The 115,343-nt window shown below is 31.1% G+C and carries 115 protein-coding genes and 1 other RNA gene (2 of these 116 only partly in view); 58 read left to right on the top strand and 58 right to left on the bottom strand.

What is annotated here, in order from left to right:
• Positions 1-594, top strand: partial view of a VWA domain-containing protein gene (locus ACKTTV_RS13890; RefSeq protein WP_408031449.1) — the 3' end only. 1,425 nt of this gene lie to the left of the window's left edge; the window shows 594 of its 2,019 coding nt (coding positions 1,426-2,019); its start codon lies off the left edge, out of view; its stop codon occupies positions 592-594.
• A gap of 55 nt (positions 595-649) precedes the next feature.
• On the top strand, positions 650-829 hold the full coding sequence (locus ACKTTV_RS13885) for a CPXCG motif-containing cysteine-rich protein (protein ID WP_408031448.1): 180 nt from the start codon (positions 650-652) through the stop codon (positions 827-829).
• A 28-nt stretch (positions 830-857) separates the two neighbouring features.
• Here the strand turns inward: ACKTTV_RS13885 and ACKTTV_RS13880 are convergent, their stop codons facing one another.
• The 16 genes from ACKTTV_RS13880 to ACKTTV_RS13805 form a co-directional block, all read right to left on the bottom strand.
• Positions 858-1,619: a LytR/AlgR family response regulator transcription factor gene (locus ACKTTV_RS13880; protein WP_408031447.1), complete on the bottom strand. Its 762-nt coding sequence runs from the start codon at positions 1,617-1,619 to the stop codon at positions 858-860.
• A 7-nt stretch (positions 1,620-1,626) separates the two neighbouring features.
• Complete coding sequence (locus ACKTTV_RS13875) at positions 1,627-2,694, bottom strand: sensor histidine kinase (RefSeq protein WP_408031446.1); 1,068 nt, start codon at positions 2,692-2,694, stop codon at positions 1,627-1,629.
• Positions 2,657-3,379, bottom strand: a complete 723-nt coding sequence (locus ACKTTV_RS13870) for a hypothetical protein (RefSeq protein WP_408031445.1) — start codon at positions 3,377-3,379, stop codon at positions 2,657-2,659. Before ACKTTV_RS13870 ends, ACKTTV_RS13875 begins: the two co-directional genes overlap by 38 nt.
• A 273-nt stretch (positions 3,380-3,652) precedes the next feature.
• Positions 3,653-4,894: a hypothetical protein gene (locus ACKTTV_RS13865; RefSeq protein WP_408031444.1), complete on the bottom strand. Its 1,242-nt coding sequence runs from the start codon at positions 4,892-4,894 to the stop codon at positions 3,653-3,655.
• Between the two features lie 158 nt (positions 4,895-5,052).
• Complete coding sequence (locus tag ACKTTV_RS13860; protein ID WP_408031443.1) at positions 5,053-5,832, bottom strand: hypothetical protein; 780 nt, start codon at positions 5,830-5,832, stop codon at positions 5,053-5,055.
• Between the two features lie 97 nt (positions 5,833-5,929).
• Positions 5,930-6,496, bottom strand: a complete 567-nt coding sequence (locus tag ACKTTV_RS13855; protein WP_408031442.1) for a hypothetical protein — start codon at positions 6,494-6,496, stop codon at positions 5,930-5,932.
• Between the two features lie 189 nt (positions 6,497-6,685).
• On the bottom strand, positions 6,686-6,826 hold the full coding sequence (locus ACKTTV_RS13850; RefSeq protein ID WP_408031441.1) for a hypothetical protein: 141 nt from the start codon (positions 6,824-6,826) through the stop codon (positions 6,686-6,688).
• Between the two features lie 103 nt (positions 6,827-6,929).
• On the bottom strand, positions 6,930-7,220 hold the full coding sequence (locus ACKTTV_RS13845; protein WP_408031440.1) for a hypothetical protein: 291 nt from the start codon (positions 7,218-7,220) through the stop codon (positions 6,930-6,932).
• Positions 7,213-7,668 carry a DUF5063 domain-containing protein gene (locus ACKTTV_RS13840; protein WP_408031439.1) on the bottom strand — a complete coding sequence of 152 codons (456 nt, stop codon included), beginning with the start codon at positions 7,666-7,668 and terminating at the stop codon, positions 7,213-7,215. The genes ACKTTV_RS13845 and ACKTTV_RS13840 overlap by 8 nt, the downstream gene beginning before the upstream one ends.
• A 169-nt stretch (positions 7,669-7,837) precedes the next feature.
• Positions 7,838-8,242, bottom strand: a complete 405-nt coding sequence (locus tag ACKTTV_RS13835; RefSeq protein WP_408031438.1) for a DUF805 domain-containing protein — start codon at positions 8,240-8,242, stop codon at positions 7,838-7,840.
• A 9-nt stretch (positions 8,243-8,251) separates the two neighbouring features.
• Positions 8,252-8,602, bottom strand: a complete 351-nt coding sequence (locus ACKTTV_RS13830) for a hypothetical protein (RefSeq protein ID WP_408031437.1) — start codon at positions 8,600-8,602, stop codon at positions 8,252-8,254.
• Between the two features lie 31 nt (positions 8,603-8,633).
• Positions 8,634-9,968, bottom strand: a complete 1,335-nt coding sequence (locus ACKTTV_RS13825; protein WP_408031436.1) for a DUF58 domain-containing protein — start codon at positions 9,966-9,968, stop codon at positions 8,634-8,636.
• A 4-nt stretch (positions 9,969-9,972) separates the two neighbouring features.
• Entirely contained in the window at positions 9,973-10,971 is a 999-nt protein-coding gene (locus tag ACKTTV_RS13820; protein WP_408031435.1) for an AAA family ATPase, read from the bottom strand.
• A 2-nt stretch (positions 10,972-10,973) separates the two neighbouring features.
• Positions 10,974-12,185: a DUF4350 domain-containing protein gene (locus tag ACKTTV_RS13815; RefSeq protein WP_408031434.1), complete on the bottom strand. Its 1,212-nt coding sequence runs from the start codon at positions 12,183-12,185 to the stop codon at positions 10,974-10,976.
• Positions 12,185-12,907, bottom strand: coding sequence for a hypothetical protein (locus ACKTTV_RS13810; RefSeq protein WP_408031433.1), 723 nt, complete (start codon positions 12,905-12,907; stop codon positions 12,185-12,187). Before ACKTTV_RS13810 ends, ACKTTV_RS13815 begins: the two co-directional genes overlap by 1 nt.
• The gene (locus ACKTTV_RS13805) at positions 12,907-13,872 is read right to left on the bottom strand and encodes a stage II sporulation protein M (protein WP_408031432.1); all 966 of its coding nucleotides are present in this window, start codon (positions 13,870-13,872) and stop codon (positions 12,907-12,909) included. The genes ACKTTV_RS13810 and ACKTTV_RS13805 overlap by 1 nt, the downstream gene beginning before the upstream one ends.
• A gap of 21 nt (positions 13,873-13,893) precedes the next feature.
• Between ACKTTV_RS13805 and ACKTTV_RS13800 the strand changes: the two genes are divergently transcribed.
• The 4 genes from ACKTTV_RS13800 (at position 13,894) to ACKTTV_RS13785 (ending at position 17,113) form a co-directional block, all read left to right on the top strand.
• Positions 13,894-14,703 (top strand): RDD family protein, encoded by an 810-nt coding sequence (locus tag ACKTTV_RS13800; protein WP_408031431.1) that lies wholly within the window; start codon positions 13,894-13,896, stop codon positions 14,701-14,703.
• A 67-nt stretch (positions 14,704-14,770) separates the two neighbouring features.
• The gene (locus ACKTTV_RS13795; protein ID WP_408031430.1) at positions 14,771-15,214 is read left to right on the top strand and encodes a DUF4952 domain-containing protein; all 444 of its coding nucleotides are present in this window, start codon (positions 14,771-14,773) and stop codon (positions 15,212-15,214) included.
• 125 nt (positions 15,215-15,339) lie between these two features.
• A complete protein-coding gene (locus ACKTTV_RS13790; RefSeq protein WP_408031429.1) occupies positions 15,340-16,242 on the top strand; it encodes a cation diffusion facilitator family transporter in 903 nt (300 codons plus the stop codon).
• 40 nt (positions 16,243-16,282) lie between these two features.
• Positions 16,283-17,113, top strand: coding sequence for a prohibitin family protein (locus tag ACKTTV_RS13785; RefSeq protein ID WP_408031428.1), 831 nt, complete (start codon positions 16,283-16,285; stop codon positions 17,111-17,113).
• 33 nt (positions 17,114-17,146) lie between these two features.
• On the opposite strand, the gene ACKTTV_RS13780 is transcribed toward ACKTTV_RS13785, so the two are convergent.
• Positions 17,147-18,040, bottom strand: coding sequence for a sterol desaturase family protein (locus ACKTTV_RS13780; RefSeq protein ID WP_408031427.1), 894 nt, complete (start codon positions 18,038-18,040; stop codon positions 17,147-17,149).
• A 179-nt stretch (positions 18,041-18,219) separates the two neighbouring features.
• Here ACKTTV_RS13780 and rpsF point away from each other — a divergent pair, with 179 nt between their 5' ends.
• Genes rpsF through rplI form a run of 3 tightly spaced genes read left to right on the top strand, consistent with a single transcriptional unit; the run spans position 18,220 to position 19,326 of the window.
• Positions 18,220-18,561, top strand: a complete 342-nt coding sequence (rpsF, locus tag ACKTTV_RS13775; RefSeq protein ID WP_408031426.1) for a 30S ribosomal protein S6 — start codon at positions 18,220-18,222, stop codon at positions 18,559-18,561.
• 3 nt (positions 18,562-18,564) lie between these two features.
• Complete coding sequence (gene rpsR / locus ACKTTV_RS13770) at positions 18,565-18,861, top strand: 30S ribosomal protein S18 (RefSeq protein ID WP_133536510.1); 297 nt, start codon at positions 18,565-18,567, stop codon at positions 18,859-18,861.
• Positions 18,862-18,876: 15 nt separating this feature from the next.
• Positions 18,877-19,326, top strand: coding sequence for a 50S ribosomal protein L9 (gene rplI / locus ACKTTV_RS13765; RefSeq protein WP_408031425.1), 450 nt, complete (start codon positions 18,877-18,879; stop codon positions 19,324-19,326).
• Between the two features lie 217 nt (positions 19,327-19,543).
• Here rplI and lysA read toward each other — a convergent pair whose 3' ends face one another.
• The 5 genes from lysA to ACKTTV_RS13740 all read right to left on the bottom strand — a co-directional run bounded on the left by lysA (position 19,544) and on the right by ACKTTV_RS13740 (position 23,811).
• Positions 19,544-20,749 carry a diaminopimelate decarboxylase gene (lysA, locus tag ACKTTV_RS13760; protein WP_408031424.1) on the bottom strand — a complete coding sequence of 402 codons (1,206 nt, stop codon included), beginning with the start codon at positions 20,747-20,749 and terminating at the stop codon, positions 19,544-19,546.
• Positions 20,750-20,904: 155 nt separating this feature from the next.
• Positions 20,905-21,636 (bottom strand): head GIN domain-containing protein, encoded by a 732-nt coding sequence (locus ACKTTV_RS13755; protein ID WP_408031423.1) that lies wholly within the window; start codon positions 21,634-21,636, stop codon positions 20,905-20,907.
• Positions 21,637-21,652: 16 nt separating this feature from the next.
• Positions 21,653-22,738 carry a DUF4097 family beta strand repeat-containing protein gene (locus tag ACKTTV_RS13750; protein ID WP_408031422.1) on the bottom strand — a complete coding sequence of 362 codons (1,086 nt, stop codon included), beginning with the start codon at positions 22,736-22,738 and terminating at the stop codon, positions 21,653-21,655.
• Complete coding sequence (locus ACKTTV_RS13745) at positions 22,722-23,255, bottom strand: hypothetical protein (protein ID WP_408031421.1); 534 nt, start codon at positions 23,253-23,255, stop codon at positions 22,722-22,724. The genes ACKTTV_RS13750 and ACKTTV_RS13745 overlap by 17 nt, the downstream gene beginning before the upstream one ends.
• Positions 23,245-23,811 carry an RNA polymerase sigma factor gene (locus ACKTTV_RS13740; protein WP_408031420.1) on the bottom strand — a complete coding sequence of 189 codons (567 nt, stop codon included), beginning with the start codon at positions 23,809-23,811 and terminating at the stop codon, positions 23,245-23,247. Before ACKTTV_RS13740 ends, ACKTTV_RS13745 begins: the two co-directional genes overlap by 11 nt.
• A 172-nt stretch (positions 23,812-23,983) precedes the next feature.
• On the opposite strand from ACKTTV_RS13740, the gene ACKTTV_RS13735 reads away from it, so the two are divergent.
• From ACKTTV_RS13735 to ACKTTV_RS13715, 5 genes are all read left to right on the top strand, one after another.
• Complete coding sequence (locus tag ACKTTV_RS13735; protein WP_408031419.1) at positions 23,984-24,841, top strand: hydroxymethylglutaryl-CoA lyase; 858 nt, start codon at positions 23,984-23,986, stop codon at positions 24,839-24,841.
• 4 nt (positions 24,842-24,845) lie between these two features.
• Entirely contained in the window at positions 24,846-25,649 is an 804-nt protein-coding gene (locus ACKTTV_RS13730) for a hypothetical protein (RefSeq protein WP_408031418.1), read from the top strand.
• A 278-nt stretch (positions 25,650-25,927) separates the two neighbouring features.
• Entirely contained in the window at positions 25,928-26,731 is an 804-nt protein-coding gene (locus tag ACKTTV_RS13725; RefSeq protein WP_408031417.1) for a hypothetical protein, read from the top strand.
• 110 nt (positions 26,732-26,841) lie between these two features.
• Positions 26,842-28,371 carry a bifunctional metallophosphatase/5'-nucleotidase gene (locus ACKTTV_RS13720; protein ID WP_408031416.1) on the top strand — a complete coding sequence of 510 codons (1,530 nt, stop codon included), beginning with the start codon at positions 26,842-26,844 and terminating at the stop codon, positions 28,369-28,371.
• Positions 28,372-28,536: 165 nt separating this feature from the next.
• A complete protein-coding gene (locus tag ACKTTV_RS13715; protein WP_408031415.1) occupies positions 28,537-30,570 on the top strand; it encodes a sensor histidine kinase in 2,034 nt (677 codons plus the stop codon).
• A 30-nt stretch (positions 30,571-30,600) separates the two neighbouring features.
• On the opposite strand, the gene mazG is transcribed toward ACKTTV_RS13715, so the two are convergent.
• Genes mazG through ruvX form a run of 4 tightly spaced genes read right to left on the bottom strand, consistent with a single transcriptional unit; the run spans position 30,601 to position 32,918 of the window.
• Complete coding sequence (gene mazG / locus ACKTTV_RS13710) at positions 30,601-31,380, bottom strand: nucleoside triphosphate pyrophosphohydrolase (protein ID WP_408031414.1); 780 nt, start codon at positions 31,378-31,380, stop codon at positions 30,601-30,603.
• Between the two features lie 36 nt (positions 31,381-31,416).
• Positions 31,417-31,842 (bottom strand): DUF5606 family protein, encoded by a 426-nt coding sequence (locus ACKTTV_RS13705; RefSeq protein WP_408031413.1) that lies wholly within the window; start codon positions 31,840-31,842, stop codon positions 31,417-31,419.
• Positions 31,843-31,868: 26 nt separating this feature from the next.
• Positions 31,869-32,453 carry a peptide deformylase gene (gene def / locus ACKTTV_RS13700; protein WP_408031412.1) on the bottom strand — a complete coding sequence of 195 codons (585 nt, stop codon included), beginning with the start codon at positions 32,451-32,453 and terminating at the stop codon, positions 31,869-31,871.
• Positions 32,454-32,507: 54 nt separating this feature from the next.
• Positions 32,508-32,918, bottom strand: coding sequence for a Holliday junction resolvase RuvX (ruvX, locus tag ACKTTV_RS13695; protein WP_408031411.1), 411 nt, complete (start codon positions 32,916-32,918; stop codon positions 32,508-32,510).
• A gap of 121 nt (positions 32,919-33,039) precedes the next feature.
• Between ruvX and ACKTTV_RS13690 the strand changes: the two genes are divergently transcribed.
• The 4 genes from ACKTTV_RS13690 to ACKTTV_RS13675 all read left to right on the top strand — a co-directional run bounded on the left by ACKTTV_RS13690 (position 33,040) and on the right by ACKTTV_RS13675 (position 37,085).
• Positions 33,040-33,855 carry a 2,3,4,5-tetrahydropyridine-2,6-dicarboxylate N-succinyltransferase gene (locus ACKTTV_RS13690; RefSeq protein WP_408031410.1) on the top strand — a complete coding sequence of 272 codons (816 nt, stop codon included), beginning with the start codon at positions 33,040-33,042 and terminating at the stop codon, positions 33,853-33,855.
• A 71-nt stretch (positions 33,856-33,926) separates the two neighbouring features.
• A complete protein-coding gene (locus ACKTTV_RS13685) occupies positions 33,927-34,667 on the top strand; it encodes a glycosyltransferase family 2 protein (protein WP_408031409.1) in 741 nt (246 codons plus the stop codon).
• Complete coding sequence (locus tag ACKTTV_RS13680) at positions 34,668-35,786, top strand: glycosyltransferase family 4 protein (RefSeq protein ID WP_408031408.1); 1,119 nt, start codon at positions 34,668-34,670, stop codon at positions 35,784-35,786. It abuts the gene before it with no gap.
• Between the two features lie 234 nt (positions 35,787-36,020).
• Positions 36,021-37,085, top strand: a complete 1,065-nt coding sequence (locus ACKTTV_RS13675) for a glycosyltransferase family 4 protein (protein WP_408031407.1) — start codon at positions 36,021-36,023, stop codon at positions 37,083-37,085.
• 50 nt (positions 37,086-37,135) lie between these two features.
• On the opposite strand, the gene ACKTTV_RS13670 is transcribed toward ACKTTV_RS13675, so the two are convergent.
• Entirely contained in the window at positions 37,136-38,281 is a 1,146-nt protein-coding gene (locus ACKTTV_RS13670) for a glycosyltransferase (RefSeq protein WP_408031406.1), read from the bottom strand.
• A gap of 62 nt (positions 38,282-38,343) precedes the next feature.
• Here ACKTTV_RS13670 and ACKTTV_RS13665 point away from each other — a divergent pair, with 62 nt between their 5' ends.
• From ACKTTV_RS13665 to ACKTTV_RS13650, 4 genes are read left to right on the top strand one after another with little or no spacing between them, the layout of a single operon-like run.
• A complete protein-coding gene (locus ACKTTV_RS13665) occupies positions 38,344-39,411 on the top strand; it encodes a glycosyltransferase family 2 protein (RefSeq protein WP_408031405.1) in 1,068 nt (355 codons plus the stop codon).
• Positions 39,404-40,645, top strand: a complete 1,242-nt coding sequence (locus tag ACKTTV_RS13660; RefSeq protein ID WP_408031404.1) for a glycosyltransferase — start codon at positions 39,404-39,406, stop codon at positions 40,643-40,645. The genes ACKTTV_RS13665 and ACKTTV_RS13660 overlap by 8 nt, the downstream gene beginning before the upstream one ends.
• 23 nt (positions 40,646-40,668) lie before the next feature.
• Positions 40,669-41,226 carry an L-threonylcarbamoyladenylate synthase gene (locus ACKTTV_RS13655; protein ID WP_408031403.1) on the top strand — a complete coding sequence of 186 codons (558 nt, stop codon included), beginning with the start codon at positions 40,669-40,671 and terminating at the stop codon, positions 41,224-41,226.
• Between the two features lie 4 nt (positions 41,227-41,230).
• On the top strand, positions 41,231-42,652 hold the full coding sequence (locus tag ACKTTV_RS13650) for a CCA tRNA nucleotidyltransferase (protein WP_408031402.1): 1,422 nt from the start codon (positions 41,231-41,233) through the stop codon (positions 42,650-42,652).
• Here ACKTTV_RS13650 and ACKTTV_RS13645 read toward each other — a convergent pair.
• The 5 genes from ACKTTV_RS13645 to ACKTTV_RS13625 all read right to left on the bottom strand — a co-directional run bounded on the left by ACKTTV_RS13645 (position 42,649) and on the right by ACKTTV_RS13625 (position 48,696).
• Positions 42,649-43,587, bottom strand: a complete 939-nt coding sequence (locus ACKTTV_RS13645) for a glycosyl transferase family 90 (RefSeq protein ID WP_408031401.1) — start codon at positions 43,585-43,587, stop codon at positions 42,649-42,651. The genes ACKTTV_RS13650 and ACKTTV_RS13645 overlap by 4 nt on opposite strands.
• On the bottom strand, positions 43,587-45,302 hold the full coding sequence (locus ACKTTV_RS13640; RefSeq protein ID WP_408031400.1) for an ABC transporter ATP-binding protein: 1,716 nt from the start codon (positions 45,300-45,302) through the stop codon (positions 43,587-43,589). The genes ACKTTV_RS13645 and ACKTTV_RS13640 overlap by 1 nt, the downstream gene beginning before the upstream one ends.
• 103 nt (positions 45,303-45,405) lie before the next feature.
• Positions 45,406-47,112 carry a phospho-sugar mutase gene (locus tag ACKTTV_RS13635; protein ID WP_408031399.1) on the bottom strand — a complete coding sequence of 569 codons (1,707 nt, stop codon included), beginning with the start codon at positions 47,110-47,112 and terminating at the stop codon, positions 45,406-45,408.
• Between the two features lie 33 nt (positions 47,113-47,145).
• Positions 47,146-48,102, bottom strand: coding sequence for a glycosyltransferase family 2 protein (locus ACKTTV_RS13630; protein ID WP_408031398.1), 957 nt, complete (start codon positions 48,100-48,102; stop codon positions 47,146-47,148).
• Positions 48,103-48,177: 75 nt separating this feature from the next.
• Positions 48,178-48,696, bottom strand: coding sequence for a DUF4199 domain-containing protein (locus tag ACKTTV_RS13625; protein ID WP_408031397.1), 519 nt, complete (start codon positions 48,694-48,696; stop codon positions 48,178-48,180).
• Between the two features lie 176 nt (positions 48,697-48,872).
• Between ACKTTV_RS13625 and ffs the strand changes: the two genes are divergently transcribed.
• An RNA gene (ffs, locus tag ACKTTV_RS13620) (signal recognition particle sRNA small type) lies at positions 48,873-48,971 on the top strand.
• Between the two features lie 25 nt (positions 48,972-48,996).
• On the opposite strand, the gene xerA is transcribed toward ffs, so the two are convergent.
• A complete protein-coding gene (gene xerA / locus ACKTTV_RS13615; RefSeq protein WP_408031396.1) occupies positions 48,997-49,908 on the bottom strand; it encodes a site-specific tyrosine recombinase/integron integrase in 912 nt (303 codons plus the stop codon).
• Positions 49,909-49,997: 89 nt separating this feature from the next.
• On the opposite strand from xerA, the gene ACKTTV_RS13610 reads away from it, so the two are divergent.
• The 5 genes from ACKTTV_RS13610 to ACKTTV_RS13590 all read left to right on the top strand — a co-directional run bounded on the left by ACKTTV_RS13610 (position 49,998) and on the right by ACKTTV_RS13590 (position 53,407).
• Positions 49,998-50,546: a DUF3575 domain-containing protein gene (locus ACKTTV_RS13610; RefSeq protein ID WP_408031395.1), complete on the top strand. Its 549-nt coding sequence runs from the start codon at positions 49,998-50,000 to the stop codon at positions 50,544-50,546.
• Positions 50,547-50,791: 245 nt separating this feature from the next.
• A complete protein-coding gene (locus ACKTTV_RS13605) occupies positions 50,792-51,319 on the top strand; it encodes a porin family protein (protein ID WP_408031394.1) in 528 nt (175 codons plus the stop codon).
• Between the two features lie 138 nt (positions 51,320-51,457).
• Entirely contained in the window at positions 51,458-51,958 is a 501-nt protein-coding gene (locus tag ACKTTV_RS13600) for an outer membrane beta-barrel protein (protein WP_408031393.1), read from the top strand.
• A 234-nt stretch (positions 51,959-52,192) separates the two neighbouring features.
• Complete coding sequence (locus tag ACKTTV_RS13595) at positions 52,193-52,693, top strand: hypothetical protein (protein WP_408031392.1); 501 nt, start codon at positions 52,193-52,195, stop codon at positions 52,691-52,693.
• 93 nt (positions 52,694-52,786) lie between these two features.
• Complete coding sequence (locus ACKTTV_RS13590) at positions 52,787-53,407, top strand: porin family protein (RefSeq protein ID WP_408031391.1); 621 nt, start codon at positions 52,787-52,789, stop codon at positions 53,405-53,407.
• A 60-nt stretch (positions 53,408-53,467) separates the two neighbouring features.
• On the opposite strand, the gene ACKTTV_RS13585 is transcribed toward ACKTTV_RS13590, so the two are convergent.
• The 3 genes from ACKTTV_RS13585 to ACKTTV_RS13575 form a co-directional block, all read right to left on the bottom strand.
• Positions 53,468-54,151 carry a response regulator gene (locus ACKTTV_RS13585; protein WP_408031390.1) on the bottom strand — a complete coding sequence of 228 codons (684 nt, stop codon included), beginning with the start codon at positions 54,149-54,151 and terminating at the stop codon, positions 53,468-53,470.
• Positions 54,141-56,159, bottom strand: a complete 2,019-nt coding sequence (locus ACKTTV_RS13580) for an ATP-binding protein (protein ID WP_408031389.1) — start codon at positions 56,157-56,159, stop codon at positions 54,141-54,143. Before ACKTTV_RS13580 ends, ACKTTV_RS13585 begins: the two co-directional genes overlap by 11 nt.
• A gap of 64 nt (positions 56,160-56,223) precedes the next feature.
• Positions 56,224-56,415, bottom strand: a complete 192-nt coding sequence (locus ACKTTV_RS13575; protein WP_408031388.1) for a hypothetical protein — start codon at positions 56,413-56,415, stop codon at positions 56,224-56,226.
• A gap of 1,718 nt (positions 56,416-58,133) precedes the next feature.
• Here ACKTTV_RS13575 and ACKTTV_RS13570 point away from each other — a divergent pair.
• The 6 genes from ACKTTV_RS13570 (at position 58,134) to ACKTTV_RS13545 (ending at position 66,867) form a co-directional block, all read left to right on the top strand.
• Complete coding sequence (locus tag ACKTTV_RS13570; protein ID WP_408031387.1) at positions 58,134-59,654, top strand: PhoX family protein; 1,521 nt, start codon at positions 58,134-58,136, stop codon at positions 59,652-59,654.
• Between the two features lie 5 nt (positions 59,655-59,659).
• Entirely contained in the window at positions 59,660-61,438 is a 1,779-nt protein-coding gene (locus ACKTTV_RS13565; RefSeq protein WP_408031386.1) for a cytochrome-c peroxidase, read from the top strand.
• A 105-nt stretch (positions 61,439-61,543) separates the two neighbouring features.
• A complete protein-coding gene (locus tag ACKTTV_RS13560; protein ID WP_408031385.1) occupies positions 61,544-62,275 on the top strand; it encodes a DUF6503 family protein in 732 nt (243 codons plus the stop codon).
• A gap of 45 nt (positions 62,276-62,320) precedes the next feature.
• The gene (locus ACKTTV_RS13555; RefSeq protein ID WP_408031384.1) at positions 62,321-63,454 is read left to right on the top strand and encodes a helix-turn-helix domain-containing protein; all 1,134 of its coding nucleotides are present in this window, start codon (positions 62,321-62,323) and stop codon (positions 63,452-63,454) included.
• Positions 63,455-63,593: 139 nt separating this feature from the next.
• Entirely contained in the window at positions 63,594-65,933 is a 2,340-nt protein-coding gene (locus tag ACKTTV_RS13550; RefSeq protein ID WP_408031383.1) for a TonB-dependent receptor, read from the top strand.
• Between the two features lie 73 nt (positions 65,934-66,006).
• Complete coding sequence (locus ACKTTV_RS13545) at positions 66,007-66,867, top strand: DUF4249 domain-containing protein (protein WP_408031382.1); 861 nt, start codon at positions 66,007-66,009, stop codon at positions 66,865-66,867.
• Between the two features lie 88 nt (positions 66,868-66,955).
• Here ACKTTV_RS13545 and ACKTTV_RS13540 read toward each other — a convergent pair whose 3' ends face one another.
• The gene (locus ACKTTV_RS13540) at positions 66,956-68,227 is read right to left on the bottom strand and encodes an exo-beta-N-acetylmuramidase NamZ family protein (protein ID WP_408031381.1); all 1,272 of its coding nucleotides are present in this window, start codon (positions 68,225-68,227) and stop codon (positions 66,956-66,958) included.
• Positions 68,228-68,232: 5 nt separating this feature from the next.
• On the opposite strand from ACKTTV_RS13540, the gene ACKTTV_RS13535 reads away from it, so the two are divergent.
• Together ACKTTV_RS13535 and ACKTTV_RS13530 are read left to right on the top strand one after the other, a co-directional pair.
• Positions 68,233-69,468, top strand: a complete 1,236-nt coding sequence (locus tag ACKTTV_RS13535; protein ID WP_408031380.1) for an ABC transporter permease — start codon at positions 68,233-68,235, stop codon at positions 69,466-69,468.
• Positions 69,469-69,626: 158 nt separating this feature from the next.
• A complete protein-coding gene (locus ACKTTV_RS13530; RefSeq protein WP_408031379.1) occupies positions 69,627-70,988 on the top strand; it encodes a pyridoxal-phosphate dependent enzyme in 1,362 nt (453 codons plus the stop codon).
• Positions 70,989-71,052: 64 nt separating this feature from the next.
• Here ACKTTV_RS13530 and ACKTTV_RS13525 read toward each other — a convergent pair whose 3' ends face one another.
• Entirely contained in the window at positions 71,053-73,293 is a 2,241-nt protein-coding gene (locus ACKTTV_RS13525) for an alkaline phosphatase D family protein (RefSeq protein WP_408031378.1), read from the bottom strand.
• A 236-nt stretch (positions 73,294-73,529) separates the two neighbouring features.
• Between ACKTTV_RS13525 and ACKTTV_RS13520 the strand changes: the two genes are divergently transcribed.
• The 4 genes from ACKTTV_RS13520 (at position 73,530) to ACKTTV_RS13505 (ending at position 75,866) form a co-directional block, all read left to right on the top strand.
• Complete coding sequence (locus ACKTTV_RS13520; RefSeq protein ID WP_408031377.1) at positions 73,530-74,123, top strand: hypothetical protein; 594 nt, start codon at positions 73,530-73,532, stop codon at positions 74,121-74,123.
• Between the two features lie 49 nt (positions 74,124-74,172).
• Positions 74,173-74,844, top strand: coding sequence for an HAD family hydrolase (locus ACKTTV_RS13515; RefSeq protein ID WP_408031376.1), 672 nt, complete (start codon positions 74,173-74,175; stop codon positions 74,842-74,844).
• A 177-nt stretch (positions 74,845-75,021) separates the two neighbouring features.
• Complete coding sequence (locus ACKTTV_RS13510; protein ID WP_408031375.1) at positions 75,022-75,435, top strand: VOC family protein; 414 nt, start codon at positions 75,022-75,024, stop codon at positions 75,433-75,435.
• Positions 75,436-75,452: 17 nt separating this feature from the next.
• Positions 75,453-75,866: a VOC family protein gene (locus ACKTTV_RS13505; RefSeq protein WP_408031374.1), complete on the top strand. Its 414-nt coding sequence runs from the start codon at positions 75,453-75,455 to the stop codon at positions 75,864-75,866.
• Between the two features lie 225 nt (positions 75,867-76,091).
• On the opposite strand, the gene lipA is transcribed toward ACKTTV_RS13505, so the two are convergent.
• From lipA to ACKTTV_RS13480, 5 genes are all read right to left on the bottom strand, one after another.
• Entirely contained in the window at positions 76,092-76,961 is an 870-nt protein-coding gene (gene lipA, locus ACKTTV_RS13500) for a lipoyl synthase (protein WP_408031373.1), read from the bottom strand.
• Positions 76,962-77,005: 44 nt separating this feature from the next.
• Positions 77,006-78,223, bottom strand: coding sequence for an Nramp family divalent metal transporter (locus ACKTTV_RS13495; protein WP_408031372.1), 1,218 nt, complete (start codon positions 78,221-78,223; stop codon positions 77,006-77,008).
• 100 nt (positions 78,224-78,323) lie between these two features.
• Entirely contained in the window at positions 78,324-78,890 is a 567-nt protein-coding gene (locus ACKTTV_RS13490) for an RNA polymerase sigma factor (RefSeq protein ID WP_408031371.1), read from the bottom strand.
• Positions 78,887-79,987 carry a glycosyltransferase gene (locus ACKTTV_RS13485; RefSeq protein WP_408031370.1) on the bottom strand — a complete coding sequence of 367 codons (1,101 nt, stop codon included), beginning with the start codon at positions 79,985-79,987 and terminating at the stop codon, positions 78,887-78,889. The genes ACKTTV_RS13490 and ACKTTV_RS13485 overlap by 4 nt, the downstream gene beginning before the upstream one ends.
• 13 nt (positions 79,988-80,000) lie before the next feature.
• Positions 80,001-80,204: a membrane or secreted protein gene (locus tag ACKTTV_RS13480; RefSeq protein ID WP_408031369.1), complete on the bottom strand. Its 204-nt coding sequence runs from the start codon at positions 80,202-80,204 to the stop codon at positions 80,001-80,003.
• 157 nt (positions 80,205-80,361) lie between these two features.
• Here ACKTTV_RS13480 and ACKTTV_RS13475 point away from each other — a divergent pair, with 157 nt between their 5' ends.
• The 3 genes from ACKTTV_RS13475 to ACKTTV_RS13465 are packed head-to-tail and all read left to right on the top strand — an operon-like array spanning position 80,362 to position 82,345.
• On the top strand, positions 80,362-81,135 hold the full coding sequence (locus ACKTTV_RS13475; RefSeq protein ID WP_408031368.1) for a YHYH protein: 774 nt from the start codon (positions 80,362-80,364) through the stop codon (positions 81,133-81,135).
• A 51-nt stretch (positions 81,136-81,186) separates the two neighbouring features.
• Entirely contained in the window at positions 81,187-81,714 is a 528-nt protein-coding gene (locus ACKTTV_RS13470) for a toxin-antitoxin system YwqK family antitoxin (RefSeq protein WP_408031367.1), read from the top strand.
• Entirely contained in the window at positions 81,698-82,345 is a 648-nt protein-coding gene (locus ACKTTV_RS13465) for an SCO family protein (protein ID WP_408031366.1), read from the top strand. The genes ACKTTV_RS13470 and ACKTTV_RS13465 overlap by 17 nt, the downstream gene beginning before the upstream one ends.
• A gap of 655 nt (positions 82,346-83,000) precedes the next feature.
• Here ACKTTV_RS13465 and murB read toward each other — a convergent pair.
• Positions 83,001-84,008, bottom strand: a complete 1,008-nt coding sequence (murB, locus tag ACKTTV_RS13460) for a UDP-N-acetylmuramate dehydrogenase (RefSeq protein WP_408031365.1) — start codon at positions 84,006-84,008, stop codon at positions 83,001-83,003.
• 1 nt (position 84,009) lies between these two features.
• Positions 84,010-85,203 (bottom strand): pyridoxal phosphate-dependent aminotransferase, encoded by a 1,194-nt coding sequence (locus ACKTTV_RS13455; RefSeq protein WP_408031364.1) that lies wholly within the window; start codon positions 85,201-85,203, stop codon positions 84,010-84,012.
• Between the two features lie 155 nt (positions 85,204-85,358).
• Between ACKTTV_RS13455 and ACKTTV_RS13450 the strand changes: the two genes are divergently transcribed.
• Positions 85,359-86,681: a retropepsin-like aspartic protease gene (locus ACKTTV_RS13450; protein WP_408031363.1), complete on the top strand. Its 1,323-nt coding sequence runs from the start codon at positions 85,359-85,361 to the stop codon at positions 86,679-86,681.
• Positions 86,682-86,697: 16 nt separating this feature from the next.
• Here the strand turns inward: ACKTTV_RS13450 and ACKTTV_RS13445 are convergent, their stop codons facing one another.
• From ACKTTV_RS13445 to ACKTTV_RS13420, 6 genes are read right to left on the bottom strand one after another with little or no spacing between them, the layout of a single operon-like run.
• Complete coding sequence (locus tag ACKTTV_RS13445) at positions 86,698-87,384, bottom strand: hypothetical protein (RefSeq protein ID WP_408031362.1); 687 nt, start codon at positions 87,382-87,384, stop codon at positions 86,698-86,700.
• Positions 87,385-87,421: 37 nt separating this feature from the next.
• Positions 87,422-88,081, bottom strand: coding sequence for a pyridoxamine 5'-phosphate oxidase family protein (locus ACKTTV_RS13440; RefSeq protein WP_408031361.1), 660 nt, complete (start codon positions 88,079-88,081; stop codon positions 87,422-87,424).
• Positions 88,082-88,093: 12 nt separating this feature from the next.
• Positions 88,094-88,609 carry a GNAT family N-acetyltransferase gene (locus ACKTTV_RS13435; protein WP_408031360.1) on the bottom strand — a complete coding sequence of 172 codons (516 nt, stop codon included), beginning with the start codon at positions 88,607-88,609 and terminating at the stop codon, positions 88,094-88,096.
• Positions 88,610-88,629: 20 nt separating this feature from the next.
• Entirely contained in the window at positions 88,630-88,920 is a 291-nt protein-coding gene (locus tag ACKTTV_RS13430; RefSeq protein WP_408031359.1) for a DUF1272 domain-containing protein, read from the bottom strand.
• Between the two features lie 10 nt (positions 88,921-88,930).
• Complete coding sequence (locus ACKTTV_RS13425; RefSeq protein ID WP_408031358.1) at positions 88,931-89,440, bottom strand: GNAT family N-acetyltransferase; 510 nt, start codon at positions 89,438-89,440, stop codon at positions 88,931-88,933.
• A gap of 38 nt (positions 89,441-89,478) precedes the next feature.
• On the bottom strand, positions 89,479-89,952 hold the full coding sequence (locus tag ACKTTV_RS13420; RefSeq protein WP_408031357.1) for an OsmC family protein: 474 nt from the start codon (positions 89,950-89,952) through the stop codon (positions 89,479-89,481).
• Between the two features lie 101 nt (positions 89,953-90,053).
• Here ACKTTV_RS13420 and ACKTTV_RS13415 point away from each other — a divergent pair, with 101 nt between their 5' ends.
• On the top strand, positions 90,054-91,547 hold the full coding sequence (locus ACKTTV_RS13415) for an aminotransferase-like domain-containing protein (protein WP_408031356.1): 1,494 nt from the start codon (positions 90,054-90,056) through the stop codon (positions 91,545-91,547).
• 170 nt (positions 91,548-91,717) lie between these two features.
• Here the strand turns inward: ACKTTV_RS13415 and ACKTTV_RS13410 are convergent, their stop codons facing one another.
• The 7 genes from ACKTTV_RS13410 to ACKTTV_RS13380 all read right to left on the bottom strand — a co-directional run bounded on the left by ACKTTV_RS13410 (position 91,718) and on the right by ACKTTV_RS13380 (position 95,385).
• A complete protein-coding gene (locus ACKTTV_RS13410) occupies positions 91,718-92,092 on the bottom strand; it encodes a hypothetical protein (RefSeq protein WP_408031355.1) in 375 nt (124 codons plus the stop codon).
• A 40-nt stretch (positions 92,093-92,132) separates the two neighbouring features.
• The gene (locus tag ACKTTV_RS13405; RefSeq protein WP_408031354.1) at positions 92,133-92,675 is read right to left on the bottom strand and encodes a PAS domain-containing protein; all 543 of its coding nucleotides are present in this window, start codon (positions 92,673-92,675) and stop codon (positions 92,133-92,135) included.
• 173 nt (positions 92,676-92,848) lie between these two features.
• Positions 92,849-93,040 (bottom strand): hypothetical protein, encoded by a 192-nt coding sequence (locus tag ACKTTV_RS13400; RefSeq protein ID WP_408031353.1) that lies wholly within the window; start codon positions 93,038-93,040, stop codon positions 92,849-92,851.
• Between the two features lie 10 nt (positions 93,041-93,050).
• Positions 93,051-93,422 (bottom strand): hypothetical protein, encoded by a 372-nt coding sequence (locus ACKTTV_RS13395; RefSeq protein ID WP_408031352.1) that lies wholly within the window; start codon positions 93,420-93,422, stop codon positions 93,051-93,053.
• Positions 93,423-93,458: 36 nt separating this feature from the next.
• The gene (locus ACKTTV_RS13390; RefSeq protein WP_408031351.1) at positions 93,459-93,788 is read right to left on the bottom strand and encodes a hypothetical protein; all 330 of its coding nucleotides are present in this window, start codon (positions 93,786-93,788) and stop codon (positions 93,459-93,461) included.
• Positions 93,789-94,041: 253 nt separating this feature from the next.
• On the bottom strand, positions 94,042-94,890 hold the full coding sequence (gene prmC / locus ACKTTV_RS13385; RefSeq protein WP_408031350.1) for a peptide chain release factor N(5)-glutamine methyltransferase: 849 nt from the start codon (positions 94,888-94,890) through the stop codon (positions 94,042-94,044).
• Positions 94,891-95,385: a GNAT family N-acetyltransferase gene (locus ACKTTV_RS13380; protein ID WP_408031349.1), complete on the bottom strand. Its 495-nt coding sequence runs from the start codon at positions 95,383-95,385 to the stop codon at positions 94,891-94,893.
• Positions 95,386-95,481: 96 nt separating this feature from the next.
• On the opposite strand from ACKTTV_RS13380, the gene ribD reads away from it, so the two are divergent.
• From ribD to ACKTTV_RS13315, 13 genes are all read left to right on the top strand, one after another.
• Positions 95,482-96,519, top strand: coding sequence for a bifunctional diaminohydroxyphosphoribosylaminopyrimidine deaminase/5-amino-6-(5-phosphoribosylamino)uracil reductase RibD (gene ribD / locus ACKTTV_RS13375; RefSeq protein WP_408031348.1), 1,038 nt, complete (start codon positions 95,482-95,484; stop codon positions 96,517-96,519).
• Positions 96,512-97,120: an HAD-IA family hydrolase gene (locus ACKTTV_RS13370; RefSeq protein WP_408031347.1), complete on the top strand. Its 609-nt coding sequence runs from the start codon at positions 96,512-96,514 to the stop codon at positions 97,118-97,120. Before ribD ends, ACKTTV_RS13370 begins: the two co-directional genes overlap by 8 nt.
• Before the next feature lies 1 nt (position 97,121).
• Positions 97,122-97,982, top strand: a complete 861-nt coding sequence (locus ACKTTV_RS13365; protein ID WP_408031346.1) for an EamA family transporter — start codon at positions 97,122-97,124, stop codon at positions 97,980-97,982.
• Positions 97,982-98,596: an IMPACT family protein gene (locus ACKTTV_RS13360; protein WP_408031345.1), complete on the top strand. Its 615-nt coding sequence runs from the start codon at positions 97,982-97,984 to the stop codon at positions 98,594-98,596. The genes ACKTTV_RS13365 and ACKTTV_RS13360 overlap by 1 nt, the downstream gene beginning before the upstream one ends.
• A gap of 626 nt (positions 98,597-99,222) precedes the next feature.
• Positions 99,223-102,204 carry a SusC/RagA family TonB-linked outer membrane protein gene (locus ACKTTV_RS13355; protein WP_408031344.1) on the top strand — a complete coding sequence of 994 codons (2,982 nt, stop codon included), beginning with the start codon at positions 99,223-99,225 and terminating at the stop codon, positions 102,202-102,204.
• Positions 102,205-102,221: 17 nt separating this feature from the next.
• Positions 102,222-103,574, top strand: a complete 1,353-nt coding sequence (locus ACKTTV_RS13350; RefSeq protein WP_408031343.1) for a RagB/SusD family nutrient uptake outer membrane protein — start codon at positions 102,222-102,224, stop codon at positions 103,572-103,574.
• A 657-nt stretch (positions 103,575-104,231) separates the two neighbouring features.
• Entirely contained in the window at positions 104,232-106,649 is a 2,418-nt protein-coding gene (locus ACKTTV_RS13345) for an alpha/beta hydrolase family protein (RefSeq protein WP_408031342.1), read from the top strand.
• A 218-nt stretch (positions 106,650-106,867) separates the two neighbouring features.
• Positions 106,868-107,944: a hypothetical protein gene (locus ACKTTV_RS13340; RefSeq protein WP_408031341.1), complete on the top strand. Its 1,077-nt coding sequence runs from the start codon at positions 106,868-106,870 to the stop codon at positions 107,942-107,944.
• Positions 107,945-108,155: 211 nt separating this feature from the next.
• A complete protein-coding gene (rpsA, locus tag ACKTTV_RS13335) occupies positions 108,156-109,925 on the top strand; it encodes a 30S ribosomal protein S1 (protein WP_408031340.1) in 1,770 nt (589 codons plus the stop codon).
• A 218-nt stretch (positions 109,926-110,143) separates the two neighbouring features.
• Positions 110,144-110,428, top strand: a complete 285-nt coding sequence (locus ACKTTV_RS13330; RefSeq protein ID WP_408031339.1) for a hypothetical protein — start codon at positions 110,144-110,146, stop codon at positions 110,426-110,428.
• 558 nt (positions 110,429-110,986) lie between these two features.
• Positions 110,987-112,414, top strand: a complete 1,428-nt coding sequence (locus ACKTTV_RS13325) for a zinc metalloprotease (RefSeq protein ID WP_408031338.1) — start codon at positions 110,987-110,989, stop codon at positions 112,412-112,414.
• 155 nt (positions 112,415-112,569) lie between these two features.
• Entirely contained in the window at positions 112,570-113,961 is a 1,392-nt protein-coding gene (gene glmM, locus ACKTTV_RS13320; protein ID WP_408031337.1) for a phosphoglucosamine mutase, read from the top strand.
• A 109-nt stretch (positions 113,962-114,070) separates the two neighbouring features.
• Positions 114,071-115,343, top strand: partial view of an aminotransferase class V-fold PLP-dependent enzyme gene (locus ACKTTV_RS13315; protein ID WP_408031336.1) — the 5' portion only. The gene runs 194 nt beyond the window's last position; 1,273 of the gene's 1,467 nt are visible here — the first part of the coding sequence; the start codon lies at positions 114,071-114,073; the stop codon falls past the right edge of the window.

Below are 115,343 nucleotides of genomic sequence, written 5' to 3'. Positions count from 1 at the left end.
AGTTTTGATGCCTTTACAGGAAATATCGTTCAATACTTAGCAACAAACAAAAAGAGAAGTAGGTTAGAGGTAAAGGCAAAAAGTATTTACCCTGCTAACGAAAGTATTACTTTTTCAGCTTTTTATGTAGATAAAAACTATCGTTTTGACAATAGAGCTTCTTTAGAATTAAGGATAACTAATAAGGAAACAAAAAAGGTTGTAAACTTGCCATTTTCTTTAATGAATAACTCGTATCAAGTTTCTGTAGAAGGTCTAGAACCAGGAAGTTATTCTTATCAAGTTTCTGTCAAAAACCAAACTATAAAGAAATTTGGAAGATTTAATATTACAGAATTTGAAATAGAGGATCAATTTGTAAATGCAAATGAAGCAAAGCTTAAGAAATTGGCACTAAATACAAAGGGAAAGCTGTTTTATAAAAATGAAATAGAATCTTTAATCAGTGAACTAAATTCAGATACAGAGTACTTCACAATTCAAAAATCTACAACATCTAAAAAGAACTTAATTGAATGGTATTGGATTTTAATGTTGATCGTTTTCTTATTATCTTTAGAGTGGTTTATTAGAAAATATTACGGACGAATCTGATTTCAGCAGGTATCCGAATATTACTTTTTTATCTTCTTAAATTTATATTGTTATCATGATAGAACACTTTTTTCAGTGCCCTTATTGCTGGCAACAGATTTCCATGTTGATAGATTCGAGTATTGAACACCAAAGCTATATTGAAGATTGTGAAAATTGTTGTAACCCTATGCAAATTAATGCTTCCTTTATAAATTCGGAATTGGTTACATTTAGTGTTAATCAGGATTTTTAAATTGCTATTTTATATCTTAATTCGTATGTTACTTTTTTACCCAATCTTTAAACAGTGGGGTTCTATTTACGGATGTGATTAATGTTCCATTTTTGTTTCCAATTAATTTAACAACAACCTTATTTTTACCATATTGTTCATACATTGAAATGAAGTCAATATTGACAATTTGAGACTTATTAATTCTAAAAAACGTTTGTGGGTTAAGTGTTGATTCAATATTGCTTAGAGTTAAAGTTTCCTTTATAACAAATTTTTCACCCAATTCTGTATGAGCAAATAAAACACCTTGTTCAATTTCGATTAACTTGACCGAACTTACCTTTAGAATAATAACCTTTTCTTTACCAGATTGTACTACAATGCGCTTTCTATAATCGGGTTGCTGAAACATTTGCAAGGCCTCTATACGGCGTTCATTTGAATTTGAGATTTTTGTTTTTAAGTTAAAGTAATTATCCATTACTATTGAAAATTGCTCGTATGTATACGGTTTTAATAAATAACCAAATCCATGATTTTCAAGAGCATTAAATGAATAATGGTCATAAGCAGAAATAAAAATAAAAGGGCAAATAATAGGTGTTTCTGTTAATAAATCAAAAACATTACCATCCAAAATTTCAATATCTGAAAGCACTAAATCAATTGAATGATTCACAAGAGTGTTTATAGCTTCTTTAAAAGAGCCGGTACTCAACACTATATTTACTTTAGGGTCATATTGTTGAATATAATCTTCTACTTTTTTTCTCGATTGAATTTCGTCTTCAATGATGATAATGTTCATGTTGTTTTTAGTTTTCTACAATTAAAGGAATACTTACGGTAAAGATGTCTTCATTGTCTTGTACAATTACTTGTGCTCCAAGGCTAAGTTCATACCGTTCAATTAAATTTTTTAACCCTGTTTTATTGGATGCTGACATAGGTTTTTTTGATAATTTCTTGGGGTTACTTATTATCAATGTTTCATGTCTTTTTTCAATAGTCAATTCAATTTTTTCACCCTCGTCACAAGTATTATGTTTTACAAAATTTTCAATTAAAACTTGAAGAGTATTTGGAACTAAAAATATATTTCTGAAATCATCAATAAGGAATTTTATATCATAGCAATTGTTGAATTTGACATTGATAATGTTTAAATATTTTTTCGCAAAACTAACTTCTTGAATTAAGGGAATAATAGCTTGAGTATTTGATTTTATTATATGACGATATAAAAAAGCAAGATCAGTTATAAAGTCTTTCGCCTCATTTTGATTCGTATCTACAAGATGATGCAATATATTTAAGTTGTTAAATAAAAAATGAGGTTCAAAACCTTTATTGAGTAAATCAAGTTGATTTTTCAGTAGTGCTTTTTCATTATCATCTATCTGCTTCTTTTGCTTTACATTTTTAAGCATGTAAAAATAACCGAGCATTAAAAGTACTATTGGAATTCCAAAGGATACCTCCCAATCAAAGGCATTTAGTAATATCAAGTTAAAGGGGATACCTATACCTCCAGTAAAAATAAGTCTGATAAGAACGAAATAAATTATAGACCAAATTAGAGTTATAAATATAACCAAAAGCAACAAAAAAACATATTGTCTAATACGCGGATAATATATTTTGGCATCAAAATACTTAATGATATGAAACAATGCGATTGGAGTTAGGAGGCAATAGAATATAAAAACTAAATGAATCTCTAGTTTATAAAATGGCACATCTCCTTCGGTTGTATATGTATGTTTTATATAGTAATTGAGGGCACTCCAAATTACAGCATAGGTAATTAGGAGCGCTCCAATTAAAATATTTTTACTTGTTTTACTATTTCGAATATTTGTGTACCACATTTCCTTTTGCATCTAAAATTTCGAATATAGCTTCATCATTATCATCTACTTTTAAAATGATTCGGGCATTTTGTTTACTGTCATAAAGCGTTAGTGCAGCGTTATGATTTTCAACACCTAAATTGACTCTTGAAACCATTTGAGATTGTAATATTTTCATTTGTTCACCTAGTTTACCGTTCTTATAATCCAGGCTTTTGGTTTCTTCGATAAATTTCTTTTTATCAAAACCAGAATCTTTTCTTGGGCCGTCCGCAACGACAAATTTTGCAACTGAACCATCAGGAGTTTGGAATCTATGATAACCAATTGCCTCCAAAGGAATGTCTGTGTAGTCTAGACCATTCAAAGCAAAAGTCTGTTCCTTCGTACCTCCATAACCGATACCACCAACTTCATCACCGGTTTGCCCCATAAATATAATCGCAGCCATATTAGGGGGCATGTTTCGTTTTATTTCCTCTCCTCCAAAAGGACCAGTAGAAAGATCGGTTGTCATTCTGATTCGTTCTGTACCCAAACTATCAATCATTGTAAATTTCTTAACAACAATTTCATCAAAATGTTTAACATTACTAGTTGAGCTTTTAAAGGCTGATATAACAAGTGTAAGAGATAATGTACCTACTGCGGCTAACACTCCTTTTAACAAACGATTTTGTTGTTTAATAGCACTATAATTAGAGTCTGTATTCATATTACTTCTGTTTTAATTATTTAATTATTTTGAAGCAAAATTGGGGCGAATTCAGACCTGTTACAAGTGGTTTCCATTTAACTTAGGAATTTATAGGTTTAACTTAGTTTAATTGGTATTAATGTTTTTACGGATTGGTAAAATTACGCTAAACTGTTGGGTTAAGCAGCGAACTCGATCTTAATATTAGTTAAAATTGTAAATGGGGAATATTCTATTTTTTGAACTGATTTGGTTTCAGACGATTAATAGTTTCTCTTACATTTTGTTTTTTTAAATTATGTTGCCATTCATTTTTAATTCTTGAATAGTTTCTAATAGTAATTCCGAAAGATACTTATTAGGGGATACCGTTTTTAACTTAGATTCTAAAAGAGGAATCATACTAGAATCCCCCAATTTTTCAATGGCTTCGAGAATAAGGGAATCATTATGATCAATGATTTGTAGCTTTTTGACTAAAATTGGTTTAATATTTTGATTCTTTCGGCAGGCAAGACCATAGACAGCGTGTTGATTTAGTTTTTTGCTCTTTAAATTCTCCCAGAGGATCTCATTTATTTTAGAGGTATTCCAATGCTTAGCATAACTCAAGTTGATAACAGCATTTTCTTTCACCTCCCAATTCTTATCTCGGCATAATTCTATGAAAAAACTGGTAACAGAAGAGTGATCAAGATGGATGAATTCATCCATCAAGATAAGTTTAAAGTCATTTCCTTTTTTCTTTAGAGATAATAAGCTTTTTATTTCTTTATTATTAAGTAAATTTAAATCTGATGTTAATGTGAATATTATAATTTTTAAAATTTCTTTGTCAAGTATTGAATCTACCTTATCAAAAAGAAATTGTCTTATTTGTGCGAAGTTATATCTAGAACTATGTAATTCTGCTATTAAACGGAACCCTAAAATTTTATCCAGTCTAGAATCGGAATCACATAGGTTAAGAGCTCTTTGATAAGTATCTTTTGGAAACCTTTTAACTAAAGCGGTAATGAATTTCTTTTGTTTATTAAAGTTTTCTAAGGAGTACAGTTTAAGAAATAACTCTTTTTCAGAAAGTCGTTTTTGAGATATTAACCAATTACACGTCTTTATTGGTACTGATACCTCTCTATATATTTTACCTTGTGCAATCGTTTTGATTACTGAAGAAAAAATTGGATGTCCACCTTCTTGCCATTTCTTATTTTTATAAATAACTCGAAAATATTCATATTGAGGGTGTTCTAGTCCATTGCTGAAGCTTAAACAATCTGATTCTTGAGGCTGATAGTCAAAATCAAAATAGCTCTCATTAGAATTAAGCATTGTTAATACCCTCTTTAAGTTTAACCCATTACCCAAATCTTTTGAAGGTTTCAAAACCTTACCTATTAAAGTAGTTCTTTTTGATCCTAAATATGATGTAAGCTTCCACCAATAATAGATATCACCATCATAGTTATTTGATGACTTAATTTTCTTTTTAGCACAGGTGCAAAAGGTTAGTTTTTCATTCTCAATACACATTTGTTCGGTTAAATAGTTTTGAAAGTTAAGGATATGATTGGTCGAACCATTTTTATTAAAAATAGCTGAAATTTCTCGGTTTTTGTTTTTTAATTAAGCACAACGTTCTAACTAAACTGCACTTTAATACAGTTAAGTGTATTGTAATTTATAGTGCTTTAATTACCAAATGGATTTTTGTAGTTCATATAAGGACTTTTAAAAGTTTTCCATTGGGTAGTTTTTAATGATTTTCCGTCTGTGTTCATTGGAGTGAACCTAACCTTATACTTACCTTTATTCCTATAAGTAAATGCTCCCGAACACATACCATGTCCAACGTTTAACCTACCATTCCATTCTTTAATATAAAATACTTTTTTGCTATTATCGCTTAAGTCAACAACTTCTGTTTTGTACCAAACTTCAGATTCAGGTTTGTTTTTAACTTTAAAAATAGCATTGCTAGATGGTCCGCAACCATATTGAATAACTTGGGTTTTTTCAAATACAATATTCAGATTAGAATTCAAGGATTTAAATTGGCTCTTCTTGGTGGTTCTCCAAAAAACTTTTTCTCTAACTTTTTTCTCTCTGTTGAATTGTTTCATTTCTCTGACCTCATTTTCGGTTGGTTCTGAATACTTTAGAAAGTAGGTAGTATTTGGTTTTAATTTTTTTGAAGGCCTAAAAATAGCCTGAGTTAAATTCATTTGGCCTATTAGAATTTCTTGAAGGTTTAATTTAATTAATTCTCCATTTTCACTTTCAAGGTAGATTGTTCTTTCTTTAAAACTGTTTATTGTTTTTTGGCTGTCAGCATAGCCTTGAATAATGAACATTGAATTTAGACTAATTTCCTTTTGTTCAGGGTAGAATACCATTCCACTCATTGAGCATTCTGCGAAAAGCGATTTAACTCCAAAAATCAAGAATAGTAGTAGAATATTTCTTTTCATAATTTATGTTTTCTGATTTCTATCAAATATCATTCCAAGGCATTTTTGCTTACGGTTTGGCTAAGCTGCTTTTTAATACGATTTTTGAATGAAGTTTTTATATTTTATTTAGTTTGTCTATTAGTTTTTTAATTTCCAATTCAAACGGATCATGTGTCACAACCGAAGCAAATATTATCTTATTTTTTTTCAAAACATTAAATGATAACCCCATATTTAAAGTGTCATTTTTGTACGTCTCATAAATTCGATATTCTCGAAAGGGTAATTCAATTTTGTGAGTTCTTTGGTATCTTATGCCTGAAGAGATGAACTCCCCAAAGTTAAACCCAGCTAAGTAATTAAAAAAATGCTCGTCCATTTTATTTAAGTCAGACTTTGGATATATAAAGGTAGAAACAATAAATCCGCCAATTATTTTATCATTTTTCCAGAGTTCAGATTCGTATTCATAGGTCATTTTTCCAGAAATCGTATCAAAAAACTTTGAATAAAGATGATTTTTAAATTCAACTGTTTTTAGGTATTTTTCAGAAAGAATATCTCTTTGCAAAACTATTTTTTCCTTATCCTTTTCTTGAAATTTTAGCTCTTTGTTGTCGTCCCCGCAGTTTGTCAAAACCACAAACGTAAAAATTAAAGTAAAAATTTGATTTATCTTCATATCTTCAAATTAGAGCCAATATATTGGTATGTAAATATTGCAATTTAGCACCAAAATTAGTTAAAAAATCTTAGTTCTCTATTTTAGAGAAGAACTTTGAAAAATAGACTGAGTTTAGCAATTATTCATACTGATTTTAGCTATTATATCTTTTCCTTAGCTTGATTTCCTTAATAATCATTTCATTATTTAATTTCTGGATTCTTTTAAAAGCTCAGTCCAAAAAGGTCTGTATTGTTTTCCAAAATCTACTCCATGTATGAAAGAGATAATATTATCTTTTGTTATATCTTCTAAATACATTGGCATCCGATACAGAAAATGTATCATTTTTTCAATTTCAATTTCTTCCATTTTTATATTGTTGTTAACTCTTCTGTTAAACCGTGTTTTAATGTAGTTCAGGTGGTGTTGTAATACTGTTTTTATTCTTTTATGATACTACAATTAAGTTGATTATAAGTCCAATAACAAATAATCCAATTAATAGAAAGTATCCATTTTTGATTTTCTTTTTCTTCAAAAATACAGACGAGCCAATTAAAGCTCCTATTAAACCCATTAAAATGAAAAGAACGAGTGTCCAATTCGGATACATAAAGTTAAACAAAATATCCGTGTAATGGTATAGATATAATAATTCTACAAAATTCCATACCCAAAATAAAGAGGCTATTACTTGAATTATTCCGTTTATAGATTTGCTGTTGAGTAATTTATCCATCCCGTTCTTTCAGTCGTTTTAATAAATCTACGAAATGTTTTTCAGAATGAGTTCTCATTAAAAGTTCAAAATGCCAAATAGCATCTTTCTCGCTCGTATTTTCCATACGCCATTTTACTTCTAACAAATCTTTTATAATATCAGTCAAATCATCTAATTCGTCTCCAATTCCGATTTCTATATTAGGTTCCATTTTGTTTGAATCTAAAACCATACTATACCAATCAAAATCAGGGAAGTTGGATTTAACATTTTCCTTTATTTTGTTATAATTAAAATCAGGTTTTTCGTCATAATCCATTTCATCATATTCAAATTCCACATTTAGAAATTCAAAGTAAATTCCGATTAACAGCTTTTTTAGAATATCGTTTTTTTCGGTCAATTCCACTTTTGGATTGATTCCGAATTCTGTGATTTGGTCTATAAGTTTTCTTAATTCACTCAATTTTTATTGGTTTGCTCAAATGTGTTACAACTAGTTATATCTAAACAAATATAACCGTTATCTTATTTATATTGCCAAATACCCCAACTTTCGGGTATTGTTTAATTAAAAAGAGAAAAAACTAAAAAACCAACAAACTGTTGGTTTTTTTTAGTTTATATAAACACTTTTATTCTTGACCTATTTGATCGATTTCTGTGTCATTTCCAATTCCTTTTGGATTATTGCCCCACTTATTTTTTCCTAGTTGGCTGTCTTCGACCAGTAGAATTAACAACCAAATATTACCTATAATAGGAATAAATCTAATCAGAAACCACCATCCAGATCTGCCAGTATCGTGGAGTCTTCTAACCACAGCTGCAAGACTTGGAATTAGTATTAAAAGTACATAGATCCCTGCAATACCAAAAGTAAGATCTTCATGATCAAAGGATTTAGAAAAGAACAATCCACTGCCTAAAATAGAAGCAATGATAAGAATATTGAATAAAGTAAACATCCAAAACTCTTTCCTTCTCCCTCTAGAATGGAAGTTAAAGGTGTTTTTTAAACAATATACATACCATTCCATTCCCTTCCCTTATTCTTGTCCTATGCTAGAAATTTCAACTCCGGTTTTTTCAAACTCTAAATCAAGACCTCCTGCTTTTTTTAACACAAAATTAAAAAGCATAGTACCTATGAAGCCAATTATAAAACCGAAAACAAAATAGATAATAGGGAAAAGAATTAACGCGAAAATTCCACCACCCATTATCATTGCTAGGGGACCTAGTTCACTTGATGCACCTGCACCTAAAGCTCCGAATATGCTGCCAAATAAGGTCATTATACCAATCATAATAAAAGCCATTAAAGCCATTAAACTTGCGGTAATTAAAGCGTACTTTACAGGATCGATTTTTGTTAATTTTAATTTTAGTTTACTCATAATAATTTAGTATTCGTAGTTTAATTTTTGGTTAGAACAAACCTCGCGATTTTAATTCCAAATATTTGTTAATAGTATTACCTGTTAGGTTTTCAGGTTTTGTAAGTACTGATTGTATTCCGTATTTTCTTAATTCATTAGCAATTTGCTTCTTTTCATACATGAATTTTTCAGCAATTATCTTGTCATACACATCCTCAACTGTTTTGGCTTTTTGTTTGATTAAAGTATTTAACTCAGTGTTTTCAAAAAATACAACCAACAGAAGGTGGTTTTTAGCAATAGCTCTTAAGTAGGGAAGTTGTCTTTTTAAGGCATCTAATGTTTCAAAATTTGTATACAAAATTAAAAGGCTTCTACTAGTGATTTTCCTTTTTATAGAGGCATATAGTAAACTATAATCAGCTTCTAAGAAATTCGTAGAAACATTGTACAAGGCTTCGGAAATAAGATTCATTTGAGAGGTTCTTTGTTCCGCAACAATTAAATTTTCAATTTTTTTGGAGAAGGTTAGCATTCCCGCTTTATCATGTTTTCTAAGAATGATATTACTTACGGCGAGTGTAGCATTGATAGCATAATCAAGTAGCGAAAGATTATTGAAATGCATTTGCATGGGTCTACCTTTATCAATAATAGAATACACAGGCTGCGACTTTTCTTCAATATATTGATTCACCATTAACTGATTTCTCTTTGCAGTAGCTTTCCAGTTCAAAGTTCTGATATCATCTCCTGAAACGTACTCTTTTATTTGTTCAAACTCCAAAGAATGCCCAATACGTCGAATTTTTTTATTTCCTTGAGAAGTTAAATCGTTAGAAACAGCTTTAATACTAAAGTCGTTTAACCTTAAAAAAGAAGGATAACATTTCAGTTTTTTTTCAATTCCTAATATATATTTTTTGGTAGCAAGTTGAAGAGGAGAGCTTACATATACATTAATATGACCAAAATGATATTCTCCACGTTTTACAGGGTGTAAATCATAATGAATAAGCTTTTCTTGCTTTGGTTTTAAAAGTTGCTTAAAAGTAAAGTTTCGTTTTTGAAATTGATATGGAAGTTCTTCTATGATAGTAGAATGAGTGTTAAAACCGTAATTATTTTTTAATTCTAGGGTAATCTTATTATCATCTCCATTAGACAATCGTTCAGGAAGCGTTCTTTTTACTTCAAATCCACTTTTTACACTGTAAACAAGTACGATATCAATTAAGGCAATAATGCTAATTGTAAAAAGTGATATTTTGGCAATGTTAAAGAAAATAGGAATAAAAAAGCCTATAACAAATAGCACCGCAATAATGGCTAGGCAATAAAACAGCCGATTATTAAGAAATAAAGAATGATAAAGTTTGCTCATTGATTTATCTTGGAATTTCTACCGATTCAATAATTTGTTCAATGATTTGCTTGCTTGTAAGGCCTTCCATTTCACGTTCAGGAGTAACAATTACTCTATGTTGAAGAACAGGAATAGCTGCATTTTTAATATCTTCCGGAGTTACGAAATCTCTACCATTTATCCCAGCAAATGCCTTAGACGCTTTTAAGATGGCTATTGTAGCTCTAGGAGAAGCCCCTAAGAATAAGAATGAGTTATTTCGTGTATTAACAACAATATTTGAAATATACTGCAATAGGTGAGCCTCAACTTTTACTTGAGTAATCAAATTTCTGTATTTTAGAATATTTTCACCCGAAATTACTGTTTCTATTTTATCGATTTTTGCTCCGTTTATAAGAGCTTGCTCTCTTGTTACAATTTCTAATTCTTCTTCAGCTGTTGGGTACTCAACAGCTATTTTAAACAAGAAACGGTCAAGTTGAGCCTCTGGTAATCTATAAGTACCTTCTTGTTCAATAGGGTTTTGAGTAGCCAAAACTATAAAAGGTTGATCCATTTTATAAGTATCGCCATCAATAGTAATTTGTTGTTCTTCCATTACCTCGAAAAGAGCAGCTTGTGTTTTTGCTGGCGCTCTATTGATTTCATCAATTAGAATCATGTTCGAAAAAATAGGTCCTTTTTTGAACTCGAATTCTGAAGTTTTTACATTAAATACAGAAGTACCCAAAATATCAGAAGGCATTAAATCTGGAGTAAATTGGATACGACTAAAGTCCACCGACATTGTTCTTGATAATAATTTTGCAGTAATCGTTTTAGCAACTCCAGGAACTCCTTCAATAAGGGCATGTCCGTTAGAAAGAATAGCTACTACTAAAAGATCGATCATATTTTTTTGTCCTACGATAACCTTTCCTAGTTGGTTTTTTATATTGAAAACACTTTCTTGTAATTCCGATAAATCAATTCGGTTTTCAAATTCTAAATTATTGTCGTTAATAGTATTATCTTCCATAGTTAATGAGTTTCAAAAAAGTTTTCGATAAGCGTATTCAAACGCATTAGTTCATCTTGTGTACAAGTAGATTTTTTATCTAAAGCTACTATCGTGTTAATTAAATATCGTGTAGTACTCAATTTATTTCCTGATTTAGACGCCAGTTTTTCAATAAAATCGCCATTTAACTTTTGAGTATTTAATAAATACTTTGTTCTAACCAGTTCTAAAAAGTACGTAATTTTTTTATCTACCAGATTCTTATGGTTATCTTCTTTAAGATAAAGATTAGCAATAGTATGTGTAAAATCTACAGTAGAATTTTTAAGCTTTTCTATAATAGGAATTGCTCTTTGTTTTCTTCTAGCATTAAAAACAATAAAGAGTAGTAGTCCAAAAAGAGCAACGTATAAAGACCATTTTAGCGATTCATGTTGCCAAAAGAACTTAAATACGGAATTATCTTCTTTTTCTTTCGTATTCTTTCTACGTTTAACTAAAGGATCCCAAAGAATAGTGTTGTCAGATAAAAATGATAGCGCATGCTCAGTATATGCTTTTTGTTCTTTTAACAAATAATAATTGGTAAAAGCAATTGGTTGCGAATGAAGGTAAACGGCACCTTTTCCATGTTTTATTTTTATAAAGTTAGGTAGCTTTTTTCCATCAATATATTGAGAACCAAGTACGATAGTGTTTTGTGCATCGAACTCGGAAAAATGATGACGCCTAATGTTTCTATCAAATGTATATTCTTCTGAAGTAAACCTGTCGTCATTTGGATATAAAAAGAGTTTACCCTTCAATTTTTTTAACTCTTTTACGCCATAAGCATTATTATCAAGATTTTCCGTTTCAAAATTAAGAGAGTCCTTTAAACCAATAGGGAAAAAGTTTAGTGATAAAAATGCTTCGTTTCCATCCTCTACAAATTCTAATAACTTCGTAATAGATTCCTTATCAAGTTTAACAGCGTTATGTTTTATCGTAATATAATTGGCAAAGTTTTCTTCATTTTGATAGTAGATACTATAAAAGTAATCGTAAATATTTTTCTTAAGATAAATAACTTCATTATTATTAAAAAGTTCCGAGGCTTCTTCACGAAGGATATACGTACCAAAAGGATCTTTCGAATATTCTCTGTAGTTTTCGTTCCAATTTGTTTTTTTACAACCTACAAAAACTAAGGTAAGGACAAATAAAAATGCTATTTTTTTGAAGTTGTTCACTATAGTTTTTTTATAAAGTTTGAATAGCTAGTTTCAATTGTTTCGAATTTGATTATATCAATAGGAAATTCACCATACCATACATAATCATAAATATAGAGCAAATAGGAAAATTGCTTTCTGGTTTCAGCATTTTTTAATTCGAAAATATACTGTGAGTTCGTTTTATCTTTATGATAATCAATAAGATTGTTTTTACTCATATTTTTAAGCAGTAGTAAATAGTAATACCTTGTTGCTAGTCTGAAATCACCATTCTTTTTTGCTCTTTGAAGTAGTTTTTCAAAATCATTTTCATGAATGTCTTCTTCCTCATCCTCGTACACTAGTTTTTTCTTGGTTTGTATTTTGGTTTTTTTGAATTTCCAAAAGTCTTTATCGTTATAAACGAAGCTTTTTATTAAAATAAATATTACCAGAAGAGCTAGAATATACGGAAAAACACTTGCTAAAAATGTTACGAAATTAGCAAAAGCCTTACCTGAATTTGGATCTATTTCTTTTTTTTTCTTCTCCTCAACAGGTTTATCTTTCTCTTCAGTATATGTAAAGTCTTTACTATTATACTTCTCTTTGAGGTTGTCTTTAAAATGTCGATTTACCTGAAGTTCTTTGCTACTTGCATAATTCAAAGTATCAGATTCTTTTTCAAAAGAACTGGCACTGGCATAAAGAAAGTTGTGGAAAAAAAACAAAAAAACTAAGAGCACTAATCTTTTCATTATCGCAAGTTGTGTTTAGAGGCTACCTTGTAAGGTAAAATTAGATAATAAAAGGATATAGACGATAGGCAAAACAGAATAATAGCGAAACAAAAAATTGAAGGCATTTGATTGTAATAACGAGTAACATAACCCTCTAAAAACGCAGCTACAAAAGTAAAAGGAAGTGTACTTAAAAAAATGAAGAAAGCTTCTCTCAGTCCTTTTTTGAATGAAATCCATCGCTTCAACGATCCCGGAAACAAAATGCTTGCACCAATAATATATCCAGCGGCTGCTTCGATAATCATAGCAAAAATTTCATAAGTTCCATGAATCCATATTCCTTTAACACTATCAATAAAGGTATTGTTTTGGTAAAAGAAAGCTTGAAAAACGGCAACCATAATTCCGTTGTAAATTATATAATATCCAGTACCAAGACCTATGAATAAGCCAGATAAAAACATGTTTAGTCCAACCCTTAGATTATTGTCAAAAATACCAATAAAGCTTCCCCAATTACTACCACCTTTATATATTGCTAAGGCATCACCGCTTTCAATATTTTCAAGAGTTTGATCAACATAAGATTCTCCTAATATTTGACGAGCGAAGGTTTCATCATTAAAAGTTGAAAGTAATCCAATGAAGAAGCAAATGAAAAAAAATATAAAGGATATGTAAATGTATTTACGATGTTTATATGCCAACAAAGGAATTGTTTCTAGAAAAAACTCTAATAAAGTATTTTTATCCTGTTTTTTAGTGTGATAAATCTTTTCATAACTCTTCTTTGCTAATTTATTTAAGTATAAAACTACCTTACTTTTAGGGTAAAACGATTGAGCATAAGATAAATCGTTCATAATTTTAACATGCAAATCAGCAATTTCGTCAGGGCTTTTTTCAGTTTTATTTGAAATTACTTCTTCAAATTCAAGCCATTTTTCTTTATTTTGCTTAATAAAAGCTACCTCTCTCATTGAGACAAATGTAATTAATGTATGAAAAGACTGCAAGTAAATACTACACAAAATGTAAAAATTGACTTTGAATTAGCAAATATTGGACATAGAATGCTTGCTTTTTTTGTTGACAATATTATTAAATTCGCCTATGTATATTTGATAGTACGTTTTTTTAATTTCGCACCACTTAGAGATGTGGCTGGTGATTCTTGGTCAATTAGAGCCTTGGACATTTTAATGTTTTTGCCAATAACCTTTTACTCTTTATACTCAGAAGTTTTGTTGAATGGACAAACAATAGGGAAGAAGCTAGCCAAAATAAAGGTGATTAATGTTGACGGATTTAAACCGTCATTTGTTGATTTTACTATGAGATGGTTTATGCGAATTGTCGATTTTAATTTCTTTATATTGGTTTTTATTTATGCCTATTCACTAGGATTGGATCAATATTTGGTATTATTATGGCTTATGTTTTTAGGAGGGAAATTGGTTGGTTTTTTCAGTGTTTTAACCACAAAGAATAACCAAAGAATTGGAGATTTATCTGCTAATACCGTAGTCATTCAATTGAAAGACGCTGCCGCTTTTTCACATACAATTATTGAAGAGCTCGCAGAAGAGTATGTTCCAAAGTATGCCAGCGTAATAAAACTTTCTGATAATGATGCCCGAATTATAAAAGATACCTTTCATTCTGCTCGAAAAACCAGAGATTATAAAACTTTGATAAAATTAAGAACGAAAATAGAGGAGGTTACTGGGATAAAATCCAAAGAAGAATCGGATATTCAGTTTATTGATAGAGTTTTAAAAGACTATAATTTTTATACTCAGAATATGTAGTTATCTTTTATTGATCTTATTTAGTATGTTTAAATGATACTTAAACCTTGATGAAAAAATAAATGCTATGATGAAGTTTCAAGCACTCTTTTACTTGTTTTTCATTTCGATTATCCTTCCACAGAGTAATTTAGAATGCGGGGATTTATTAAGTACTTATGCCAAGAAACCTCAAAATGTACAGTTTTTAAAATGTGAAAGAGGTAATGGGCAAACAATTTTAGAGGCAGATTATTTAGTTGATAAAACAAAACATGAAGATGTAGAGAGGTTTTTAATTGACTCATTTGATATGGGCGAGCTTAAATTTGTCTGTTGTGGTTGGGAACCAGAAGAAGGGAAACTTGGATATTTTGATAGTAAAAAACTTCTAGAAATAAATAAGAATTATACACTTCAAATATCAATGTATGCAAATGCTGAGAAAGCTGACGAAAAAGGAAATATATTTATTGAATTTGACAAAAATAAAGTAGAGTTTTACATAAAAGTTAAAATTCTCGAAGTATAAGCATTGTTTCAAATAGATTATCCTGCTATTCTCATTTAGCAGCTATAGAATTGCATTAAATCTGGAAGATAAAATTGTAGTTTCATGCATCTTTTGTGTAAATTTATTGTCTATTCACATAAACAATGGGTCATAATCATTCACACCATCATCATTGCCATCATTCTTCAGGGAAAAATTTGGCAACTGCCTTTTTTCTAAATCTTGGATTTACCATTATTGAATTTATCGGAGGATTTTTTACCAATAGCTTGGCCATTATGTCAGATGCACTTCATGATTTAGGTGATAGCTTAAGTTTGGGGCTTGCTTGGTATTTTGAAAAACGATCTACTGACCAACCTACTGAAAAGTACTCTTATGGTTTCAAAAGATTGTCTTTATTAGGGGCTATAGTTAATTCTGTTGTTTTAATCGTGGGGTCAATATTTATAATCTCTGAGGCAATTCCCAGATTATTAAACCCTCAGCATACTGACGCTAAAGGAATGATGTGGTTGGCTATACTTGGAATACTCGTTAACGGTGCGGCGGTTTTAAAGTTAAAAAAAGGAAATACATTGAATGAACGAGTTGTAATGCTCCATTTATTAGAAGATGTATTAGGTTGGGCTGCAGTATTAATAGCCAGTATAATCATGCAATTTTGGAATGCTCCAATACTTGATCCACTCTTATCTATTGCTATTTCAATATATGTTTTGATTAACGTATTTCGAAATATGAAACAATGTGTTCAGATAATTTTACAAGGTACTCCAGAAGGCATTTCTTCAAAAAAGATTAAAGAAGAAATTTTAAAGAGGGAAGAAGTAGAGAGTGTTCATGATTGCCATGTTTGGACTATGGATGGAGAGTACAATGTTTTTTCTTCTCATATTGTGGTAAATGAGAATTTGAACTTATCGGAACTGGAATCTTTAAAGTGTGTAATAAAGAAAACACTGCATGATAAGTTTAAATTAGAACACACGACAATTGAATTTGAGCAGGTTGGTACAGATTGCGAATATTTAGGCTGTAATTAGTTTTTTTAGTCGTATTTTTGAGTAAATTAAAACTTTAATAATGGCAAGAAATCAAGTTGGGTTTAATATACCTAAAGGTTCTTTTTTAATACCAGTAGCAGTATTTTTATTAATCTTTATCGTGAAATCTACCGAAACAATTGGTCCAGGTGAAGCAGGAGTTATTTTTGAAAGATTCGGAGATGGTATTAATACAGAAAAAACATACGGAGAAGGTTTTCACATCGTAGCTCCATGGAATGAAATGATTGTACAAAAGGTACGTCAGCAATCTATATCTGATCAAATGAATGTATTATCTGTAAACGGATTAGAGGTTCGTGTTGATGGTACTGTTTGGTTTCGACCAGATTATAATAACTTAGGAAGTCTAATAAAAACAAAAGGGAAAAATTATATTTCTGACATTTTAGACCCTGCGATTAATGCAGCCGCTAGAAGTGTGGTAGGAAGATATACTCCAGAGCAGTTGTATTCAAGTAAAAGAGATGTTATTGAGCAGGAAATTTTAAAAGTAGCTCAAGAGGAGTTAAAAGATCAATACATAATAGTGGAAAGAGTTTTAGTTGAAGATGTTCAGTTACCAACAACCATTAGAGATGCTATTGAAAGAAAATTAAAGCAGGAGCAAGAGTCTTTAGAGTATCAGTTTAGAATTGAAAAGGCAGAGAAGGAAGCTGAAAGACAAAGAATTGAAGCGAAAGGTAAAGCAGATGCGAATAAGATTTTAAGTGCTTCTTTAACAGATAAAATTCTTCAAGATAAAGGGATTGAAGCAACAAATAAATTAGCAGAATCACCAAATAGTAAAGTGGTTATTATTGGTTCAGGAAAGTCTGGAATGCCAATAATTCTCGGAAATCAGAATTAAAAATATCGTTAAATAGATTGTAAAGAGAGCATTTTAGCTCTCTTTTTTTGTTTTTAACCATTCGTTTCGATAATCGTTTGAAATTTTACCAGTACCATCATGTTTCCAGCCAGGTGGCTTGATAAAATATTTGAATCTGTTTAAAAAAGAAGTTTTTGAAGCGAAAACATCACGAAGCATATTAAACCATTCATGAAAAGCAACTTTTAAGGGGTTGTAAGTGTCTATGTTAGAAACCAAGCCATAAATAGGTTTTTCACTTTCTGGTTCAAATGTGCCAAATAGTTTATCCCAAATGATAAAAATACCTCCATGATTTCTGTCCAAATACTGAGGGTTGGTTGCATGATGAACTCTATGATGGCTAGGTGTATTAAAAATACGTTCAAACCAGCTAGGCATTCGATCAATCAATTCAGTATGAATCAAGTATTGATATAAAAGACTAATGCTCATTTGCATTAAAATCATTACTGGATGAAACCCTATGAATACCAGAGGAATCCAAAAGATAAAGGTATAGAAACTACCAGACCATGTTTGTCGTAAAGCTGTGGCTAAATTATATTTTTGAGAAGAATGATGTACTACATGACTTGCCCAAAATAACCTGCTTTCATGACCAACTCTGTGATTCCAGTAATACACAAAATCTTCAGCAAATAGTAAAATGAACCAAGCCCACCAAGTAAAAGGAATCGTAAAAAATCGAAAGTTATAAATGAATAAAAAGACACTAAGTATTATACCTTTAGTAAATAATCCAATAAATACGTTGCCTAGTCCCATAGTTATAGAAGTAAGGGCATCTTTATACTCATACTGCTCCATTTTTACCCTAACAGTTAAAATTACTTCGATAATAACAGTAAGTACAAAAAATGGAATTGCATAGTGAATAATATTAGGTAAATCGGGTATTTGCATTGGTTGTCAGTAAGTTCGGTTAAATATACAGCAAATGAAACATCTTTACAATGCTTTTAATTTTAGACGTTTAATGGGAATGTTTAGCTAGGTTCTTTAATTTCGGTTTGGCTACTGTTATATTTTAAAAATAAATACGTATATTTGCACGCTTAAAATTAAATTTTAAATAATTAAATATGAACCATTACGAAACTGTTTTCATTTTGAATCCCGTTTTATCTGAAGGTCAGATAAAGGAAACAGTGCAAAAATTTGAAGACTATTTGACTTCAAAGGGCGCAGAAGTGATTCACAAAGAAGATTGGGGCTTAAAGAAATTAGCTTATCCAATTGAAAAGAAAAAAAGTGGGTTTTACCACTTATTAGAGTTTAAAGCTGGAGGAGATGTAATCGCTCCGTTTGAATTAGAGTTCAGACGTGACGATAGCATTATGCGTTATTTAACTGTAAAGTTAGATAAGCATGCTGCTGCTTGGGCTGTAAAGAGAAAAGAACGTGTTAAATCTGCAAAAAAATAACCTATGGCGTCTATAGATCAACAAGCGAAAGGAAATAAGCAAGGAGAGGTACGTTACTTAACTCCACTTGATATTGAAACTAAAAAAGAAGCTAAGTACTGTCGTTTTAAGAAAAACGGAATTAAGTATATCGATTACAAAGATGCTGACTTCTTAATGTATTTAGTAAACGAACAAGGTAAAATTTTACCAAGACGTTTAACAGGAACATCATTAAAGTACCAACGTAAAGTTGCTCAAGCTATTAAAAGAGCTCGTCACTTAGCGTTAATGCCATATGTTGGTGATATGTTAAAATAATAAAGAAGTAGAAACATGGAATTGATATTAAAACAAGACGTAGAAAACTTAGGTTTTAAAGACGATATCGTAACTGTTAAGAATGGTTATGGACGTAACTACCTTATACCTCAAGGATATGCTGTTTTAGCTACTTCTTCAGCTAAAAAAGTATTAGCAGAAAACTTAAAGCAACGTGCTTATAAAGAAGCTAAATTAGTAGAAGACGCTAACAAGTTAGCTGAAGCTGTTAAAGGATATGAAATCAAGATTGCTTCTAAAGTAGGTTCAGGTGATAAATTATTCGGATCTGTAAATAATGCAGATGTGGCTGAAGCTTTAGCAAAAGCTGGAACTGCAGTAGAGAAGAAGTTTATCAAAGTTACTGGAGGTAATGTAAAAAGATTAGGAAAATACAATGCAGCGGTTCGTTTACACAGAACAGTTGTTGCTGATATCGTATTTGAAGTAGTTGCTGAAAAGTAATTAATCTTTATTTATAATAAATAAAAACCGCTTATTAAGCGGTTTTTTTTGGTTAATAAAGGGTGATTTTCCTGTAATTTTTCTATATTTAAGACTGATATTGCATATGTAAATAAATTTTAGGGGAGTTTATTTACACAATCAAATCAAATTACGCAATTACTTTTAAGAAAGTATGTAAAAAAACTCCAATTTCATAGAAATTGGAGTTTTTAATTTATATCGTTACTTGTTCTTGATTACGTAATATATCTTCGAAGGTTTCACGTTTTCTAATTAGGTAGTCTTTCCCTTTATAAAGCATTACTTCCGCAGGCTTGTATCTTGAATTATAATTTGATGTCATAGAATAACAATATGCTCCTGCATTGTGGAAACATAAGATATCATCTTCTGCAATTTCAGCAATTCTTCTATTTGAACCGAAAGTATCTGTTTCACATATATAACCTACTACACTATAAAAACGCTCTCTTCCTTTTGGGTTCGATATGTTTTCAATATAATGATAAGAATTATAAAACATCGGTCTAATTAAGTGATTTAATCCACTATCAATTCCTGCAAAAACAGTAGATGTTGTTTGCTTAATTACATTTACTTTGGCTAAGAAATATCCTGATTGACTTACTAAGAATTTTCCTGGCTCAAACATTAAGGTAATGTCTTTTCCATAGTTTTTACAGAATTCATTAAACCTACTTGATAACTTTTCACCTAATTCTTCAATATTGGTTGAAATATCATCTTTTTTGTATGGAACTTTGAATCCACTTCCAAAATCAATAAAATCAATGTTTTTAAATTGTCTTGCAACTTCAAACAGAATTTCAGTTGCACGTATAAAAGTATCAATATCTAATATATCAGATCCTGTGTGCATATGAATTCCATTGATTCGCATACCAGTGTTTTCTACAACACGCTTAATATGTGGAACCTGATGAATTGATATTCCAAATTTTGAATCAATATGACCAACAGAAATTTTGCTGTTTCCTCCAGCCATTACATGCGGGTTAATACGAATACATACCGGAATCTTCGGATGTTTTTGTCCGAAAAGTTCTAAGATAGATAGGTTATCAATGTTAATTTGTACACCTAATTTCGCTACTTCTTCAATTTCCTGTAAAGAAACACCATTGGGCGTGTAAATAATGTCTTTCGGATCGAAACCAGCTAATAGACCAAGTTTAACCTCTTGAATAGATACAGTATCTAAACCGCTTTTTAAAGAATTAAAAACCTTTAAAATATTTATGTTAGAAAGTGCTTTTGTTGCATAGTTAATCTTTACGTTCTTAACCTTAGAAAAAGCTTTAGTAATTTTTTTATACTGGTTAATAATAACATCAGTATCATAAACATATAAAGGGCAGCCATAAGTATCTGCCAATCGTAATAATTCTTTTCTATTCATTATTATAAATTTAAAACGTCAAAATTAGAAAACAGTAGGAGGTATGAAAATTAATTTAAAGAAATAAACATATCTATACTTTTTGTGTAAAAACAATAAAAAAGCCCTGCAGATTTCATTCTACAGGGCTTTTTAAGAATAATTAAAATATCAAATTAATTTCTATCAACAACATCTCCAGATCCAGCAGAGGTCGTGTCAATATCATTTGGTTTTCCTTTATAATAAATGTTTCCAGAACCTACCATTGCAGCTTTAATCTCAGAAGTAACATGAACATATACATCTCCTGATCCAGCGATGCTAGCTTTTAATCTATTAGTTTTTAATCCAAAAGCTCTAACATTTCCAGAACCTCCAATAGCGCACTTAAAATTATTTGTTTTACCGCTCAATTTAATATTACCTGAACCTCCTATTGAAGTTTTTACGCTAGAAGCGTCTACCTTTGCTTTAATTGAGCCTGAACCACCAATACTAAAAGCAACGCTGCTATTCTCAATTTCTTTGGTAATATCAATATCTCCTGAGCCTCCTAATGAAACTCCAGATAAGCTGTTGAAAGGAACCGTAACAATTAGTTTTCGAGTAGTTCTAATATTTACATTTTCTTTAAACCCAATTCTTAAATCACCACCTTTCACCTCGGTTTCTAAATAAGGAATGATGTTTTCTTCTCCTTCAATGGTTAGTGAACCTACTTTCCCTTCAACCAACATAACAGTAAAAGAGCCACCTACACTTACTTCATCAAAGCGTGCAATTTTTCTTTTTTTGGTAACAACATTTCCGTTTCCTTTTACTTTTTTAGATCCCCACCAACCTTGAGATTGACTAGGTAATGTGATGCCAAGCATCAATATCAATAATAGAGTAATTTTTTTCATTTTTATATAATTTTAGTTAATCGTTTAATTTTAGAGTGACACCTCCGTAACTTGATTTAATATTTATAGCAGAGCTTGAAGAACCGTTTCCAAATACTCCTTCATAGTATTTTTTAGTTGATTTTTTTATGCTTTTGTTCATGTCTACTTTATCCGATGGATAGCTGAATCCGGCATAGCTTAGACTAACATTAAAAGTAAAGTTGTTATCGGCTTCCGTTCCAAGTCTAATTCCGGCATAACTTCCTTCAATGTTTATTTGCTCAAATCCTTTTTTAATATTTTGAACTTTTACACTACCATAATCAGTATCGATGGTTAGGTTTTTTCTAACTGTACCAATTTTTACTCCTGCATAATCAGAGTTTCCATGAATATCAACAGCGTCTCTAATAACAACACTACCATAATCAGAGTTAAAATATACCGATTCAACATTACCAACTTTAATGGTAGAGTAATCTGAACTTGTCTTTAACTTTTCAGATTCGTCTATTTTCAGGGTAGAGTAGTCAGCAGATACATTTCCTGAGCGCATATAATCAATTTCTGAAGAACCGCAATAATTGATTTCAATCATATTATCTGCGTTGTGAAGCTTTCCTATTTCAATATTACCATAATCACAGTTAATATTTGATTTACCTCGTAATTCATCTAATTCAATGTTTCCATATTTATTGTGAAACTCGGCATTATTTGTAATAGGCATTTTTACAGTGTAATGAATTTTAAAAGAAGTATTATTCTTTTTCCACCATGACCAACTTGATTTATTGCTTTCAATAATGGTTTTTGCTTTCACCAAGTCTTTGCTTGATTGAAATTCTACATCAATTCCATTTAATTTATCGTTTACATTGCTTAAACTACCACCTTTAACCGTAATTTTTACATCAATTTCAATTCGGTTCTGATTCCAAGAGGTTACATTTACATTACCATATCGGTTATCAATAAATAAAGTAGCGTTTTTATTTACTGAGAATTCTTTTCTAATGGTTTTAGTTTTCTCATGTCGTATTACTTCTGGAGTATTATTGGCATAGCTCATTGTAGTAAATAGAGCCAGTATTAACGTTATATTAAATAATTTCATCATAATTAATTTCAAATTTTGCGGGATTCTTTTGATATTCAAGTTTAGCAAGTAAATTTTCCAAAACAGTTAATCTTTGTTGATAGTTGTCAATTAAACTTTTAATAATTAATCTTTTATTATGGTTTTTTGATAACTCTTTGATAAAAGTTTGGTATTGCTCTTCCAATTCTTCTATTTCATCCAATGCATTTTCAATAAGTGACTCTGTTTCAATATTTCTGTGCCTTTCTATTTCTTTCATCTCTTGACGAATTGTTGTAACGAAAAAGCTTTCAGTTTCGGCCATTTCAGGATCGAACTTAGAAATACTAAACTCCGGACCATCTGGTTGCATTTTACCTAAATAAAATCCTAAGATTAATATAATCGAAGCTGCGGCTCCCATCCATTTCCAAGAAATGCCTTTCTTCTTATTTGGAGCTTCTAGTTTTCGTTGGAAACGATCAAGATGTCCTGAGTGAGGTTCATGAATATCAAAATCATTATCGTTAAAAAAAGATTGTAATTTATCTTCCATACAGACTACTTTTTGTGTTTGTAGCAAGTAATTCTTGCTTTAACTTCTTTTTTGCCCTTGAAATTGTAGTTCTTACATTTTCATTGGTATAATTCAATATTTCGGAAATTTCTTCATAATCATAACCTTCAATGAGGTTTAGGGTTAAAATAACTCGGTAATTTTCTTTTAAACTTTCAATAGTTTTCAAAACCTGTTTTACATTTAAACCGCTATAATCAATAGTTTCCTCTTCGATTTCGTAATTAGGAATAACTTCCATTTTGACTACGTCATATCTTGTGTTTTTTTTGAGTTGTGTTAAACTTTTATTTATTACTATTCGTTTTAACCATGCTCCAAAAGTAACTTCACCTTTGAAAGTATGTAACTTTGAAAAAGCAGATAAAAATGCCTCCTGCATTAAGTCTTCTGCCTCGAACTCATCCTTTAAAATACGATAAGCACTATTGTACATTGCTTTGTAATACTGCTGGTAGATTAACATCTGAGCATTACTATCATTATTTTTAGAGCGTTCGATTAGTTGATTGATATGTGAATTTTGTTTTTCCAAAAAATTAAATTCTACTCTAACGACAATACTTTTTTTAATATGTGACACTTTTGAAAAAAAATTGTCTAATAAATAGAAAAGTACTTGAAAGTGATTACTAAAATAATTGATTTAACAAATAGGATAATGGTAAAACAAACTTAATTTTATTGAAATTATGTATATTTGAGCAATGAGTGATAGCGTAAAAATTATTGAATGCCCTAGAGATGCTATGCAAGGAATAAAAAGTCATTTTATTCCTACGAATTCAAAAATAAAATACATAAATTCTTTATTAAAAGTTGGGTTTGATACCATAGATTTTGGTAGTTTTGTGTCGCCCAAAGCAATACCACAAATGCGTGATACTGCGGAGGTTTTGGCAGGATTGGATTTGTCAGAAACAAGCAGTAAACTGTTGGCCATTGTAGCTAATGTTAGGGGAGCTAATGATGCCTCAGTTTTTGATGAAATTGATTACTTAGGGTATCCTTTTTCTATATCTGAAAATTTTCAGATGAGAAATACACATAAGACAATAGAACAATCTATTGAAACGTTAAAAGAAATATTATCTATAGCAAATAGGACAAATAAAGAAGTTGTAGCCTATTTATCTATGGGATTTGGAAACCCTTATGGAGATCCTTGGAGTGTTGATATTGTTGGAGAATGGACAGAAAAGCTTTGTAAGTTAGGGGTAAATATATTATCTTTATCTGACACCATAGGTAGTTCAACTCCTGAAGTAATTGAGTATTTGTTTTCAAACTTGATTCCAAAATATCCAAATATAGAATTTGGTGCTCATCTACATACAACTCCCGATTCGTGGTTTGAAAAGGTAGATAGTGCATACAAAGCAGGATGTAGGCGTTTTGATGGTGCTATAAAAGGTTATGGAGGATGTCCAATGGCAAAAGATGATTTAACAGGAAATATGCCAACTGAAAAATTATTGTCATATTTTACGTCAAATACTGTGAAAACCAATATTAAGCCAATGAGTTTTGAAAGTGCTTATAATAAAGCACTAGAAGTTTTTTAGATTTATGAAGTTAATAGTTGTATCTTTTTTTGTTGCATTTTCATTGTTTCATTATTCTTCTGATGATGAAAAGATTGGTGCATGGAGTATTAGAAATGGGAGGTTCATAAAAAATTATACTAAGAATGATAATTTAGCAGCTCTCCATTGGAAGACTTTCTATGATATATTTCCAAAACCGATTGTAAAAAAATACATTAAGAAGTTAGTTTTAATATCTGATGGACTAGATGAAAAAACGGGTGCACTTGGAGCGTTAAATGAGAAAAATGATAAATGGCAACTCGTGCTTGATACTATAGATGTTAACTTTAGAACTGATGATAAAAGACGATTGAGAGAATCTGTATATACATTGGTACATGAGTTTGGACATTTATTGACCCTAAATAGTACTCAAATTAGACCTACAACTAAAATACGTCAGGAAGAAGGAGAACCTTACTTGACTATTGAAGGAGAGACTTATAAAAATAGTTATTTGAATAAATTCGTTTCTTTATTTTGGAAAGGAAAACTTCTCGAAAAATGGGATGTTATTAAAGAAAGACATTGTTTCACAGAAGAAAGTTGTGTGGAGAAGTTGTTTGGTCTCTATAAAGAAAATTATTCCGATTTTGTAACAGATTATGCAGCGGAAAGCCCTGAAGAAGACATCGTTGAAAGCTGGACATTTTTTGTGCTTAAAAAGAAAATTAAAAATCCAAAGACGATTGCTCAAAAGAAAATTAACTTCTTTTATCAGTTTCCTGAACTGGTTGAATATAGAAAGCAAATTAGAAATAACACACGTTTTTATTTGCATTAAATTTGGGAGTTCTTGATCAGTATATTCAGCTGAATCTTTACAAAACCAAAGATTAAAAAATGCTTAAAGTCTAAATGTTTGATTTTTAGGTATATGGTTGTTTTGGGTGTAGCCGGAAGAGCAAATACTAACGATAAAAGCTACAAAATTATCGCTATTTCGAGTATTCTTTGTATTTTGTCAGCGTATGCAACTATAAAAATTATATTCTTCTCCTTTTTTAACAAGGTTAAATGTTAAACAATTTCTAGTAAGGAGCAAGACGGTTTTAAAGGTTTATGAGGTTAATAATTGTTTCTTTTTTCTTGGTGTTTTCATTGTCACATTATTCTTCTGATGATGAAAAAATTGGTGAGTGGAATATTAAAAACGGTAGTTTTATTAAAAATCATACTAAAAATGATGATTTAGCGGCTCTTCATTGGAAGACGTTCTATGACATTTTTCCGAAACCAATGGTGAAAAAGTATGTGAAAAAGTTAGTTTTGATATCTGACGGACTTGATGAGAAGACAGGAGCCCTTGGTGCTTTAAATAAAAAAAATGATAAATGGCAACTTGTTTTAGATACTATAGATGTAAATTTTAGATCAGGTAACAAAAGAAGATTACAAGAATCTGTATATACTTTAATACATGAATTTGGACATTTATTAACACTTAATAGTACCCAAATTAGACCTACCAATAAAGTTCGTCAAGAAGAGGGAGAACCTTATCTAACAACAGAAGGTGAAGCCTATAAAAACAGTTATTTAAACAAATTTGTCACGTTATTTTGGAAAGGAAAACTTCTTGAAAAATGGGATGTTATAAAGGAAAGACATTGCTTTACAGAAGAAAGTTGTGTGGAAAAACTCTCTAGACTTTATTTAGAAAATTATTCTGAGTTTGTTACTGATTATGCAGCTGAAAGCCCAGAGGAAGATATTGTTGAAAGCTGGGCGTTTTTTGTATTAAAGAAGAAAATTAAGAATCCAAAAACGATTGCACAGAAAAAAATAAACTTCTTCTACCAATTTCCTGAATTGGTTGAATATAGAAAGCAGATTAGGTATAATACACGATTTTATTTGCATTAGTTTTAGTAATTTTGATTTCATATCGGGGGAACAAGTTGATTAGATAGGTGTAATTCTTGAACATATCTTTCGGGTTTGTTTATCCTATACTAACACATGAAATTAAACGAATGAAATCAATAAAATTACTGCTGCTTTTAGCACTCATTATACTCTTAAATGGATGTTCTAATAAAAACCTACCATCTTCTGGTGTAGCTAATAACTCATATGAGTTTACTATTCTCCAATTAAATGATGTTTATGAAATTGCTCCCATTCAAGGAGGCAAATATGGAGGGATGGCAAGAGTTGAAACAGTTCATAAAAACTTACTTAAGGAAAACAAAAATACTATGGCCGTACTGGCAGGTGATTTTTTGAACCCTTCTTTGTTAGGTACAATTAAATTTAATGGTGAAAGGGTAAGGGGTAAGCAAATGGTTGAAGTTATGAATGCAATGAACTTTGAGGTAGTAGCTTTTGGAAACCATGAGTTTGATTTGAGTTATAAGGATCTACAAAAAAGAATTAACGAAAGTACTTTTCAATGGATTTCATCCAATGTTCTTCATAAAGTTTCTGGTAAAAAAGAAAAGTTTTATAAGAAGGTTGGTGGAGTTAAGCATGATTTAGAAGAAACATTTATTAAAGAATTTAATTTTGAGGGAGGAAATAAACTGAAAGTTGGTTTTTTAAGTGTTTGTATTCCTTCAAATCCAAAAGATTATGTGTTTTATGGGAATATGTTCGAAGAAATACAAAGATCATACAAAGAACTTAAACCTAAAGTTGATATTGTTTTAGGGTTAACTCATCTTTCAATTGATCAGGATAAAAAAGTAGCAGCAATGTTACCTGACATTCCCTTAATAATGGGAGGGCATGAACATACAAACTCATATGATCATGTAGGGAATGTTGCTATAGCGAAAGCCGATGCTAATGCTAAAACCGTTTATATTCATAGATTTAAGTACAACCCAATTACGAAAAAACTCTCTTTTAAATCGGAATTGAAAGAGATTAATGATAAGATAGGATCGGATGTTGATGTAGATAAAATTGTAAAGAAATGGCAGGATATTTTAACCATTAAAATAAAGGAGGTTGTGGATAATCCGGAAGAGGTAATTTATAACGCTAAACAACCTTTAGACGCTCGTGATACACCGATTAGAAGCATACAAACAAATATGGGAGATATCATCACAAAAGCAATGAGCTATGCCTATAATAATGACGTAGATTGCGCCTTAGTTAATGGTGGATCGGTAAGAATTGATGACGTACTAAGTGGTGATATTAATGCCGTTGATATTTTTAGAGTGTTGCCCTATGGAGGAGCGGTTTTAAAAGTTAGGTTGACAGGAAGCTTGCTTAAAAAAGTATTAGATTATGGTGTAGAGGCAGCTGGAACCGGGGCTTATTTACAGAAATACAATGCAAAGAAAATAGGAGAGAAGTGGATTATCTCAGGAAAAGAGCTTGATGAAAATAAAGAATATCATGTAGCATTTTCTGATTATTTATTAAAAGGATTTGACATTCCTTTTTTAAGTGAAAAGAATAAACAAGTTTTAGATATTTACGAACCTAATAAAAATGAAACTGCTTTTGATATCAGGAAAGCAATTATTAAGTATCTGAAAAGTATTTAAGAAAAGAAAACTTTCAAACTACTGTTTGAAGGTTTTTTTATACATAAGTTCTATTTTTTGCCCAGAAATGTATAATAACTATGATAGTTTAATGAATTATCTAATTATTATTGTTAAATGATTATTTTTATGTATTCTTGAAATACCTACGTTAAATTGTTGAAAATGAAATTCCTGAAGTTTTTATTTTTTTGCTGTGCATTAAATATATATAGCCAAAATACTTCAAACGATAAAAACAAAACGATTGCTCGCTATTGTAATTCAGTTAAAAAGCTCTTCAATTCTTATAATAATGCACTTGAAGTATATAGTTCTAATTTAAGTAACACACAGGCGTTGTTAAAAGAGTATAAGAAATATCCCGCAAGGAGGCCATATTACTTATCATGCAAAGAGAAGTTTTTAATTCATCATGAAGATATTGCCAAGTTAAAGGAAGATGCTTTAAGTCCACCTTCATTTTTACCTTATCAAAAAGTAATTCTAACAAACTTAAAAAAGAGCTTTGATCATTTTGCTATTATTTCAACGAATTGCTCTAAAATGAGTAGTTATGTTAGTTCTAAAACTTATTTAAAGGAAGATGATTTTAAAACTTACAATGATTTATATAAAAGTTCTAGGTTTAGTTATTTCGAGTGTGTTGAAAGTTTTACTAAAGTGTTTAAATATCTCAATAAGTTAGCAGTTAGTTCTGAACCTGAAATTGCTAAGGCAGATCCTGTAAATCAGTGGATAGGACCAATGAAGAAAGATTTAAAAACTGCAGGGAAAATACTTGATTATTTATTTGATGGAAAAAATGAAAGTGTGAAGCATTTGGCTATAGTGGAAGAAAACCAAATGGAATCGAAAAAGGACACTAAAAAGAAAGATTTAAATGCGTTAAAGGATATTTATTATAGATCGATTTATGAAGACTTTTATAGAGAGTACGAGCGTTTTATAAAAGTAATAAGATCAAAATCCAAATCAGACAATCAGAAAGTATCATTAAGTCCTCTATTAATTGGTTATAATGATATGGTAGATTCTTATAATAAAATGATTCACTCATATCCTGAGTATGGTTTTAATCAAAAGAACTACAGAAATCATTTGAGTAAAACTCCTGTTGAAAAAATGATATTTGATATTAGTAAAGTATCTCAAAAGAAGCCATCAAAACGAGTGAAAAGTTTAAATGAAATTTTTGATTATAAAAATACAACAGCTCAAATATCAGAACCAAAGGTTAAAGATGATCTTAAAAAACTTGATGCAAAATTAAAAGAGAACATTAGAAAAGGAAAACTAACCGAAGCGTTAAGTAATGTTGAAGATTATGCAGCTTTACAAGTGAAATATTTGGATCAAGTACATCAGAAAGAATTAGCAATTTTAAAAGCAGAGGAAAAAGAAAAGGAAGTAAAGCTACTTAAAGATAAAGCAGAACTTCAGGCTGTTTCAAACAAAAAAAATATCTACATAATAATTGGTTTGATATTATTAATACTGGTGAGTATATCACTTGGTTTTATATATATTCAGAATCAAAAAACAACAGTTAAGAGCGAACGCTTGTCTCTTGAAATGAGGCTTTTCAGATCGCAAATGGATCCGCACTTTATTTTTAATGCCTTGTCTAATATTCAAACGAATATTTTAAAGAAAGAGAACGATATGGCCTTTAAATATCTTGTTAAGTTCGCAAAGTTGTTGAGGCATAATCTTCAAAATACAAGTTTGAATAGCATTTTGATTTCCGAAGAAATTAAATCGATATACGATTACTTGGAATTACAGAAACTGAGACTTGGAAATGATTTTAATTACCGTATTGAGATACATGATACTATAGAACAAGACATGCTTAAAATTCCAGCTATGCTTATTCAACCTATTGTAGAGAACGCTGTTGAACATGGTGTAGAAGGTGTTGAAAATGCCCAGATTAATATTGATATTGCAGACATGGAAGATTATATTGAATGTATAATTACAGATAATGGTAGAGGTTATAGCAATACTGTTGAACACCGCAATCCGCATAAGAAGTCATTTGCCACAAATATTATTAGAGAACGATTGGCAATTCTTTCTAAAAAGACAAAATTGACTTTAAATTATTTTATTGAAGATTTGAAGAGTGATGATGGTTCTATTGCTGGTAGTAAGGCTGTTATTAGACTTCCATTATTAACAGGTAAAGTATAGAAAACCTGATTTTAGAAGTATGAAATAGATTTATTTAAAAAACTTTTTAGATTGTTCCCAAATAATATCCATTTCCGCCAATGACATATCGGATAATGGTTTTCCAATTTTTTTTGCTTCTTTTTCTAAATATTGAAAGCGATTGATAAACTTTTTATTCGTTTTTTCTAAAGCATTTTCAGGATTAACATTGATAAAACGAGCATAGTTTATCATGGAAAATAGAACATCTCCAAATTCTTTTTCTATCTTCTCGGAATCGTTATTTTTTATTTCTTCGTTAAGTTCAGAAAGTTCTTCCTGAACTTTATCCCAAACCTGATGCGGTTCTTCCCAATCGAAGCCGACACCTGCAACTTTTTCTTGAATTCTACTTGATTTAACTAGGGCAGGCAGACTCTTAGGAACCCCTTCTAGAACTGATTTTTTACCTTCTTTTAGCTTAATTTTCTCCCAATTCTGCTTTACTTCTTCTTCATTGGAAACTTCAACATCTCCATAGATGTGAGGGTGTCTTTCGATAAGTTTATCACAAATTGAATTTGCTACATCGGCAATATCAAAAGCTTCTTTTTCACTTCCTATTTTAGAATAAAAAACGATGTGCAAAAGCACATCGCCTAATTCTTTTTTTATTTCTTCTAAATCATTATCTAAAATTGCATCAGCCAACTCATAAGTTTCTTCAATAGTTAAATGTCTTAAACTTTGCAAGGTTTGTTTTCTATCCCAAGGGCACTTCTCGCGAAGATCATCCATAATGTCTAACAAACGATTAAAAGCATCCAACTGTTCCTTACGAGAATTCATTTGCGTATTCTTTAATAATAATTTTAAATCTCTAAATTATTCTTCTTCCTCAGACCCCACAGCTTCTTCAGCAGCAAGAGTACTAAAGTCAAAATTTGCACTTACTAAGATATTATACCATTGAATTACTTTTTTAACGTTTGAAGCGTATACTCTTTCTTCGTCAAAACCTGGTAAAACTTCTGAAAAGTAAGCTAATAAAGTATTGTTACTTTCTTTGTGAGAAATACTCTCTTTCCCATCCTCTTTGTCTGCAATATTTCTAATTACTTGCGCTAAAGGTACCTCTTCTTCATAAGTATAAATAGCAATATTTTCTAATAAACTTACATTGTGAGTTGCAGTAATTGGAAAACGTTTACCATCTACAATCGACTTTACAATAACCCCAGTTTTTGTTTGAGATAAAATCTCGAATAAACCAGGCTTTCCAGTTACGGCAATAATTTTACTAAATTCCATATATTATTTAAAAATTTAACGTCGTTTTATTTTTTTCTATTAGGGAATCTCATTCGATATCCAGGATCAATTTTCCCATTAGAAATTTTCTCTAGTTTTTTCTTAAGAAGTCTCTTTTTTAGTGATGATAGTTTATCAGTAAATAACACTCCTTCAATATGATCATATTCATGCTGAAAAACTCTTGCAGCCAAACCTGTTAAAGTTTCAGTATGTGTATCGAAGTTTTCATCTTGGTACTCAATTGTAACCGATTCTTGTCTAAAAACATCTTCTCTTACTTCAGGAATACTTAAACATCCTTCGTTAAAAGCCCATTCGTCGCCTTCTTCCTTAAGAATTTTAGCATTGATGAATACTCTATTAAATTTCTCTAAAACTTTTTTCTCCTCTTCTGTAACATCATCATCTTCAGCAAATGGAGTAGCATCAATTAAGAATAAACGAATATCCTTTCCTATTTGTGGAGCGGCTAGTCCAACCCCTTGAGCATTGTACATTGTTTGTCTCATATCCTTAATTAATTTCTCTAAATTAGGATAATCAGCATCAATCTCTTTTCCAACTTTACGTAATACCGGATCACCGTATGCTACTATGGGTAATATCATTTATTTAATTTTTAATGTGGGCAAAAATACAAAGAATGGAGTTCTGAAAAAAAACTATTTGCTGTATAAATAAGATTGCAAGATGATTGTTGCGCTTATTTCGTCAATTAATGCTTTGTTCTGACGTTGCTTTTTCTTTAAACCGCTATCAATCATTGTTTGAAAAGCCATTTTAGAAGTAAAACGCTCGTCAACACGCTGTACGGGTATTGTCGGAATTTCTTTGGAAAGTTGTTGTAAGAATGGAATGATAAGACTTTCACTTTCACTTGCCGTGTTATTTAATCGTTTAGGTTCTCCGATTACAAAAAGCTCAACATTTTCTTTTTGGATATAATCTTTTAAAAATGAAATAAGCTCATCTGTGCTTACAGTTGCAAGTCCAGAAGCAATAATTTGAAGCTCATCAGTAACCGCTATACCGGTTCTTTTTTTTCCATAATCAATGGCAAGGATTCTACCCATTTATTCGTTCTTTTTTGGCAAAAATAATGAATTTTAACAAGAGCTCGTTTTCTGTTTAAAAAATGTATCTTCGTGTCCAATTCAAGAACACAATTTATATTTGCGAGAAATAAGTTTTAAGATGACAGAATTACAATCTATTATAGAAAAAGCATGGGATAACCGTGAATTATTAAGAGAAGAGGAAACAATTAATTCGATAAGAAAAGTTGTTGATTTACTAGATAGTGGTGAATTAAGGGTTGCTGAGCCTACCAACGATGGTTGGCAAGTGAATGAATGGGTTAAGAAGGCTGTGGTTTTATATTTCCCAATTCAGAAAATGGAAACTTTAGAGGCTGGAATTTTCGAATATCACGATAAAATTCCTTTAAAGAGAAATTACGAGGAAAAAGGAATTAGAGTAGTACCTAACGCGGTTGCAAGACATGGAGCTTATATATCAGCTGGAACTATATTAATGCCTAGTTATGTGAATATTGGAGCTTATGTAGATGAAGGTACTATGGTTGATACTTGGGCAACTGTAGGATCATGTGCTCAAATAGGAAAGAATGTACACTTGTCTGGAGGTGTTGGAATTGGAGGAGTTTTAGAACCATTACAAGCAGCACCAGTAATTATTGAAGACAATGCGTTTATCGGATCGAGATGTATCGTTGTTGAAGGAGTTAGAGTAGAGAAAGAAGCAGTTCTTGGAGCAAATGTTGTATTAACTGCATCAACTAAAATTATAGACGTTACTGGAGACGAACCTGTTGAGATGAAAGGAAGAGTTCCAGCAAGATCTGTAGTAATTCCAGGAAGCTATACCAAAAAATTTGCAGCTGGAGAATACAACGTTCCATGTGCATTAATAATTGGAAAGCGTAAAGAAAGTACAAATAAAAAAACATCATTAAACGATGCGCTTCGTGAGTATGATGTAGCGGTATAATTCTAATCAAGAATTAAAAAATATATTTTGATTAACTAAGTTTTTTAGTAATCTTTGACAAAAAAATATAGTTGACAAAATTAACAGTAATCATACCAACATTAAATGAAGAGTCCAACGTTCAAAGAGCGTTGGATTCTGCTTTTTTTGCTGATGAGATTATTGTGATTGATTCTTTTAGCTCGGATCGCACTGTTGACATTGTTAAAAAAAACAAAGCAATTCTATTACAGCGAAAGTTTGATAATTTTTCATCTCAAAAGAATTATGCTATTGATAAAGCTTCTAATGAATGGGTTTTTTTATTAGATGCTGATGAAGAGATTACAAAAGAACTTAGGGAAAGTATACTTTTAAATTTAAATTGTGATACAACGCATTCAGGGTTTCTTTTGAAAAGAGAAACATTTATGAAGGAACAAAAACTGAATTTTGGAGGTTTTCGAAATAATATTGTTCGTTTATTTAAAAAAAATGGCTCTTTTTATACAGGTATGGTACATGAGCAAATTATCATAGAAGGCTCTATTGGAAAACTTAAGGGAAGCTTAAATCACTATACATATGCCAATTTTGCTCAATTCAAAACGAAAATTGAACATTATGCGCAATTAAGAGCTTTAGAGCTTCATTCAAAACATAAAAAGGTAACTTTGTATCACGAATGGGTTAAGCCCGCAGCAAGGTTCGTAATACACTATATTATTAAGTTAGGATGCTTTGATGGGAAACAAGGTTTACATTTTTCGTATTTAATCTCTTATGGTGTATGGAAGAGGTTTCAACTTTTAAAAAAATTAAACAATAAATAGATGAAAATAGGATTTGATGCTAAACGTATTTTTCATAATACTACTGGACTTGGAAATTATAGTCGCGATTTAGTACGAATATTAGATGAGTATTATCCTTCGAATTTTTACTATTTATACAACCCTAAACCTAAAAAAGTAAAAAGGTTAAAGCTAAAGCCATCAATGAAAGAGGTTTTACCCGAATCATGGATTTGGAAGAAGCTGTCTTCATTATGGCGTCAAAAAGCGGTGATTTCACAAATTAAAAGTGATAATATTGATGTTTTCCATGGTTTGTCTGGGGAAATTCCTCGTAAACTCAAACAAAACGGAATAAAATCAGTAGTTACTATTCATGATTTAATTTTTATGAGATACCCAGAATGGTATTCTTACTTTGATAGAAAGATTCATTTTTCTAAGTTTAAATATGCTGCTGAAAATGCGGATTGCGTAATTGCCATTAGTGAGCAAACTAAGCGAGATATTATAACATATCTAAAAATCCCCGAATCTAAAATAAAAGTGATTTATCAAGGATGTCATAATGCTTTTAAGGTTGAAAGAACCAATGAGGAAAAGGATAGTTTAAAAAAGAAGCTCGACTTACCTGAGAAGTTTTTATTAAATGTAGGAACCGTTGAAAAAAGAAAAAATGCTTTAACAATAATTAAATCGATAAGAAATCTTGATATTCCATTAGTTATTGTAGGAAGAAAAACAAAATACTATAAAGAAATAGAGGAGTATATTACAGAGAATAATCTACAAGACAAGGTTATTTTTCTAGAAGGTCTTAGTATGGAGGAGTTATCTACGTTGTATCAATTGGCTGAGATTTTTATTTATCCAAGTGTTTTTGAAGGTTTTGGTATCCCAATTATTGAATCGCTATTTTCAAAAACTCCTGTGATTACAACAAATGACGGTGTTTTTCCTGAAGCAGGAGGAAGCCATTCTAGATATGTTAATCCCACAGATGTTACAGCAATGGAAAATGAAATAAAACTGTTGTTGTCATCAAATGAATTGAGAGATGAGATTACTGAAGAAGGGTATAAGTATGCTGGAAAGTTTAGAGATGAAGTGATTGTACAGGAAATCAATAATGTTTATAGAAATTTGCTTGAAGATTAACTTATAAACGTCCTTTTTCATCTGAAATTCATGGTGAATCGGTCGATTTGTTTTTACCAATTAGCTCGTTGTTATTTACTAGTTCAAAATAAAAATTTAAGAATACACAGCAATAAACCGTTTTAAAGTTTAATTTTGCCGAGAATATTTAGAAAGGAACGGTCAGTAAGTCTTCGTTTGTTTGTGTGAAAAGAATAATAAGAAAACTTGAAAGATTGACTATAAATAAATTTCATGAATAGTTTGAAGAAAAAAAATATTATAGTTGATATTGAAAGGATGAAATATCCGAATACAGGATTATTTAATTACTGCAAAAATTTAGCAGAATCTTTATTAAAAAATAACAGCTATGATTATACTTTTTATTTGCCTAAAAAAGTGAAGTTAGAGCATAATCCTGATAGAATAAATACTAAAGTTGGACATAAGCTTTTTGTAAAGCCTTCGAGAAAATTTTCACTATGGCATGCCACTTATCAAACCGCAAAATATATACCTTCAAAACCAATTAAGTTCGTTTTAACTATCCATGACTTGAATTTTCTTTATGAAAATAAGAGCGAAAAAAAGCGAGAGAAATTATTAAAGAAGGTTCAGAAACTTATTGATAGAGCCGATTATATTACCACAATTTCTAATTTTGTTTTAGAAGACGTTCGTAAGAATTTAAATATTTCAGGGAAAAGAGTTAAGGTCATATATAACGGTGTTAGTTTAGTTAAACATACCGATTTTGATTCTCCTAAAATAAGACCAGAAGGGAAGTTTTATTTTAGTATTGGAACAGTTTTACCTAAGAAAAACTTTCATGTATTGTTGAATTTGTTACAAAATACAAATTCGAGTAAATTATTTATTGCAGGTATTCACCCCGATGATGATTATATCTTGAAAATTTGGAGCAAAGCTAAAGAGCTAGGAGTATCTGACAAATTGGTGTTACTAGGACCAGTATCGGAAGAGGAAAAATTTTGGTATTTGAATAATTGCGAAGCATTTTTATTTCCGTCAATAGCAGAAGGTTTTGGTCTTCCTGTGATAGAGGCAATGTTACTTGGTAAACCTGTCTTTCTGTCAACTCATACAAGTTTACCTGAAATAGGAGGTAGTAATGCATTTTATTTTGAAAACTTTGAAGGTGATCATATGAGGAAAGTTCTAGATTTGGGCTTAAAGAAATATGTCGATGATCAAATGTCAGAAGGAATTAAAACATGGGCTGAACAATTCAACTGGGATAGAGCAAGTCAAGAATATATTAGTGTTTATGATGAAGTTTTAAATGAAAAAAAATAAAGCTCTAAATTAGAAATTAGAGCCTTATTTATTCATTTTCAATGAATATTTTACTTTTCAAACTCGAAAAAATAATCAAGCTTTTTAAATACAATATTTTCATCTAAACTTTGAGTGAAAAACTCTTTACCTTCTCTCGAAATTTTGTTGTAATACTCCTCATCGTTTAATAATTTTTCTATGAAATCAGCAAACTCATGAGGGTTATTACTTACTAAACAACCGTTGTTAATTTTAGATAAGAGCCCATCCACACCTCTTTCATTACATACTACAGGAATACCATAGGATAGAGATTCAACCACTTTTATTTTTAAGCCAGTACCACTAAGCATAGGACAAATGGTTACTTTTGATGATTGATATAATTCATCTAAACTCTCAGCGAATTCTATTTTTCTAACATTTGGATAGTCATCAATTACTTGATTTACCCTTCCTACTATTGTAATTTGTATATGTTTAGGAAGTAGCGGGTAAACTTTTTCAAAAAACCATTTTGCAGAATTCAAATTATGTGGATTGTTGCTCGCAACATAAAATAAATCTATTTCTTTAGTTTCTGGTTTTTGAATAAAATTACTTTCAACCCCATGAGGTATCGTGAGAATTTCTTTCTCAGGTAAAAATTGAGAAAAAATAAATTGTTCTTCGGCAGATATGGCCCAAATAGAATCAAATTTTTTAAGTTGGTTTATTTCTGTTTTAAATAGTTTACCTAAATCCGTTCTTTTTATCTGACTAAACTGACCTGTAAAGAAATCGTGAGTATCTACTATTACCTTAGAGTTTTTGGTAAGACTCTTATTCTCAATAAAAGGAAAAAATAGAACGTAAGAAATAATTATATAATCGTAAGAATTTTCATTAAGAATATTTTCAAAGTATTTTTTCTGATTATATGATATTCTTTGAAATTGTCGAGGAAAACCTTTGATCTTGTTAGGGATAGAAGTACCAAATAAGTACTTTAATCCACTGTTTTTTCTCTTTGGAACCATATAAACATTGTTTACTAAGCCCGAGTTTTTAATATCTTCAAGTTCTTCCGGTAAAAAATCTCTTTTATGCTCTCCAACAAAATCTACAATGCAATTCCTGCTTTTAAAGTAATTTAGCAATTTATTCGCTCTTGAATTATTACCTTGGTTGATAATTAAAGGATTATCAGGGTAAAAAAATAGTATTTTTGTCATTCAAAAATTTTTCAAACAAAAATATAGAAAATAACGTTTGCTGAAAGGGATATCTTTAAAATATGAGGGAAGAAAGTAGCAATAATCTAAATAAAAAATTTAAAAAGGAGGTAGGAGAATTTCCATTTGTATCTGTAATTATTCCAATTTATAATGCAGAGAAGTTTCTTGGAGAAACTATTGATAGTGTTCAAAATCAAACACTAAAAAACATTGAAATAATTTTGGTAAATGATGGGAGTGCTGATAAAAGTAAGGAAATATGCGAAGAGAAAGCTAAAAATGATTCTAGAATAGTTTATTTGGAGCAAGGAAATCAGGGAGTTTCAATTGCCAGAAATAATGGTCTTTTAAAAGCTTCTGGTGACTATATCTATTTTATGGATGCCGATGATACCATAGATGAAGATTTTTTATCTTTTACTTATACTATTACTCAAGAATCAAAAAATGATGTCGTAGTAATTGGAGAATACTTTTGTAAAAGACTTACGAAAGTAGCCGCTTTCCCTACATGGGCGTTACTAATTTCGCACGATTTTCTAAGGAATCATAATGATGTGCGTTTCCCAGAAGGAATTCAGCCATGTGAAGATGGATTATTTTCTCATAAATTGTTTGCCTTAACAAAAAATATAGGAGCAAATCCTAGAAGTGTTTATCATTATAGAAAACATGATAATCAAAACCATGTTACAATAAATGCTAACACGTCAAAAGTAATTGAGCAAATACCGCAATGGTTTAAAATATTAGAGGAGTTTTACACTAACAACAATTTATTTGAAACTCATATCCACCATTTGGCTTTATTTATGGAACATGAACCTTTTGAGTTTCGGTATTTAAAAATGCCATTTGATGAGAGTCAAAAAGAGTTTTTACATAACTTGATTAAGAAATTTATGTATGATAGAGTGTTACCAAGTTTAAAGAAAGATGAAATGATCAGTAAGAATTTTCGTCGTTTTTTAGAATGTGATAATTTTTACGAATTCGACTCTTATTACAAGACCTATTTAAAACAACAGGAACATAAAAGAAAACTACTAATACTATTGTCTAAAGTCATTCCTTTAAGTAACTATAGGAGGAAGGTAAGAGATATGATTAATGAAAAATATGCTTAAAAAAATATTAATTGTTCAGCATCAAAACTTCATAAATGGTTCTGGAGGAACTGAAAAAATTTGCTGTTTTCTGGCAAATGAATTGTTGAGCTTAGGATATGAGGTCGAAATAGCTACGAATGAAAATAGTATTGGGCAACCAGTATTCCACCTTGATAGTAAAATTAAGATTACTAATATTTATTCAGATGATATTAATCAGAAAGAAATAAAGCCTTACGTTAATTATCATGGTAAGAACCCTTTTAAGTGGATTAAATTTAAGGTAAAAAAGAAATTAGCCAAATTATCAAACAAGAAACTTATGCTAAGCATGGGAGGGTTTGATAATGTTTACAAGTTTAATTTACATCAACGTTCGAAATTATGGAATCAATTTATACTTAGTTCTAAGCCTGATCTTATCATTACAATGACAATTGGCTCGTTGTTGGAAATTACTTATGAGAAAGAGTTTAATATTCCAATTGTAAATTCAGTAAATGGTAGACCAGATTATGATTATACTGATCAATTATGGTATAGAAGCAAAATAGATATGAAGTTTCTGAAGGAGTCTTATAAGCATTTATCGGGAATTCAAATTTTATTCAATAGTTACAAAGATTTTCTCCCAGGAACATTTAACGGGGTATGTAAAGTTATTCCAAACCCTGTTCCTCAGTTAAATGAAGTTATCAATCATTCGCAAAGTAAGGATAGATACCGTATAATTAATATGGCTTCTTTGGTTCTAGATTGTAAACAACAAGACCTAGCCTTAAAAGTTTTTGCTGAAATAGCAGAAGAATATCCAAACTGGGATTTGTTTTTTTGGGGTGAAGGTAACGGTTTAAATAAACTCGAAGAGCTTATAGAAGATTATAAATTGCAGAATAGAGTATTTCTTAAAGGTTTTACAGAGACGCCTTTAGAGGAATTAAAGAGCTCAGATATTTTTATATTTCCAAGTAAATATGAAGGATTCCCATTGGCTTTAACGGAGGCGATGTCTGTTGGGTTACCTAGTTTAGGTTTTGAAAGTTGTTCAGGGGTCAATGAGTTAATTAAGCACAATAAAACAGGGTTTTTAGCAAAAAATACTGAAGAAATGAAAAATTATCTGGAAAAATTAATGATTGATAGTAAGCTAAGACAAGATTTTGGAATAAATGCACAAAAGGATATGAGTGTTTATACATCAGAATATGTTAAAGGAGAATGGAACCAAATGATAAAAGAAGTTTTAGGTTAAGAATATAACATTATCGAAGCACTATGCAGAATATAGTTTTTGAAACAGTTACGGTTTTAGAAAATAAAGGAACAGTACTTTATCCAACGGATACGGTTTGGGGAATTGGCTGTGATGCTACAAATTATGAAGCTGTAAAGGAAGTTTATAAAATAAAAAATAGAGAGGAGTCAAAAAGCTTAATTATTTTGGTTGACTCCATTGAAATGTTGGGTAATTACTTGAAAGAAGTTCCTAAAGAAGCGTTAAGATTTTTAAATAATGTTATAAAACCAACAACTGTTATCTATTCAGGTCCGATTAATTTAGCAAAAAACACGGTTGCAAGTGATAATACAATTGCAATAAGAATTGTTCAAAACGAGTTTTGTAAAAAGTTGATAAAAGAGTTCGGAAAGCCCATAGTTTCAACTTCTGCCAATGTTAGTGGAGAGCCAACTCCAAAATCTTTTTCGGAAATTAGTCTGGCTATTGTAAATAATGTAGATTATGTGGTAAATTTGCACCAAGATAGAATAGCAGAAAAGTCATCAACTATTGTAAAAATAGAAGATGGAAATGTGCTTGTGATTAGAGAATAAAATTATGCCAGACCACTATTTTAAAGAAGCTTTAGAAAAGGAAATATTTAAATACATAAATGAAGCCACAGAAGAGTTACAATTGGAAAGCTATGTAATTGGTGGTTTTGTTAGAGACTTCATCTTAGAAAGAGGAAATGCAAAGGATATAGATGTAGTTGCTGTAGGAAGTGGTATTGCCTTGGCAGAAAAAGTAGCAGAAATTTTACCAAATAAGCCTAAAATTCAGGTTTTTAAAACATATGGAACAGCCATGTTACGTTTTAAAGATGTTGAAATTGAGTTTGTTGGAGCTAGAAAAGAATCGTATTCGGAAAACAGTAGGAATCCACAAGTATCTAGTGGTAGCTTACAAGATGACCAAAATAGAAGAGATTTTACTATCAATGCACTAGCATTAAGTTTAAATACAGAAAATTTCGGATTACTTTTAGATCCGTTTGGTGGAATTGTTGATTTAGAAAACAAATTAATTAGAACACCATTAAATCCTGATATAACATACTCTGATGATCCATTGCGTATGCTAAGGGCTATTAGATTTGCTTCTCAGTTAAATTTTCAAATTGAAGAAGAATCTTTAAAGGCTATAGAAAGGAATGCGTCTCGTATTGATATTATTACCAAAGAAAGAATTGTCGTTGAATTAAATAAGATCTTAGAATCTCCAAGACCTTCTGTAGGTTTTTTGCATCTAGAAAAAACTGGGTTATTGGATAGAATTATCCCTGAATTGACGGCATTGAAAGGAGTGGAAGAGGTAGAAGGACAGAAACATAAAGATAACTTTTATCATACATTGGAAGTTGTTGATAATATTTCTGAAAATACTGAAGATGTTTGGCTTCGTTGGGCGGCACTTCTACACGATATAGGTAAAGCCCCTACTAAAAAGTACCATAAAAAACAAGGGTGGACATTTCATTCTCATGAATTCGTAGGTTCGAAAATGGTGTTTAAGTTATTTAAAAGATTACGAATGCCATTGAATAATAAGATGAAGTTTGTTCAAAAAATGGTTTTGTTGAGTTCTCGTCCAATAGTATTGGCGTCAGAAGTTACCGATTCTGCTGTAAGACGTTTAATTTTTGATGCTGGTGATGATGTTGAGAGTTTAATGACACTTTGTGAAGCGGATATAACCACTAAAAATCCTAAGAAATTCAAAAGATATCATAAGAACTTCGAAATTGTTAGGCATAAAATTAAGGAAGTTGAGGAAAGAGATAGAGTTCGAAATTTTCAACCACCAATTACAGGAGAAGAAATAATGAAAACCTTTAGTTTAAAGCCTTGTAGAGAAATTGGTCAAATAAAAGAGGCTATTAAAGAAGCTATTTTAGACGGAACAATTCCTAATGAATATGAAGCTTCTTATGAGTTTATGATAAAAAGAGGAGAAGAACTAGGCCTAAAAAGAGCCTAGTTTTGATTCGTTTGTTTGAAAAATTGGTTCAAAACTTTTATTGAAAGCTCTTTTTCTACCTTATTATTGCGAAATTGCTGGGTCCATTCTTGAGCGTTTTTAATAATTTTTAACGCCTCATTCGGATTTTCGAGATAATAAGCTCTTTTTTCTAAAAGGTCTGAGTAGTCATCTTTTATTAAAACGTAGTGATAATCAGGAATTAACTTACCTTCCATATACCAAGTTTCAAATTTAGGTTTTGGCATTAAACATAATGAATTGGAAGACATAATCCACTTAAGATTGGTGGCTACATCAATACCTTCAATCGATAAAATGAATTTAGATTTAAGTTGTACTTCTATAGATAGATAATCTTTTTTCCAGTTTGGGTTTTCCCATGTTTTAGGACTCACGTCTCCGATGTCACAAAAAGGATGGTCATGAAATTTTTCTACAAGAAAGCGCCTATTTTCTTTATGTATTTCTCCTCTCCAAACTATTTTATCATTTTTCTCCATGAAACTTAGAGAATCATCTATAAAATGAAAATGTCTTAGTGAATCCAGTTTCATCAAAACAGAATTACCATTTTGATTTATAGGCCTACTTTTAACAAGAGTTGGAGAATCAAATGTTTCTGTAACATCACCAAAAACAAAATTAATTTTCTTGTCTTTTTGGAAGTATTTAGTGATTTTCACTAAATCGAAAAAATACATGCTTCCTTTTTTAGGACGCTTAAAATTACCAATATTTATCCATTCAACATTTGGAGTGGTATTTATATTGGAAGAAATATAGTATTTTATTCTATCTTCAATTTCCTTATTGCTGTCAATCAACCAGTTTTTTAAACGAATACGATAAAAAACGCTAGGAATTGCATGAATGATGATATGGGTTAAATAATAATAAAATTTTTGCCTTTTCAGTGCTTTAATAAACTTCATTATTCTAAAGTTTGCATGGTTACTAGTTTGTGATATTCTCCTTTAGTTTTCAAAAGTTCTTCATGCCTTCCTTTCTCAATGATTTTACCTTTTTTCATAACAACAATTAAATCGGCATTTTGAATAGTTGATAAACGGTGTGCAATAACTAATGATGTTTTGTTTTTCATCATGTTTTCTAGTGCATCTTGTACCAACTTTTCAGATTCAGTGTCTAGTGCTGATGTAGCTTCATCCAATATCATAATCGGAGGACTTTTCAATACAGCTCGGGCAATGGCAACACGTTGTTGTTGTCCACCCGATAAAGAGCTACCTCTATCACCGATATAAGTGTCGTATTTATTGTCGAGATCTTTCAAAAATTCATGGGCATTGGCAACCTCGGCTGCATTTTGAATATCTTCAACTTGAGCATCAGGATTACTCAATGCAATGTTATTGGATGCAGTATCATTGAACAGCGTAGGGCTTTGTGTAACTACCCCCATTAAGCTGCGAAGCGATTTTTTGGTCACGTCTTTTATGTTGTGGCCATCAATGTATATTCCTCCTTCGTTAACATCATAAAAACGAGTTATTAAGTTTGCTAGCGTAGATTTACCGCTTCCAGATTGTCCCACCAAGGCAACGGTTTTCCCTTTTGGTATTTTTAACGAAAAATTTTCTAGAACATAATTTTCTCCGTATTTAAATGAAATATCTTTGAACTCAATTTCACTGTTGAACTCTTTAAGCTCAATACTATCTTTTTTATCTTCTAATAGGTTTTTTGTATCTAATATTTCAAAAATACGTTGAGCAGCAGCATTTCCTTTTTTAATTTCATTATTAGCTTTAGCCATTGCTTTTGCAGGGGTAAGAACATTATAGGCTGCCGCCATAAAGGCAATGAAAGTACCTCCTAATAATGATTGGTCAATTAAGACCATTTTTCCTCCATACCATAAAAGACCTGCAATAGTAACAATACCTAAAAACTCACTGGTTGGACTAGCTAATGCTTCACGGGTACTCATTTTATTAGATAATGTTCTGACTTCTTCAGACTGATCTAAAAAACGTTTTGAGAATAGTCCCTCACCATTAAAAGCTTTGATAATTTTAAGACCAGAAATACTTTCTTCTATAATACCTAATAGGTTTCCACTTTTTTCAAAAATCTCAGATGATTGCTGTTTAATTCTCTTACTGATAATTGATATGATAAATCCAGCAACAGGAATAAATGTAAAGATGAATATAGATAGCTCCCAGCTAGTTTTTATCATAAAAATTAACGTGAAAATTATATTTAATGGTTCACGGATAAACGTAATAACTAGATTTAAATAGGTTTCATTGATAATACCAATGTCTCCCGTTGCTCTATTGATAAGGTCACCCTTTTTTTGTTCAGCGAAGAACGGAAGAGGTAAACTAATTATTTTATTATACATAATAGCTCGTAAATCTTTTAAAACGCTATTTTTCAAAAATATCATGGTCAGCTGACCTAGGTAATTGAAAATGTTTTTTAAAAGAAATACAGCAACAACGACTAAAACTACATAGAGTAATGTTCTTTCTGCACCAAAGGTTTCATTGGTGTAGGTAACCCAATAATTTAAGAGGTCACCTAAATAGTCTTTGTTTAAAGACTCATAAAAGCCTTTGTATACTGGTTTTGTATATACTTTTTCTGTTTCACCAAACAATATATTCAAAGTTGGCATAAGCACAACATATGAAAGTGTTGTAAATAGTGCGTACAGGATATTTAAGGAAATGCTTAATATCCACAATTTTTTATAAGGGGATGCGAATTTGAAAAAACGCTTAAAATAATTCATTAATTATTCGTTGTATTTTAGAATCAAGTTGTTCTTCAACGGATTTCGCATTGTCTATCGAGTCCAGTGAAGTATTTGTACTTATGTAAAATTTAATTTTTGGTTCGGTTCCACTAGGTCTAGCAGCGACTTTAGTTCCGTTTTCTGTTTCATAGATTAATACATTTGACTTAGGGATTTCGATATTAGTCTCGTTTCCAGTAATTAAATCTTTCTTTACTGAGGCCTTATAATCATATAAGAACTTTACAGTTTCACCATCAATAGTTGATAAAGGGTTATTTCTTAAATCGCTCATCATCTGTTGAATTTGAGCGGCTCCATCCATTCCTTTTTTTACTAAAGAAACAAGATGTTCTTTATAGAAATTATGACGAGTATATAGGTTTAGCAGTTCTTTGTAAAAAGAGCTTCCTTTAGATTTAGCATCTGCTGCAATTTCACAAGCGAGAAGGGCAGAGGTAACAGCATCTTTATCTCTAACAAAATCTCCAACCATATAACCAAAGCTCTCTTCACCACCTCCAATAAAATCTAGGTGAGGAAAATCTTTAATCATTTTGGCAATCCATTTGAATCCTGTTAATCCAACTTTCGTTTCAACTCCATAACTATCGGCTATTTCATTTACTAGGTTTGTAGATACTATGGTAGAACCAATAAATTGGTTTCCGTTTAGCTTACCATTCTTTTTCCAATCATTAATAAGGAAATCAGTCATTAAACTCATGGTTTGATTTCCATTTAACAATTTCATATTGCCTTCCATATCACGAACAGCAATTCCAATTCTATCCGAATCGGGATCCGTTCCTAAAACAATATCAGCATTTGTTTCATTGGCTAAATCAACAGCCATTTTTAATGCCGCAGGTTCTTCCGGATTTGGAGATTCAACCGTTGGAAATCCACCATCTGGTTCAGCTTGTTCTTCTACAATATGAACGTTCGTATATCCAGCTCTTTTTAAAACTTCAGGAATTAACTTAATCGAAGTTCCATGCAAAGAAGTAAAAACAATTTTTAAATCCTCTCTACCTTTTACATTAAAGGCTCCATTTTTTAGTGAAGCATCCCAAAAAGCTTCATCAACTTCTTTTCCTATAACAGTAACTAACTCTTCTTTTGCATTAAAGTTAATATCAGAGTAGTCCAAGCTATTTACTTCATCAATAATACCTTTATCTTGAGGAGGTACTATTTGTCCACCATCACTCCAGTAAACTTTATAACCATTATATTCTGGTGGGTTGTGAGAAGCTGTTAAAACAATACCTACATCACAATTTAGATAATTTACAGCAAAAGATAGTTCTGGTGTTGGTCTTAAATCTTCAAATAGAACTACTTTAATATTGTTAGCAGATAAAACATCTCCTACAACTTTAGCTAACCATTTACTATCATGTCTGCAATCATATCCAATCGCAACCTTTAATTCTTTCCCGGGTTTTTCCTTTATTAAGTAATTACAAAGTCCTTGAGTGGCTTTACCAATAGTATATTTATTAATTCGATTCGTACCAGCTCCAACGATTCCTCGCATTCCGCCCGTTCCAAATTCTAAATTCTTATAAAATCTATCGGAAATATCTTCAGATTGAGTATCTACCAATTGTTGAATCTCATTTTTCGTTTCAGTGTCGAAAGTGTCTGAAAGCCATTGCTTCGCTTTTACTAATATATCTTCCATAAGGTTAAATCAAAAGTTAACAAAAATACAACTTTATAAATTTAGTTGTTCTTTTATCCTATAATGTTTTTGGTGTGTATTATTTTTAGTGATTAGCTCACCTAAAAAACCAGCTAAAAATAGCAGTGTCCCTAAAATCATGGAAGTCAGTGCAATATAAAACCATGGATTATTGGTAACAAGAATTGTTTTTATGTGGTTTGCCACTCGATACAATTTCATAGCACCAATATAAAATGCAGAGAAGAAACCAAAAATAAACATTAATGTTCCCCATAAACCGAAAAAGTGCATAGGTCTTTTACCAAACTTGCTTAAAAATGAAATGGTGATTAAGTCCAAAAAACCATTGATAAATCTATCCATTCCAAATTTAGTAACTCCGTATTTGCGAGCTTGATGTTGAACCACCTTTTCACCGATTTCATTAAAACCTTCGTTTTTGGCTAATACAGGAATATATCGATGCATTTCACCACTCACTTTAACCGTTTTAACTACTTCGTTTTTATAGGCTTTTAATCCACAGTTGAAATCATTTAACTCTAGACCAGAAGTTTTTCTTGCTGCCCAGTTAAATAATTTCGAAGGTATATTCTTCGTTACTACATTATCAAATCTTTTCTTTTTCCATCCTGAAACCAAATCGAAATTGTCTTCTTGAATCATTTTATACAATTCAGGTATTTCATCTGGGCTATCCTGTAAATCGGCATCCATGGTAATAACCACATCGCCTTTTGCCATATTGAACCCAGCATCTAAGGCCTGAGATTTACCATAATTTCTTTGAAAACGAATTCCTTTAACTTCAGTATTTTTTTCTGACAATTCTTTTATGATCTTCCAAGAGCTATCATTACTACCGTCATCAATAAAAATAACTTCGTAAATAAAGTGATTGGATTGCATAACTTTTGCAATCCAATCATATAATTCTTGTAAAGATTCTTCTTCGTTAAGAAGTGGTATTACTACCGATATATTCATGTACGAATTTCTTAAATCTATAAAGTTCAAAGTTACTAGTCTTTTAAAGACTACACAACCTTTTTTATAAACTAATTAGTACTCTACTTCCTCGGTTTTTTTCATAATTGCTCCGGCAATTGCTGAAACAACAAACCCCATGAAAGCAAAGAATAATAAGCCCATTGCTATACCTAAAAAAGGACTTTGATTCTTTTGATCTTCTAAACTCTTTTCAATATCATCTTCTGATATTCCCCAGTTTTCCATGGTAGTTCTGGCAACTTCTAATTTTTGTTCAATTAGTTCAGGAGCAATTACATTTTCAAGAACATAATTAAAACCTAAAGCCAATACACCCCATACCATTGCTATTCCTACTCCAATTTTTACCGCTTGTCCCCAAGTAAGATAACCATTGTTTAAAGACTTAAACTTTCGAATACCTAAAACTAATAGGGTAAGAGGGGCTATTGAAGCAATTAGAGAAAGTGCAATTCCTGGGTCTGCTGCTTTTCCTAGAGCATAAAAGACCAATGCTAATAGAATGCTAAGACCTCCAGCGTATAAACCATAGTTTAAAATAGTGTTTTTACTGCTTATTTGATTTTCCATTGTGTGAAATTAGTTAGTGATACAAATATATTTTTTTGATTATACTTTTCCTAATTCATTATTTTTTTTAAAAAAAGTACGACAACAATGTGTTAGTATTCAAAAACTTAAAAATGTTACAATAATTTTCTATAAATTTTATTGTTTTTTTTTGAAAAAAGACTGTACATTTGCAGCGGCAAGTCCTACACAACTAGCTCCCTTTGAATCCCCCAGGGCGGGAACGCAGCAAGGGTATTAGGTTGTAGCAGTGTGATGTAGGTAGCTTGCCTTTTTTTATGCAGTAAAGTTACCTAAAACTTAAAGTTCTTCTTTACTCCCTCTAGGGTGAAATCTGTGAACAGCTTCTCTTAAATCCTTTTTATCTAGATGAACATATATTTCAGTGGTTGTAATGCTTTCATGCCCTAATAATTGCTGAATAGCCCTTAAGTCGGCTCCGTGTTGTAATAAATAGGTTGCAAAAGAGTGTCGTAGTGTATGGGGGCCAAGTTTTTTGTTAAGATTTATCTTTTTTGCTAGATCCTTTAGGATAATAAAAATCATTTGTCGCGTTAATCTCTTCCCTCGTCTATTTAGAAAAATAATATCTTCATCGTCTTTTATAGGTATTGTTTCCGATCGAATTTCATCAATATATAAATTCAATCTTTTTATGGTTGTATGGTGTATAGGCACAAAACGATATTTATTTCCTTTTCCTAAAATTCTTATAAATCCTTCGTCAAAAAATAAATCAGATAGTTGCAAATTAATAAGTTCACTTACCCGCAATCCACAACTATAAATGGTTTCAATAATTGTTTTATTTCTTTCACCTTGAGGATGACTTAAATCTATTGCTGCAATCAAAGCATCTATTTCACTTTTCGAGAGTGTATCTGGTAGTTTTTTTGAAATATTTGGGCTTTCAATAAGATCCATTGGATTGTCTTTCCGATAATCTTCAAAAACTAAATAATCAAAAAAGTTTCTCAAACCAGAGATTAGTCTAGCTTGACTTCGAGAAGAGATGAGTTTGCTTTGTTCGTATATAAAGTCTTTAATTGTTTCTGAATCTATTGTCGTAGGAGAATGCTTTTTTTCCAGTAAATCAAGATGTTTTAAAAGCTTTTTAATGTCCCTTTTATAACTGTTTATTGAGTTTTCAGCTAACCCTCTTTCTATTTTTGTAAAAACTACAAAATCATATAAAGCTTGTTTCCAGTTCATTAAATGTATAGTGTTAAAGAAAATGTAAAAGGAAGTTTTTTATGTTAAAAATAAATATACTTTTGCCGCTCAAATATAAAAATTTAAAAATGAAAAAATTATTTATGATTGCTATGATTGCAGTAGGATTTACTGCTTATGCTCAAAAAAATGTTGTGAAAGCAAACCCATTGGCTTTATTGGGTGGATCTGACTTAGTTTCTTATGAAAGAGCTATCGGAGAAAACTCATCTGTATCTGTTAGTGGTGCTATTGGTGGTTTTAAACTTGGAGGTACAGAGTACGATTCAAAAGGTTTTGGAGCTCAGTACAGGTATTATTTCAGTGAAGCTTTAAAAGCTTGGTATGCTGGAGCTTCTGCAAGTTTTCAATTTGGTTCAGTAGAGAATAATTGGAATTCAATTTTTTCTACGGATGTAACTACTTCAAAAACAGATTTTACATCTATAAATGGAGGTGTTAGAGTTGGATACCAATGGGTATGGGAAAGCGGTTTCTCATTAGATCTTAACCTAGGAGGTGTTTATTCTTCATTCAATTATGAAGATGACAACGCAGAGGATGCTGTTTTTATTAATGGTTTAAAAGGAAGTGGTGTTTTACCAACTTTTGGATTCGGTCTAGGTTACGCGTGGTAGTCTTAAAGGAAATAAACTATATCAAAAAGGAGATTCGAAAGAGTCTCTTTTTTTGTTTTACAATTTGGGCAAATATAATTTGAGAAAGTTAAAAGCCTGATAATGTTTAAGGTGTTTTTTTTAACGTTAAAAGTTAAAATAAGGATTGATTTTTTATGTAAAATAATGACAACTTTTAACATGAAACACTTGAAAAACCATATAATTTGAATATACATTTGCACTATAGAAAACTTAATATAAAAATGAAAAAAATATTTGTCGCAACGTTAATGTTTCTGGGAATAACTGTGGCAGCGCAAGAAACTAGATTTGGTGTTACTGCTGGTTATAATATGACTACTGGAAAACTTACCGAAAAAATGCTAAAGAAAGACCGTGTAGTTACTACCAATGATTCAGGTTATTTTGTTGGTTTTTTTGTTGATTATAAGGTAAATGATAAGTTTGGAATTCAGCCAGAACTTCATTACGCAGCTGTATATACTAACGGAAATGATTCAAACTTCTTAACAGTGCCAATTTTAGCAAAATACTATATAAACGATAGGTTTAACGTACAACTAGGTCCTATGTTAGATTTAATTTTGGATGATGTTTCAGAGTTAACAAATACGTTTGGTGTTGGGGCGGCTGCAGGTTTGGGGTACGATTTTAGCGAAGATGTGTACGTCTCTGCTAGATACTCGTTTGGATTAAATAATAGAATAGACCAAGTGGATACGACTTTAAAAAGTAATTTTTTACAGGTTGGAATTGGATATAAATTTTAATCTTAGAAATGAATTATTTTCATTAAGACAGCCGTATGGTTGTCTTTTTTTATGAAATTAAGATTAAATTAACAAAATGTGTTAGGAAAATTGATGAAAATAGCTACATTTGTTCTGTAAAATTAAATTTAAAAAATTATGAAAAATTTTTTGGTTGCAGCAATGATGCTTATAGGGTTAGCTGCAAACGCACAAGAAGGAGAACTTAACGTTGGAGGTACTATTGGTTTACCTGTCGGCGATGCGAGTGACGCATTTGACGTTACTGGAGCAATTGAAGCAAATTACCTGTTTAATGTTTCTGAGAAGTTTAAGGTAGGACCTTCTGTTTCTTATTTACATTTTAACGGAGAAGGACCAGATGTGGCATTTTTACCTTTGGCCGCTGCCGCTCGTTATAGTGTTAGTGATAAGTTTATCATTGGAGCTGATTTGGGGTATGGTATTGGTGTAAGACCTGATGGTAACGATGGAGGTTTCTATTATCGTCCAATGGTTGGATACAAGGTAACTGATAAAATTACATTACATGCTAATTATGCTGCTGTAAGTAGGTCTGAGGATTTAGGTATTTTAGGAAGTGTTAGCGTAAGCACAGGAACTTTCGGAATTGGAGGAACATATTCTTTTTCTCTTTAAGAAATTTCATAAAAAAATATAGTAAAAAGCAGGGGAGTCCCTGCTTTTTTTGTTTTATGAGTTTTTAAAACACTGAAAATTAAATTCATATAACTTGTTCTAAATAACCAATTTTTCCTAGTTAAAAAACACTTAAAAATACACTTGATTTTCTTGCTTTTTTTAACATGATGAAGTGCAATAAATCTCCTATTTCAACATACATTTGTTCTACAAAAATGTAAATTAAACAATATGAAAAAATTATTAGTAGCAGCTATGATGGTATTTGGATTAGCTGCAAATGCACAAGAAAGTAGTTCAAGTCAAACTGCTCAGGGGAAATTTGTAATTGAAGCTAACACAGGTTCTGCTACAACTGGAAGCACAAGCTTTTCATTAGCGTCAGTTGATGGAAATACTGCTTGGTCTGTTGGTTTAGATGGAGGTTACTTTGTAATCGATGACTTAGCTGTTAAAGCTGGTTTAGGTTATACTGATACTGGTGCTGCAGATAGATTTAACTATAAGATCGGTGCTGAGTACTATATTCTTGGACAAATTCCTGTAGGAGTTGATTTCACTGGTTCTTCTTATACTGGAGGTAGCACTAACTGGCTTGGTTTACAAGGAGGTTATGCTTATTTCTTAGGTGAGAACGTTAGCATCAAGCCAGCTGTAAGATATAACATCGGTTTAGAAGATGGTCAAGAAGGTGTTTTCCAAGGATTAATTGGATTCGCTTTATACTTCTAAGAAGAAAGCACATTTTTTTATATGATAAACGGGAGCTAGTTTTAATTAGCTCCCGTTTTCAATTTAAGTAATTAACTATATTAAAAAAGATAAATGAAAAAGTTATTATTTGTTACATTGATGGTTTTCGGGTTAGCTGTAAACGCACAAGACATTGAATTTGGAGCAAAATCAGGATTAAGTTTCTCTAATTTGAATATTAAAAATGCCTTCGGAGCACAATCATTCGATTCATCAACAAATTTTCACTTTGGGGGTGTTGTAGAGTTTAAGTTGTCAGAAAAATTCTCAGTTCAACCTGAACTGTTATTTTCTAGACAGGGAAATGTAGCCATATTCAAAGGAGGAACAGGTGTTGTTATGATGGATTTTGAGGATAAAACACGTCTAGATTATCTCAACGTTCCGGTAATGCTGAAATATTATTTTATAAAAAAAATCAGCGTAGAAGTTGGTCCTCAAATAGGAGTTTTATTATCTGCTAAATCAATTATTGACGACAAGTCAATACCAGGAGATACACAAGAAAAAAGAGATATTAAAGATCATATTGAAAGCATAGATTTTGGTGTTAATTTCGGGGTAGGTTCTAAGTTAGAAAATGGTATTAACTTTGGTTTAAGGTATAATTTAGGGGTAACGGATATTGTAAAGAGTGATGAAAACACTTTAAAAAATAGAGTTTTTCAAGTTTTTCTAGGATATAATTTCTAAGAAAGGTATAATATTTAAAAAAAACGGGAGCTATTGTAAAATAGCTCCCGTTTTTACTTTTTATAAAAATCCTTTATCTCTTGCAACTAAGATTAATTCACGATCGTCGTTACTATCCACTTCGAATATTTTTGCTAAGTGTCGTTTCCTCTTTTGAATTCCCGCAAAAGAAAGTGGAATTACTTCTGGTAATTTTTTCATTCGATTACCAATAGAGAGTTCGTATAGTATTTTTCTGTCGATATCATCTAAAATGTATTCACTAGATAACTGTGTACGAATCATCTTCATTACCGTTTTGCTGTAATAAGGTGGCGTTGTTAACACTTCCTCAATAGCAGTTACCAATTCTTTCGGAGTAATATCATTTTTCACTAAAAATCCATCTGGATTAATTCTTCGAATAATATTATGAACTCTGTAATTATCGTTAAAAGTGGTTGAAACAATAATTTTGGATTCAGGTAAGAGTTCGTTGATTTTAAAACCTAAATCCTCACCTGATAATATTTTTCCATCGCTAGAAGGAGGGAGCCTCATGTCAAGAAAAATGATATCAATATTTTGTTTTGTTTCGGAATAATGAAGGATAATTTCTCGGGCATCATCGCAATTATGTCTAACATGAATGTCAAACGAATAGGGATTGTTTTGACTTTCAAAAAACTTAAAGGCACTTTTATAGGCCTCTGATATTAATGGATGATCATCAATAATTAAAGCAGTTAATTGTCTATTGTCCATCTTTTTTGATGTAAGGGGTGTTTATTTGTAGGGTCGTACCTACGTTAATTTCCGACGCTATCTTAATGCTTCCTTTTAATTTTTCAATTCTCGATTTTATATTTTTTATTCCTATTCCTCTTTTGCCTTTTTTTGTGTCAAAACCAATACCATTATCCTTAATTGTGGTAATAAGTTGGTTATTGCTCAATTCAAAATTCAAACTTACATGACTCGCTTTTGCATGTTTAATTATGTTTTGCAAAGCTTCCTGTATGATTCTGTATATATTAGCCTTGGATATTTCATCAACTTTTTTCCATGAAATATCCTGAGAAAACTGAATACTGTGCGTAAATTTACCAATAATACTTTTATCTTCTAATAATTGTTTAATAATAGACGTAAAATTGATATCTGTGTTATTAAAATTATCGCTCAGTTTATGAGATACATCTCTAATTTCTTTCTCTATATCTTGTAATTCATCTAGTAAACTTTGATGTTTTTCTAAAGTTTCATCATCTCCCTCTAAAGGTAAAAAACCTAATCCAAAACGAGTACCGAATAATTTCCCCAAAATTCCATCATGTAATTCTTCAGAAATTCTGTTACGTTCTTTAATACGCTCTTCTTCAACTCTGGCTTGTTGTTGTAAGGTCAATACATACACTTCCTCATTAGCCTTTTGATGCTCGGCTTCAATACGTAATTTTTCATTGTTTACCTTTTGAACACGTAAAAAGTATAACAAGCTTAAAATAAGGATTCCACCAATACTAGTAACGATAATCCAAATACGTTGTTGTGACAAACGCTCCGTTTCTTCAATATATTCATCGGTTTCAAATTCTATACGGGTAAACTTATTACGCATTCGACGTTCCGAGCTTACCAAACTGTCATTAAACTCGATATAGCGATCTAAGTATTTTTTTGAATTTTTTTTGTCAAGATTCGCAAGTTGTTTTAGAGTGGTTAAATAGGCAACACCATTTTTTAAATCTTTAGCTAACAAATTTGCTTCTCTAGCATAAAACAAAGCATTAATTGTATCTTTTCTATATTTATAAAAATCGACTATTTGTTTTTTACTATGAAGAATATCTGTCTTGTTTCCTAGCTTCATACGAATTTCTAGTGCCTTATGAAAATCATTTGAAATTTTCAAAGTGTCCTTTAAGAAAAGCTTGCAACGAGCAATATTATGTATTACTCGAGCAAATTCTTTTTCTGATAAAGTTTGTTGAGTCAATTCTTTTTGATAATTTTTTAAAGCATTTTTATATTCTTTTTTTTCAAATAATGCATCACCTATATTGTTGAATACAGCAATGTAATTACTCTTTTTTAACTTTTTTGGAATTTTTTTATAAAATTCAAGCGCTTTACTATAATAATCTATGGCTTTATTATATTCCTTTATATCATGTTGAAGAAGACCTAAATGATTATGGAGTTTATATAGATTGACATTATCATTGAGCTCTTTGAATATTTTGATAGCTTTTATATTTAGCTGTTCACTTCCAATGAAATCTTTATAATAACCTTTAATCTGTGCCATACCATAAAGCATAATACCCGCATTTTTTGATTCTCCTATTTTGTCAAAATACTGATGAGCACCGTTAAAATATTGATACGCTTTTAAAAAATTAGAATTTCTTTTATGATAAGAGGAGTAGTTCCAGTATAAATAGGCAAAAAGGTAGCTGCTTTTGAGCTTTTTCACTATTACTTCCGCTTCTTTGTTAATTTTTAAAAAATTATAAGAATCTTTTAATTTATAATATCTATAAGCAATTTCAATAAGACGATCTGCTCTTATAGAATCAGCGGTTATATGTACTGTTTGATTGTATGCTTTTTCTAATTTGTCTTTTCTTAACTCAATATTATTTTTACTAGACTTAGCCTCTTTTATCAATATATTTATACTGTCTAAAGTATTTTGACCTAGGAGGCTGTCAATTAGGACAGATTTAATAAAAACTAAGAAAAAGAAGGTTTGAAGTCTTTTGTTCATGACTTACAAATAAAAAAAAAGTCTTTGGATATTCCAAAGACTTTAATAAAATGTATAGATTTAATTAACCTCTATCAGTGTCTCCATCACTACCATCACCAGTATCCATGTTCATATTGGTTTTAGGAGTTGTTTTTGTAGTTACTGTTTCATTTTTTAGTTTATCGTGTAGTTTAAGATCTTCAGTAAGATCAGTACAAGAGGTTGTAAACACGATTAGAAATAACATAACAAAAATAGTTTTTAGCGTTTTCATAACTTAATAATTTTAAATAGTTGACAATAGTTTTCCTGGCCGCATATGAGCAGCATCAGAACATCGAATCATTTTCGATCAATTTTTATCTCGCCAAATTTTGATACAGCGATATAGCCATACACCCCATAGCAATGGGTGTGTTAGTAGAATTTTACGGACAGATTTTGCCCAACAACATTGAAGACATTTTTACTACTAAGGCCTATTGAGTACAACAGACTTCAGGAAATTCTACATTGTCATAAATTTAGGAAGCGTTTGCAATTTTGGTTTGAACGCTAGTTGATCTTAACCCTAAAATACTGGGTTAAAAGATTACGGTGTACGTAATTTTAGTAAGCGTTCCTTATAGATGAGTAAACGTCCTTTTTCATTTAGTATGTGCAATTTTAAACTTTTCATAATATTTTTATTTTTTCATATACTCTAATATACTGATAAATTACGATATTTCCAAATTTTTCACCAATTTTAACATTTTTACTATGTTATTATGTGTTATAGTTGTTAAAACCTGAGTTTAATTCAATAAAAAAGGCATCTTTACTAAGATGCCTTGGAAAATATCAATATATTATGAGCAGTTTACCGCCTCATACGTAATGGTTTCCAAAAAGCATCCTTTTCTAACGTGTTATCCGAGATCATTGTGATTACAAACTTACTTCCAAATTTTCCTCGTAAATGCATGTTTTTAGTTTTTAATAATTATTTATTTGTTTTTATTTGATGGGGCAAATATCAAAACTATTTTTCAAACCACCAAATTTATTTTTGACTTATATTGTTGTAAATCAAGTGTTTAAGTGTGTTTTTAGACAATAAAAATCCTCCCCGGAAATTATCCAGAAACTAGTTGAGTTACAACTTTCTTAAAGTCAGTAGTTTATTTCTTAAACTCAATTATTTACTATGTTTTTAAATTTTCATCATTTAATTAAAAAATATATCAAAAAAAAAAGCGTCCAAAATATTTTGGACGCTTGTTGTATTTAAATTTTTAGTCTTATCATCTATTAATATCATACACATAACGTCGGTTTTTCTGCACTAGAAGTCCTTCTAGAGCACAAAATGGCCAAATACTTCTTTGGTCATTATAAGCTATATGTAATTTCATTTTTGTCATTATAGCGCGAATATATTCTTTTTGTTAAATATAAACGAACATTTTTCTAAATATCTGCAAAAATTAACATTTGAGGATAAAAAGTAAGTCAATGACTTACTAAAAGTAAGTCATTGACTTACCACTTTCAAAAATAAGCCCAATATCTTTGCCGTGTACAAAAACGGTACATACAATATTACATAAACAATGACAGTATAATACAAGGAGCCGTCGGGGAAAATTATTATGAAAAAGTGTTTTAAGAATCAGAAACGTCCTCATTGTTTATTATTTGTTGCGAGTTAGGTTTAACTGCAGAGTATTACAAAACGATTCTTTTAACAAATTTTTATTGCCTATGAATGAAGGGGCTAAAAAAACGTCGAAACCGACGTTTTTTTCTTTTATATAGGTAATTCTTAAAAGAATATATGTATATACTATGATAGTAGTGTTTTTAGAAGCTTTATTTAGATTAGTTCTAGTTATTTATAATTTAATAAACTAGTTAACCTTTAACTTATATGAACTTAATCTTCTCATAAGACTTAGATAATTTCATCAGTGTTGTTTTGCCCTGTAAAGAATAACAAAAACGAACACAATGAAAAAAATCAACGTAAACAAGCTAACCTTGTTATCATTATCACTGGTATTATCTGCATTTGTAGGGTGTCAAGATGGAATTGACGGAAAAGATGGTGTAGATGGAATCGATGGTGCTGATGGAGCCAACGGATCAGATGGATCTGACGCTACACTATATTTGGCATCATCAAAAACACCAAACTTTTTAAAAGTTACTGGCGAATTTTCTCACTTAAAAATAAAGCCAATTTTATCGTCGGAAGATGTAATACCGAATACTCCTGATTTCGTGTATGGGTCTATGGCCGATGGAGCTGGGTTATTAGCTGAGGCGGATGGTACGTATACATTTATTAATAATATTGAAGCAGATTACTCGATAGCTCGAATTAAATTGAATGATAAATTACGACCTGTTTCTGGAGAATATATTTTAAATGCTGAAGCTACTGCAAATACCGCTCAATGTTCAGGATCGTTAATTACTCCACAAGAGCATGGATTTGGACCTTTATACTTATCTGGAGGTGAATGGGGTGGATCTTCAAAAGGAGTTTTCGCTACTGAAACGAACAAAAATGCTTCTGAAGCTGGTTCCGCTACTATGTTAACTGCAATGGGACAATGGTCCACTGAAAATGCAGTAGCATTGGGTAAAGATGCTTATGCCGATAAAACGGTTGTTTTTATTGGTGATGATAACAGTAATAACAGCGTGCCTTCAGGACAATTAGGAATGTATGTTGGAAATAGAGGTGATTTAGAAGGAGGTAAATTATATGGTTTAAAAGTTACTTCAGCAGGTATCAACTATGAAATGGATATGACTGAGGGAGCTACATATGATGCTGAATTCGTAGAATTAACTGAAAGAGAAATTACAGCTTTAGATACTGAATGTAAAACAAAAGGTGTGATGGGATTCTCAAGATTAGAGGATATTGACTGGAGAAGAGGTTCGGCTGCTAATAATAGAGAGTTGTATATGGCTGTTACAGGTAGAAATAAGCCAGGGCTCGTTGGAAAAGGAACTCTTTATGGACGTATTTATAAAGTAGTTTTAAATGAAAATGATCCAACTGGACCAGCAAAAATTACATGTTTGTTAGATGGAGATAAATTGGACGGTGTAGCTAAAGACTTCCATAGTCCAGATAATATTTTAGTAACTGAAAACTATGCTTATATCCAAGAAGATCCAAACGGGTACTTTGATACAGCTGATAAAACGCACTGGGCTCGTTTATACCAATATAATTTAAATACTGGAGAACTTAAGGTTGTTTTAGAGTGTAATCAAGAAGATGCTGCTTCTAAAGGATATGGAAATACTACAAAAGCTTGGGAAATTACAGGTATGATTGATGTTACTGATGTTGTAAATGACGGAAAGAACACATTTATGGTAATTACTCAAAATCATGGATGGGATCCTGCTGATGGAACTGCATTTACTGATCCAAATGCCAATGCAGATGTGGCTAATAGTAGAAAAGAAGGTTCTGTTTTACATATAATTACTGGATTAGAGAGATAGTATTTATGAAGTACATATTTCAAAAGGCTAAGGCATACATTTTTGTATGTCTTTTGCTTTTGACCATAGGATGTGGTCAAAAACAGAAAAAGTATGATGTCGTTGATTCTTTTGAAAAGGATATTACCAAAATCTATGGAAGTCAATTAAAGGCTTCTGCGAAATTCTTAGATAGTATGAATGTAACAGAAGCTATTGAAAAGAAGCGTGAATTATATGAACGCGCCCGCAAAAATTTCAAGCTTTTAGAACCAATTTTAGCACATACTGATAAGAATAACTATAAATCGTTGAATGCTCCGAATATTCTTATAGTAAAAGGAGAAGAAAGTTTGGATTTAAAGGTGATGAATCCCATTGGTTTTCAGGTGATCGAAGAAACACTTTATGAGGATACTTTAGATACCTTGACTCTTGAGAATTTGGTGAAGGTAACCAGTGCTCGTTTAAAGTTAATTAAAAACAACTTGAAACTTCAGTTAAAAGATTACCATATTATTTGGTTGCTGAGAGAGCAAATTACAAGAATAGCTACCACGGGAATTACAGGTTTTGATTCTCCTGTTTTAAATCAATCATTGTTAGAGTCTAGTTATACTTATGAAACTTTAAAGAACATTCTTAAATTTAAGAAATCAAAATTTTCTTCAGTAGATACTTATAACAAAATGATTAAAAGTTTCGAAGTTGCTCAAGAAGTTTTGAAATCCGATTTTAATACTTTTGATCGATTTGATTTTATAAAAGAACATACAGATCCTCAGTTAAAGTTATTATTAGAAGTTCAGGAAGATTGGAAGGTTCAATTTCCGTTTGAGTTAGGACTTAGCAACGAAATGAATACCTTATTTTCAGAGTCTGCTCTCAACAAAGATTATTTTTCTGATCTACAAAGCGATACTACTCAAATTAACGAAAAGATAGCTTTTGGTAAGGCATTGTTTAACGATGTTTCTTTATCTAAAAATTATACTATGTCATGTGCTAGCTGTCATATTAAAGATTTGGCATTTACTGATGGTAAAAGAGTTTTTGATAAAAATCAAACACGTAATACACCAACAGTAACCTATACGGCATATCAAAAAGGGTTCTTCATGGATTCAAGAGCTGGAAGTTTAGAAGGACAAGTAGTTGGAGTGGTAAAAAACCATAATGAATTCAATACTTCTATGGATTCCGTTGTGGCTAGAGTTTTAAAGAATAAAAGCTATAAGAAAAGCATTGATAACTTATACGATAACAAAAGAATACCTTATAATATAAGACATGCCATCGCTTCTTATATCAGATCATTAAATGGCTTTAGCTCAAAATTTGATAAAAACATTAGAGGAGAAGAAAATACGTTAACGGAAAACGAGAAAAACGGATTTAATCTTTTTATGGGGAAAGCGCTTTGTGCCACTTGTCATTTTGCACCAGTTTTTAATGGAACTGTGCCTCCAAACTATTTAGATACTGAAATGGAGGCTATTGGAACACCTAATTTGGCTCAAAGTGGATTAAGCGAAGATTTAGGAAGATATTATAGTTTTAAAACCGAAGAACGTAAGCACTTCTTTAAAACACCAACGATAAGAAATATAGCAAAAACTTCTCCTTATATGCATAATGGTGTTTTTGAAACACTTGAAGAGGTGGTTGATTTTTATAATAAAGGCGGGGGAGTAGGTTTAGGTTTTGATTTACCAAATCAAACTCTACCATTTGATAATTTAGAACTAACTGATCAGGAAATAAAAGATCTCGTTTCCTTTATGGAAACATTAACCGATGAATAAAAGCTGCTTCAAAGCAGCTTTTTTATTAACACAATTTTATCATATGTGAGGCAATACTTTCTCGTAATTTTGCATTTATATATCGACTAAATCAAACAAAAATTTATGCAATATTTAAAATACCTCGCTGTTTTTCTTGCAATTCTTTCTTGTAAACCCGAGTACACAGCTCAGGAAATAGTAGATATTTCTATTAAAAACGCTGGATTGGAGGTTCTTAACAATTCTGAACTCACTTTTAATTTTAGAAATAAGAGCTACGCTGCTTTAAGAAATGATGGTAACTACAATTACAGTAGAGTTGCTAAAACAGATAGTACAGTAACCAATGATGTTTTATCAAATAATGGATTTAGAAGATTTATAAATGGTGAAGAAGTTGAATTAACGGATAAACGAGTTAATCAATTGAGTAATTCTGTGAATTCAGTTCACTATTTCTCTGTTTTGCCATATGGTTTAAATGATAATGCTGTAAAAAAGAAATTGTTAGGCACTGTTTCAATTAAAGGAGTTGATTATTATAAAATTGAAGTCACATTTAATAAAGAAGGTGGGGGAGATGATTTTGACGATGTATTTTTATATTGGTTTAATAAGGAAACTCTTTTATTAGATTACCTAGCATATAAGTATCATACAAGTGGAGGTGGAATTCGTTTTAGAGATATTAAAAAAGAACATAAAGTTAATGGAACGAGATTTTTAGATTATCAAAACTTAAAACCTAAAACCATTGATATTGATTTTTATCAGATAGATAAGTTATACGAAGAAGGAAGTTTGTTAAAAGTTTCTGATATTGAATTAGTAAATATCCAACTGAGCTCAAAGTAGATATTTGATTATTATTATAACCTTTACCTTTTAAGAAAATCCCCCATGTTTTTTAAGTTCGGAATATTCATTGCTATTTTTTTAGTGATATTACTCATTTTAAAAAAAGACAAAACCAGATCAGATAGAATACTCAGTTATTGGCTTTGCTTAATAGCGGTACATCTATTTTTTTTTCATTTAAGAGATAGTGAATTAATGATAGAAATGCCTTATTTAATAGGTGTTGATTTTACTTTTCCGATTTTACAAAGCGTGTTTCTTTATTTTTATGCTAGAAGTATTACTGGAAATGGCTTATCTCTGAAGGAAACACTCGTACATTTAATTCCTGCTTTGATTTTATTAGTTACATCAATACCGTTTTTTATAATGGATGATGAAACAAAAATTAACATTGTTGTAAAGCGTACAAATCATGATTATGATTGGTATGACTATTTAAATACAATTTTTGTCATTATTTCTGGTTTTGCTTATTGTGTGGCAACGTTGTTTTTGATAGAAGAGCATAAAAAGAACATACTACACAGGTTTTCAAATACAGATAATAAAGAGCTAATCTGGTTAAAAAACTTAACAATAGGTTTGTTAATTATTTGGTTATCGGTGTTTTTAACTGATAATCCTGCTATAATTTTTTCTTTAGTTGTTCTTTTTGTTCTTTTTATCGGTTTTTTTGGTATCAATCAAATGACCATTTTTACTTCTCAAAACCAGCATAAAGAAGAGCTAAATTTATCATTACCAATTTCAAATGTTATTAATGAGGAAAGTACCGAGAATGAAATCCATATTAACGATGTAAAAAGACAATATGTAAAATCTGGGCTAACAACCGAAATGTCAGATACTATTTATGGTTTATTGAGGTCGAGAATGGAAATAGAAAAGCTATTTTTAAATAATGAGCTAACATTAACTGAATTGGCAAAGAACTTAGAGGTAAAATCGAATCATTTATCTCAAGTAATTAATGAAAGAGAAAATAAAAACTTCTATAACTATATAAATACTTTACGTGTTAACGAATTTTTACAAATTCATAAAGCTCCAGAGAACAAAAACCTTACAATTCTTGCAATGGCATTAAATTGTGGATTTAAATCTAAGTCTACATTTAACAAACATTTCAAGTTAATTACAGGGAAAACTCCCAAAGATTACATTAATTCGTAATTAATTGATTTTTAATAAGTAAAAGAGGTTCGAACTTATCCGTTCGAACCTCTTTTGCATTCTAGCCGATAGGTTGGGTCGATTTTAACCTTTTAATACTTCAATTTTGTCCCAGTAATTAAACTTAAAAGTAAAATTAATGAAGAGATTTTTTGCAATATGTTTATTGTTAATCCCAGCGTTTGTCACTGCACAAAATATAACAGTAAGGGGAACTGTTAAGGACAAGCAAAATGGAGAAAATATTTTTGGAGCTAGTATTTATGTCGAGGGGACGACAATTGGAAGTATGACCAATGAATATGGATTTTATTCAATTACACTTCCTAAAGGAAAAAATACAATCATAGTGAGTTTTGTTGGTTACAAAACCATCTATAAGCAAATTAATGGAGATGCAAACATTACATTAAATTTTGAACCAGAGCCTGAGTCTACACAATTATCGGAGGTTGTCATTGAAGGAGGGAAATCTAAAAAAGCCAATATTCGATCACCTCAAATGGGAGTGTCAAAACTTCAAATTAAGGAAATTGAAAAAATACCAGTAGTATTGGGTGAGCCTGACATTTTAAAATCTATACAAAGTTTACCCGGTGTTACCAATGGAGGAGAAGGGTCTAGTGGTTTTAATGTTAGAGGAGGAGCCGCTGACCAGAATTTGGTTCTTTTAGATGAGGCTACGATTTTTAACACGGCGCATTTGCTTGGTTTTGTATCTATATTTAACTCTGACGCTATTAAAGATGTTAAGCTTTACAAAGGAAGTATTCCAGCCGAGTTTGGTGGAAGAGTGTCTTCCGTGCTTGATGTTCGTCAAAAAGATGGGAATAGCAAGCGATTTACATTAAATGGTGGAATTGGAGTAGTGTCGAGTAAATTGACAATGGAAACTCCAATGTTTAACAAAAAAGGATCAATGTTGTTGGCAGGACGTGCATCTTATGCCCACTTATTCATTACAGGTGATAACAAAGCTTCTTTTTATGATGTAAATTTCAAAACTAACTACGAATTGAATGAAAACAACCGATTGTATTTATCGTCTTATATTGGAAGAGATTATTTTAATACCAATTTTGTAGCAACCGATTATGGAAATACAATCGCTAATCTAAGATGGAATCATATTTTTAATGATAAGCTTTTCTCTAATTTATCCTTCATTTATAGTAATTACGATTATAGTATTCTTCTTAATGGAATTGATTTAGACTGGAAAGCATATATTGAGAATGCAAATATTCGATACGATTTTAAGTATTACCTATCGGAAAGATTTAAATTTAATTTTGGATTTAACACTACACTTCATGATTTTAATCCAGGAGAGATAAAGCCATCTACCGATTCATCACCGATCAACCCATTACAATTAGATAAAAAGAGTGCTTTAGAAAATGCTATGTATGTTGACGTGAACCAAACATTAACAGATAGGTTCAGAGTATCATATGGAATACGATTTTCTAGTTTTCATAGATTCCATACAGAAGACTTAAATGTTTATAAAGATGGATTGGCAGTTGTTTATAATGAGTTATTAGAAAAATATGAAAGAGGTCAGGTAATTGGCAAAACCTCTTCTATGAAATCATATTATAATTTCGAGCCTAGATTGGCCTTGTCGTATGAATTAAATGAAAATTCTTCCGTAAAGGCAAGTTATGCAAGAACAGCACAATACTTACATTTATTATCAAATACAACCACAATTAACCCAGTAGATGTTTGGGCACCAAGTGGTAATTTTGTTAAACCACAAATGTCAAATCAATATGCTGTTGGATACTTCAGAAATTTTTTGGATAATGATTATTCTTTAGAAATAGAAACTTACTATAAAACTATTGATAATAGAATCGATTATATAGATGGATCAGATTTAATAGGAAACAACAATATAGAAACAGAGATTCTAAATGGTAAAATGCGATCTTATGGAATTGAATTTTTATTAAGAAAAAATAGAGGAAGTTTTCAAGGCTGGTTGGCATATACACTTTCAAAATCGGAGCAACAAACTCCTGGTGGAGCCGCTGGAGGACCAGGAATTAATGGAGGAGAATGGTATAACGTGAACTTTGATCGTCCACATGATTTTTCATTAACAGGAACTTACAAACTAAGTGAAAAGTGGACTTTTGGAGGAAACTTGGTGTATCAAACTGGACGTCCTTTAACTGTACCTAATGGTCAATACAATTATTTAGGATTGTCAATAGCTACTTATGGAGACAGAAACAGTAGCCGTCTTCCAGATTACCATCGTCTTGATATTTCTGCAACCTATACACCAAGAATAGATCCGAATAGAAGATGGAGAGGCGAATGGAAGTTTGGTATTTACAATGTTTACAATCGAAATAATGCCCAAGATATTAGCTTTGGTCAAAATGCATCAACAGGACGTAATGAAGCTACTAAAACATCCATTTTTGGCATTGTACCATCTTTATCTTACAATTTTAAATTTTAATAATAACTCAATAGTTAAGAGTTAATTTAAATGAATTATGAACATCGAGTTGAATACAAATAAAAAGAAACAAATGAAATATATATATAAGAAGTTCCTGTTCCTATTGACCATTGTTTTCACAGTAATTTCGTGCACAGAAGTTATTGAGATGAAGTTACCTGAAGGAGAAGAAAGATTGGTTGTTGAAGCTAACATATTATGGGAAAAGAATACAACAGGGAACGAGCAAGAAGTAAAACTAAGTCTTACTACACCATACTACAATGTAAATGAAAGAAAACCTGTAACAGATGCTACAGTGCGCATAGTTAATACAACTATTAATGAGACGTATAGCTTTACCCATGATGAAAATGGTTCTTACAAAACAACCAGTTTTGAACCCAATGCTAATCATGATTATTTAATACGAATTGTATACAAAGAAGAGGTTTATGAAGGAGTTGAAAGACTAATGATGGTGCCAGAAATTCAAGATATTTCTCAATCACTATCGGAAGGGCAAGATGATGAAGTTTTAGAGGTTAAATTCTTTTATCAAGATGCTGCCGACGAAGAAAACTACTATTTAACAGGTTTTAAATCTCAGAGAGATTTATTTACTACTTACGATTTAACCAAAGATGAGTTTATAAATGGTAACTTAATTAAAGAAACTTGGGAAAAAATTGACGATGAAGACACTAATGAAAATGAGGAGCTAAGAAAGGATGATGTAGTTTCTATTATACATCAAGGTATATCTCGACAATATTATGTGTATATGAATATTTTAATTAATCAATACAGTTCAGGGCAGGGAGGGAGCCCTTTTCAAGCAATTCCCGTCAAATTAAAAGGAAATATTGTTAATGTTACGAATAAGGATAACTATTGCCATGGATATTTTAGTGTATCTGAAGTATCTAAAGCGGTTTATACTGTTCAGTAACTTTTTTCATGTTTGGTAGTTAAAAAAGCCGAAGAATACTCTTCGGCTTTTACATTAAAAAGATAACTCTCTTTAAAATTTTATTCTATTATTCATATAGTAAATACTTTTCTCTTTTTAATTGGAATTCTTTGATCTTTTGTTTCCATGAGCTTCTTATTTCATCGGATGTTAAACCTTTTTTAATTTGTTCTTTTAATCTTTCGGTCCCCGCCAGTTTAACAAAGAAAGTATTAAAGAATTCCTTTTCTTTTGAATGGTTTTTATGTCCATTATAAAAATCAATCAACCATGTAAGATCTATTTTGTCCAGAGCCTTAACATCTCTTAAATCGTACCCGTAACATATCTTATCTTTATGCTTAGGATATTTTGCTCCTTCATTAGGAACAGGAGTAAACTCATGTGTATATCTGTCTAAATTATAAAAAGGGCTACCGACTATTTGAAATTGTTCGGAAGTACCTCTTCCAACAGAAACGTTAGTTCCTTCGAAAAAGCATAAGCTAGGATATAGGTTTATTGAAATATCATTTGGTAAATTCGGTGATGGTTTAATAGGTAAACTATATTTTGTATCGTGCGTGTAATTTTCTAAAGGAACTACAGTTAAATCGCATTGAATACCATTTTCTAACCAATGTTCTCCATTAATCATTTTACCATATTCACCAATTGTCATTCCATAAACAATAGGAACTGGGTGCATTCCGACGAAACTTTTATGTTTCATTTCAAGTACAGGGCCATCAATATAATACCCATTTGGGTTTGGGCGATCTAATAAAATTACAGGAATTTTGGCCTCGGCACAAGCTTCCATGACATAGTGCAAAGTGGAAATATAGGTGTAAAAACGAGCACCTACATCCTGAATATCAAAAACCACAACATCTATATCTTTTAGTTGCTCGGGATAAGGTTTTTTATTTTTACCATACAAAGATATAATGGAAAGACCAGTTTTGGTATCAACACCATCTTTTACCGTTTCTCCTGCATCTGCTTTTCCTCTAAAACCATGTTCAGGAGCAAATACCCTTTGCACATTGATATTCTTATTTGAATGTAAATAATCAACTAAATGCTTACTAACTTTTTCAGACCCCATTACATTAGTTGAAATTTCCTTTCGCTGTAATATTTCAATAGTCGAGGTTTGATTTGCTACAATAGCAACGTTCTTATTTTTCAGTAAATCAAGATATAGTTCGGTTCTATTGGCACCAGTCTTTAATATTTTGGGTGTTTTTTTTTCTGGTTGAGCTTTTTTTGTGGATTGTTGCGCACAAGAAACAAGTTTAAAACAGATAGAAAAAAACAATAATAAATATGTACTTTTGGAGTACTTTAAAATCATAACTTTTGAATTTCGAATTATTTATTGCCAAAAGAATAATTGCTGGCAAAGGGTATAAAAATAGTATATCATCACCAATAATAAAAATTGCTACAATTGCCATTACTTTGGGAATTACAGTTATGTTAATTGCAGTGTCTATTGGTTCGGGGTTTCAGAAGAAAATTAGAGATAAGATGTCTGGTTTTAAAGGACATGTTCAAATTGTAAATTACGACAATAATAATTCCGAAGTTTCATTAGCTTCCATAGAGAAGAATCAACCGTTTTACCCTAAGTTTGAAAATATTGAAGGGGTAAAAAACGTTCAGGTATTTGCCAATAAATTTGGAGTTATTAGAACTGAGACGGATTTTGAGGGTGTTATTTTTAAAGGAGTTACAAGTGATTATGATTTTACTTTTTTTGAAGAATACCTAAAAGAAGGAAGATTGCCTGATTTTTCATTGAAAAGAAATAAGGAAATTTTAATTTCTCAATCAATAGCCGATCGTTTGCATTTAAAGTTACAAGATACTATTCAAATAGTTTTTAACGCAGAAAAGCATAAGAATAAGTTTGCCCAAAGAAAACCTATTATTGTTGGAATATATAATACGGGCTTTGAGCAGTTTGATAAAACAATGCTAATCGGTGATATTCGAGAAGTACAACGTTTAAATAAATGGAATGAAAATGAGATTGGTGGTTTTGAGGTGCTAATAGATAATTTTGACGATTTGGCGCTGAAAGGAGATGAAATTTATAGTTCAATTCCAGTAACATTAAACAGCGCTACCATCGCAGAAAATTATCCGCTAATTTTTAACTGGTTAGATATTCTTGATAATAATGTGTGGGTAATTATTGGAATTATGATTTTGGTAGCCGGAATCAACATGGTAACGGCTTTACTGGTATTGATATTAGAACAAGTACAAATGGTAGGAGTGTTAAAAGCTTTGGGAAGTCCTAATTGGAGTATCAGAAAAGTGTTTTTATACAACGCTTCATATTTGATATTAAAAGGATTACTCTACGGAAATATAATAGCGATTACACTTTTAGCAATTCAAAAATATGGAAAGTTCATTACGTTAGATCCTGAAAACTATTATGTATCAACCATACCTGTTTCATTAGATATTCTTTCTATCTTATTGCTTAATATTGGAACCTTGATATTATGTTTTCTAATGCTGATTATTCCATCTTATATAATCACTAAAATAAAACCATCTAAATCTATTAAGTTTGCCTAGCATGGTATAACTGAAGATGATTAATAAATTTTTGTTCAGAGAGAACTTAAAAATGAATAAAAGAAAATTTTAACATCATTTCTTAGAAAACACAAAAAATCAGTCTTGAGTTCAACATAAGTTTTCGTTAATTTGTAAGTGTAAACTGATAACTTATAATGAACTATTCAAAAAATATACTTGAAACCATTGGTAATACACCTTTGGTCAAGTTAAATTCTGTTACCAAAGAAATAGATGCTTTGGTCTTAGCAAAGGTTGAAACCTTCAATCCTGGGAATTCTGTAAAAGACCGCATGGCTTTAAAAATGATTGAAGATGCAGAGGCTGATGGACGACTAAAACCAGGAGGAACTATTATAGAAGGTACTTCAGGAAATACAGGAATGGGATTGGCTTTAGCCGCTATTGTAAAAGGATATAAATGTGTTTTTGTAATATCTGATAAACAATCGAAAGAGAAAATGGATATTTTAAGAGCGGTAGGAGCAGAAGTAATTGTTTGTCCTACAAACGTAGAGCCAGAAGATCCAAGGTCTTATTATTCTGTTTCAAAAAGGTTGGGTGAAGAAACGCCTAATTCTTGGTACGTAAATCAATATGACAATCCTTCAAACGCCGTAGCCCACTACGAACAAACTGGACCTGAAATTTGGGAACAAACAGAAGGTAAAATTACACATTTTGTTGTTGGAGTGGGAACAGGTGGAACCATTTCTGGAACAGCGAAGTTTTTAAAAGAGAAAAATCCAAATATTAAAATTTGGGGAATTGATACCTACGGATCGGTGTTTAAAAAATATCATGAAACGGGTATTTTTGATGAAAATGAAATCTATCCATACATCACTGAAGGAATTGGAGAAGATATTTTACCTAAAAATGTGGATTTTAGTTTGATTGATGGTTTTACCAAGGTAACAGATAAAGATGCCGCTGTTTATACCAGAAAAATAGCAAAAGAAGAGGGTATTTTTGTAGGGAACTCTGCTGGAGCGGCAATCAAAGGTTTATTACAATTGAAAGATGAATTTAAACCTGAAGATGTTGTTGTAGTTTTATTTCACGATCATGGAAGTAGATATGTAGGTAAAATGTTTAATGACGATTGGATGCGAGATAGAGGTTTCTTAGAAGAAGAAATTACTACCGCAGAAGATTTAGTGCGTTCGCATATTGACAAGCCTTTAGTGACAGTACAAACAGAAGAATTGGTAAGTCATGCCATTGAAAGAATGAGAGAGTTTAAAATTTCTCAAATTCCTGTGAAAGATAGCAATGGTTTCGTTGGATCTGTTGATGAAAGTACCTTATTGCATAGTTATCTAGAAGATAAAAATATTGCAGAAAAGCCGATTAAAGTTATTATGAGAAAAGAATATCCAATTGTAAAGAAAGATACTTCAATTGATAATGTTTCAAAACTTATTAATAAGGATAATCAGGCTGTTTTAGTCGATTTAAGCAATGGTAAATATCATATTATCACAAAATATGATATTATTAGTGCGATGGCTTAACTTTATTTGAGAATATAAAAAAGCGAACTACTCGAGTAGTTCGCTTTTCCTTTTTTAAGTAAGATTATTTTAAAAATACTTTTCTCCCAAAGTTTTGTAGCCCATTAGTGGCGCGAACTAGGTAAAATCCAGATTTTAAATTATTCAAAAATAACTTTAAGTTGTATAGACCTTCTTCGTGAGAACGATCTTTGAACACAGTTTTTACTAACTGACCTTGAATATCAAATATTTGAACAGTTAACTTATCTGTTTTATTGAAACCGTAATGTACATTAATGTTTTTCTCTTTAACATCGGAATATACTCCTAGTAAAGAGAATTGCTCAACTGTTTTAGTATTTTTTGCTGATGAATTATCAGCAACATAACTTCCTCTATCTTCACCAGTTGTTTTTGGAGAGTTTATAAGTCCGCATTGATTTAACTCATTTTTAAATCCAACTTTAAAATATGCACTTGGATCAACACGTTCTTTTGTGTTTATAAAGTACCAATCGGCTTGTATTTGATTTTTTCTAATATCTAAAATATAATATCCGTGTGCGGTAGTATGAGCTCTTTTGATATGTGGATTGTCTTCTATCAATTCGGCATCGGCAGTAGTGTTTGTAAGTTTTTCTAATAGCCAGATAACCCAATCAGGTAGCATATCTAAATTAGGAGAAGTAACACTTGGAGTAGTAAACTCAGGAACAATACAATTTCCGTTTCTTTCTATTTGCGAGGCAAACATCATATGAATATCACCTGTTAACACAGCTATGTTATTGGAGTTGTTTTTAATATAATCAAGCATTTCATTCTTTTCATCCAGATAAAAATTCCAGTCATCTTTATTTAATTGATGCCACTTTTTCATCCAACTAGGAATCAAGAATGAGTACCAAGAGTTACTAAATCTGTTAATTTTTAAGCCAAAAGGAGCCATCATTACTTGGTTACCTATCACTTTCCATGTTGCATCACTTTGACTTAAACCATTTTTTAACCAAGTTTTTTGCTGATCGCCAAGAATAGAGCGTGAGGAACGATTTTGAGTTAATCGGAGACTTAGTTTGTGCTGAATATTCTTTTCGGCTTTATTCATTAGAAACTCAATTTCTTTAATTTCAGAATCTGAAAAGACTTTTGATCGACTCATGGTTTTACTTTTGCCTTCAAGTTCAATTTTTAAAGCTTTAGCAATGTAATTTGCCATGGTAATTTTTTCATTATGGCTAAGGTTATTTCTATAAGAATCTTCTACCATATTGTAGGTTGCCCATTCCAATTTATCCTTTTTGGAGTTGGCTAAAGCAAGGAATTCTTTTGAAGTAGTTCCACGACCCAATCCCATTTGTTTGGTTCTACCTTCAATACGAGTATCAACCATAAAAAGATCCAATAGTTTTCCATACGATATTTTCCTGTAAATTCTTTTGCTATCCTCACTGTTTTCGCGAACTGGTAACCATTCGAAATAGGCTTTTTTGGCGTTCCTTTTTCTTTCATTCCAATCACCTTCACTGTCATCATGATTTTCTGCACCATCTTTATGGGCGTCGTTGGCAAATTCATGATCATCCCATACGGTAATGAATGGGTGTTGTTGATGAATATCTTGTAAGTTGGGATCTAAGCGATAGTACGAATAACGTACACGATAATCTTCTAAAGTAACAATTTCATGCTTGGGCTCATGACCTCGATCTGGTCGACTACTTGAGTAACCGTAACCACCTTTTTTATATTCGTAAATATAATCGCCCAAATGGATAACTGCATCAATATCTGAACGATTCGCAATGTTTTGATAGGCATTAAAATAACCTGCTTGATAATTTGAGCAAGAAACAATTGCAAAACGCAAATTTTCAACTTCCTTGGTTGATTTTGGAGCTGTTCTTGTTTTTCCAGTTACTGAGTAGGTATTATCTACTTTAAATCGATAATAGTAGGAAGTGTTCTCATTTAATTGATCTGCATCAACTTTTACCGTGTAATCCTGACCACTATTGGTATTCGTATAACCAGAGTTTACAACGTGTTTAAAATTTGCATCTGAAGCAATCTCCCAAAATACTGTAATGTCTTCATCAGGGGTTGATTGGGTAATGCGTGTCCAGATAATAACACGATCAAATAACGGATCTCCAGAGGCAACTCCATGTAGAAAAGGGGTTTTTGACCAGTCGTAATTGTTTTGTTTCATGCCTTTTCTCTCTGTTGTAAAAGGTCTTTCAATTTTTGTAATTTGGAAGGGAGTTTGAGCAAATGTTTGAATAACCATAAGCAACAAACTCAAATTAAAAAAAGATCTCATTTTATCAATGTTTGGGGTTTGTTTTACAAAATTATCTTTACATTTTTTAAACTATTTTAACCGAATATGATGTTTTTGTTATGGATTATATTGAAAATTAACCTTTTTTTTATGTAATTTATTTTTGTTTGTTAATTGGAAAATGAATTGACTTTTTATCTTAGTTTGGGCTTATATTTGAAAAGAGAAAGCAAAATATATCGTCTGTTATTGCAATAAATTCAAGATTAGTATTTATGAAGTTTAAACTAAGAAAACCAAAGATTACTCAAAGTGATTGGGTATCATTTATTTTAACATTAGTAGCAACGTTATTTGGAGTGTTAATGGCAATATGGTTAACAAACTCAGAAGTCAGAAAAAAAGAGAAAGAAGATACGGTCAAGTTATTACAAACTTCAAAAAGAATTCTTAATAATACGTTCGAATATAGTAAAAGTCTCAATGAGACTTTGTCGTCTATAGAAAAAGATACTGTAAACTATACAAAAGAGTCTGTTGAAAATTTAAAAACGAATAATCCCATTCCATATCCTGATTTATTGGAAGGTATTATAGTGAATGAATTAGTTTCAAGAAATATATCAGAATATTCTCACGGCGCTATTTATAATTGTTTGATAAACCTAAGGAAGTTATCAAGTTATGGAACCGTTGAATATTATCTGAAGACTCTTGAGGAGATGATAGCGATGTTAGATTTTGAAATGGAATTGCTCAATGGTGAAATTAACTTTCAAGAGCTTGAGTCGAAACTCAAAGTTATTCGTAAAGAACTAGATAAAAAATATTCTTCAGAGAATGTACTCAGAGTAAAATCTGATGATTAAGTATCTATTTGATATAGATATGAAGTGATTATAAAATAAATAAGTATTAATGAAAAGAAATTTAAAAGCTGTATTTTTTGATTTTGATGGAACCATTGTTAATTCGGAGATTTTCCATTATCGATGTTTTGTAGAAGTGTTGAATGAAGTTGGCGTAAACCTTGAAGAATCTGATTATTTTTTGAATTATGCCGGTGTACCAACGGATATTAATTCTGAAAAAACAGTTAAGAAGTACGGTTTAGAAATATCTCCTTCGGAGTTAACCGAAAGAATAGAAGAATTAGTTGTTCGTCATCAAAATACACATGATCCAATATTAATGCCTTATGCGGAGGAGTCAATAAAAAAATATAAAGAAAAGGGACTTATTTTGGGAATTGTTACCGCAAGTCCACTTAGAAGTGTAGAGATTTTTTTTACGAAGAAGGATTTTAAGGATGATTTTAGTTTTACCGTAACTTTTGATGATGTTGAAAATAGTAAACCCAATCCAGAATGCTATCTACAAGCACTTGAAAAATCAAAAGTTAAATCTTCCGAAGTTATTGTTTTTGAGGATACACAGAATGGAGTGAAAGCGGCAAAGGCGGCAGGATTAACTTGTTTTGCAATTCAGAGCGAAAAAGAATTACATTTTAAATTGGAAGCAGCAGACAAAATATTTACTAGTTTAAAAGAAGCTAATGAATATGTTGCTGATAATTTTATACTAGGTTAGGTTTACAATTTATAATTACAAAACTTATAGCGTTATTTCGATTTTTTTTCGGAACCTCACTATGTCTTAAAACAAATAGTTGAGATTATAAAAGGAGGCAAATCTAGTTTGATAATTATTTTTATTGTCAATTACGAATAATCACTAAATTAATAGGCTAATTTAAGATTCAAAAAAATGAAACAATCAATCGTTCATGTTGCATTAGTTGTTAAAGATTATGATGAAGCTATTGAGTTTTATACGAAGAAACTTCATTTTGAATTGATAGAGGATACCTATATACCAGAGCAAGATAAAAGATGGGTAGTAGTAGCACCTCCTAACTCAACAGGAACTACTATTTTATTGGCGAGAGCATCCAATGAAGAACAGGAAAGTTTTATTGGAAATCAATCAGGTGGAAGAGTTTTTCTTTTTTTAAATACAGATGATTTCTGGCGTGATTATAACGAAATGCTATCCAAAGGAATTGAGTTTGTAAGAGAGCCTAAGGAGGCTGAATACGGTACGGTTGCAGTGTTTAAAGACTTATATGGAAATCTTTGGGATTTGTTACAGTTGAACAAAAAATCAAGTTTAAATCTCTAGTTATTAAATTTTTAGAAATGAGTAATGATATAGAAATTAGGTTTTTGGATCATGTAGCCATACGAGTCGAGAATATAGAGAAGTCAGTAGAGTGGTATCAAAATGTTCTAGGCTTAAAAAAATATCAATTACCAAAATGGGGAAACTACCCAATTTTCATGTTAGCAGGAAAATCAGGAGTGGCTTTGTTTCCTGCAAATCTTGAAGATCCAGAAGTTCATATGGAATCAAAAAATAGAAAGATTGATCATTTTGCATTTAATGTAACAAATGAAAATTTCGAAAAGGCAAAAAGGAGATATTCGGAATTGGGATTAGAATTTACATTTCAAGATCATCATTATTTTCATTCTATTTATACCTTGGATCCTGATGGTCATAAAGTAGAGTTGACTACAATCAAAGTTGACGAAGACGATTTTTACAATTAGTACATAATGATATATAAAATCCAAAAGCCCGCTCTCAGAGCGGGCTTTTGTTAATCAACTAATTCAAATAATTTACACAATGAAAACAAAACTAATTTGTTTACAAACTATTAGTTTCAAATTCTGTGCCAAAATTATAAAATATCAATTTTAAATTATTTGAATTTTATATATTTTACATTTAATTAACAGAATATCGTTAAAAAGTTAACAAATATCTAATGATTAGCTGGCGTGTTTATGAGCTTTGTAAGAAGAACGGACTAAAGCACCACTTTCAACGTACATGAATCCCATTTCTAAACCAAGCTTTTCAAATTTTTTAAATTGATCTGGTGTTATAAATTGTTTAACTGGTAAATGCTTTTTTGTTGGTTGCAAATATTGACCAATGGTAATAATGTCTAACCCAACACCTCTTAAATCCTTCATGGTTTGAATTACTTCTTCTTCAGATTCACCTAGCCCTAACATAATTCCGGACTTCGTTCTCATACCATTTTCTTTAAGGTATTTCAGAACCCCTAAACTACGATCATATTTAGCTTGAATTCTAACTTCTCTTGTTAACCTTTTTACGGTTTCCATATTATGAGAAACTACTTCGGGATGCACATCAATAATTCGATCGATTAACTTTTCGTTACCTTGGAAATCAGGAATAAGTGTTTCTAATGTAGTATTAGGATTTGCACGTCTAATTGCTTGTACTGTTTCAGACCAAATAATAGAACCACCATCTTTTAGATCGTCTCTATCAACAGAAGTAATTACTGCATGTTTAATATTCATTAATTTGATAGAACGTGCCACTTTTTCTGGCTCATCCCATTCCACAGTATCTGGTCTTCCAGTTTTTACACCACAAAATCCACATGATCTTGTACAAACATTCCCTAAAATCATGAATGTAGCAGTTCCTTCTCCCCAACATTCTCCCATATTAGGACAACTACCACTAGTACAAATTGTATTCAACTTGTATTTATCAACAAGCCCTCTTAGTTCGGTATATTTTTTACCAACAGGTAATTTAACTCGCAACCACTTAGGCTTCTTTGTTCTTTCAGGTAAAACTACAGATTCGTTTGCCATTTTTAATTACTAAAATTGAAGGAACAAATTTACGAAGAAAAGATTTAGAAATTAAGCAAAAACCAAATACTGAATAAAATTAAAAACACAATACCTGAAATGCTCAGTATTTTTAAACCTATTCCTGGTCTGTATTTTTCAGGTGTATGTTTTCCTGTAATTAAAATATAGTTTAAGATAGCATAAAAAGGAGCAGTCAAAAAAGATAAAATTGTAGCAATTTTAATTAGAAAGCCCATATCTGACAAGAAATATTTTAAAATAACAAAAGTACCACATGCTAAAATGACTAACCATAACCAATAAGAGAGAATTGCTTTTCTTTTAAAGATTAGAAATGATGTTTTTTCCATGGCACGTGGTGAAGCATCAAGTGTTGTTAAGGTTGTACTAAACATAGTTGTAAAAGCCGCTACACCTATAAATATATGAGCAAAATCACCTAAGTTTTTAGTGTATAGGTTAATAAGTTGAGAAGCAAAAACGGTTCCTTTACTAGAAAAGGTTTGACCTGTTTTGAACATAACCATAGTACCCAAAATAACAAAACAAACACTTAAAAATAGTGTTCCAATATAACCAACATTAAAATCGAATATGGCTTGTTTGGGTTTTATTTTTTCAAAGGTGTTTTTGTTTTTTTCAACCGACCATAAAGAATGCCAAATGGAAATATCCAAAGGAGCTGGCATCCATCCTAAAAAGGCAATTAAAAAGGTAATTTCGGCTGTTCCAGAAGGCAATATTTGAGTAAATGTAAATCCTTTGTTGGTACTAAAAATAGCTACTAAAACAGTAAGTAGAGTACTAATAGTTAAAATAACAACAATGTATTTCATTAAATTATCAAGAACCTTATATTTTCCAAATAAAAGAATAGCGAAACTAATTGCACAGATAACACCAGACCATAGTACGACATCATTTGTAATACCGAATAGGTGAGAAGCCAAACCTGCTGTAACTATTGTAACGGCTGCTTGGATGGTAAACATTGTTGCAAAGTTTAAAATATAATAACTTATTAAAACTCCTTTACCAAGTTTACGATAGCCATCAAGTAGAGTTTCTCCTGTAGCGGATGCATATCTTGGGCCATATTGAAAAAATGGGTATTTAAATATATGAACTAATACAAGGGCCCAAAGTAAACCAAAACCAAATTCGGCTCCAGCTCTAGTCGATTGAACCAAGTGAGAAACACCAATTGCGGCTCCAGCAAAAAGTAATCCCGGTCCAATAGTTGAAAAAGCTTTTCTCATGACTTTTAAAGGGAATTAAAATCATGTTAAAGGTAGGTAAAAAATAATGTAACGTTAATAAATTAAGTTAAATTTTAACTAGTTGTTGATTTTTTAAAATTTAGGGTGTGTTTTTGATGATTTCCGCTAGTAGTTTTTTAGCTCTTAATAATTTTACCTTCACATTATTCATAGGTTCATTAAGTTGCGCAGCTATTTCCTTATAGCTAAGCTCTTGAAAATAGCGAAGGTTTATGACTTCTTGGTATTTTGGTTTCAGTTGCTTAATATCTCGAAGTAATTTAGCCAAGTTCTGCTCAGTAATTATTTTATCTTCAGGACTAGGAGAATCGTCAATAACATAGAAAGCTTCTTCATCTTTTTCATTTGTTGTAGTAATTGAAATTGAAGCCTTTTTTTTCCTGAGAAAATCTACATAAACATTTTTAGAAATGGCAATTAACCAAGTTTTAAACTGATACTCTTCGTTAAAAGAATCTATTTTTTCAAATGCTTTTGAAAATGTTTGAATAGCAATATCTTCTGCATCATTATCATTCTCAGTTTTCTTTAATAGAAAATAATAAACACTTCCCCAAAATTGATCTAGTAGAAAGTTAAATGAAATTTGTTTTCCTTTTTTGGCGTCTTTTATATGTTTTAAAACTAATTCTGTATCTATTTTCAAAGCTTAGGTTTTGAGACTAAGTTTAATATTAACGTAAAAAGTACAAAAAATACATAACTTATATCCAATATTGGCAAAAAATATAACAATTGAGTTTCTTTTAGCTTTATTGCTGCTTTACTAATAAATACGTATTGAAAAAGAAGGTAAAAAGCAATGGCTGAAAGTCCAATTACTAAATTATTAAAGCATAAGTATATGGAAATTAACCAAAAAAGAAACTTCGAAATATTAAAAAGCCTTAATAGAAATCTTGTTTTACCAGAATAAAAACGTATTAGGGTTTGTTGTTTCCTAAAATTTGAAAAAAACTCGGAAAAAGATAATACAAACTGCTCTTTTACATAGCTAGCGGTAGACAGTTGTATTTGAGGCTTAGCAATAGATTTGGCATCTTTTAAAAATAAATCGGTTTCACCTTCAGATATATTTATGTGGTTGATAAAGCCTTTAACATTAAAAAATAGTTGTTTATGGTATCCGAAGTTTTCATGGTACCCCTTGTATGGGTTATTAAGTTTAGCAAACATAAACATTTTCAAAGATGATAGGGTATTGTAAAACCTGATGAAAATGTTTTTTATTGAAAACTTATTACTGGTTAATGATTTGTATCCAATAACAACACTTGTTTCAGTAACAAGTTTGGTAGCCATTTCTTTTATCCAAAGTTCACTTAAAGGTTTACAATGAATATCAAAAAACAACAAAAAATCATTACTTGCAGCTTTTATTCCTAGAGTTAAAGCATATTTTTTATTACCCCAAAAAGCCTCTTTGTTTTCAACATTCACTACTTTAATATGATTGTGATTTTGTTGAAAGTTTTTTATGACATCCAAACTCTCATCCGATGAAGAATGATTTATCAGAACTATTTCAAAATCATCATACTTTTGATTAAGGATGAAAGGAAGGTTTTGCTTCAATTCATTCACATTATTTTTAATATAAATGATTACTGAAACGGCTTTGTTAGCATTAGTTAATCCACTGTTTTTTTTACTATTAAATGGAAGTGTAAAAAAAAATAAATAATAGATTAATTGTACCAAAAGAACTGCCACTAAAATGCAGTAAAGAGCAGTAAGGAGCATACTATTTTAACAATTAATTATGTTGAGGTTCGCTACAAGTGTCAAATTGGTCAGGAGTTTTTCCACAAAAACCACAGGCTTCTCCAGTTTCGTTCAAAACAGGGTTTTGACTTGCACATGTTCCTGCAAATTCACCATCTTTTTTAGCCCATATTTTAATGGCGATACCAGCAAAAGCAAGAGCTAGCATACCAATTGTCACAAAAATTAATTTCATGTTATAAATAATTAAAGTGCAAAGATACTAAATCTAAAAATCATAGACTTCAGAAAATAATTTGAATAAAATTAAAAAAAATAGAATTGTTTTAAACTATTACTGATTTTCAAGGTCTAAGAAGTATTAGTTTATAAATAGATTAAATGTGTTCCTTATGAAAAACATAAAAAAAATGGTCGGCGTTCTTATGATAGCTACGTTAATAGGTAGCTGTAGTTCGGATAATAATTCTGATGTTAATGAAAATACTGATCCTATCAATGAAACAGTTTATGATATTAGGCCTATTTTATCAAAATTTGATAATGTAGAAGGATTAAGTTACGAGATTCAAGGAGATTATGTTGTGTTTACAACGAATAACTTGCCCGATCATAAAAGTCCATATTGGGATCAAAATAATCCTCTCTATGAAGCGTATAATGGAACAAATCCGAACTGGCATCAAAATCCTAATACTATACAAAGCCAAAATATAACATTAAGGATTCCTTTATACCCAAAAGAAGCTGCAAACAAACAAGAAACTTCTCTTGGACCTATAGGAATATCGGTTAATGGAGTGGTTTTTTATAATCAATATGCTGGACCAAATAACCAACCGCTTACAAATGAAATTGATTCCTTTGATCAATACTGGGGGCACCCACAACAAGCAGGACAGTATCATTATCATATTGAACCGTTGTATTTAACAGAACAATATGGGAAATCGGCATTTTTAGGATTATTGGCTGATGGTTTCCCTGTGTATGGTCCTTTAGAAGGAAGTACAACAATTACCAGTGATGATTTGGATGTGTACCATGGTCATATTTCGGCAACGGTTGATTTTCCTGATGGAATTTACCATTATAATATTACTGCGGACGCTCCGTATTTGAATGGAAATGGATATTACGGAACTCCAGGAACAATTTCTCAATAATTGATGAAAATTCAGAGCTCGATTTTAGTTGGATTGGTACTTTGTTTTTACATGAGTTGTAAAACAGAGTGTTCTAAAAATACTATATATAAGTTTTCCAAAGAGGACTTTTCTTTAATTAACGGTGTTCTTTTCTTTCAAAATGAAGAGTTCTCTGGAAAACTGAGCTCATATGATCCTGTAAATTATACGTCCATACTTTCTGAATATTGTAATGGAAGAAAAAACGGAAGTGAGATAAAAAAATATGAAAACGAAGAATTGGCTGAAGAAAGGTTTTACAAAGAAGGTGTAAAAGTAGGTATTCATAAAGGGTGGTGGAAAAATGGAAACAAAAAATTTGAATACCATTTTAATACTTCTGGTGAATATGATGGAGAAGTGAAGGATTGGTATAAAAATGGACAAATGTTCAAGTTTTTTAATTATAGTAATGGGAGAGAAGAAGGAGCACAAAAAATGTGGCAACCTGATGGTAAAATCAGAGCTAATTTTGTAACAAAAAATGGGGAGAGATACGGTGTAATTGGTTTAAAAAAATGTTATTCGTTAAATGTTAAAGATGAAAGTATTCAATAGACTGATAATAGTTTTATTTATAGGATTGTCATGCAAAACAACCAAGAAAAAAGAGAATGAGAGATTGCCATTTTTTAATTCAGCGGAATTAACTCCTGAATGGATTTCAAAAGAGGATGCTAATTATAAGAGTATTCATAAAATTCCGAATTTTGAGTTTATTAACCAAGAAGGAAATAGGGTTACCCAAGAAAATTTTGAAAACAAAATTTATGTTGCCGATTTCTTCTTTACAACATGCCCAGGAATTTGTCCTATGCTTGAAAAGAATATGAGCAAGCTTCAAGAGGTATTTAAAAATGATAGTGAAATTAAGTTGTTATCTCATACGGTAACTCCCATAAAAGATTCTGTTTCTGTATTAAAAGAATATGCTAAAGAGAATGAGATAATAACTTCAAAATGGAATTTAGTTACAGGAAATAAAGAACATATCTATAATATTGCTAGAAATGGATATTTTGCTGATGAGGATTTTGTAAAGACTGGCGATAAAGATGCCTTTATTCATACCGAAAACTTTGTGTTAGTTGATAAAGAAAAAAGAATTCGTGGAGTTTATAATGGTACGCTAGCCATTGAAGTTGAAAGGCTTATTAAGCATATAAACATACTTAAAAAAGAATATTAATTTATAAAATGTGACCTATTTAAAATTTTGGTGTCATATAAGTGTGAATAACCCCAAAATACTTATAATCATGAATTGGTCAAATACTATCTTAGATTTAATAAATACAATTTTTAGTAAAAGAAAAACAGTTTTAATTCCAATTAAAGTTGAAAAAAGAGATAGAAGAACATTTTAATATAGTTTCCCCTATTTTTTAAAATAGTAAATACCCCTCTCCAGCTAAACAAGCCCTTAATTATCCGCTATTTTTTGCATAAAATAGTTTCTAGTTTAAACTTGGAGAAACACGAAGAATTAATTTTTGTGTGTGGTATTAAGTTTTAATTCTTTCTAAATTGATAACATAAATAAAAAAATGATTTAACAATATTTAGCTATTCTTTTTTGAAAAGCAAAATTTCCCTCTAAGTACAATCACCCTAAATTATCCGCATTTTTTTAAATATTGAATAATAATTGAATAAAATTTTAGTTTATAAATTATAAAATGTGACTTATTCAATTTTTATGTGTCATAATAAATGAATAATCCCTTAAAGTCATTAATTATGAAATTTTCAAACAACATCTTAGATTTAATCAACGCAATTTTCGGTTCAAGAAAAACCGTGTTAATTCCAGTTAAAGTAGAAAAAAGAAATAGGAGGACATTTTAAATAATATTCACCTCAATTTCTAGATTAATAGAATAATCTTCAAATATCTTTTTTTGAATTCGTTTGGCTAGGTCATAAACGTCCTTACCTGAAGCATTACTATAATTCACTAGCACTAAGGCCTGTTTTTCGTGAACTCCATATTCTCCAAAACGTTTTCCTTTAAAACCAGATTGTTCTATCAACCATCCAGCAGGAACCTTTATTTCAGTATTCGAAACAGAATAAGAAGGTATGTTTGGATGTTTTTTTTGTAATTTTTCGAAAAGATCCTTTGAAATTACTGGGTTTTTGAAAAAACTTCCACTATTTCCAATTTTCTTTGGATCGGGTAATTTAGATTCGCGAATAGAAATTACAACATCAGAAACATCTTTAATTGTAGGAGTTTCTATTTTTCTTTCATTTAACTCTTTTTCAATAGCACCATAAGAAGTGTTTAGTTTATGTGTTTGTTTGGTTAAATTAAAACTAACAGAAGTAATTATAAACTTTCCTTTGGCTTCGTTTTTAAAAATAGAATTTCTATATCCAAATTCGCAATCTTCATTGGAGAAGGTATGCATTTTACCAGTAGTAATTTCAATGGCTTCTACTTTAGTAATAACATCCTTAACTTCGACACCGTAAGCTCCAATATTTTGAATGGGACAAGTTCCAACATTACCAGGTATCAATGAGAGGTTTTCTATTCCGCCATATCCTTCTGAAATGCACCATAAAACAAACTCGTGCCAATTTTCACCAGCATTAACCGTTAAATGAACTGAGTTTTCATTTTCACGATCAATAGAAATTCCTTTTATATTAATATGAACAACAAGTTTATCAATATCTCTTGTTAAAAGCATGTTACTTCCACCGCTTATGAGGAAAACATCCTTTTCAGTTTTTAAAAGTTCTTGTAAATGATATAAAGATTCTATAGAAACAAAACGTTTGGCATTCACATGAATACCAAACGTGTTAAACTCTTTAAGAGATATGTTTTGTTGTATTTTCAAACTATTGATTATTGTATTGTTCTAATGCTACCTTAAGTATTTCTACACAACGAGTTAAATCTTCTTTATTTAATACGTAGGCAATACGTACCTGATTTAACCCTTCACCTTTTGTAGAATAGAAACCACCTGCTGGAGCAACCATTAGAGTTTCATTATTGTGATGGAACTTTTCTAAAATCCATTGAGCAAAGTCTTCAGAGTTTTCAACTGGTAATTCAGCGATACAATAGAATGCGCCCTTTGGATTCGCCACGCGAACTCCTTCGATTTTCTGTAACTCAGAAATTAAAATATTTCTTCTTTCTTGATATTCTTCAATTACTTCATCAAAATAACTTTGAGGAGTATCTAATGCCGCTTCACTAGCTAATAAAGCATAGGTAGGAGGACTTAAACGAGCTTGAGCAAATTTAAGTGCTGTATTGATAAATTCTTCGTTTCTAGAAACAATACAACCAATTCGAGCACCACACATGCTGTAACGTTTAGAAACAGAGTCAATCATAATAGTATGTTGATCTAATCCGTCTAAAGACATTACAGAGTTGTGCTTTTCACCATCATAAGTAAATTCACGATATACTTCATCAGCAATTAAGAACAAATCATGTTTTACAACTATTTGCTTTAATTTTTCCAATTCTTCTTTGCTATAAAGGTATCCGGTAGGATTTCCAGGGTTACAAATTAAAATAGCTTTTGTTTTTGAAGTAATTAATTTTTCAAAATCTTCAATTGCAGGCAATGCAAAATTGTTTTCAATTTTTGAAATTACAGGTACCACTTTAACTCCAGAAGCAGTAGAGAATCCATTGTAATTAGCATAGAAAGGCTCAGGGATAATAATTTCGTCTCCAGGGTCAGTAATACTACCAATTGTGAACAATAAAGCCTCAGAACCACCAGTAGTAGCAATAATATTATTAGCGGTAACGTTAATGTCGTTTTTTTCGTAGTAATTAGCTAATTTAGTTCTATATATTTCAGATCCCTCAGAACGAGCATAAGACAATACTTCGATTGAATTATTTTTTACAGCATCTAGGGCAACTTGAGGAGTTTTAATATCTGGTTGACCAATGTTTAAATGATAAACCTTTGTTCCATTTTTTTTTGCAGCCTCAGCATAAGGTACCAATTTTCTTATTGGCGATTGAGGCATAGAATTTCCTTTATTAGAAATAGATGGCATTTTTCAAAAAAATTAGTTGTTTATGCGGCAAATTTGCGAAAATATTTTGACAAAATAACAGCGTTTTAATTAAAAAAATTAGGTTAAAAATATCCTAAATTTTACATAAAATAAAAATATGATTGTATATTTATTAACACCCTAAACATTAGCCCTTGAAGAAAAAAATACTTTTACTGTTATTGCTCTCAATTTCAGCAATTAAAGCGCAGTCCAAATTTCAATTCATAAAAAAATCCGAAAAAGAAGTTGTAAAATTTCGCTTAATCAACAATTTAATTGTTTTCCCTCTAAGTATCAATGGAAAGGAACTTTCGTTTATATTGGATACTGGGGTAAGAAAGTCAATTCTTTTTAATTTAAATGAAAAAGATAGTTTAACGCTTAAAAACACTCAAAAGGTTTTTATTAGGGGACTTGGAGCTGGAAAACCGGTGGAAGCGATTCGCTCGAAAAGTAATGAAGTTCGTATTAAAAATGTTTTGGGATTCAGTCAGGAAATATTTGTGATTTTAGATGATACTTTTAAACTTTCTTCTAAAATGGGAACTACGATCCATGGAATTATTGGTCACGATTTATTGAAGGACGTAATTGTAAAGGTAAACTATAATAGTAAAACGCTTACTTTATATGAGCCTAAGGCTTACAAACAACCAAAATGTAGATCTTGTGAAGTATTAGATATTGATTTTTATAAGAATAAACCATTTGTTGATATTATTGTAAGCACTGATAATAAAGAGGATATCCCTGTCACCATGCTTATTGATTCAGGTGGAAGCGATGCCATTTGGATGTTTGAAGGAACCGAGAAAAATATTGTTACTCCAGAAAAATACTTTATCGATATTTTGGGAGAAGGGTTGAGTGGAACCATTTATGGTAAAAGAAGCAGAGTTAGCAAGGTGAAAATTGGAAAATATACTCTAGAAAACCCAACGGCTTCCTTTTTAGATTCGGTATCTACTATAAATGCTAGAAAATTTAAAAGAAGAAATGGAAGTATTGGTGGAGGAATTTTAAAGCGTTTTAAAGTGTGGATTGATTACCCCAACAAGAAATTTATTCTAAAGAAGTCAAGCTCATTAAAGAAGGGATTTCATTACAACATGAGTGGGTTACATGTAGTTTATAATGGATTGGAGTTGGTTAAAGAGAAAAGCGATATATCAAGTAGAACAACTTTTGCTACTGATGATACTGATGGAAATGTTATTTCTTTTGTTACCAGTTATGCTTATAAATTTAAGCCATCATTTAAAATTGAAAGTGTTGTTAAAGGGTCACCAGCTGATATTGCAGGTCTAGAGCCAGGCGATATTATAAAAAGAATTAACGGAAAGTTTGGCCATGAATACACACTTGAGTCCATTACAGCATTGTTTCAAGAAAGACCGAATAAGAAAATTAGTGTGATTGTTGAACGGGGCGTTGTTGAATTGAAATACAAGTTTTATTTAGAGCCTAGGATTTAAATCTCTGGTGAGTAATTTAATTATACCCCTTTACATTTCCCATATCAAGAGTAGCAATAGAAAGTTTATGTTTAGAAGGAAGGATGGCTCCTGATTCACAAGTAATCCAGTCGTTCCATGTAGCCTCTATACCACCAACTGGTATAATAGAAACCCACATTTTATAAGAAACTGGTTTTCCATTTTCATCTAAAATCCATAGATAGGAGTCTCCTGGTGTCGAACCTCCAGAAGTATAAGTTATTAATAAAGCGTCCTTATTGTTATGACTCACAAAGCTTCGTTTTATACCGTTTTCAAATACTTTATAAGGAGCAACTAACCAAAAGCTATCATTATTAAAATAATCGATAGCTTTTTGACGTATTTCCGGAGCATTTTCCTTTTTATTTTTTATATAAACAATGCTTTTTTCTGGTAGTTTAGTATTTAAAGAAACTCTATTATCGCCCCATTGAACAGAAACAGTATCCAATTCTTTATCCCATTTATAAAAATGTTTTCCTCTAAAACTCCATTCAATAAAACGCGTAGTTTTGTATGCCTCATAGTTTAAGGACCTTAACATTTTTAGCGCTAGTTCATCAGCTTTTTTTCCTTCTTTTCCCCTTGGAATAGACTCATTTTTACTGTAAATATATATTCCTATAACAACAGCTATAACTAATAGCAAAAAACCAGCTATTTTCAATAGTTTTTTCATCGTTAACTTTTGAGTGTTCTAAAGCTAAGTTACCAAATTATTTATGGTTTTCGTAATATTCGATTACATGAGGTGGAATTTCAACATCTGCGTTTAATTTTTCATCCGAGACAGGTTTTTCTACCTTTTGAACTATTGGTACAATTCCTGCCCAAATAGGTAAAACTTCATCCTCGGGTTCGTCAATAGCTCCTACATTTCTAATTTTTGCAGACGCAGTATCAATTGAAATTTCAATAACTAATGTTTGATCTAGCTCTTTTTGACTCATTTCTCTTAAACTATCCCATCTGTTTGGTATCATATAATCGAGAACACATTTTAATGCGACTTCTTTTTGTTCATCATCTTCTATTTTTTTAGGAGCCCCAAAAATAGTAGCAGAACGATAGTTTACCGAATGATGAAAACCAGAGCGAGCAAGGACTAACGCATCTAAATGAGTAATAGTGATGCTGACGGTTTCTAAGGAAAGCAACGATTTTAACATTCTATTGCCGTTTGAGCCATGCAAATAAATCTTATTACCAATTCTTCCATAGGCCATAGGAATGCTAATAGGTACACCATCGTAGGTATAACTCACATAGCCAAGAAATCCTGCATCTATAATTTTGTTGATTTCTTCTTGGTCGTATACAGCTCGGTTTGCACCTCTTTTTACTCTGTTTAATTTTGATTTAGTATACTCTTTCATTTCAGTTATAATTTATAAAGATTTTGAAAAAACGAAGTTGTCGTAGTCAGTCCCTCCAACTCGAAAAGAATAATTTCCAACATGTAAGAATTCATTTTTTTGATAAAATTTAATCGCTCTATAATTTTTAATATATGTTGTTAGCCAAATGGTGTCAAAATTCAATTCTTTAGCCTTCTTTAGCATTACATCTAAGGTCTTTTGACCAAGTTTTAAAGAAAGGAATTCATTCAATATATATATTCGTTCTAATCGACAGCAATTGTTTGAATCTACATTTTCATTTTTTGCATTCAATACAATTTTGGCATATCCAGCGGGGAAAGAGTTGTAATAAAGAATAAAGTAGAGGTTATTTGTATCTGCTAAATCTTTTGAAGTCCTTTCAATTGAAAACGCCATGCTATTATAATCAAATAGGTCTTGTTTGTTTTCAATAAAATGACCATGTGATTCAGAGTAAGTTATTCTACCTAGTAAAGCTACAACCTCGCTATCTGATACCTTTGCTCTTTTAATTTCTATCATGTGTAAATTATTTCAAGTTCTTATCTTTTATTAGGAGGAATATTTTTGAAAAACTCTATGGTTTCCATAAGTTTATTTATGTCCTTTGGAGCGTAAACTTTTACGGAAGATGCAGGGTTGCTTTTCAAATGTTTCTTAGGTCTGATAGGTCTTTCTACGAAATTTCCATTACAGGATGGACAAACATTGTTAAACACTTCTAAAGCACAAGTTTTGCAATAAGTGCATTCAAAAGAGCAGATCATGGCTTCCGTTGAATCATAGGGTAAATCTTGACCACAATGTTCGCAATTTGGTCTAATTTCCAGCATAACTATAGCTTTAAACGATTTTTAATTCAAAAAGACAAACTGTAGCATTCAAATAATGCTGTGGCAGCCCTTTTGCGTCTTGAATTTTTCGAAGGCCAATAAAGTCGAAACCACATTTTTGGTAATACGATATAAGACCTTGATTTTCACCAACGGTGTCCATACGAATAAATTCTTTTTTGTTTTCTTTTGCATACTTAATGGCCCAGTCAACAATTTTTTTTACCAAATTTCTCCCCTTAAATTCTACGTGGGTCGCAATTCTGTGAATATAAATAGAAGGATCAGAATTTCTTTCTCCCCAAATTTGAGGGTCGCTAAAAGCAGTAGCCCATATACATATAATTTGGTCGTTTTCTGAAATATTCCATTGCCTATTTTCAGCAATTTCTTCTTCTATTAATTCCAATTCAAATTGAGACCAATGAACGGCTAATTTCTGTTTTTGAAACTTAGTAGCCATTTCATATAAATTGAAAATTTCATCAATGTTATTTGGGGTACTGTTTTTTATTTTCATAGAATTAAGGTTTTATATATTCTATACTTATGTTTAAATTATTTTAAATACTCTGTTTTCGCGATATGATTAACAGGGAAATTAAGAGAGTTCGCAATATAACAGAGCTTATTTGCCATGTGGTGAAGTTCATTGGCTTTTTCAACCATAGAAGGCTCTTTAACAGTTACCATTGGTTGTAGTGTAATTTCAACAAATTTTCCTCCACCATTACTAGTTTCAACCATAGTACCTTTGACGTTATCAATGTATTCCATCACCACAACTCCAGCTTCTGAACATAAGTGTAGGTACCAGAGCATATGACAAGTAGATACAGATGAAACCAACAAATCTTCGGGGTTGTGCTTAGTTTTATCTCCCCTAAAACTTGGATCTGAAGATGCCATTATAGTCGTTTTATTTTCAATACTAATTTCATGGCTGCGTTCGTAATTCTTATATCCAGAAGTACCTGTACCGTTGTTTCCAGTCCATTTTATGGTTGCGTTGTAATTGTGTTGTCGAGACATAGTTTTGTAAAAAATGTAATATTTAATTTAGCTTCGTTAACAAAAATACTATATTTAAGGACTATTGTTTTAGTCCAGAATTAATAAATTAAGTAGTCCAGATGTTTCCGTATAAAACTAGTTTTGTTCTTAAAAAGAATACAAGTCAAGCTCTATATTTACAATTAGCAAATCAATTTATTTTGTATATAAGTGAGGGGAAATTACCTAACGGGACTAAACTTTTGGGAACTCGACCTTTATCTAATTTACTGGATGTGCATAGGAAGACTGTAGTGGCCTGTTACGAAGAATTGGAACAACAAGGATGGGTAAAAAGTGTGCCTAAAAAGGGAACTTTTGTAAAAGATGACCTTCCTATTTTGAATCAACAAGAACTATTAGGTGTAAAGCAAGAAGATGATGAAGAAGTTAGTTCTGATTTTGCTTTTTATAAAGAATCGTTGTTACCAGAAAAAGAACTAATTAAAGGGGAGGAATGGACCACTATAAATGATGGTATTTCTGACACCAGATTAGCTCCAACAGTTGAAATAGGAAGAATTTATAGACGTATATCGGCTAGAAAGAACATTTTTAAAGATATTTCATACGGATCTACTTTTGGAAATGAAAGGCTTAGAGAGGTGCTGGTTGAGTATTTGAATTCATCGAGAGGATTAAAAATAACAAAGAATAATCTTTTGATAACAAGAGGAAGTCAAATGGGAATTTGGCTAAGCGCACAACTACTCCTTAAGAAAAATGATGTAATCGTTGTAGGAATGACCAATTATTCGTCAGCAGATATAACCTTTATGCAAAGGGAAGCAACATTAAAAAGAGTAGAGGTTGATTCTGAAGGAATAGTAACTTCGCAAATTGAAAGCATATGTAAAACTTCTTCTATAAAGGCGGTTTATATTACATCACATCATCATCATCCAACTACAGTTACTTTATCCGCAGAGAGAAGACTGCATCTTTTGAATTTAGCAAGAAAATATCGTTTTGCCATTATTGAAGATGATTATGATTACGATTTTAATTATAATCATGCACCAATTTTACCTTTAGCCAGCCATGATGATCGGAAAAATGTGATTTACATAGGTTCTGTATGTAAAACGGTAGCTCCAGTATTTCGAATAGGTTATTTAATAGGCTCTGAATCATTTGTTAAAGAGGCGTCTAAATATAGAGGGTATGTAGATAGGCAAGGAGACGCAATACTAGAACTGACCTTCGCTGAATTCATAAAGTCTGGTGATTTGGACAGACATATTAGAAAGATTTTAAAAATTTATGAAGAGAGGAGAGATTTGTTTTGCAGTTTGTTGAATAGTGAGTTGTCTGACTATTTAGATTTTAGTATTCCTAAGGGAGGAATGGCAATTTGGGTTAAACTTTCTTCGGAATACACATGGGAAGAAGTGAAGAGAGAGGGGGTAAAGCATAAATTTTCTCTAGGAGATTGGAAACGTTATGATATGGCAGGTAAATCACACAATGCAATTCGAATGGGATTTGCGAGCTATACTAATGATGAAATTTACGATCTAATTAAAAAGTTAAAATTAATTTTTTCTGTACTAAAAGAAAATAAGAAGAAGTAGAAACAAAACCGTCTTTTGTTTGTTGGTTATGGAAAGGCGAAATAGTTAAGTTCGTGTTATTACGCAATAAATAAAATCTTAATAACTAGTAAAAAAGATAAAACCTCCTTAAAACTAAAAGGAGGTTTTATTATCATATATTCTTTACTTAGAAATAAACTTCGCTATGTTTAATCTAATAAGTGTTTATTCTTTCTGTGGAATAAATTAACCATTCCAACATTAGTTTCTTTGTTATCAGCGATAATATGAACAATTAGGTCTTTAGAATCAGATAGGAAAGCGAAATGTGTTTGTCCTTCTAAACTAACCATTAAGTTGTGTATTTCCTTATTTTCAAGATCATCAATGTAGTTTAACCCTCTGGTAATCTGTCTAAGTACTTCAACTTGGAATGAAGCCGCTAATTGGTTATCAATATCTTCATTACTACTATAGTAATCTACAACCATTCCGTCTTCCGCGGAAATGATGGTGATTGATATAAGCCCTCCAAGTTGGCCACTAATTGTTTGTGAGTATTTTTTTATGTCTTCTAGGTTCATAATATTTAAATATTTTTTATTTAACGAATTTTAATGCTTTCTACCAAGAGCTAGTATCTACTCCATTATCTGATATTATTTGTTTAATAAAGGAAACATAATCTCCTCCTTTGTCTGCAACAAATTCGTTTAAGTGTTTTTCACTAGCATCAATACCACCACTTGCTTCAAGTTCTAATAATTTTGCATAAAGAGGCGCAATAGTATTTATTACTGCATCTGGAACAAAACTTCTAGCTCCTAAAAAGGCTGTAGGTTTACCTGAAGGATCCTTGAAGATATCGAAGTTGGTAACAATCCAATAATACTTACCTGTTTTTGTCAGGTTTTTAACCACCGCATTGAAGTTATTTCCTGCCTTTAAATGATCCCATAAAGTTTTGAAAATAACCTTAGGCATATCTGGGTGTCTTAATATGTTATGTGGTTGACCTATAAGCTCATCTTTAGTATATTCGCTTACTTCTATGAAAATGTTATTAACATAAGTAATTGTACCTACTTCATCAGTTTTACTTTTAATAACTTTCGTTTTGTCCCAAGCAATTTCTTCATTGACTGGGGTTGGTCTGTTGTTACTCATAATTTTTTATTGATTAAAGGGGTATAAACATTGTTATATGTCATGTAATAAGGGGAAAACCTTTTATTATGAAGGTATCTTCACCATATAATCTTAAGCAATATTCGTTACCCAAGTTGTATAATTGAAAGAGTTAAGCTTTTCTTTTCTCTACTTTTGTATTTTGTTCTTTTTTAGAACAAAGCTTTCATCATATCACCTAAACTATCATGTTCGTCAAATAATATATCAAGAAAAGCTTTCTTTTTCTTTGCAGTTGATGCTACAACTCCTTCTGAAAATCTATATTTCCTAAAGGTTTTCAGTTGATTGTTCAAATGTTTTTTTAACGATTTGTCAATAGGTAAGTGATTGGTGTCTTTCATGTGTTATATTTTATAGTGCTTCGTTTAATTTAGCTTTGTGTTTATTCAGCATAGCTTTGGTAATACCCATATTTGCCTTTTTAGAATCAACTGCTAAATAGATGAAATAGTTTCCACTAGGAGCAATGTTTATAATATGTATTTGAGAAGATAAAGTAATTGTAATATCTTGAATTTCTTCTTTTAAACCTAAAGCTTCAATTGCTTTTAATTTTGCTTTTACAACTTCTAAATTATAAGCAGAGGCTAAATTCGGATCGAATTTCTTATCTGCTGTAAATGAATCATAGGCTTCTCCAGAGGCTACGTCTGTAATTGATACGGCAACAAAACCGTCAATTGCTTTTAAGTTCGTAATTAGGTCGTTTAATATTTCTTTCATAATAAAAAGGATTAAGTTAATAAAAATGTTTTGCTATTATTTTGAAACTATTTTACGAAGGGTAAGCTTCATAAAATTTGCCTTTGAAAGATCTTTTGTCATTAAACAAATTGATTGATCTTTATTTATTTTATTGATAATAATGAACCCACTTTCTGATGCCAAAGAGATAAGTTTTGAAGCTTTAGCCCCCATGGTGTCCTGAAGAAGTTCATCAGACATGGTTGCCATTACACTGATCATAGCAGAGACATTATTTTCATTGGATACATTGTGTGAGTCAAGTACATGGCCTTCTGAGTCAAAAACCAGTCCAGATTCTGCTTGTGACTTTTCGATAAGCATAGTAAGATCTACTTTTTCCATTTTAATATTATTATAGGGTATTAATTGTTAAAAAATTTATGATTAGCTACTTAATTATAGAAACGCTATCATGAAATGGTTAGTAGTAGTAGGAGTTGATTTGTTTCTACGATTTAAAAGTAGTATATCTTTTCTCTTTTGAGTTGGAAAGTAGGTGTATATGCCGTTAATCGAAGGTGAAATACACTTTTTTATAGTTGAATGAATTTTTGTAAAGTAAAATGGGAGAAGTGGATACCTAATTTGCCCTTTATTATAAGGTTGCCTTAATCATTCGGTCATTACCAAATAAGTCTTTTCTTAGGTGAATGGTATTAAAACCATTATTTTTTACAAGTTGAGAAGTTTCTTTTCCTAAATATTGATTAATTTCAAAAAACAATATGCCTCCTTTATTTAAATGTTTTGAAGCGAGAATTGAAATTTTATCATAAAAAATAAGAGGATTATCATTTTCAACGAATAGCGCTAAATGAGGTTCATTAAGTAGAACATTGTTTTTTATTTCTTCTTTTTCAAGTTCTCGCACATATGGAGGGTTTGAAACGATAATGTCGTAATTGTCAGGTAGTGATTTATTTTGGAGTATGTCACTATTTATAAACTCAATTTCCACATTATTAATAAGAGCGTTTTGTTTAGCAATTTGAATAGCCTCTGAAGATATATCAATAGTAGAGACTTTTGCACTAGGGAGATTAACTTTTAAACTTATAGGAATACATCCAGATCCAGTGCCGATATCCAGGATTTTTATTTCCTTGCCAAAGGAAGAAGATTCTTCAATAATCCATTGAACTAGCTCTTCTGTTTCTGGTCGAGGAATTAAGGTGTTGCTGTTTACGTTAAAAGGGAGTCCATAAAACTCAGTTTTACCTATAATATATTGAATAGGTTCTTCCTTTTTTAGTCGATCTAATAAGGATAAGATAATTTGTTCTGTTTCTTTTTCAATTTCTTCACCAGCTTTTAGTACCGTATCAATCCTTTTGAAATTCAAATATTCTTCAACAGTAATATAGAAGAAAGTGTCAATTTCTGTTTTAGGGTAAATGGAAGAAAGCTCTTCTGAAAATACGGACTTTAGCTGTTTTATTGTCATTTATAGTAAATCTTTAATCATCCAAACATTACACGAATAGTGTCCTGTGCTTCCTAGAGGCTTATCTATATTTATAAAACCATTTTTTTTGTACAAGGCTCTGGCGGCCTCCATATAGGGCATGGTTTCTAAATAACATTGTTCAAAACCTTCTCTTTTAGCATTATCCAAACAATGATTAATCAATTTACTACCTAAACCTTTACCTCTTGTAATTGGTAAGAAATACATTTTTTGTAATTCACAAATATTTTTATCTGTTCCTTCCAGCTTAGAATAACCTGCACCGCCAACTATTTTATTATTATGTTCAATAACATAATAGTTGCCAACTAAATTTTGGTAGGTTTCATACATTTCATCTGTTGCTTTATCTTCATAAGCAGTGCCTATTTTTGGAACCCCAAATTCTATTAATACATTTCTGATTAACTTAGCAACTTCAAGATTGTCATCTGGTTTTATTTCTCTTATAATAAAATCTGACGGAGTCATATGAATATAGTATTTTTGCTTTGGCAAGGTACTGCAAAAAATTCGATGAGAATAGTTATTTGCTCAACTTGTAAAAAATAGAATAGATAAATAAGATTGTTAACTCACGAAAAATATATCAGGCGTTGCATTCAGCTTGGAAAAAATGGTTTAGGTACGTGTAGACCCAATCCTTCAGTAGGAGCGGTGGTAGTTTATGATAATAAAATAATAGGAGAGGGCTTTACTTCTCCATATGGAGGACCTCATGCTGAGGTAAATGCAATTAACTCAGTTAAAAATCAGGAATTACTTCAAAAGGCTACAATTTATGTTACGTTAGAGCCTTGTTCTCATCATGGAAAAACACCTCCTTGTGCGGATTTAATTGTTGCTAAGAAAATACCAAACGTAGTTGTTGGCTGTATTGATACAAATTCGCTAGTATCAGGAAAAGGTATTAAAAGATTAGAAAAAGCCGGTTGTAATGTTACTGTGGGTGTTCTTGAAGAAGAGTGTTTTGAGCATCACAAACGTTTTTTTACTGTACAAAACAAGCAAAGACCATATATCATTTTAAAATGGGCTGAAACTAAAAATGGATTTATTGCGCCATTAGTTAAAAAAGAGCTAAAACCTGTTTGGATTTCTAATCAATATTCTCAGCAACTCGTGCATAAATGGCGTAGTCAGGAACACGCTATTTTAGTAGGTACAAATACGGTTCGATTAGATAATCCATCTTTAAATGTAAGAAAATGGAAAGGGAATAACCCCATAAGAGTTGTTATTGATAGATACTTAAAGTTGCCTTTAAACAGTAATGTGTTTTCGAAAGATCAACAGACCATTGTTATTTGTGAAAAAAACAAAAGTAGCTCTTCGAATATTATTTATGAATATGTAGATTTTTCTCAGAACCTAGTATATGAAGTTGTTGAGGTACTTAATAAGCATAAAATTCAATCAATTATAATTGAAGGAGGTACAAAAACCTTACAGCAATTCATAGATAATAATCTATGGGATGAAGCGAGAGTGTTTGTCGGAGAAGGTGAATTTAATGAAGGAACGAAAGGACCTGAGTTTAAGAGGTCAGTGGCAAAAGAAAAAAGAAATATTAACGATATAATAAGGATATATAAGAATGATTAAAAATATCATTTTTGATTTTGGAGATGTTTTCATCAATTTGGATAAGCAAGCAACTTACAAGGAATTGGCTCAGCTAGGGGTTACTGAAATAACTCAAGAAATGATGGAGACGTATTATAAATATGAAATGGGACTGATAACTACTGACGAGTTTGTCGGTTTTTTTCATGATAAATTCAATCTTAAAAAAGAAAGCTTGATAGATGCTTGGAATGCAATTTTATTAGACTTCCCTCTTCATAGATTAGACTTTCTTAAAGAATTAGCCAAAAAAGGTAATTACAGATTGTTTTTATTGAGCAACACTAACGATTTACATATTTCTTGGATACAAAGAGATTGGGGAGATAAATTATACAATGAGTTTAAAGTTTGTTTTGAAAAGTTTTATTTGTCTCATGAAATAAACTTAAGAAAACCGAATACCGATATTTATGAATTTGTTTTAAATGAAAATGACTTAGTAGCTGAAGAAACAATTTTTATAGATGATACAGAAGAAAATATAATTGCTGCTGAGAAATTAGGTATAAAAGTATGGAATATAAATCCTGAAAAAGAAGATGTAGTTAATTTGTTAGATAGGAGCATTTTTAAATAGTATGTTACACCTTATATTAAGTATAGTGTTTTCCACATCGTTGTTCGCAATTTTTAAATACTTTGGTATTTATAAAGTAAATACGCTACAAGCGATTGTAGTTAATTATATAGTGGCATTTTTATTAGGAATGCTATCAGCGAATACTATCGGTAGTATAGGAACAATTGGAGACCAACCATGGTTCTTAGGGGCTGTTGCTCTGGGCTTACTTTTTGTAACCATTTTTTTTGTAATGGCAAAAACTGCACAATATAATGGAGTTTCAGTGGCATCCATAGCAGGAAAAATGTCGGTAGTAGTGCCTATTGTCTTCGGAATTATACTTTATAAGGAAAGTACTTCGTTTTTTAAATTAATAGGAATTGTAATCGCATTGGCGGCGGTATACCTATCTTCTGTAAAAGATAACGAATCAAATAATAAAGGTAGACTGCTGTTTCCTGTTTTACTCTTTTTAGGGTCAGGTGTTATAGATACTACCTTAAAATTTATTGAAACCAACTACGTTTCTGAAAAAGAGGTAGATTTCTTTTCTGGAAGCCTATTCGGTTTTGCTGCATTCTTTGGTTTAATTATTTTGATCATTAAATATTTTGTTTTAAAGGAAAAATTTGAGTTAAAGAGTATTATCGCAGGAGTGGTGTTAGGTATACCTAATTATTATTCTATTGTTTTTTTGGTTAAAGCTCTTCAAAATAAGAATTTTGAGAGTTCTCAGTTGTTTACTATTAATAATGTTGGAATTGTTGTTGTATCAACTTTACTTGGGCTTTTATTATTTAAAGAAACCTTCAGTTTAAAGAATAAAATAGGAGTAGCACTTGCAATTATTGGAATTATTTTAGTGACAGTAGCCTAATGAGTGAAGAAATAAAAGACACATATAAAACGCTAACTAAACCTTCAGAAGAAACACTGTTTAAAGATAGAAATAGTAAGTTTTTCGGTTATGCCTTCCCAGTTTCAACAGAAGAAGATATTAAGGAGAGATTAGAAGAATTAAGGAAGCTACATCATACTGCTAGACACCATTGTTATGCATGGCAACTGGGTACAGAAAAGATTCGATTTAGAGCAAATGATGATGGGGAGCCGAGTAATTCTGCAGGACAGCCGATTTATGGTCAAATTCAGGCGTTTGATGTTACAAATGTATTAATTGTTTCGGTGAGATATTTTGGTGGAACAAAACTTGGAGTAGGAGGATTGATAAACGCATATAGAACTTCTGCTCAATTAGCCTTGGAAGCCTCTGAAATTGTTGAAAGAACTATTGATGTTCTTTATAAATTGAAGTTTGGCTACGATATGATGAATAAAGTTCAAAGAATAATTAAAGAGCGCAATCTAAAAATTGTGAGTCAAAAGCTGGAAATGGACTGCGAATATGTTATTTCTGTTAGAAAAAAAGATGCACATCAAATATTTGATATTTTTGAGGCTTTGTTTAAAGTAGAAGTTAAGCAATTGTAAATAGCACTGGATAACACCTAGGTCTATATAGTAGTTGAAACACTTCTTAGCTACTGTTATTTTATTATACTTTTATAACTGATTAGGTTAAACTCTATTGTGTGAGTGATATTTAAGCTTTATTTCTATGGGATTAACAAATACTGGAAACCAGAATTAATGTTTTTTGTGTTAATTCAATAGAACTTTTTCGGAAGCAAAATTAATTGCAGCTGATAAAATAGTATTGAAATGTCTTTTTTCAACTGTCTTTTACTGTCAAAAAGGCAATAATTAATTTTATGATATTGTTAGTAATTCTGTTTTTTTATTGAAAATTCAATAATTAAAAAATGATCGATTCTTGAAATGGAAAAAGTTTGTTTTTATTTTGCTGCTTGTTAATTTTTTGTTAATTTTAATAGTAGTTTTTACCATAGCTTCATTTTAAAAGCTGTCTTTCTTTCTTCTTTTTTTACTAAGATATTGAATTATTGAATCTTAAATAATTCATTAGAATTAAACGAAAAAAATGTAATTGTAAAATTTAACACATAACTACTTTTTTTGTTAAAATTTAACATTTAGTTGGAAATAGCTATAAATTTCTTTTCTTTTGATTTCAGATAACTATAAATCAATCAATTATGAAAACAAAATTAAAATGGGGAATTACTCTTCTCTTTTTATTTAACGTTTTATGGTCATTTTCTCAGACCAAAGAGGTTACTGGGGTCGTATCTGATGATACAGGTCCATTACCTGGGGTTACCGTAATAATAAAGGGAACCACTCTAGGTACAGAAACAGATTTTGATGGTAGATACCGTATTAAGACTAAAGTAGGTGATGTTTTAGTTTTTAGTTTTGTAGGTCTGAAAACGTCAGAGCAAACTGTTGGTGTACAAAATACCATTAATGTAAAATTAGAAAGTGATAATCTCTTAACTGAGGTTGTTGTCATCGGTTTCGGTACACAAACTAAAAGAAAATTGACAGATAATGTTGCTAAAATTAATTCTGGCGATATTGCAAATGTTCCTAATCCAAGTGTTATTAATAATATTGCTGGTAAGGCTGCTGGAGTTCAAGTGAGCCAAAGTAATGGTAAGGTTGAGGCAGGATTAAACGTAAGGGTAAGAGGTCAGGCCAGTATTAGTGCAGGTACACAGCCTTTATACGTATTAGATGGTATTCCATTAATCAACGCTGACGAGTCTAATAATGGTTCTCCGACAAACCCATTATTGACATTAAGTCCAAATGAAATTGAATCTATCGATATCTTAAAGGATGCATCCTCTGCGGCAATCTATGGATCGAGAGGTGCAAATGGAGTTGTAATCATTACAACAAAGAAAGGTAAAGAAGGTAAAGCAAAATTTAGTCTAAACATTTCAAATGGTATAAGTTCGGCAGCTAATAAAAGAGATTGGCTAAATGCGGAAGAGTATGTAGAACTTTTCTTAGAAGCAGGAGAAAATGGTTTAAACTTTGGAGGTTGGCCTGCTGCAGGCTTTGTTGAAGCTCGATTAGATAGATACTCAGATGGAACATGGCGAGATGGAACTTATGATACTGATTGGCAAGATATAGCACTGAGAGATGGTTATACAAGAGATGTAGATTTCTCTGTTTCTGGTGGAAATGCAAAAACTACATATTTTTTCTCAGGAGCTTATAATGATACTAAAGGTATTGTTCGAGGGAATAATTTAGAAAGAATTTCATCGAGATTGAATATTCAGCACAAACTTACGGATAAGTTTACTGCAGGAATGAATATGAATTTTTCAAGAGTTGACATTGACAGAATAGCAAATGATAATGCCTTTGTAACTCCTTTACAAGCAATTGCTCAAGCACCGATTTCTCCAGCATATGATGCTAATGGAGATCCCTTCACAAATACGGTGTATGCTAACTTCTTATTACAAGACAAGCACGCATTCTATAACACTATTATTCGAAGAGTAACGGGTCGTGCATTTGCAAACTATGAATTAATTCATGGTTTAACATTTAATACTGATTTTGGGTATGACTTATATACTCAGACAGAAGATTCATTTACAGGTAGACTAGCACCATTTCAATCAACAAATGGAGAAGCTTTTGCTTCAAACGTAAACACTGAAAGCTATAACTTTAGTAATTATTTAAGTTATGATGTAGGTTTACACGAAGATCATGACTTGAATATTGTTGTTGGTACTGAATTTAACAAGTCTAAAAGAAGGTTTACAAGTGTTACTGGAACTCAATTCCCTACGGATGACTTCCAAACGATAAATAGTGCGGCAGAAATTACTGCAGGACAAGGGAGTTTTACTGAATTTTCATTTTTATCGTACTTCGCAAGAGCAACGTATTCATATAAGAATAAGTATCTTTTTAAAGCGAGTGTAAGACGTGATGGTTCTTCTCGTTTTGGAAGAAACAATCAGTTTGGTACTTTTTCAGCTTTCTCTGGAGGATGGATTGTGTCTGAAGAAGATTTCTTAAGAGATAGTGATGTTATTAGCTTCTTAAAATTAAGAGCTAGTTATGGTGAAGTAGGAAATGCAGAAATAGGAAACTTTGCTGCATTAGGATTATTCCAAGGAGTTTCGTACAACCAAAGACCAGGTATTGCACCAACACAACCAGGAAATAGCCAGTTATCTTGGGAGTCTTCAAGTCAAACAGATTTTGGGCTTGAGTTTGGAGTGTTGAATGGTAGAATCTCAGGAGAGTTTGCTTATTATAACAAAGATACTGATGGATTACTTTTTGCTTCTCCATTACCAGGGAGTTCTGGAGCTACAAGTATTAATAGAAATATTGGTAGGCTAAGAAGTAAGGGTATAGAATTTTCTTTGCAAACTGAGAATATTACGAATGAAAATTTCAAATGGACCACAAACTTCAATATAGGTCAAAATGATAACGAAGTTGTATCGTTACCAGGTGGAAATGACGTAATTAATGGAAGAAATATCTTAAGAGAAGGAGAAGTGGCAAATGCATTTTACTTAATTGAGTATGCAGGTGTAGACCCAGCAAATGGAGATGCATTATATAATTTAAATGATGGTTCAGGAGGTACAACAAACGATCCGAATTCTGCAGAGAGAGTAGTTGTAGGTAATCCATTTCCAGAGTGGATAGCAGGTTTAACAAATACAATAAAATATAAGGGCTTTGATTTCAACTTTACTTTACAAGGAGAATTTGGCGCAAGTATTTATAATGGTGGAGGACGTTTCCAGTCAGCTAATGCGGATTGGTTTGATAACCAAACAAAAGATCAGTTAAGAAGATGGCAAAAACCTGGAGATATTACAGATGTACCTCAAGCGAGATTAGGATGGGGTAATGGTACAGCACACTCTACAAGGTATCTTCAAGAAGGTGATTTTATAAGATTAAGAAATATTACGTTGGGATATACATTACCAAAAGAAATTTTGGATAAAGTAAAATTCGGGAATGTTAGAGTATATATCAGTGGGTTTAATTTGTTAACTTTTACTGATTATGATGGTTATGATCCAGAATCTAGAAGTGACGCAGGTGGAATCGGACAAGTTTTCTATTCAGCACCAGCTGCTAAGACAGTATCTATAGGATTAAACTTAACATTCTAATTTAAAAAGATAATAAGATGAAAAAAGCATATTTACTTATAATAGCAATATCGATTGTCTTTGTTAGTTGCGAGGATAAATTGAACTTAGAGCCTGCACAAAGTATCTCAGTAGAAACTGCTATTTCTACTGAAGAGAATATTGCAAATATTTTGATTGGAGCATATGATGAAGCTGGACAGGCTGCGACATTTGGTGGAAGAACACATATCATTGCTGATTTATTAGGAGTTAATAACCAAGTGTCTTGGAATGGTACATTTTTAGACCCAAGACAGTTTTTTACTAAAAGTATTTTAGTGGATAACGGATTTGTATCAGGTCATTGGAATAACTCTTATGAGGTAATTAATCAGGTTAATTTAGTAATTGATAACATAGATAAAGTTACTAGTAGTACTGAAGAGAGAGATAGAATTGAAGGAGAGGCTAAGTTTTTAAGAGCCTTGACCTACTTTGATTTAGTAAGGTTATTTGGACCGAATTATCAAGCAGGTGGTGGAAATACTCAAGACGGAGTACCTTTACATTTGAATGGTATTATTGACTATAGTGGAAACTTAGATATTGCGCGTAGTTCTGTGGAAGAAGTGTATACCCAAATTTTAAGTGACCTTTCTGATGCGGCTACAAAATTACCAGCTTCAAATGGATTTTTTGCAGACCAATATGCGGCAAAAGCTTTACAAGCTAGGGTATATTTCCAACAAGGAAATTATACTGGAGCCAGAGATGCAGCCAATGATGTCTTAATGAATAGTGGTCATAGTTTAGCACCTACTTATGCTGGTGCTTTCAATAACGACTCTGATGGTGTTGAAGATATTTTTGCTTTTCAGGTAACATCTCAAACAGGAACAAACCAAATGATTACTTTTTATGCATCTCAGGCAAATGGAGGTAGACAAGGAGATATTGCTATTGAAGGACCTTATACAGCTTTGTTTGATGATCCTGCTAATGATGTAAGATCTTCTTTTCATTATGTAAGTCCTGATAATGGGTTAAACTTAACCTCTAAGTATACCAATCAATTTGGAAACGTTCCGGTATTACGAATTGCAGAAATGCATTTAATTAGAGCTGAGGCTAATTTCAGAGAAGGAACTTCTATAGGCTTAGCGCCGCTAGCAGAAATTAATGCTTTAAGAGGAAGATCTGGGGCAGCTGCATTAGGGGCTTTAACTTTAGATTTATTATTTAATGAAAGACAATTGGAATTAGGGTTCGAAGGTCATTTAGTTCATGATCATAAAAGAACAGGTAGAGCAATTGGAACTTTGGCAGCTAATGATAACTCTTTAGTACTACCAATTCCTCAATCAGAACTGGATACGAATTCATTAATAACGCAAAATGATGGGTATTAATATTACTTAAGAATAAATATCACAATTAGGTTATAACTAAAATCTTGAAGATGATTTTGATATAAAAACTTTTGTGATAAACAACTGGACCGATTTAGAGTACCAATATAATAGAGAAACATAACATTTAACTGGGATCATTGCGTTAACAACAAATCTCAAATTATTTGAAGTTTGAATTGATTTATATTATTGTTCTTTGTTATCTAAATCGGTCTTTTTAATATCTATTTGTTAAAAAAAGCTATAAAATCAGACTGGTTCTTTTTAAAATATAACAACACCAGTCAATTAATAGAAAACACTTCATCGTCTTTTTTAAAGAAATATTCTTTTCTAGAATTAGACAAAACTTTAGTTGGTAAATTTATTGATCAAACTTCTGCATATCTTGCTTTTTAAGCATCTGAAATTGTTATAATGGCTTAGAGTTTTATTAAAATTGAAATTTGGCTAGGTTGAAAATCCAAAGAATGGTTAAAGAAGGTAATTATCAAATTGTACTCATCAATTTTTCATATTTCAGTTAAATACAAACAGATAATGGCTTTTCGTTGTTATCGCAACTTAGTTGTTAAAGACGTGTTAAATGCGTTTTTTCATAAAACCATTTTAATGATTTGCCCTAAATTGTCTTTTAAATAAACTATAAACCACATGAAAAAACTAATTATGAGTCTATCTTTTGCAGTTCTTGTCTGTAGTGGATATGCTCAGGAAAATTTAACTTATCAAAAACCTTCGAAAGAGATATTGGAATTGGTTGATGTACCAAGAAGACCAGGAATTCGAATTGACGGGAAAAAGGAAAACTTTCTTTTATTGGGAAGAGATGGTTATAAATCTATTGAAGAACTATCTAAAAAAGAACTTCGTTTAGGAGGATTAAGGATTGATCCAAAAACGAATATTTCAAGCAGGGTAAGTTATTATACGGATATAACTATTAAAAGGATAAAGGAAAATAGAGAAATTAAGGTAACAGGACTGCCTAAAAATCCAAGAATAGCAAATTTACAATGGTCTCCTGATTATAGTAAATTCGCTTTTACTAATACTACAGAAGCAGGAGTTGAGCTTTGGATAGGAGAAGTTGCAAATGCAAAAGCTCGTAAACTTACAGAAGCAGTTTTGAATGCAAATATTCGTGGAGCGTTTACATGGTTTAAAGATGGAAATTCTCTATTGGTTCGTTTTTTAGCTGCAAATAGAAAATCATTAATCGATACGCAAACTGCTGTGCCTACCGGTCCAATTGTATCGGTCAGTGATGGGGTAAAAGCTCAAAATAGAACTTACCAAGATTTGTTAAAAACACCAAATGATGAATTCAACTTTGAGCTCTTAGCCACTTCTGAGTTAAAAAAAGTTTCCTTAAATGGTACTATTAAATCTTGGGCAAAGGCAGATATGTACACAAGAATGAGTTTGTCACCAGATGGAGAGTACATTTTATTAAGTAAAATAAAGAAGCCATTTTCTTACTTAGTTACTTATGGGCGTTTTCCTCAGGAAACTTCAATTTACACAAAGGATGGAAGTTTAATTAAGGTGATCAATGATGTTCCTCTAGATGAAGTTCGTCCAAAAGGATTTATGGCAACTAGAGAAGGAAAAAGAAGTATTCAATGGCGTGGTGATCAAATGGCTACCTTATATTGGGCAGAGGCTTTAGATAAAGGGGATCCTGCTGTTAAAGTTCCTTTTAGAGATGAAGTGTTTGAGTTAAAAGCACCTTTTACAGGAACTCCAAAGTCAATATTAAAAACCATTAATCGTTTTTCATATATCCGATGGACAAATGAAAAAGATGTTGCATTTGCTTATGATTACTGGTGGAATACAAGAAACATAAAAACATATCAATTTAATCCAGAAAATGTTAACCAGAAACCAATTATTTTTTCTGATCGAAATTACCAAGATAGATATAGTGATCCAGGGAATTTTGTAACAAGTAAAAATGAGCTGGGTAATGAGGTGGTTACAATAGAGAAAGGAAAGGCATATTTAATCGGTAATGGATATACGAAAAAAGGAAAGTTTCCTTTTGTAGATACTTATTCTTTAAAATCAAAAAAAACGAAGAGAATTTATCAATCTGCTTATACTGATAAAGTAGAAGATATTTATTTTGCTGTTGATTTAAAGAAGAAAGTATTTTTAACAAGTTTAGAGTCCAAATCTGAGATTCCAAATTATTATTTTAAAAATCTTAAAACAAAAAAGGCAACTGCTATTACAAATTTTGAAAACCCATTTAAGAGTATTCAAAATGTCCATAAAGAGGTTATCAAGTATAAGAGAGAAGATGGTTTGGAGTTGACAGGAACATTATACTTACCAGTGGGGTATGACAAAGCTAAAAAAGAAAAAATGCCAATGATTTTATGGGCATATCCGCAAGAGTTCAAAGATAAAAAAAGCGCTTCGCAAACTACAAATAACTCGAATAGTTTTACTTATCCGTATTATGGATCAATGATTTATTGGGTAACAAAAGGTTATGTTGTATTAGATGATGCCGCGTTTCCAATTATTGGAGAGGGAGACAAAGAACCAAATGATTCTTTTAGAAAGCAGTTGGTTGCAAATGCAAAAGCAGCTATTGATGCAGTTGACAAATTAGGTTATATTGATAGAGAAAGAGTGGCAGTAGGAGGGCATTCATATGGAGCTTTCATGACGGCAAACTTATTATCACATTCTAATTTATTTGCAGCGGGAATCGCAAGAAGTGGGGCTTATAATAGAACTTTAACTCCATTTGGATTCCAGAGTGAAGAAAGAAACTATTGGGAGGCACCACAGGTATATTACAATATGTCTCCGTTTATGCATGCAGATAAGATGAAAACACCTTTGCTATTAATTCATGGAAAAGCTGATAATAATTCAGGGACTTACCCTTTACAGAGTGAACGTTATTTTAATGCATTAAAGGGACTTGGGGCTACAACTCGATTAGTAATGTTGCCAAAAGAAAGTCATGGTTATAGTGCAAAAGAGTCCATTTTGCATATGCTTTGGGAGCAAGAGCAGTGGCTAGATACTTATGTAAAGAATAAAAAGTAAACAAAACAAATCGAATTAAAATTTTAAAGGGGTGTTCTGAGAAACAGTACACCCTTTTTTTGTTTCTTAATGTAACACTCGATGTTCTATTGTTAGAATGTATAGACTGTTGAAGTAAATAAAGTTGTTTAAAGTATTGATTTGTAGTTTTTTAAAGCTAATTTAGCTCGGGAGTATTCATTTTGTAAATGAAGCACTATTGAAAAAGTCAAAGGGGAATGGTAAACAAACTAACGAAGTATTTAAGTGCTTTTATTATTGCATCCGTAATAATAATTGTTTTTATTCTAGGGGTATATAAATATGAAATATCCAATTATATAGAACTTAGCGAATTGTATGGTATTAATCCAATGTATCTTTATTTTAGATACAAAACAATCAATACAATTTTTAGCGTTGTATTTACTTTTTTAGCGTTAATTGTTTTATCTATTCTAATTATTCAATATTTAAAAGTACGGTTCAAAGAATCAAAGCTTTTAAAGTTTACATTAATTATTTCGATGTTATTAGTCTCTTCATCTATAATTGGAGCATTTCACTGTTTTAATTATTATGGATTCAATTCAAAATATACGATTTCAGAAGATATTTTGAAATACCAGCAGGATTTAGATAATAAAAAGTTCAATCAAGCTCAGACAACCATAATTAAAAAGAAAGCACTAGTAAGTGTTATAAAAAATAAGATTAAAGAGCTTAAAAAGGATTCTTTAAAAGTTAAATTTAAAAGTGGTAGTAGACTTTTAAGTAGAACAAAATACGTTTATAGATATGATGTTGTTTGCCCCGATAGATCATTGGCTATTTTTTTTCAAAAATTTCCTGCTAATAGAAGTATTAGGTTTAATATTAACAATGAAGAGGAAGAAACTGAATTCGTATGCACGCTTCCAGATTTAAAAAATATCGACTTGCAAAAACTTGATTCAATAGGAGGGAATGCAAAGAAGATGATTGAAGTAAGTCAATTTTATGATATGATTCAACATTTCACTCCTTTCAGTTTTAGGAATAAGGTATCAAAAAATGAGTTGTTAAAGACTCTAGATTTAATTAATCTTGATTTTGATATTGTAGAAAATGAGTTATTAGCTAGAAAAGAAGAATTGAAGAATGTAGGTATTTCTTGGGACTTGTTTATATCTGATACCTTATTAAAGTCGGTAGGTAGCGGTCAGAATTATTTTAAAGGCTTCTCATTTACAAGTAGATCGCTAATTTTTATACATGGACTCTTGATACTTTTCTTTATTCGATTAATTTTGCCCATAGGACTGAAAAAGGAGTAATAATATCCTTTTTTATTTAAAAATAGAAGTCTTCTAAAAAATTGATCTAGTGCGTTCTAGGCTTTTCAAATAAAAATCCGTACATTTGCACGCCTTTTCACGAGAACGGATTTAAAAAGGATGTATTTTATATATTAATAAGTTTAATTTCTCTTGGCGTTAGTATCGTTAAAAATCTGACTAACAAAAAGATACAAAATTTTATTCAGACATGTCTGAAGAAACAAAAAATACAGCGGAAGCTGTAAATCCAGCAGAATTTTTAGCAAACTTTGATTGGCACAAATACGAAGAAGGTATTGAAGCAGTTGATGAGGCTAAATTAAAAGAATTTGAAACAGCTTTAGAAGGAACTGTAGGTTTCGTAAATGAGCGTGATGTAATCGAAGGAGTTGTAGTACGTGTTACTGATCGTGATGCTATTATCGATATCAATTCTAAATCTGAGGGTGTAATTTCATTAAATGAATTCCGTTACAACCCTAACTTAGCTGTTGGAGACAAAGTAGAAGTATTAGTTGATAAAAGAGAAGATTCTTCAGGTCAATTAGTATTATCTCACAAAAAAGCACGTGTAATTAAAGCATGGGATCGTGTTAACAACGCTCACGAAACTGGAGAAATCGTTAACGGTTTTGTTAAGTGTAGAACTCGTGGAGGTATGATCGTTGATGTATTTGGTATTGAAGCTTTCTTACCAGGTTCTCAAATTGATGTGAAGCCTATCCGTGATTACGATCAGTATGTTGAAAAAACTATGGAATTCAAAGTTGTTAAAATCAACCATGAATTTAAAAACGTAGTTGTATCTCATAAAGCATTAATCGAAGCTGATTTAGAAGATCAAAAACGTGAAATCATTGGTCAATTAGAAAAAGGACAAGTATTAGAAGGGGTTGTGAAGAATGTAACTTCTTACGGTGTATTTGTTGACTTAGGAGGTGTTGACGGATTAATTCACATTACTGATTTATCTTGGTCTCGTATCAACCACCCGAACGAAGTTGTTGAGTTAGATCAAAAATTAAACGTTGTAATCTTAGACTTTGATGATAACAAGTCAAGAATTCAGTTAGGATTAAAGCAATTATCTGCTCATCCATGGGAAGCATTAAATCCAGAATTAAAAGTTGGTGATAATGTAAAAGGTAAAGTAGTTGTTTTAGCTGACTATGGTGCTTTTGTTGAGGTAGAAGATGGAGTTGAAGGATTAATTCACGTATCTGAAATGTCTTGGTCAACTCATTTACGTTCAGCTCAAGATTTCGTACAAGTTGGTGACGAAGTTGAGGCTCAAATCTTAACATTAGATCGTGAGGAGCGTAAAATGTCTTTAGGTATTAAGCAATTACACCCAGATCCTTGGACTGATATTACTACAAAATACCCTGTAGGTTCTAAGCATTCAGGAACTGTACGTAACTACACTAACTTCGGTGTGTTCGTTGAGTTAGAAGAAGGAATCGACGGATTAGTTTATATCTCTGACTTATCTTGGACTAAGAAAATTAAGCACCCATCTGATTTCGTAACAGTTGGTGATAAATTAGAAGTTCAAGTATTAGAGTTAGACGTTGAAAACCGTAAGTTAAACTTAGGTCACAAGCAAACTTTAGAGAATCCTTGGGATGCTCATGAATCTAAGTATACTATCGGATCTATCCACGATGGAACTATCAAAGAAAAGAATGATAAAGGTGCTACTGTAGCTTTCGCTGATGGTGTTGAAGCATTTGCTCCAACTCGTTTCTTAGAAAAAGAAGAAGGTGGTAAGTTAGCTAAAGGTGACGCTGTTAAGTTCCAAGTAACTGAGTTTAGCAAAGAATACCGTAGAATTGTTGTTTCTCACACATCTATCTTTAGAGAGGAAGAGCAAAAGAATGTAAAAGCTGCTGCTAAGAAAGCTCAGGAAGTAGAAAAAACTACTTTAGGAGATATCGGTGGATTAGCTGAATTAAAGAAGAAAATGGAAGGGAAATAATATATTTTCTAACTATGTAATATAAAACCGTTTAAAAGTAATTTTAAACGGTTTTTTTGTTGTTTTAATGTCGACAATTTTATTGTATATAACAGCTGTGCAGTTTAACTATAGTTAAAGGCATATTATCTATACTATATCTTATAATTAACATTATTTTTTCTTGTTTACATATACTTCTCTTAAATTAGTAAAACAATCCCCTAAATCAATTAAGTATGCTGTTAATAGATAAAGAAAAGTTACTAATTCTATTCAAGAATAGAAGTGTTAAGGATTCTGTATTTCAAGGAACATTAATGATGTGCTTGTCCGAAGATATCTATGAGCAAAAATTTAATAATTTAGGAGTAGTACCAACAAGCTCTTGTAAGTTAGAAGTTGATCATTTATTGAAATCTAAAATTTTACTTGAACTTAACTTTTTTTCTATGGGAAGTACCTCGTGTCTATTACAAGCTAAGGAAAAACACTTTTTTTTAGGAAAAGTTGCAAAAACATGATATTTATCACGTTATAGAAAATTTAAAAGTTTTATATTAGTAATATCTAAAAATAAAATTGAAGATATTACAGTATAGCCCCTAATAATTTGTACACATTTCAAAATAATTACTGACAAATTATTATCCTTCTTAAAATTACAATTACTACTTTTTCTACTACGCATATTACAAGTCCAAATTAATCTTGTATTTGATCTGAACACATATTAATAATTTAAATTGTTAAGATGTTGTAATGATTTGTCGTGCCGATGACAATTAATTTAAAATTATCCCCTAATTTTAATTGAACAAAATTTTAATCAACCCCCTAAATAACAGTTACAATATGAAAAAAATGCTTCTTTTTTAACCAACATTTTGTTTTTATAAACTAGCCAGTTTTAAAAAATCAATGGCAAGCAGTTTTACTGTGAATCATCGAATAAATCGATGTTTAGAATTATGAAGGATTAGCACATGCCTTTATGATACATTCTTTTTATTGTCTAAAAACTAGGCATTAAAAGGGTGGTTCCTCTAATATTCTTAACTAGAATCAAAATTTTGTCTATAATGAAAAAGGCAAGAAAGGTTTTGTACACCCTAATTTTAATATTGTGTTGTATCAATTTAAGTTTAGCACAAGAAAAAATATCGGATTTACTTCGATCAAATACCATACAGCTTAAGGAAGTTGAAAGCTATATGAAATCAAATAACATAGCTCCTTTATCATGTGAGGAAGACCATGAACATGGGAGCGATGTTGGTAATCTGAGAAAAGGGCAAGCGTTTGGTCCTTCATTGAAACCAATTCATGCTATTTATGTGTTTAACGTATATTTTCACATACTTAACGATAACAATGGGTATCGTGAAGTTCCAATAACAGAAGATGATATACTCGAGGCTGTTTCAATTTTAAATAAATCTTTTAATTCTTTCAATATATTTTTTAAATATAAAGGATTCGGTAGTATTAATAATACCTGGAGATCAGTGGTTTATTTAGGAGGTAATAGGACATTTAATCAATTAGTAGAGTATACTAAAGGAATTAATAAATATCGTTCAGATAGCTTTAATATATTCATTGCGTCATCTATTAGAAGAAGTCAATACGATCAAACTCGAATTGCTGGAGTGGCCAATAAGCCAGGGATAAACAGTGTTATTGATGATGAATATTTATTAACTTCAACACTTCCTCATGAAATAGGTCATAATTTTAACTTATTTCATACGCATCATAATTGGAATAAGAATAATTGCGAGTTGGTACGTTATAATGATTTTGTTGAAGACACACCGCCTTCAGTAGCATATTCGGCAGAAGACCTTAGTGGGGGCTGTTCTTCAGAACTTAATGAGGTTAGAAATAAATGCGGAATAGAAATCAGGCGAGTGCCTTCGTCAAATTTTATGAGTTCAAATGTAATGCCTTGTCGTTCCTTAGATAATGCTTTGTTTACAGAGGGGCAAGGGAAGAGAATGAAATTGAGTATTCAACAAGAAATTTCTCCATTATATATGAGTATTCAAAATTCTGTTGAAAGCCTGTATGAACCCTATCAAGGAAACTATGATAAGGTTGTTATAGATGAATCTGATGAGTCTGAAAATCACAATGGAAATTTTAAATTTCAAAAAGGATTCGATTATGAATTTGTAGATTGTGATGATATTAACGAAGTAGAAGAAAGCTTTACTAAGGATGAAACACCTAATATTCATCCTCCTTATACGGCCATTAAAATATTACAAATTTCAAAAGACAAGGCATTTAAATGCCACATTCCAGTAGAAAATGAAGAAGAAAGAGAACGAACGGTGATTAATTTTGGAACAATTATTAGTAATAATTACACAGTTTATAAAATTAAGTACGAATCTTCCAAAGAAAAAGAGTTCTACAAGAAAATACCCGTTGGCTATAATTTAATAAAATCAAAAAATAAAGAAGGGCAAATGGTCCAAAAAATGATATACAAAAGCCAGTAAAGGCTTCTTATTTCCCCCCAGATCAACATAAACCGTTATTAATTTAACGGTTTTTTTATTGTTGTTAAATGTAACATTTGTTACACTTAAACGAGTCTTGGAATGTCGTAAATACCCCAAATACCGCTATATTTGTTTTCTAATAAAAAATTAACATGACATTAATTAAATCTATATCAGGAATTAGAGGTACAATTGGTGGTAATATAGGAGATAATTTAACTCCTATCGACGCAGTTAAGTTTGCCGCCGCTTACGGTACATTTATTATAAATAAGAATAAAGAAAAAGATAATATTAAAATAATTATTGGTAGAGACGCTCGTATTTCGGGTAAAATGATCAATAGTTTGGTAGCTAATACCCTAATTGGTTTGGGAATAAATGTTGTCGATTTAGGTTTATCTACGACTCCAACAGTTGAAGTAGCTGTTCCTATTGAAAAGGCAGATGGAGGAATTATCTTGACAGCTTCTCACAATCCGAAGCAATGGAACGCTTTAAAGCTTTTGAATGAAAAAGGAGAGTTTATTGATGGTGAAGATGGAGCAGAGGTTTTAAAGTTGGCCGAAAGTGATGAATTGCAATTTGCAGAAGTAGATGATTTAGGAGTTTATAAAAAGAAAAAAAACTATATCAAAAAGCATATTAAAGAAGTGCTTAAACTTGATTTAGTTGACAAAAAAGCAATCAAGAAAGCCAAATTTAAAGTGGTGGTTGATGGAGTAAATTCTACTGGAGGAATTGCTGTTCCAATGTTATTGAAAGAGTTAGGAGTAAAGTGTGTAGAGTTATATTGTGAACCTAATGGTGAATTTCCACATAATCCAGAGCCTTTAAAAGAGCATTTAACTGATATTTCAAAATTAGTAGTTAAGAAGAAAGCTGATTTTGGAATAGTGGTAGATCCAGATGTAGATCGTTTGGCTTTAATTTCGGAAGATGGTTCAATGTTTGGTGAAGAATATACACTTGTTGCTTGTGCTGATTATGTGTTAGGAAAATTAGGTGGCGGAAATACTGTTTCTAACCTTTCTTCTTCTCGTGCATTACGTGATATCACGGAAAAACATGGAGGTAGTTATACTGCAAGTGCAGTAGGAGAGGTGAATGTAGTTAAAAAAATGAAAGAAACGGACACCGTAATTGGAGGTGAAGGTAATGGTGGAATTATTTATCCAGCTTCTCACTACGGACGTGATTCTTTAGTAGGAATAGCATTGTTTTTATCACATTTGGCAAATAAAAAGATTTCATGTAAAGAATTACGTGATAGCTATCCTAGTTATTTTATGAGTAAGAATAAAATTCAATTGACACCTAAGATCAATGTTGATGATATTCTGAGTAAAATGGCAAAAAAATATAAAAACGAAGAAGTAAATACAATTGATGGAGTAAAAATTGATTTTGAAAATGAATGGGTTCATTTACGAAAATCGAATACTGAACCAATCATTAGAATTTATACTGAATCAGTTTCTGAAGAAAGTGCTGATGAATTAGCAAAAAGGTTCATAAAAGAAATTGAAGAGATTATAGCATAATTATTGTCATAATAGCTTTTAGCAACCCTTCATTTTTTAGTTCAATAAACAATATTGTTTGTTGAAAGTGAAATTATCAAAATTTAGTTTAGTTAATAACGTTTCAGGCATGGATTTAGAAGCATATTTCGAAAAATACAGAAAAAATATTGTAGGAATTGATCAAACTTTTGAAACACCTTATGGTGAAAAAAAGTTAATTTATACTGATTGGACAGCGAGTGGTAGATTGTATAGACCAATTGAGGATAAACTTTTAAATGAGTTTGGTCCTTTCGTGGCAAATACACATACAGAAACATCAACCACTGGAGCCGCAATGACACTTGCTTATCATAAAGCCAGAAACATTATAAAACAACATGTTAATGCTAGTCAAGATGATGTTTTAATTACAGAAGGCTCAGGTATGACAGGAGTAATTAATAAGTTTCAAAGAATTTTAGGTTTAAAGGTATCTGAAAACTTAAAAGAACATACTTCTATACCGGATGAAAAAAGACCTATTGTATTTGTAAGCCATATGGAACATCATTCAAATCAAACTTCTTGGTATGAAACTATTGCCGATGTAGAAGTAGTTCCATGTAATGAAGAAGGCTTAATTTGTATTGATACTTTTGAAAAAGTCGTAAAGAAATATCAAGACAGACCGATCAAAATTGCTTCGGTAATTGCTGGATCGAATGTTACAGGTATAAAAACCGAATATCATAAAGTGGCTTCACTAATTCATAAATACAATGGTTTATGTTTTGTTGATTTTGCTTGTTCTGCTCCTTATGTTTCAATTGACATGCATCCAGAGAAAGAAGATGAGTATTTAGATGCGATATTCTTTTCTCCTCATAAGTTCTTAGGAGGACCAGGAAGTTCAGGAGTATTATTGTTTAATAAGAAGCTGTATAAGAATACGATTCCTGATAATCCAGGAGGAGGAACAGTAACTTATACGAACCCTTGGGGAGAACATGATTATATTGATGATGTTGAAACAAGAGAAGATGGAGGAACACCAGGTTTTTTACAAGCAATTAAAATAGCATTATCAATTCAGTTAAAAGAAGAGATGGGGGTTGATAAAATGAAGGCTAGAGAAGATGAAATTAATAAAGAACTTTTCAAGTGTTTAGAGAATATCGAAGGAGTTAAAATACTTGCACCTGAACATAAAGATAGGTTGAGTATTTTTTCATTCTACTTTGAAAAATACCATTTTAATCTAGTAGTAAAGTTGTTAAATGATAGATTTGGTATTCAAACAAGAGGAGGGTGTTCTTGCGCAGGAACTTATGGGCATTTCTTATTAAATGTTGATCAGTATACTTCTCATAAAATTAAAGATCAGATAAAAGATGGATGTAGTACTGAAAAACCAGGAT

It is taken from the genome of Tenacibaculum xiamenense (genome assembly GCF_964513065.1).
Lineage (GTDB): Bacteria > Bacteroidota > Bacteroidia > Flavobacteriales > Flavobacteriaceae > Polaribacter > Polaribacter xiamenense.
This window is presented reverse-complemented; position numbering and strand designations above follow the sequence as displayed.

Excerpts from the sequence above, each read along its gene's own strand:
- rplI (WP_408031425.1), top strand. The coding sequence starts at position 18,877 with ATGGAATTGATATTAAAACAAGACGTAGAAAACTTAGGTTTTAAAGAC.
- ACKTTV_RS13585 (WP_408031390.1), bottom strand. The coding sequence starts at position 54,151 with ATGGACAATAGACAATTAACTGCTTTAATTATTGATGATCATCCATTA.
- def (WP_408031412.1), bottom strand. The coding sequence starts at position 32,453 with ATGATATTACCCATAGTAGCATACGGTGATCCGGTATTACGTAAAGTT.
- ACKTTV_RS13415 (WP_408031356.1), top strand. The coding sequence starts at position 90,054 with ATGTTTCCGTATAAAACTAGTTTTGTTCTTAAAAAGAATACAAGTCAA.
- ACKTTV_RS13530 (WP_408031379.1), top strand. The coding sequence starts at position 69,627 with ATGAACTATTCAAAAAATATACTTGAAACCATTGGTAATACACCTTTG.
- ACKTTV_RS13825 (WP_408031436.1), bottom strand. The coding sequence starts at position 9,968 with ATGAGCAAACTTTATCATTCTTTATTTCTTAATAATCGGCTGTTTTAT.
- ACKTTV_RS13670 (WP_408031406.1), bottom strand. The coding sequence starts at position 38,281 with ATGACAAAAATACTATTTTTTTACCCTGATAATCCTTTAATTATCAAC.
- ACKTTV_RS13865 (WP_408031444.1), bottom strand. The coding sequence starts at position 4,894 with ATGTGTATTGAGAATGAAAAACTAACCTTTTGCACCTGTGCTAAAAAG.
- ACKTTV_RS13330 (WP_408031339.1), top strand. The coding sequence starts at position 110,144 with ATGCTGTTAATAGATAAAGAAAAGTTACTAATTCTATTCAAGAATAGA.
- ACKTTV_RS13750 (WP_408031422.1), bottom strand. The coding sequence starts at position 22,738 with ATGATGAAATTATTTAATATAACGTTAATACTGGCTCTATTTACTACA.
- ACKTTV_RS13410 (WP_408031355.1), bottom strand. The coding sequence starts at position 92,092 with ATGAACCTAGAAGACATAAAAAAATACTCACAAACAATTAGTGGCCAA.
- ACKTTV_RS13580 (WP_408031389.1), bottom strand. The coding sequence starts at position 56,159 with ATGAACAAAAGACTTCAAACCTTCTTTTTCTTAGTTTTTATTAAATCT.
- ACKTTV_RS13355 (WP_408031344.1), top strand. The coding sequence starts at position 99,223 with ATGAAAACAAAATTAAAATGGGGAATTACTCTTCTCTTTTTATTTAAC.
- ACKTTV_RS13805 (WP_408031432.1), bottom strand. The coding sequence starts at position 13,872 with ATGAGAGAGGTAGCTTTTATTAAGCAAAATAAAGAAAAATGGCTTGAA.
- ACKTTV_RS13680 (WP_408031408.1), top strand. The coding sequence starts at position 34,668 with ATGAAAATAGGATTTGATGCTAAACGTATTTTTCATAATACTACTGGA.
- ACKTTV_RS13830 (WP_408031437.1), bottom strand. The coding sequence starts at position 8,602 with ATGAGTAAACTAAAATTAAAATTAACAAAAATCGATCCTGTAAAGTAC.
- ACKTTV_RS13835 (WP_408031438.1), bottom strand. The coding sequence starts at position 8,242 with ATGGAATGGTATGTATATTGTTTAAAAAACACCTTTAACTTCCATTCT.
- ACKTTV_RS13465 (WP_408031366.1), top strand. The coding sequence starts at position 81,698 with ATGAAAGTATTCAATAGACTGATAATAGTTTTATTTATAGGATTGTCA.
- ACKTTV_RS13725 (WP_408031417.1), top strand. The coding sequence starts at position 25,928 with ATGAGGTTAATAATTGTTTCTTTTTTCTTGGTGTTTTCATTGTCACAT.
- ACKTTV_RS13790 (WP_408031429.1), top strand. The coding sequence starts at position 15,340 with ATGGGTCATAATCATTCACACCATCATCATTGCCATCATTCTTCAGGG.
- prmC (WP_408031350.1), bottom strand. The coding sequence starts at position 94,890 with ATGACAATAAAACAGCTAAAGTCCGTATTTTCAGAAGAGCTTTCTTCC.
- ACKTTV_RS13635 (WP_408031399.1), bottom strand. The coding sequence starts at position 47,112 with ATGGAAGATATATTAGTAAAAGCGAAGCAATGGCTTTCAGACACTTTC.
- ACKTTV_RS13715 (WP_408031415.1), top strand. The coding sequence starts at position 28,537 with ATGAAATTCCTGAAGTTTTTATTTTTTTGCTGTGCATTAAATATATAT.
- ACKTTV_RS13405 (WP_408031354.1), bottom strand. The coding sequence starts at position 92,675 with ATGAGTAACAACAGACCAACCCCAGTCAATGAAGAAATTGCTTGGGAC.
- ACKTTV_RS13365 (WP_408031346.1), top strand. The coding sequence starts at position 97,122 with ATGTTACACCTTATATTAAGTATAGTGTTTTCCACATCGTTGTTCGCA.
- ACKTTV_RS13785 (WP_408031428.1), top strand. The coding sequence starts at position 16,283 with ATGGCAAGAAATCAAGTTGGGTTTAATATACCTAAAGGTTCTTTTTTA.
- ACKTTV_RS13660 (WP_408031404.1), top strand. The coding sequence starts at position 39,404 with ATGCTTAAAAAAATATTAATTGTTCAGCATCAAAACTTCATAAATGGT.
- ACKTTV_RS13480 (WP_408031369.1), bottom strand. The coding sequence starts at position 80,204 with ATGAAATTAATTTTTGTGACAATTGGTATGCTAGCTCTTGCTTTTGCT.
- ACKTTV_RS13845 (WP_408031440.1), bottom strand. The coding sequence starts at position 7,220 with ATGGATAAATTACTCAACAGCAAATCTATAAACGGAATAATTCAAGTA.
- ACKTTV_RS13855 (WP_408031442.1), bottom strand. The coding sequence starts at position 6,496 with ATGAAGATAAATCAAATTTTTACTTTAATTTTTACGTTTGTGGTTTTG.
- mazG (WP_408031414.1), bottom strand. The coding sequence starts at position 31,380 with ATGAATTCTCGTAAGGAACAGTTGGATGCTTTTAATCGTTTGTTAGAC.
- ACKTTV_RS13665 (WP_408031405.1), top strand. The coding sequence starts at position 38,344 with ATGAGGGAAGAAAGTAGCAATAATCTAAATAAAAAATTTAAAAAGGAG.
- ACKTTV_RS13605 (WP_408031394.1), top strand. The coding sequence starts at position 50,792 with ATGAAAAAAATATTTGTCGCAACGTTAATGTTTCTGGGAATAACTGTG.
- ACKTTV_RS13810 (WP_408031433.1), bottom strand. The coding sequence starts at position 12,907 with ATGAAAAGATTAGTGCTCTTAGTTTTTTTGTTTTTTTTCCACAACTTT.
- ACKTTV_RS13350 (WP_408031343.1), top strand. The coding sequence starts at position 102,222 with ATGAAAAAAGCATATTTACTTATAATAGCAATATCGATTGTCTTTGTT.
- ACKTTV_RS13425 (WP_408031358.1), bottom strand. The coding sequence starts at position 89,440 with ATGAAAATAAAAAACAGTACCCCAAATAACATTGATGAAATTTTCAAT.
- rpsF (WP_408031426.1), top strand. The coding sequence starts at position 18,220 with ATGAACCATTACGAAACTGTTTTCATTTTGAATCCCGTTTTATCTGAA.
- ACKTTV_RS13720 (WP_408031416.1), top strand. The coding sequence starts at position 26,842 with ATGAAATCAATAAAATTACTGCTGCTTTTAGCACTCATTATACTCTTA.
- ACKTTV_RS13755 (WP_408031423.1), bottom strand. The coding sequence starts at position 21,636 with ATGAAAAAAATTACTCTATTATTGATATTGATGCTTGGCATCACATTA.
- ACKTTV_RS13795 (WP_408031430.1), top strand. The coding sequence starts at position 14,771 with ATGATGAAGTTTCAAGCACTCTTTTACTTGTTTTTCATTTCGATTATC.
- ACKTTV_RS13860 (WP_408031443.1), bottom strand. The coding sequence starts at position 5,832 with ATGAAAAGAAATATTCTACTACTATTCTTGATTTTTGGAGTTAAATCG.
- ACKTTV_RS13390 (WP_408031351.1), bottom strand. The coding sequence starts at position 93,788 with ATGGAAAAAGTAGATCTTACTATGCTTATCGAAAAGTCACAAGCAGAA.
- ACKTTV_RS13625 (WP_408031397.1), bottom strand. The coding sequence starts at position 48,696 with ATGGAAAATCAAATAAGCAGTAAAAACACTATTTTAAACTATGGTTTA.
- ACKTTV_RS13475 (WP_408031368.1), top strand. The coding sequence starts at position 80,362 with ATGAAAAACATAAAAAAAATGGTCGGCGTTCTTATGATAGCTACGTTA.
- ACKTTV_RS13595 (WP_408031392.1), top strand. The coding sequence starts at position 52,193 with ATGAAAAAATTATTAGTAGCAGCTATGATGGTATTTGGATTAGCTGCA.
- ACKTTV_RS13675 (WP_408031407.1), top strand. The coding sequence starts at position 36,021 with ATGAATAGTTTGAAGAAAAAAAATATTATAGTTGATATTGAAAGGATG.
- ACKTTV_RS13395 (WP_408031352.1), bottom strand. The coding sequence starts at position 93,422 with ATGAAAGAAATATTAAACGACCTAATTACGAACTTAAAAGCAATTGAC.
- ACKTTV_RS13345 (WP_408031342.1), top strand. The coding sequence starts at position 104,232 with ATGAAAAAACTAATTATGAGTCTATCTTTTGCAGTTCTTGTCTGTAGT.
- ACKTTV_RS13820 (WP_408031435.1), bottom strand. The coding sequence starts at position 10,971 with ATGGAAGATAATACTATTAACGACAATAATTTAGAATTTGAAAACCGA.
- ACKTTV_RS13575 (WP_408031388.1), bottom strand. The coding sequence starts at position 56,415 with ATGAAAACGCTAAAAACTATTTTTGTTATGTTATTTCTAATCGTGTTT.
- ACKTTV_RS13705 (WP_408031413.1), bottom strand. The coding sequence starts at position 31,842 with ATGGAATTTAGTAAAATTATTGCCGTAACTGGAAAGCCTGGTTTATTC.
- ACKTTV_RS13880 (WP_408031447.1), bottom strand. The coding sequence starts at position 1,619 with ATGAACATTATCATCATTGAAGACGAAATTCAATCGAGAAAAAAAGTA.
- ACKTTV_RS13590 (WP_408031391.1), top strand. The coding sequence starts at position 52,787 with ATGAAAAAGTTATTATTTGTTACATTGATGGTTTTCGGGTTAGCTGTA.
- ACKTTV_RS13640 (WP_408031400.1), bottom strand. The coding sequence starts at position 45,302 with ATGCCAACTTTGAATATATTGTTTGGTGAAACAGAAAAAGTATATACA.
- ACKTTV_RS13800 (WP_408031431.1), top strand. The coding sequence starts at position 13,894 with ATGAAAAGACTGCAAGTAAATACTACACAAAATGTAAAAATTGACTTT.
- ACKTTV_RS13650 (WP_408031402.1), top strand. The coding sequence starts at position 41,231 with ATGCCAGACCACTATTTTAAAGAAGCTTTAGAAAAGGAAATATTTAAA.
- ACKTTV_RS13325 (WP_408031338.1), top strand. The coding sequence starts at position 110,987 with ATGAAAAAGGCAAGAAAGGTTTTGTACACCCTAATTTTAATATTGTGT.
- ACKTTV_RS13430 (WP_408031359.1), bottom strand. The coding sequence starts at position 88,920 with ATGCTGGAAATTAGACCAAATTGCGAACATTGTGGTCAAGATTTACCC.
- ACKTTV_RS13360 (WP_408031345.1), top strand. The coding sequence starts at position 97,982 with ATGAGTGAAGAAATAAAAGACACATATAAAACGCTAACTAAACCTTCA.
- ACKTTV_RS13610 (WP_408031395.1), top strand. The coding sequence starts at position 49,998 with ATGAAAAAATTATTTATGATTGCTATGATTGCAGTAGGATTTACTGCT.
- glmM (WP_408031337.1), top strand. The coding sequence starts at position 112,570 with ATGACATTAATTAAATCTATATCAGGAATTAGAGGTACAATTGGTGGT.
- ACKTTV_RS13630 (WP_408031398.1), bottom strand. The coding sequence starts at position 48,102 with ATGAATATATCGGTAGTAATACCACTTCTTAACGAAGAAGAATCTTTA.
- ACKTTV_RS13550 (WP_408031383.1), top strand. The coding sequence starts at position 63,594 with ATGAAGAGATTTTTTGCAATATGTTTATTGTTAATCCCAGCGTTTGTC.
- rpsA (WP_408031340.1), top strand. The coding sequence starts at position 108,156 with ATGTCTGAAGAAACAAAAAATACAGCGGAAGCTGTAAATCCAGCAGAA.
- ruvX (WP_408031411.1), bottom strand. The coding sequence starts at position 32,918 with ATGGGTAGAATCCTTGCCATTGATTATGGAAAAAAAAGAACCGGTATA.
- ACKTTV_RS13850 (WP_408031441.1), bottom strand. The coding sequence starts at position 6,826 with ATGATACATTTTCTGTATCGGATGCCAATGTATTTAGAAGATATAACA.
- xerA (WP_408031396.1), bottom strand. The coding sequence starts at position 49,908 with ATGAACTGGAAACAAGCTTTATATGATTTTGTAGTTTTTACAAAAATA.
- ACKTTV_RS13545 (WP_408031382.1), top strand. The coding sequence starts at position 66,007 with ATGAAATATATATATAAGAAGTTCCTGTTCCTATTGACCATTGTTTTC.
- ACKTTV_RS13735 (WP_408031419.1), top strand. The coding sequence starts at position 23,984 with ATGAGTGATAGCGTAAAAATTATTGAATGCCCTAGAGATGCTATGCAA.
- ACKTTV_RS13380 (WP_408031349.1), bottom strand. The coding sequence starts at position 95,385 with ATGACTCCGTCAGATTTTATTATAAGAGAAATAAAACCAGATGACAAT.
- ACKTTV_RS13745 (WP_408031421.1), bottom strand. The coding sequence starts at position 23,255 with ATGGAAGATAAATTACAATCTTTTTTTAACGATAATGATTTTGATATT.
- ACKTTV_RS13445 (WP_408031362.1), bottom strand. The coding sequence starts at position 87,384 with ATGAAAAAACTATTGAAAATAGCTGGTTTTTTGCTATTAGTTATAGCT.
- ACKTTV_RS13870 (WP_408031445.1), bottom strand. The coding sequence starts at position 3,379 with ATGAATACAGACTCTAATTATAGTGCTATTAAACAACAAAATCGTTTG.
- ACKTTV_RS13495 (WP_408031372.1), bottom strand. The coding sequence starts at position 78,223 with ATGAGAAAAGCTTTTTCAACTATTGGACCGGGATTACTTTTTGCTGGA.
- ACKTTV_RS13555 (WP_408031384.1), top strand. The coding sequence starts at position 62,321 with ATGTTTTTTAAGTTCGGAATATTCATTGCTATTTTTTTAGTGATATTA.
- ACKTTV_RS13340 (WP_408031341.1), top strand. The coding sequence starts at position 106,868 with ATGGTAAACAAACTAACGAAGTATTTAAGTGCTTTTATTATTGCATCC.
- ACKTTV_RS13435 (WP_408031360.1), bottom strand. The coding sequence starts at position 88,609 with ATGATAGAAATTAAAAGAGCAAAGGTATCAGATAGCGAGGTTGTAGCT.
- ACKTTV_RS13540 (WP_408031381.1), bottom strand. The coding sequence starts at position 68,227 with ATGATTTTAAAGTACTCCAAAAGTACATATTTATTATTGTTTTTTTCT.
- rpsR (WP_133536510.1), top strand. The coding sequence starts at position 18,565 with ATGGCGTCTATAGATCAACAAGCGAAAGGAAATAAGCAAGGAGAGGTA.
- ACKTTV_RS13510 (WP_408031375.1), top strand. The coding sequence starts at position 75,022 with ATGAAACAATCAATCGTTCATGTTGCATTAGTTGTTAAAGATTATGAT.
- ACKTTV_RS13600 (WP_408031393.1), top strand. The coding sequence starts at position 51,458 with ATGAAAAATTTTTTGGTTGCAGCAATGATGCTTATAGGGTTAGCTGCA.
- lysA (WP_408031424.1), bottom strand. The coding sequence starts at position 20,749 with ATGAATAGAAAAGAATTATTACGATTGGCAGATACTTATGGCTGCCCT.
- ACKTTV_RS13520 (WP_408031377.1), top strand. The coding sequence starts at position 73,530 with ATGAAGTTTAAACTAAGAAAACCAAAGATTACTCAAAGTGATTGGGTA.
- ACKTTV_RS13470 (WP_408031367.1), top strand. The coding sequence starts at position 81,187 with ATGAGTTGTAAAACAGAGTGTTCTAAAAATACTATATATAAGTTTTCC.
- ACKTTV_RS13485 (WP_408031370.1), bottom strand. The coding sequence starts at position 79,987 with ATGCTCCTTACTGCTCTTTACTGCATTTTAGTGGCAGTTCTTTTGGTA.
- ACKTTV_RS13370 (WP_408031347.1), top strand. The coding sequence starts at position 96,512 with ATGATTAAAAATATCATTTTTGATTTTGGAGATGTTTTCATCAATTTG.
- ACKTTV_RS13875 (WP_408031446.1), bottom strand. The coding sequence starts at position 2,694 with ATGCAAAAGGAAATGTGGTACACAAATATTCGAAATAGTAAAACAAGT.
- ACKTTV_RS13455 (WP_408031364.1), bottom strand. The coding sequence starts at position 85,203 with ATGCCATCTATTTCTAATAAAGGAAATTCTATGCCTCAATCGCCAATA.
- lipA (WP_408031373.1), bottom strand. The coding sequence starts at position 76,961 with ATGGCAAACGAATCTGTAGTTTTACCTGAAAGAACAAAGAAGCCTAAG.
- ACKTTV_RS13645 (WP_408031401.1), bottom strand. The coding sequence starts at position 43,587 with ATGAAGTTTATTAAAGCACTGAAAAGGCAAAAATTTTATTATTATTTA.
- ACKTTV_RS13730 (WP_408031418.1), top strand. The coding sequence starts at position 24,846 with ATGAAGTTAATAGTTGTATCTTTTTTTGTTGCATTTTCATTGTTTCAT.
- ACKTTV_RS13525 (WP_408031378.1), bottom strand. The coding sequence starts at position 73,293 with ATGAGATCTTTTTTTAATTTGAGTTTGTTGCTTATGGTTATTCAAACA.
- ACKTTV_RS13515 (WP_408031376.1), top strand. The coding sequence starts at position 74,173 with ATGAAAAGAAATTTAAAAGCTGTATTTTTTGATTTTGATGGAACCATT.
- ACKTTV_RS13560 (WP_408031385.1), top strand. The coding sequence starts at position 61,544 with ATGCAATATTTAAAATACCTCGCTGTTTTTCTTGCAATTCTTTCTTGT.
- ACKTTV_RS13505 (WP_408031374.1), top strand. The coding sequence starts at position 75,453 with ATGAGTAATGATATAGAAATTAGGTTTTTGGATCATGTAGCCATACGA.
- ACKTTV_RS13420 (WP_408031357.1), bottom strand. The coding sequence starts at position 89,952 with ATGTCTCGACAACACAATTACAACGCAACCATAAAATGGACTGGAAAC.
- ACKTTV_RS13570 (WP_408031387.1), top strand. The coding sequence starts at position 58,134 with ATGAAAAAAATCAACGTAAACAAGCTAACCTTGTTATCATTATCACTG.
- ACKTTV_RS13400 (WP_408031353.1), bottom strand. The coding sequence starts at position 93,040 with ATGAAAGACACCAATCACTTACCTATTGACAAATCGTTAAAAAAACAT.
- ACKTTV_RS13655 (WP_408031403.1), top strand. The coding sequence starts at position 40,669 with ATGCAGAATATAGTTTTTGAAACAGTTACGGTTTTAGAAAATAAAGGA.
- ACKTTV_RS13885 (WP_408031448.1), top strand. The coding sequence starts at position 650 with ATGATAGAACACTTTTTTCAGTGCCCTTATTGCTGGCAACAGATTTCC.
- ACKTTV_RS13690 (WP_408031410.1), top strand. The coding sequence starts at position 33,040 with ATGACAGAATTACAATCTATTATAGAAAAAGCATGGGATAACCGTGAA.
- ACKTTV_RS13780 (WP_408031427.1), bottom strand. The coding sequence starts at position 18,040 with ATGCAAATACCCGATTTACCTAATATTATTCACTATGCAATTCCATTT.
- ACKTTV_RS13440 (WP_408031361.1), bottom strand. The coding sequence starts at position 88,081 with ATGAAAGAGTATACTAAATCAAAATTAAACAGAGTAAAAAGAGGTGCA.
- ACKTTV_RS13565 (WP_408031386.1), top strand. The coding sequence starts at position 59,660 with ATGAAGTACATATTTCAAAAGGCTAAGGCATACATTTTTGTATGTCTT.